The following is a 115,343-nucleotide window of genomic DNA, read 5'->3' on the forward strand; positions in this document are numbered from 1 at the left end:
CGGGAATAACTGATAATAAACGAGTTACTAAACGACGTAACCAAAGAGGCATTCTCATGTGAACGAAACCTTCCATGATAACTTGTCCAGTCAAAGTACCGGTAATTGTTGAATTTTGACCTGAGGCCAATAGAGCAACAGCAAACAAGGTTGAAAGGATACCTGACTTAGCAACGGCAATCAAAACACCATTACTCAAAGTTGAAGTATCTGAAAGTGCTTGGTACAAACCGAAGAATGATGGATCTTTAACCGCACCACTCTTAAAGACAGCGACACCCATAACCAATAGTAAAGCGTTAACGAAGAATGCGGCTGTAAGTTGGATATTTGAATCCCAAGCTGAGAAACGAACATTTTGAGCAACTGATTTTTCATCAGAATGGTCAACTTTTCTAGTTTGAGAAATTGCTGAGTGAAGGTACAAGTTATGAGGCATAACAGTTGCTCCGATGATACCTAAAGCACCAGTCAATGGTGTTTGACCACCAATTGCTGGATGTTCTGAGAAAGTCTTACCTGTTGGAATCAAGCCTGCAAATGCTGCATTCCAATCAGGGTTTGATAGAGCTACTTGATAAATGAATACGAATAAAATAACAAGGATCAAACATACAACGATAGCTTCAATTTTTCTGAAACCGATCTTAGTCAATAATAGCAATACTAAAACATCACCAACAGTGATAAAAACAGCGATTACTAGTGGAATATGGAAGAGCAAGTATAGCGCAATCGCACCACCGATAACTTCGGCAATATCAGTTGCCATGATGGCAAACTCAGTTAAAATCCATAAAACGATACCTAATGATTTGCTAGTTCTAGCACGAATAGCTTGTGCCAAGTCCATTTTACTCACGATGCCTAGTTTAGCTGCCATATATTGTAGCAACATGGCAATTAAACTAGACATAAGAATAACTGACATTAGTAAATATTGGAAATTTTGACCACCAGTGATCGATGTTGACCAGTTACCTGGATCCATGTATCCAACAGCCACCAATGCCCCTGGACCTGAATATGCTAGAAGTGTTTTGAAAAAGCCTTTGTCTTTTGGTACGTCTACTGTTCCATTGATCTCTTGTAGAGAAGGACCATTAGCGTACTCGATTAATTTATGCTTTTCAGCCATTATATTAATCTCCCTTTAAATAATTTCTTAATAAATATTAGCGAATGATCATTACCGAAATTGGTGAATACTTCGCCATATAGGCTGCTTGTGATCCGAAATACTTTCTAATTCCCTTTTTAGAAAGTGATCCAACAACCAAAAGGTCTGCTCCAGAAGCTGGGATAATATCTTTTACGATCGTCTCACCAGGGTCTCCTTCACCAACCATAAGTTCAACTTTCTTAACGCCGGCGTCTAATGCAACTTGACGATATTCTTTCAAATGGTTCTCTAATTCGCTCCGTTCACCATGAACATAGTCCTTCGTTAATGCTTGATAGACGTTCATTTCATTATCTTCAAGAATAGAAGTAATGATTAAAGTGGAATTATCTTTGATGCAACGATGCATGGCATATCTAAATGCTAATTGAGCATCATCAGAATCATCGACACCAACGAGAATTCGTTCGAAAGTGTTATTTTGCTTCGACATTGTTCCGTCCTCCAATCTGTTTTCTGTAAAACGAGCTTGCTTTCATCTCGCTTTTCAAAATTCATTTTACTCCAAATTAACGTGATGTAAACTACTTTTTAAGTCTACCTAACAAAAGAATTCAAATTGATACCAATTGTCAAAAAATCACCGAAACCGTTTACTTGCCCGTCGTTAAGGCTCTAATTAAAGAATCATGAGATATAAAACATAAGTTTTACCCCACACTTAACTATTTTATTCAAAATATCTGTGCTATATTAAAAACGTTAAAACCTTTGCCTAGCTTCAATGCTGTATTTTTTTATTTATATTTATTCATACATTATGAATATATAGGCATATTAGGTGAATTTTTAATCGGTATTATTAGTCCAGGCTAAATTTTAATCAAAAAAAGATCTAAAGTGAGGGTTAATTATGGACAACAAAAAACAAATGGAAAATTTAGACAACATTCAGCATCAATCTATTCAAGCAAATAACTGGATCACTTCGGAAGTCTTGATCGGTATGTATTCACGAATTTTTACTAACGTCTTGCTGACCAATGACCGAATCTTTCTACGATATCCGAAATAGTCCAACAGCAACTATATTAAAAGAAGTGGTGAATAATCTTGAACGACCTGAATTTTTTAAGACTTATCTTTGAACTAGGTGGCAGTTTTCAAAACGTTAATAACATCGATTTAGCCATCAAGGCCAATGTCAGCAAAGCTTCTATCTCTGACCGGACTCAACATTTAGCCAAGTTAGGGCTGGTTAAATATACAAAATATTACGGAACCAAACTAACCAAAAAGGGCTTAAATGCAGTAATTCCATTAGTTCAGCAGCATCGTTTGCTAGAAACTTGGCTCTATAAAAAGTTAGACATCCCTTTGAGTGACGTTTATGAGAAAGCAACTAAATTATCTGACCACCCTGACTTGCTTTTGATCGACCGCTTGAACGTCTACATGGCTTACCCTAAGACTTGTCCGCATGGCAATGTCATCCCCATCAATTATCCGATTCCTGAATATACTAAATTGTCACTATTAGCTAACCAAGATGTTTCAGGTCTCACTTTCAAAATCGTTAATTTCACTGAAGACGATTATCTTTTCAAAATACTCAACAATATCGACTTGCAATTAAACGACTTGATCAAAATCATTAATATCAATGACTATGATCACTCAATGGTCGTTTTAAACTTGCGAAATGATTTAAAACAGATTCTGCCTAGAAATATCACAAAGATGATTCGCATCGAACAATTACCGATTTCTGAAATGGAAAAGACGGTCCAATAATAATTACGAACTTTTAAATTTTTATTCCAAACTAAATATCCCGTGATTCTATACATTTAGAATCACGGGATATTCTGCTTTAAAAGCTAATTATAATTTTCTAGTTACTCATCCATCGGATCAACAATTGTACCAACAACGGCCTCAATCGAAGAAACTAAGGGGCTATCAGGACTGATACCGGACTTGGCAAAACGCTCTTCCCACCACTGACTGCGGATAGCTTGAACTTTATCGATCACTTTTTGACCTTCCGTGGTCAGATTCAAGATCTTAGTCTTACCTGCCCCATCAGATTTGGTTAGATAGTTTAGCTTTTCCATTTTATTGATCTCACGTGTCGCCAAGCCTTTATCGATCACCAATGAGCGGGCTACTTGGTTTTGACTAATATTTTCATAATCGCCGATTGATAATAAAATACAAGCTGCCGTCGGATTCAGGTTGATTTCGTTGAATTTCTCCCTAGTATCCTTGTAATATTGTCTATGTAAAATAGAAATATCTTGTGCTAAATAACCAATGTTTTTCATTTATTTTCACTCCGATGAAAAGTTTTCTGTGTTGACAAATCAACACGAATGTTTTATTTTAACTTTATTAATAATTATAGAACACACACTAAAAAAAGAGGTTAGAAATAATGACAGAACAATCTAATGGTGCCCAAGCCTTAATTGAAACCATGATCAATCAAGGTGTCAAGTATGTTTTTGGCTTGCCTGGAGCCAAAATCGATCAACTCTTCGAATCTTTAGAACACGGTGATGACCCTAAAACTCCTAAACTGATCATCACTCGTCACGAACAAAACGCATCCTTCATCGCTGCCGGAATCGGTCGTTTGACTGGTAAACCTGGTATCGTCGCTACTACTTCTGGACCTGGCGTCTCTAATTTAGCCACTGGTCTGATCACTGCTACATCAGAAGGAGATCCCGTTGTCGCACTTGGTGGACAAGTTCCACGTAACGATATTGCTAGATTAACGCACCAAAGTATCTCAAGTAAAGAGCTTTTATCCGCTGCTACCAAGGATAGTGTGGAAGTTCAGGATGCCAATAATTTGTCTGAGTCCTTTGCAAACGTTTACCAAACAGCCATGGCACCGAAAGCTGGAGCAACTTTTCTTTCCATCCCTCAAGATGTCTTGAATGATTCAGTCAGTCGAAAAAACATCAACACCCTGTCGCCAATTACTCAAGGTGGTGCTGATCAAGAAACTGTCAATCAAATCGTCGAAAAAATTAAGCAGGCTAAATTACCAATTATTTTGGCTGGTATGCGTTCTTCGACCAATGAAGTTACTCATAAAATTCATAAATTCTTGCACAAGTTCTCCATTCCTGTCGTAGAAACTTTCCAAGGTGCCGGGGTTATTTCCCGTGACTTAGAGAAAAATTACTACGGACGAGTTGGTCTATTCAGAAATCAAATTGGTGATACGATCCTCAAAGAAAGTGACCTCATCATTGCTGTAGGATATGATCCAATCGAATATGAAGCTAGAAATTGGAACGTTGGCCGTTCTGGCGAAATCATTAATCTCGATAGTATCGCACCTGAAATCACTAACGATTATCAACCTGACCTCATCATCCAAGCAGATATTGCCAAGACACTCGATGAAATCAGCGAAGCCTTGCCAAGTGATATTGATTTAGGTGCAGATATGCATCAACATCTCGCTGAACAACAAGAAAAATTCACGAAAAAAGATGCCATTCCAGCAAATCATTCTGATAAAAATGGAATCCATCCCTTAGCGATTATTCACGCCCTCCAAAACCAAGTTAATGATGATACTACTGTCACCGTCGATGTTGGTTCACTCTATATTTGGATGGCTCGTCACTTTAGAAGCTATAAGCCAAGACATTTGCTCTTCAGTAATGGTATGCAAACCTTGGGTGTAGCACTTCCTTGGGCAATTGCCGCTGCTTTGGAACGCCCTGAACAACCAGTTGTCTCCGTTGCTGGTGACGGTGGCTTCCTCTTCTCTGGTCAAGAACTAGAAACCGCTGTTCGTCTGCACCTCAATATCGTGCAATTGATCTGGGACGATGGTTATTACGACATGGTTCGTTTCCAAGAAATTGCTAAATACGGCCACGATGCCGGTGTTCAATTAGGATCAGTTGACTTCGTTAAATATGCCGAAAGCTTTGGGGCCACTGGTATGCGTGTCAAACGAACAGAAGATCTCGAGCCAATGCTAGCAAAAGCTTTTGCGACTGAGGGACCAGTTATTTTGCACATTCCAGTTGATTACTCTGACAATATTCAACTAGCATCTAAATTAGTTGATGACGTATTGAATTAATCGAAAGGAATTATAAATATGACAAATACCAAAACACTTTATCAACACGGAACATTAGCCCTACTCGTTCCTGGATTGCTAGACGGCACCATCACCATGAAAGAACTCCTTGAACACGGCGATACGGGAATTGGAACTGGTGAAGGTTTAGATGGTGAATTGATCATCGTAGATGGCGTACCTTATCAAGTCGACAGTGCAGGCCAGGTCAATGTAGTCAAGGACGACTTTACAATGCCTTTTGCTAACAGTCACTTTGCCGAATACCGCCATTTGTTTGACGCCAAAGCAATGTCCCCAGTTGAGTTGGACAAAAAAATTCTCTCATTAACAAGCAGTAACACCTTCTTCTCAGTTAAAGTCCACGGAACTTTTACTAATATTAAAACTCGTGCCGTCAAAAAATCAACTAAGCCTTACGCTACTTTAGCTAAGAATGCCGAAAATCAAAGTATTTTCTTACGTGAATCAGTTCAAGGAACGCTTCTTAGCTATTATTCACCTGAAATCTTTGATGGTGCGGTCGTTGGTGGCTTCCATCATCACTTCATGTCTGATCAACACGACTTTGGAGGACATGTCTTAGAATTTGGTGGAGCTAGTGGACCAGTTGAAATTCAAGTATTCGGTACTTTGGAACAACATCTACCGGTTCAAAACCAAGAATATATGGAACACGATTTCAGCAATGATGATATTCTAGAAGCAATTCATCAAGCCGAATAATAAGTCCACTTGAAAAGCAATCTCTGCGGAGATTGTTTTTTTTATGTTTGTATTTTTTTCAGAAAATTACTCAGCATCTTACGATTTGAAATAACTTCAATCACTGGATCATTTCTAAAGTTATCCACCTGCGCTTGTTGAAATCTCAAGACACCTAAAGGTTTTCCTTATTTACGGGCAAAATCGATTGTAATTTGGGTTCCACCAGTGGCCCCGGTCTCTACAACGATCACACCATCACTTAAACCACTCTCCCATTCATCCCGAGCTGCTAAATAAGCTGGCTTTAGCTTGGTTCCCAGTGGGTAAGTCGAAAAAAGCGTTCCGCCTTGTTCCAAAATTCTTGCAGCTAACGTCGCATTTTGAGCTGGATAAGTTGATTGATCTAACCCGTGTGCTAATACGGCTATCGTCTCTTTAGCAAAGCGGTGTGCATAAGTATCACACCCCTTGGCCAAGCCACTGATTACGACATAGCCTAGTTGGGAAATCTGCTTAGTAATTTGTATTTCAGTGTCGATAGCTGCAGTGCTGGGGGTTCTGGTCCCGACGATAGCGACTCGTTTAGGGGCATTCAATAATTTGATATTGCCTTTAGCATAAACAAGCACCGGAAAATGTTTCAGTTTCAATAGTTGCTGTGGATAAGCCGTGTCTAAATAATTTAAAATCTTAATATTTAACTTTTTTGCTTGTTTTAACTCCTCTGTGACATCCAGATAGGCTTTTTCCCACGTTTGGGCTGAAAGTTTTCCACTTGTTACAGCTTTGTTGATGGTTGGTAAAGGAATTTTGCCGATAGTTTCCCACTTATCCACTGCTCTTGTAAAATCACTCAGCAAGGTCATAATTTTTTGCACACTTTGTCCACCGATGACTTTTATCTTTAAAAGCATCATTATTAACATTGTCTTCTCTGTCATCATGAAAAAAATTACGAAAAAAAAAGGCGAATCCAGATTGGATTCACCAAATAATATTCAATTTTTAAATGCCATCGCTAGCAATAGCCGCCTCGGCGGTATCTTCGAACTTAACTGAGATCCAGACGCTGGCCAAGATCATTGCTGATCCAATGACAAAGCCAATACTGATTTGTTCGCCCAATAATAACCAACCTAAAAATGAACCAACGATTGGTTGAATCAAATAGAACAAACCTGAAGAACTGGCGCTAATAACTTTGAGCCCTTTATTCCACATTACGTAAGCTATTGCGGTTGATACCGCACCAATATATAGCAAACTTAAAAAGACTTTTGACTCTAAGAAATTAATACTTGTGAGCGACGACATGTCACTCAAAATAAATGGTGTCAAGCAGACTACAGCTACTACAGTTGACATAATAGTAATTTGTAAAGAACTATAAGTCTTTACTTTCTTAACTAGGACTGACATCAAGGCCCAAGTAATCGCCGTCAATAACAGCAACAAAACTCCTAAAACAACATTGCTGCCGGTCATCTTCAAACCGACGATCATCACTACACCTAAGATAGCAATCAAAACAGAAAAGATTTTGACTTTATCGAGTGACTCTTTCAAAATCAACCACCCGAAAATAATCATAAATGCTGGAATAGTCGAGGTAATGACTGAACCAGTTTGAGCATTGGATAAACCAGTCCCAGCTTCTTGTGCTACTAGAGAAATAGTATTACCAATGATTCCGATCCAAAAAATCAGCTTTAGATCAGGCCAATTGATATGCCATTTTTCTCCTTTCAAAACCGAATAACCAATCAAAAATACTAATGAGATCAAGTACTCCAGCCAAACTAATTGAACTGGACGTACCTCATCAACAACAACTTTTACAACTACGAACATCGCTCCCCAAATAACGGCCGCAATGCTTAATTCAATGGATCCGAAAACCCTTTTAGACTTCATGAGTAATATTTCCTTTCGCTTTGATTTCAATTGAACTCATTGCTACTATCCTTGTGAATAGCCGAAATATTACTGCTGTCAATTAACGATAAATATTCACCTTCCTTATGGTTAACGAGTTCAGTATAACAATACTAGATAATAAAACAACGTCTCAGGAATATTAAACGTTTTCAGTTTAAATAATAGATGAATTATTCAGGTTTAATGATCTTCTCATCTTGTTTAGCTAAAAATACCCTTCGATTCTAAACCTAGAATCAAAGGGTATCTTCTAACATTTACAAGTTAATTATCTTTACTATCCGAGCAATTTCATCATTTTGAGCCAATTTAAGGCTAATTCGATCCATTTTGCAGTCCAAGTATTGAGATACTTAGCTTTTCCAGGCTTTTGTGTAACATAGGTTCCCAAAACTAGGCCATGAATACCGGAACCAAACATATGATATTCAGCTGGTAAGCCCATTTGAACCATCTTTTCCACATAGCTCAAGGAATTCATCACACTCACTAGTTCATCAGTTCTCGTTTTCCAAACAAAAGCTGGTTTTGAATTTTGATTGACTAAATTTTGCGCTTTCCACAATGTTTGATCAGGGGTAATTTGGCGTAAAACTTTATCGTCATCAGGAAAGCTATCTTTGACCGTCATATCGATAACTGGATAACCTAAAATGATTGCCGCATGTTGGCCGTTATAGCGGTCGATTTGATATTTTGACTGCAATATTTTATCCGTTGCAATACCGTTATAACAAGCCACTAAATGTCCTCCGGCAGAGAAACCAGCTAAGATTATTCTTTGCTTGTCAATATGACATAATGCTGGTTGTTGATTGATCCAGTCGATCGTTTTAGCCAATTCTTGAATAGCTGTTGGATAAACTGGCTTATCGCTAATCAATTGATAATCTAAGACGACCGCATGCATTCCATATGAATTAAATCTTAGAGCAACTGGCTTTTCTTCTCGCTCTGAATGAAAAGTAAAACCGCCACCCGGACAGATCACTACTACTGGCTAATCAACCGTGATATCGAAGTCAGCCACTTGATCGAGCCAATACCCTTTCACTTTGAACTCGTGATCAGAAATACTAAGCTCATACTCTTCTGCTTTCATCTTTTCGGTATCTCATTTAAATTACGCAACTTGAACATTATCGACGTTCATTGGATCAGCTTTTTTCATTAACATCTTATCAGTATAACCAAATAGATAGACCAAAACTACTGCGATCAGTAAAGTTGCGTAATGCGAGATCAAATATCCATAGAAATTGCCGCCGATTCCGACGCCAGGAGTGATAAATGCTGGGAATCCAATCAAGGCTCCTGACATTGCATAATTATCGACCCGCAAGAATCCAGTCAAAGAACCACCGATGGCACTGGCGATACTAGCCACAATTAAGACTCGTTTGTACTTCAAATTAACACCATAAAGCGCTGGTTCGGTAACTCCACAAAAGGCTCAAACTGCAGCAGCCAGGGATATTTCTTTCAATTTCTTATCTTTTGTCTTCAAGAACACTGCTAGAACAGCTCCACCTTGCGCTACCATCGTGATCGAAAGAATCGAGTTGATATAACTGTGTCCGTTCGTAGCGATATCATTGATAACGATCGGAATAAGTCCCCAGTGAAGTCCGAAGATAACCATTGTTTGGTAGACGCCGCCAAGTACAAATCCAGATAATGTTGGACTGAAGTTATAAATTGAAAATAAGCCATTAGATAGTCCTTTACTCAAGAGCGTAATGATAGGTCCGATACCGATCAAGACGACTAAACTTAAAACCAAAGCTTCTAATATTGGTACAAAGACACTCTATAAATAAGTTGGAATAATTTTTTTCAAAAACTTATCCACGTATTTACCTAACCAAGCTGCAACGATTATTGGGAAAACGGATGAAGTATAAGAAACTAGAGTTGTGGAATTCCTAAGAAACTCGTACTAGCCGTGCTAGCTTTGCCAGCTAATAACACAATCTGTGGATAAATAAGAACCCCACCCACAATCGCTAAGACAATTGGATCTGAGCCCAACTTTCTCGCAGCAGTAAAGCCTAAGACGATTGGAAGAAAATAAAAGGTTGCATCTCCTACTGCATTTAAAATTACATACGTACCACTAGTAGTTGAAAGAATCTTAAAGCCCGTCAAAGCTGCTAAAATACCTTTCAAAATACCAGAACCTGCTAAAATTCCAATGATGGGAATCATTGAGGCCGTCAAGACACCAATAAAATTGCTGGCTCCCTGCTTAACTTTGCCCCAAACACTCTGCTGCTCGGCTTTAGTCGTCTCATCAACTGCTTGAGCAGTTGCTTCAGCATTAGTGTATTTTTCACCAATTTGAGCGATCACAGCGTCGTAAACATCAGTCACTGCTTGACCAATGACTACTTGATATTGTCCCCCAGCCTTGGCAACTGAAATAACTCCATCAAGATTCTCAATCACTTTATCATTAGCTTTAGCGTCATCTTTTAAATAAAAACGTAATCTAGTAATACAGTGGATCAAACTATTGATGTTAGTAATCCCGCCGACGTTTTTAATTATTTCGGTCGCTAATTGGTCATATTTACCACCCGTTGTCTTGACTGGTTGAGTCGATTCTGACGTTGAATTAATTGACGCCACCGCCACAGTGTCTCCAGCCAATACTTCATTATCAAAGCCCGTGGTCATTAGTTTTTGCAAAATATCTTTACTATTTGTGATAGCCAAGATGACAGTTGTCTGTTTACCAGCATCTTTAACCATTTGTAGATCCATCTTAACGATATGATCACCAGCTGATACTCTATCACCTTGTTTAATATTAACTGTGAAAGGTTCACCCTTTAATTCAACTGTATCAATACCCAAATGAACTAAGATATCCGCCCCATCATCGGTATGAATTCCGAAGGCGTGCTTGGTTTCAGATACTAAAGTAACCTCACCATCGACTGGGGACACGATATTACCAGAACTAGGTTCAATAGCAAAGCCCTGGCCCATCAACCCTTGTGAGAAAACGGGATCATTAACTTTTGATAGCGTTAGAAGTGTTCCGCTGGTAGGTGCTACCAACGAAAGCAATGTTTGATTTTTCATAACGTTCATTCCCTTTTTAAATAATTATCTATCATGATTGATTACGCTTACATTATATGTTTAAACATCTAACCTGTCAATTATTTATTCGAATAAATATTTTAACTGTTAAGTTATAATCTTAAAAATCTAGTAATATCAACGGATTAAGAATCTGAATAAAAATCTATCTATAGCCTTATTTTAACATCCTCACTAATTCGAGAAAATATATTACTCCTGGTTAAACATCTTTAATAAATAATTTCATTTTCATTTATTATCAAAAAACAAATTTAAACTTTGAAAAATTGCTGAATTCTGAATGCCCTAACTCACTCTAGTTTCAAAAAGCACAATAATTTAATTCTGTAACATGGTTCTCCCCCGAGCGAATATATTCCATAATAAAAAAAATCCCATTGATATATTTCAGTGGACAATCGTGCTCTGACAAACTATGATTATGAAAATGAATTTTTAAGGAGAGAACATGAAAAAAAATTCATGGATTACTTGGCTGGTCATTTTCATCGCTGGTTTTGCGATTGTTCAAATTAATCCCCAAATTATTCCCACTGCAAAAAAAGAAATTGAACAAACGAGTGCCAGTTTTCAACCATATGTCTATTTGATCAAAGCTAATTTAGAGTCGAAACTTGGTGGTACCACTGAAACAACGACTGAAAACCAAGTTGGCAAAGTTGCCACGCCAACTGAGGAACCATTAAAAGATATGAAAACTTCGAATATCTATTATTATCACTTTAATAAAAATGTTCCCGAAAGTGTTCGTCAATCATTTTTACGAGCTATAACGGCCTACAACAACACCGGTATTGTTAAGTTAGTACCTGGAAATGCTGAATCTAACCAAAACAGTATCACGTTCTTCGTTTACCATAAGCAAATCAATAATATTGCGTCAGGAACGGTTGAGCTTGGTAGTGGTGGACCCTCATCTTTGCAATTAAATCACTATGCGATCAATAGCGCCAAAGCTGGCATCAATTTAACTTATCCACAATTAGCCATCAAAGATTCCGTCACGATGCATGAATTAGGTCATGCTTTAGGACTGGCACACAGTTCCTATAGCAATTCGGTCATGTATCCGGTCGACCGAGGAATAACCAAGCTTTCTTTTGGCGATATAAATGGTTTGAAAAATATTTACCAACAATAAAATACACATTAAATCAAATACCCTCTGATTCTGCAACTAGAACCAGAGGGTATTTGTAGCTTATTAATCGTTTTGTGAAACGATTCAATTATTTTGCTCATCCAAATGACTCAAAACTATTTTCATCGCTAAATCAAAACTATCGTGTTGTGACATCTTTTTATTATCAAGATAGCCATTATTGCTCTGCGTAATTTCGCCAATAATTAGATCCCGAATCAGCCTTGAGACTCCTAAACGTTCGAATTCACTTGCAATCAGCGAACTCAAAATTTTCCATAAAATATCACTTAATTGATCCAAACTAATTATTAAAGCCTGATCACCATTCTTCAAGTCTAGTGTCATAGTCAACTTCCACAATTGTCTGTTATCCAAAGAATAATGAACTACTGTATTAGCAAAAATTCTAATCGCTGCTAACCCTGATTCTTCTCGTAAGTCAGCTTCCAAACGAATGGCTAAATTTTGAAAAAACTTAATTGCTACGGCGATTTTTATCGCATTTATATCTGAAAAATAATTGTAAATTGCCTGCGGTCTGGTTTGAAGAATTTTGCCTAACTTAGTTGCCGTCACAGTTTGATCTTGAGCAAGCAAATCACTCGCCGCTATTATGATTTTTTCTTTGGATAAAGTTTTTGCTGTCAAGGTTACACCTTCAATTATCACTTAATCACACTGGATAATGGCACCTTCAATCACCATAGTCAAATGATTACTCACTCCACTTTCAGGATCGTCTTTTTTACCGCTTCTCTTCTAAATAGGTAAACCAAAATTAGAATTACAAAAATAATCAAGACTAAAGCTGTCAACATAATATTATGAATTCCTGAAAAGAGAATCCGTTTCATTTCAGGAACATAGGCTTGTGGCAAATCCTTCGCTACGGCAGCGTTACTTAACTTATTCATCATCGACATGGTGATATGGCCATGACTAGCCTTAACACCTTTGATCAAAGCTAAATTCAAGATAACTCCGTAAATTGAAGACATGAAAGTCTGACTCAAGATCCTGACTAAGTAGGCAAATGAAGTTGAAATGGGAACATCGCGTGTTTCCACATCAAATTGAACTGCAATCAATAAAGCATTAAAACAGACTCCAACTCCAAAGCCTTCAAAGACACCCATTATCAGCAAAAAAGTATAACTGGCTCTTTGACTGGCCCAAGACAAACCTGCAAAGGAAATCAAAAAGGCCAACGTTCCAATTGTAATTATGACGTAACGACTCATCTTTCTTTGCATGAATGGTTCTAATTCAGAACCAATGAAATTGGCAATAGCTCCTGGAATCTGTGTCATACCACCAATTAAAGCTGTCAATCCCATTATTCCTTGAGCCCACATGGGAATATAAATATTGAAGGCCACAAATGAACCCCACAGTAATGAAAACAAAATCAAATCAATAACTAATTTTTCATTCTTAAAAAGCCGATTAGGAACGATAGGATCAGCCGCTTTATTCTCTACTCGTGACATCCAATAGATCAGTAACGCTCCCATAACGATAAAACCAACCGTAATCGCAATCGACGAAACACCCAACAATTGAATCCCTATCAAGAAAGAAGTTAATCCCCAAACCATTAAGATAGCGCCACGATAATCGACTTGAGCCTGGTTGAGTTTCTCCTTGATATTGAAGAATAACTCTACAATCGTAATCGACAAGAGAGCCAAAGGTAAATTAATATAAAAGACCCAGTGCCAACTGAAAGTATCAACGATCCAGCCACCAATCAACGGACCTACGATGGAAGTTCCACTGAAGCCGGCTGAGGCTATTCCAATAACTTGCGAACGGCGTTTGATATTCTTGAAGATTTGCGAATAAATAATAAAAGGAATTGTATTCATCCCTCCAGCACCAATGCCCATGACGCTGCGAGCAGTAATAAACCAGATAATATTTGGTGCTAATCCTTGGAATAATGCTCCTATCATGAAAACAATCGTTGCGGTAATATAGGCCACTTTATTACCCTTTTTCTCACCAAACTTACTCCATAACGGTGTTGAAACGGCCATCCCTAAGAGAAATATTGCTACGATCCAACCCATATATTGAATACCATGCAAATCACTGATTATGGCTGGCAAAGCTGTATTGATAATTGTTGCATCGAGTCCTGCCATCATGTTGGACAAGACAAGTGCAAAAGTGATTAGTATTTTTCGATTACGACTCATAAATATACTTCTTTCCATTTTGTTAACAAAAAATAAGACTTGCAAACATGCAATGTCTTATTTTCTGACAACAATAAAAGTTCTGAAAATAATGTTAACAGGAATTACAATTCCTCTGGTTCATCAAAAATCTCTTGTAACTTATTAAAGAATTGAGCCGTTTGATAGCTATCTCCTGCAGCGTCATGAATTTGGAAAGTTACTGGTAACTTGATACCATCAGAACGCTTTTGGAATGTACTTGCCGAAACACTTGGTAATAGCGTACGGCTATTATTGATGTTATTAACGTTATAACTATTAAAGCTGGCCCAAGGTGCCATAGAAATGTTTACGACATTCTTTGAGAGAGCACCCATTGGGAACAATTTACCGGTGTCTCGATACTTTTCAACTTCATCCAAATAGTTACGATGAAATTCTGCAAAAGTATAAGTATCGGCTGTTTCCAAGTAAGAGAATAGTTCCCGCTTGTTATCAAAAATCGAATATGCAACCACACTACTATCGTAAAACCCTAATTCACCTTGATCATTAAAATCTAATCGGTAAAGATAATTTGAATTAATAACACGGAGAACAGAATAAATAAATAAAGGATAAAACTTATAATGATTACTTTTGACGAAGTTCAAGACATGCTCGATCCTAATTTCATGAGTTGCACTGTGTACAGAAGCCTGTTTCAAAAAATACTCAAAACTTTCTTTCCGAGTCCAATTATTTAAATCTATTTTACTAAATTCCATCGTGAGCCTCCTAAAAAATTATCTCAAACTACTACTATATATAATCATACAACTTTTTATAAATCCGCCAACTGATAAATTCTTTTTTTACATTAAAAATCATCAATTTATTAGTTAATTTTTCCTCATTTTAGATTTTATTTTTTAGATTGTCATAATATTTCAATATTTCTTATAGTAATAAGTTATTCACCAAAAAAATAATGTTATAATTTGTTCAACAATAAATAAATTTATTAACTTTTTCTCTGATATCTGGGGAATAATAATGAAAAATATTCAAAAGAGAAAAATCTGGGTAGCCATTTGGTCACTCATGAGTATTATTATTATCTTTTTAAGTGGACAATCTGTTTCTGCTGCTCTGACCGACACTACCGACTTGAATTTCTTAAAGACTGCCCCAACAGGTATCGGAATTGGTGGCTTCATGAGCAATACCGCACCAACTGTCCCTGATAGTACCGACATCTATACTACTAATTCAGCTCAAATTTTAGATCGAAGCGGCAATAATACTGCAAATGGGAATATTATTGCTTTGGCAAGCGGAAAGAATACTTATGGATCAATTTGGTCCAATAATGCTTCGTTTGATATCAATAAACCTCAAACTGTTTCTGCTTGGCTTTACTTTGGTTCAGGCGATGGCAGTCAAGAGATAAATAGTGAAGGAATCGCCTTTGTTTTACAAAATGATTCCAAAGGAATTGGTGCTCTAGGTGCCGGTCTGGAAGGACTCGGAGTTTATGGTTATGACGCTTCTAAACTAGGAATAATAACTACTACGGCTGCTAATCCTAGCTATATCCAAAAGACGTCCATTCAAAATAGTGTTGCCCTAGAATTTGATACCGCTAATAGCAGTTTTTACTCGCCAAATAAGCCAATTAATAATAATGGCATCTCTTATCCACCTAGTTTGGCTGACTCGCTTAAATTACCCATCTACTATTCACTAGACGGGTATGATACTCAAGGTGGTAAAGCGGTTCCCAGCTCGGTCAACCTACCTGGGACTCTCAAGATTGGTGCGGGTGGTTCTTTGGGACACATTGCTTTAGCCTACCCTGGCTACGCCAATACTTATCAAAGCATCGATTTAACCTCTAATGATGCTACTAAAAATGCTTATTCTACTTGGACAGAGGGCTATGCCATGGTCCATGTCAATCCTCAATCGGCCTATTTAATTGATGGTAAAGATGAAAATGGAAATGATTTTACATGGCACCATGTTACGATCACTTGGACACCGGCTCCCTCTGGTAGTACTACGGGTACTCTAAGCTATGCCCTGAATGATAAGAATATGGACTATAGTGATAACACTTCAACTAGTTCTGACACAAAGATAATTACAGATTCAATTCCAGTTGATACGACTAAGTTGAATTCCAGTGATGGCAAAGTTCGTTGGGGCTTTACTGCAGCTAATGGCAGTTCTAGTAGCGTTGCTTCTAAGTTAGTTGACCTAGATTCGATTCCTGATTCACTTTACGCTGATGCCGATAGCGATATTATCGATACGACTTTGAATGATAAGACTATTACCGATGCTTCGACTGATAAAACGGTGGCTAACGGCGATAGTTTGAAAATCAAATACTATTTGAAATATATATCAGTAAATGAAGACTGGAAAGATATTGCTGCAAAGATCAATATTCCTTCCAACGTAACTGTCACACCTGATAGTAATAACAATGTCGCTACCATCACTTATAGCGACGGATCAACTGAAAATATTACGGCTAGTGAACTTTCAGATGGTAAATTGGCACATACTTTGGCTAAAGCAATTGGTACTTCCAGTAGCGCAGGTAAGTCGGCTACTATCACTATTAATGCCAAAGCTGTCAATACTACCTCAAGTAACATTAACGTCGCAAAAGCCGTCGCCACTTTCAATGGTTCTAATGAAATTTCATCAACAAACAGTCCTGCTTTCACAATTCTAGCCACTCCAAGCTACACGTTAGATTTAAGCAATCAAAATAGTAATTCCGAAATCTACTTGCTTTATAAACAAGATAACGCCGTTTTAGACTTACCAACAACTTTGAAGTATAGCGATAATCACAGTTTTGGCAGCGATACGACAAGCACCAATATTGTCTATAAAATTACAGTCGATGGGAAAACGTATACCGTGGGATCAAACGCAACTGGTACTAGCTTTAATCAAACAATCGATTTAAGGAGCTTGATGGATGACGACACCGCCTTTTGGAACCTCTTTGCTATAGGTACAACTAACTAAGTGACCGTTAAAGCTATCGATCCAACTAATGGTTTGGTCTCAAACACGATTTCTTATAACGTCGTTACAAAGCAGAATAAAGCCTTAAGCATGACCGTTTCCACAGCTTTATCCTTTCAAACGACCAATACCGGTAACAACTAAAAATATCTCTCCAGAACCAGTGACTTCGAACTTGACGTTACTAGTTTAAGAGAACCATGGAAACTAGAAGTTGCCACGAACGGATTATTTTTAAATGGGCAGACACTGAATAATAATATGGACTTAGTTTATAAGGCTAATAGTTCATCGGCTGCTCAAACCTTGACCTCTTCGCCAACTTTGATCGATCAAGACTCAACTATCAATCAAACCGCCACAACAACTGATATCGCAGATGATTGGACACAGAATACTGGCTTATTAATTCAACAATCAGGTTGCCAGTCTGGCAGGTCAATACACTGGTCTTTTAAACTGGACCCTTGAGGATTCCTTGGTGAACAATTAGAATGAACTTCTATTAAGAACATTCGAGGTCACAATTATGAAAATACGTCCGATTCAACCAAGCGATAATCCTTTCATCAAGCAAATCCTTCAAGCGGATTTAAAAGCTGCGGGTTTAGATATTCCTGGAACAGCTTATTATGATAAAAATCTGGATACACTCTGTCAATTTTACAAAGCTGATGTTAAATGTGCTTACTTTGTCGTAGTAAATGATCAACGGCAAGTCGTTGGTGGTGCTGGCTGTGCTGAATTCGATCCTGCCAAAATTATCGCCGAATTGCAAAAACTATATTTGGCCAAAAAAGCCCGTGGTCATCGTTTGAGTTATCAATTAGTCGATCTAATCAAAGAGTTTGCTAAGAAAGCAAGTTACAAACAGCTTTACTTAGAAACCCATCACAATCTCAAAGCTGCGATTCATATTTATTCCAAAGCCGGTTTCACTCGATTATCCGGGCCCATTGAACCAGCTTACATAGCGGCGCTATGGACGGTTTCTACATTATGGACCTGCAATTGACTACTCACGGGAAGATGATAGACATAACTATTTTTATTATTGCAGCCATAAGAACAAAAAGCACAACTTCTCCCGTTTAATACAAATAGAGCGGCAACTCAAAATCGAGTTGCCGCTCTATTTGTATTAAGAATTGCAGACTAAATATCTTTTAAAAAAATCCTATTTAAGCTTTTTCGTTCAGAGCTTTAACAATATCATCTTCAAATTTTTCTGGCTTAGTTATTGGTGCAAAGCGACTGATCAGTTGGCCATCACGACCAATCAAGAATTTTGTAAAATTCCATTTGATACGCCCATGACCAGGAGTGTCCTTGAGATACTTAAACAATGGGTCAGCTGTTTCGCCATTGACATCGATTCGCTTGGTCATTGGGAACGTAACGCCGTAATGAACTTGGCAAAAGTCGCTTGTCTCTTTGTCAGTGTCCAACTCTTGCCGAAATTGATTGGAAGGCAGACCTAAGACCTCAAAACCTTGATCATGGTACTTTTGATAAAGTGACTCTAGAGCCGTCAATTGAGGAGCAAAGCCACACTTACTGGCAGTATTAACAATCAACAAGACTTTACCTTGATAGTTTTTGAAATCAATCTCAACGCCGTTCATTTCTGTTTCTGAAAAATCATAAATACTAGCCATATCGTCCTCCTATCGAAGCTTTCTTAAAAAATACCCCCACTGGCAGAGAAAAATTATTGCTAAACCGAAAATAACCATTGGTCCATTGAGATTCTTATTTAAAACTCGCAATACGACCAAAAATTCGTAAATCACACCTAAAACAATAATTTCATACCAAAAATACAGCAAGGCTCTCTTAAAAGCTTTCCACATACAGTTACTCCAAATGTTATTAAATTAATTATACAGCAGTACCAGTCAATTTTTCGATCAATCGGACTTATACCGATTTAATTTATTTTAATCCCAGCCTGCTTCAAGATTTTACTTTCAATCCCATGTTCAAGTTCTTTATCATGATGAATGGGGACTGGAAGCGTCACATTAGTTTTCGGATTATACATTTTTAGATGCGACCCATTCTGCGACTTCTTGACAAACCCGTTTTGTTTCAAAAGTTTCACGATCTTTTGGGTTTTCATTGCCATTTTGTCATCCCCTTTCATAATATTTGTTTTGTTACTAGCTTGCTTGTAACATAGTTATAATTTCAGCCACATTAATATTGAAATCTTGGCGACGTAACTCAATATCACCATTCTCATTGTTTCTTGAGGTCACCAATTCACCTAGCATACAATCGGATAACAACTGTGTCCCCCGACGAACTTTATCCTTGTCATTGAGCAATGAATTCAATAGGCGTGGAATCATATCGTAAAGACGGTCATATTGCTCACGAACTGCTTGATAGTCTAAATATTTACTTGCCCCAGCAAAATCATGCGGAGTAATTTGGGTATATTCGCCAAATGCGACGGTGGTCATTAACTACGCCAAAGCTTGCTCACCAGTCAGGCCAATTAATTGTTCATAAAGTTGATTAACAAGCAATTCAAGATTCTTGGCTAAAACCTTGGACTTTAGATCATCAGTATTCTTTACATAACGATACATTGATTGTGGTTGAATCGACAATTCCGTTGCCGTCTTAGTCAAAGTTACGGCCTCAAAGCCTATTTTTTTGGCTAACTCCGTTGCGGCATTCACAACTTTCATCTCATCTAAAGCATGTTGAGTCATTTGCGTTCCTCCGGTTGAATGCTTTTACTTGTAAAACTTAGTGGCTCAGTTTATACTCTCCCAAGTAAGCTTAGTCACTAAGCTTCATTACTCATGATTAAGTTTAGCATGAATCAATTACTTTGTGAAAGATAATGTGAAAAAAGGATTTTCAAATGAAAATTGGTATTATTGGTGCTACTGGCAATGTTGGACAAGTTATTTATCGTGAAGCACTTAGTCGTGGTCATGAAGTGACCGCTGTGGTACGTAACCGAGATAAGGCTACCGAGATGTTTGGACCCGATACTGAGATGGTTGTCAAAGACGCTATGGATTTGACCGCCGATGACTTAGTAGGATTTGATGTGGTGGTCAATGCAACTTCTCCACAACCAGGTTATCTCAACTTAGATTTGCTGACCAAATTAGTCAGTTTCTTCCGTGAAAAAAAAGCCCCTCGCTTGATTGCTATCGTTGATTCCAGTTCACTGATCGATGATCAAGGAGAAATGCAATTAGCAGCCGTTTTAAAACAATACGCAGATGCTCCGTGGATTCAGGCATCCTCACAACAAGTCCATGAACTCCAATTTTTACAATGGGTCGATAACGTCGATTGGACCGTCATGACGCCTCAAAACGAGTTTGTTGCTGGAGACAAGCATCCTTACCGTTTGGGTACTGATGAAGTTATGACCAATCCTGATGGCAAATCAACAGTAACGTTTAGTACTTTCGCCAGTGCAATGTTAGACGAAATTGAAACACCTGCTCACAAACACCTGCTCACAAACATCAGCGAATTACAGTTGTTGATGACTAGCTATTTTCTTATATCACAAGATCAGGACAAAATATGTTTGGCTTCCAAGCATTAATGGAATCTAAGCGACCTAAAAAAGACCTCACACACTGTGAGGTCTTTTCATATTCAACTAATTAAAATTAGTTAAGCTTCTTCTTACTTACAACGTTCAACTTGTCATCCAAATCATAAACAACTGGTTCACCAGTAGTCATTTCAACATCCATGATATCTTCATCAGAGATGTTTTCGATGTACTTAGTCAAAGCACGTAGTGAGTTACCATGGGCAGCGATGATAACGTTCTTGTTGTCTAACAACTTAGGAGCGATTTCATCTTCCCAGAATGGAATTACACGTTCCAAAGTAACTTTAAGGTTTTCGCCACCAGGAATGATTCTTGGGTCCAAGTTTGCGTAACGACGATCGTTAGCTGCTGAGCCTTCGTCAGTAGCTTTCAATAGTGGAGGCAATGTATCGTATGAACGTCTCCAGATATGAACTTGTTCATCACCGTATTTTTCAGCTGTTTCAGCTTTGTTTAGACCTTGAAGTGCGCCATAGTGACGTTCGTTAAGTCTCCATGTCTTTGTTTCAGGAATCCATAGTTGATCACAGCCTTCAAGTGCGTAGTGCAATGTCTTGATAGCACGTGTCAATACTGATGTATAAGCTTGGTCAAATTCGATGCCAGATTCTTTAAGAAGTTTACCAGCATTTTGAGCTTGCTTTACGCCTTCTTCACTAAGGTCAACATCAACCCAACCAGTAAATTGGTTTGATAAATTCCATTCACTTTGTCCGTGACGAATGAAAACTAATTTTGCCATTTATATGATCCTCTTTTCATTTCATTAACATTATGTATTCTACACGATTTCGATAATAAAAAAAAGAGACTCTACCCGAATTTACTCGAAAACGACAAAATAAATAGACCAGACAATTTCACTTCAATCATCTGATCTATCTTTAACTATTCCTTATATACTGGTGTATCTAACTCTTTTAGAGTTGTAATATCAAGTTTATTCTTGGAGTTCTTATTGAGATAAGTATTAACTTGATCGTTACCAGCCATAACTGCGGTAACTTTATCTTTACCATCGATCAAGTCGGAAATAACTTCGGCATTTTCACTCTGTTTCATCACGATTGGAATGACTTCAATATTGCTGTCTCTAAGTGCGAGTAATTTTTGATAATATTCAGAATTTACTGAAACGAAGACTGTTGAATCTGTTTGTTTCAAAGCTTGATTCTTCAACCACCAGATAATCAGATCTTCATCATTATCAAAGGTGTTGATCAAAACGTTACCGGTGCTAAATAACTGAATATAAGGCTCATTGCCGGTATAACTCTTAATCAAGACCAATGTACCATTTTGACGATAGAAGTTCTCACGAACGACTTTATTCGCATTCTCACGGTCATAAAATTGTGTGGCTGAGATGACACCGTTTAGGTCAAAAATATCACGACTGATCAATTCGTTATCCTTGTAGTGACGGATAATTTGTAATTGATGATTACTGTCACGTGACACTTCCATAATTAATTCATCGTTAGCGTTCAAAATTTTATCGACTTTTTCATTCACGTGTTGAACACGGTAACTGACGTCGAATGGAATTTCAGCAGGTGTAACTTGATTATTCAGATTACGTCCTTGCAGATCATTGTACATGTTGAGCAGATAAGCATTGCCATCAATAAACCCAGCATTTTGATAATTCATCCACGTTTGGTCGATTTGATCATTATAAGTAACCGAAATACCATTGACCAACAAGCCCTTGGCAGCCAAAGTCATCGTGATCTGTTGCCACATCTTGCTTGTATCAGCATCAGGGTTAGCAGCAAGATCATCAGTGAAAAGGTAATAAGCACGATTGGCATCAATATAAACTTCATTAGCCATCTCGTCAGTACCGAACCATTCTTTCAATGACTTGTTGATGGCGTCAATCTGTTCTGTAGCTTGTTGACGATCCTCGACTTGATCACTATTAGTGTTACGTAAAAGATGGTTGTAATAGCTACGGTCAGCCAATAATTGACTCCGCAACTGTTCTTTCAAATCAGCACTTTGGTCAAGCGTACTTTGTAAATCTTGTTCAGTATATTGCCATTGACTATTATCGTTTGCCATCCCTTGATTAGGGTCAGCAGCAAATGGTTGCTGAGCTTGATTGTATTGTGGCGGATTTTGGCCAAAGAAATAATCATTATTGTTATCATTTGGTGTGAACCGTGTCCCCGTACCATCAGCACCATAGTTGTATTGATTTTGCGTTTGATCAGAATTATTTTGGTCCGGTTGTGGACCTTGGTACGAAGGATTATTTAGATCAGAATAATTATCATCATTATCTTTCTGTTTTCTATCGAAAAATGACATATTTTAATCTCCCATCTACGTCAGTTAACTTCATTCAAGCTTATTATATATGACAACTATATTTTAATCGTAATTATAACGATTTCTTTAATTTTATTCGATGTTTCTTATTGTTTCGTTCGAGCGAATGGACTCCCAAAATATCTAAGAAGAAGACAAAGATAGGAATACCAACGATTAGACCCCATGCTCCGATCAATCCTTCGGAGACTATTAACACTACAAAGGTAAAGAAAATTGGTAAATGGGTCATGCTCGACATGAATTGGGGATTCAAGAAATAAGTCTCAATTAGATGGATCACAATGATCATGATCACGATGTAAATCAAGTAACGGATACCGCCTACAGAATAAGCGACAAAACTCAACGGAATCAAAGAAATGATTACTCCCGCAACTGGAATCAATGACAAGATGAAGACCATCACAGCTAATGGCACGATTCCAGGCATCTTCATGAATAACAACGTAATCGTAGTCAAAAGGGTATTAACTATTGCAATCATCAATTGAGCTTCTAAAACAACTCCGAAAGTATTGACGAATTTTTTTCCGTAATAAAATAAATCGGAGAAAAGCCAGCTATAGTTGCTATTTAAAAATTGTCGACCAAAAGCATTGATCTGTCGTACTTGACTAGTGTAGAAGAAACTCAACAAGAACGAAATAACAATATTGAAACCAACTGCCCCAACACTGGTAATGTAATTCACTACTTGCGACAAAGCAGCTTTGATTTGATTATCAAGATTGATCTGTTGTAAATAATTGTAGAATACGTTCAAGTATGGATTCGAACGCACTTCTTTACTTTCATAGAACTTTTGCAATGATTTAAACATCTTCCCAGTCTGAGTAATCAGTTGCGGTACGTAATTTGTAATAACGAAGATCAATAAACCAATGATAATCAAGTAAACCGGCGTGATGATCCAAACCGGTCTGACTTTAGGAAACTTTTTTTGGACTACCCTTACTAATTGAACTGACAAGAACGTAAAGATAAACGTCAACAGAAATAAGCTCATCATATTGCGAAAGAAATAGATTACTCCAATGACTAGCATTAACAAAACAAATCTTCGCAGACGTTTATTTTCAACAAATTTTTCGTACAAACTCATTTGAATCTCCTTATAGGCACCAACTTAATGAATACACGATTTCTATTCCTAACATAGTAAATAATGAATAACGATGATACCACACTATGGCGGTAAATTCACGAAACATCGATGGACGTTTTAGCTGCTTCACCGTCACGGCTGGAACAAATCTAAAATTTAGACCAATTTTCTTAGCGTACGACCTCACTCGAGGAACGTGAAAATCGCTTGTTACTACGACCACTTGTGGACGAGTTTTCTTGTGCCAAAGTTGAGTGATCTTGATTGCTGAGAAACTTAGATTTTGAGCAGTATTTTTGGACTTATCCTCTTTAACGATAGCTTGTGCAGAAACTCCCGCGTCCAATAGATACTTTTCCATCAAACTTGCTTCTGAACTAGTCTCATCCCCTCTTCGGTTGCCACTGACGACAATCGTTGGTTTTTCTGGCAATGACCGGTACAATTCGACAGCCTTATCCAAGCGTGAAGCTAAAATATCGGAAACATGATCATTGAGGCTCTTGTTGCCTAAGACTACCAAAAAATCAGCTTTCACTGGTGCTTGATCCATTTTAAAATCACGCTGTAATTGCCACATATAGCTAAACATATACAGCAACAATAAGAAATTAGCCGTGGCACAACTTAAAACCGCCGCCCGAATCAAAGTATTAGCAATGAAAAACGATAATCCGACAAAACCTAGAATAATCAGTATAGCAATCATAATAGCGGCTACAGGATGCCGACTATAAACAAATCTAATTCGAAAGATAACCGCTAACTCAATAATTGCGACCCCTATCACTAGTAAAAAATTCATGGTTCCCCCTCCGACATTAATTCAAAGTGAATTGTAGTTTAGGCACTTTCAATGAAACGCCTTTGACCAGTGTCCATGTCACGGTTGTTGAGTCCTTATCCGGTTGTCTCAATAAAAATAATTTATTATCGAGTGCTCCATAGATCAACAGTCTTCCTCGAGTCGTTTTGACAGCGAGGCTATTATCGGAATCCGATGTTGGTGATACCAAGAATAAATACTGCATCAAAGGATGCTTGGTACCATCGATACTGATGCCTTGATAATCGCTCGGTGAAAGGTTAGTTCCGTACAATTCCCCAAAATTGACACCAACTTGGCCCACCTTTTTATCGTTATTATCTGAAATAGCCGCCATTAGCTGCATTAAATCGGCATTAGAAGTCAGCGGATCTTTTTTATACTCATCGTAATAGTCCTTGGTCTCTTTAATCTCATCGCTTAAACCAACTTGACCATTATTGGACTTAGTTAAGAGATTAGCTTTGGTATTGGATTGGCCTTCTTTAGGTCTGACTGTAAAGTCGCCCGAGAAAAGATAAAGCTGGTTGTTCTCTTGCTCAACACGAATCTTACTGCGAGAAATTTGATTGCCAGTCGCTTTGTAATTTACCTTCAAATTAACGCTTTGAGGTAACAATCGATCCTGATTTTGACCATGGTAGTAATAATTGATCGTCAAGAAATTTTTGGGAGTAAGGTAAATTTTACCGTACAAATTTTGAACATAACCATTTTCGATTTCAGTCAGCATCACAACTTTGCTATCTGCTGAATCATCAATCTTTTGTGCTGAATGTTGTGTCAAAGTCATCTGATAAGTTCCATCCTGATTGATTGTCAAATTACCATCCGTCCGCCGATAGTCAATAATAGTAGAAAAATCAAAATTTCCCACTAAGGCACTGTTAGTAGCTAATGGCTTGGCGCCTTGAGTAATATCGACTAAATGATTAGCTATCTGATCATAGGCGATCTGTTGCGATTTTCTAGTGTTTGATTTGCTAATATTCGATTGTGCATCCCGCTTCTTAATATAAGCAAATTTATAAGTTTGCCCACCAGACTCGACATAATATCCTTGCATATGCTTCCCATAAACATTTTCGTGATACGTCTTAATGATTTTCAAGACTAAGTTATGACCGGCTGTTTTGAAAGTCATCGTCTTCCCATCACGATTCAAAATATACTGTGGGTTATCGAATTGACTATTGAAGCGATTGATACCTACTTTGCCATCAATCGTTGTAATATCCTTAACTTGTGCCCGTTGATTCTTCAAAAACTTAATTGAAACGGTATTATTCTCGCCTTGATCTTGGTATAAATACCAAGTTTTATTACTGGCAATAATTTTAGAAGTTTCCTTGGTCTTACAACCAACTAACAACACTGCACAAAAGAATAATATGCTCAGCACAACATATATTTTTTTTACCATATCCCTAGGGCCTTTCCGATATCTTAATTATACAACTTCCAAAATCCCCTTATTATTGAATCATAACAAAAAAAGACCCGCTTTTCAGCGCATCTTTTTGAATAAACATTTATTAAAAACGAGTCATAAAATTATTTGCAATATTTTTATGCAATATAATTTTCAGCGACCCACTCGTTTGTAGCTACACGGTGATATTTAACGCCATTGTATGACTTAACTTGGTCCGTGTACCATGGTGTGTTATTAGCTAAAGCTCGATTAGTAATATTCTTAGTGCTGCCATCAGCTTCAAATGAAACTAGTGGAACGAAACTACCATTCTTATTGTTAACTTTGATAACGTTTGTATCACTAACATCAGTGCCACCTGAATTAGTGTTATTACCGTTATTTGTGTTACCAGAGTTAGTATTACCCTTCAATTGATTGTAATACTTACCAACTAGATCGTAGAATTGATCCATGCTGTAGCCCCACTTAGCAAAGTAAGCAATTGGATCGGTATGTGATGTTTCACCCCACTTGATACGAGCGTCGTTATGTGACATAACTGTTGTACCTGGTGTGAATGGCAATTTGTATTGAACCAACTTGGAAGCTGTGTAATAGGCTTGGTTAGCAACTGAACGTGCAAAAGCATCAGTTGATGAAACTTCACACAATTCAACTTGAACAAATTTTGCATTAGCTGTAGGGCCCGCACCCCAGACTGTATAGTCAGTATTCTTAATGTTCAAGATTTCTTTGTTGTCGACAAAAGCATGGACATATGTATAAATGTTTGACCACTCACGATTGAAGTAAGTCACTTCGTTACGAGCAGTTGCCCCTGGAGTAGCTGTTTCGTGAATGACAACACCTTCTGGCTTACCAACACCATTTTCGTAACCTTGCCAAATATTGAAGGTTCCTTCTTCGTTAGTGATAGAAGCTGGTTGAATGTTGTTATTATTAATATAATCATTGATTGCTGAAGTAGCGGCCTGTGCTGTTTGAACGTGAGCACCTAGTTGTGGAGCTACTTGCCCAATAGTTGTAAATCCGATACTTGCTAAAGCAACTGATGTTGCCATAGTAGTCATAAATTTCTTAGATACCATAATAAATTAATTCCTTCCCGCCGTTAATTTCCTTAACGTATAGATTATAACAAGTTTTTTCACAAATTTGACGAAAGTAATCAGGCTGTAATGAAATGGTAAAATTCAACGAACGCTCATATGTTTCAATTTTTCCAAAAGCCTATTACGACAGTACCTCAAGCTCCTAGAAGTACAGTTATAACGCTTCGCCAATTGACTCAAAGGTAATCCTTCAATGAAATGTTCTTGCAATATACTTTTTTCAATCACAGAAAGTTTTTCAAAATTCACAAAGTCCAAATCGATCACTTTCTGCTCTTGGGGCACTCTTTGAAAGTCGAACTCCTCCAGACTGTGAAAATCAGTATACTGTTTTGCTTGCCGCAGCATATCTGTTAGGCGCCAAGTTAGTTTTTGGAAAACATACGGCTTAAACTTATTGAGGTCTCGTCCTTGTTGTGAGTATTGAACATAAGTCTTCGCAAACAAAATTACCGCTTCTTGAAAGTAATCGTCATAGTCAAACCGTGTCTGAAAGATATGGAGCCGTTTCAATACTCCATGGATCAATTGTTGGTTCTCGACAGCTAATTGAAACCCTAATTCTAAATCAGTCATAATTGTGAGTTCTCCTATTTTTACTCACAAGCGCTTGTGTAGGACTAATATAACTAATCAGCTTTTGTAATATTAGTTGCCAAAAACAACACAATTTTGCGTAATTTAGGGGTTTTAATTTTGAGACAAAATAAAAAGACGCCGTTATCAGCGTCTTTGTCGAAGTTATTAGTAAAGTTTTTTAAGTCTCTTTAAATTTTGCCCATAATACTTGGTCAACTCAAATCGTTCTAATTCGTCGATCCCTAAATTGATCAGGAGACATTTTTTAAAGGCTAATATCATTGCATCAAGATCATTCACTTTGATCCGCATATTCTGATGCTTTAGACATTGGCAATTCTCAAACCGCTTTAAAACACCTAGTTCCGCCGGAGGTTGCATCTGGCAGTGTCCCCAATTAAGAATCGCCTTTAAAAATAAAAAGTTTGCTTGGACCAATAAAGCGACATCATGGAATCTCTTCTCAATGTCGCCTTTGGGAAAATCCACTTGAAAACGATAGCCATTAAGGTCCTCTAAATATAATATTCCATCTTTTAAAAAATAATTCTTAAGGAGATTAGGAGATATCCAATCGGTATTCTGACGACAGCCACCCTTGATCGGCATGTAAGCTTTATAAAGGTGAATAAAAGGAATATACGACTTAATTCCGGTTAAATCTGACAAAAACTTGGAAATTGCAAAACCAAAACCATTATCTTTACACAATTCATTCATCAATTGCTTAGTCGGACGTGGATCTAAGATCATCCCGTGATCAAGATGCAAAATGGATGACTTAGCTTCAGCAGCCTGACTTTCAGCAAGATTGTAGAGTAATACCACTTTATTATCCATTTCAAAACGATCTTCACAATACAGGGAACGATAGCCTTCGGTAACTAAGAAATTCTTTGAAATCTCTTTTTCGGGGAATTGATATAATTTTGCCATAAAAAATTGAACTCTCCGTCTTAGGTATTTACTCAATTGAGTATGAGCTGAATATAGCATTATCGGCTGTTTCAAGATACCTTTTCTGAAAGAATTTACAATCTTTTCAAAAAAATTACATAGCTACAAAAAAAATTACCTCAAGCCATTCTCAATTGGACGGCTTGAGGTAATCTCTATTAATTTTTATCGTTAATCGGCACTGTAAATACAATATTTACCATTGACCCAACCAGCGCCAACTTTATACCAAGTTTGTCCATCGACAATCTGTTTCGACGTTACTCGCCAAGTAGTTCCATCAGCTAAACGGGTACCGGTAAACTTATTGTTAGCAGCAGGACTGTTATAAACATTGACCCCGTAGCCAGGAATGTAATTGATCTTTACCATCCCTGAAACCGAAGTGACGTAATTGGAACCTTTGACTTGGACATCATTTGCATTGACCCATTGATCGGTCGCAACACGATACCAAATTGAGCCGTCAGAATGCGTTGACTTCTTATCGATCTTCCAATCGGTGCCATTGGCTAAACTGACAGCTAAAGCATTGTGCTTGTCATCATAAGCTCTGGCACTAGGCGTTGCTATGATATGGACGATATCAGGATAAGAAACAATATTATCTTGCTTGTAGTCGTCAGTATTAGTCTGAGATTTAAGCGTGACATCAGTAGCTAAAACATAAGCTTTATTACCAACAAAATAGAAGGTATTACCATCGTCATCAACCACATAAGCTGTCGTGATCCAAGCCGATTGATAAGGCAATACACGGCTAGTAGCGGCCTTTTTATTGGCGGCACTATAAACTACTGAACCCTTATTATTTACCACGATAGCTGTATCAGTGATCTTTACTGGTGGATTGGACTTTTCCGAATCCAATTGCACATCGGTCGCTTTAACATACTCATTTGAAGCCACTTGGTAATAAACTGTCCCATCAGCAGCTACGACTTTAGAAGAAACATGCCACGAAGTATTGTAAGCTAAAGCACGGTTAGCAGCAATCTGGTTGGGGTTCGCATTGATATAAATTTTGGCCATATTTTTATTGGTTACCGTGGCGGTATCATTAATGGCCGTTTGAGTACCGCTGACGGAATTATCACTACTTCCGCTTGTATCCGGTTCACTGTCAAATCTTGTCAAATTATAAGTCTCGATTATCTTATTCAAAGTTGATGCATAAATCGGACTAGTTGCATATCTTCCCTGCAACCAAGCCGTTGCATCTTTATATGAAGATGTATTCTCTTTCCAAGTTCCTTTGTAAAACTCTGGTGCACCGCTAATTCCACCTCTCAATAGAGCAGCGTTATCAGCGAAGGAATCGTAAATACTAGGATAGCTTCTAAAGTTAGCATAAATAGTGTAATACCCCTTGTCAGCACTCCACTCACTCGTGGGGAAGTTAACATAGGAGCCATTATAGTCACCTTTAACACCAAAATAATTATTATATTTGGTAGATAAATCAGAAGTACCCCAAGCACTTTCAACGATTGATTGAGCCATGCTGACTGAAGCATAGACCTTATACTTAGACGCAACTTGTTGAGCAATTGGCCCCACTTTGTTGATAAAAGCATCTTGAGTCGATTGAGAAACGCCTTGAGTTACTGCACCGCTTTGAGTAATTGCACTTACAGCATTAGCAGGCAAAACGCTACTAGCACCGTTATTATTATCTGCTTCAATGGCATCAGCAGTACTCTCATTAATTGGAGCTCCTTGACTATCCATGACACTGGCTACATTAGGATCCTTAGTATTTGTTTGTTTTTGATCTTGATTGTCGTCTTGATTCGAATCGTCAGTTGACGTTGCAGCCTTAACTGGCGAAGCGTTTGAAGACACACCGACTGCTGCCAGAAAACTTGCTAGAGCAGTAGAGGCAACCCATTTCTTATTCATAATTGTCTCCCTCCAATTATAAAGAATATAACTATCATGAGACTACTATGTAAGGAATTTTCCTTCAACCAAACCTTAAGAAATAGGCCAATTTTTAAATATTTTTTAGGAAACTTAATAAATCGCTAGCTTAGTCCGTTGTAGGAACGTAAGTAACGTATTCAGCTTCGATCCATTCACCATCTTGGGCGATCCGATAAAAGGCTTTGCCATCGTCGCCAGTTCCCTTGGCATCAGTGTACCAAGCAGATTCGCCTTTGACATATTTATCTTGCAACATTTTACGATTTACTTCATAAGAATCAAACAAGAAGACGACATAACGACTGTCTTGGTTGACCTTAACAATACCATGCACATTTTCAAGCATTGTAATACCACCTTTTAAGTTAATACTGATTTTATTATACATTAAAAGTTAAAAAAGAAGCACTGACAAATAAAGTCTTAATAATTTTAAGAGAGTGCTCAAAATTGCAAAAATAAAATGCCTCGAATGGACAAAATTCCACCGAAGCATTTTTGAATGTTAATAATTAACCATTATTATTTTTTAAAATATTGCTTCCAATACGCCGGTACTTGCTGATTCAATAAATCGTTGAACCAAACAAATTTTCGATATGGCACCTGCTGGGTCAATCCGGACTTACCATTATAAAAGTCTGGAACACTAACTCTTTGCAGATTAACTTGATAATTACTTTGCATTATATCTAAATAATGTGCTCCCATAGCAACTAAAACAACCGCCAGGATACCGGTTATCAATTTCTGCAGTTTCAATCCCTTCACAGCTCTTAAAACAAATCTCATAGCAATTAGATAGGTAAAGACATAACTCAGAAAATTACCTCGACAATTAATTGGGGAAGCCACAAACAACAACTGCCCCATTATTGCACCTGTCATCAAATAATATAACCACAATTTAGCATCTTTTCTAAAAAAGATGAAGATACAACTACCGATAAAAATCACCAATAACAGACTGATGATTCCCTCGATATTCGATAGCTGATCATCGATCCGGTTATAACCATACATATCATTCAAAGGCTTACTACTCAAGTAATGATTGATTCCAATATAATAAATGAGAAAGATCAACGCCATGACTGCTAATAAACCTTTTTTCCAAAAGTTAAAGTCACTACGGATTGCCAAAATAATAACTGCCAATAAAATGGCCACTAACAAAATGAGATTGAAGGTAATCAGCCAAAAATGTGTAATTTTGGAATAGTTCAACCAAATTTTATACGGCTCAAAGGTCATGCTGCGATAACCGCTGTGGCCTTGATATCCTGGGTGCGAGAAAACAGTTATGGCTGAAATTATTGCCCCCAATAAATAAGTTATGTGATAAAGTTTGGTTTTCTTTCTAAAATAAAGAATCACCAAACATCCCAAAAAAATCTGGCCAACCGTCATTGTTTCGGTGAATAAACCACCAGCATATGCTAATATTAACGTTCCAATCGCAATAAACTGATTAAGATCCTTATCCCGTCCACAATCTACGAGAAAAATATAAACTAGCATCAAAGCAATTGGGGGAACATAATTAACAAATCCTGCATTCCAAACTAAGATATTGTTCAAAAATGCGTCCTGTAAAGTGAACACGAATAGGAACGACAAAACCAGCGAAAGAACTGATTTACTTGAAAGTCGCCAAAGCCCCCACAATAAAAGTGTCCAAAAGAATGCATAAATAATGATTGCAATAGTCAAATTATGCATCGTAATAATTTCAAAAAAATTACCTAAATAACGTCCGTTACTACTACCACCATAAATTGCCTGTGGCCCATAAAACATATGATGTGATAAATAATCCCCTTGTGGTCCCCACCAAAAGTAGTCATCCCCCGAAGGAATGACAAAATATCTAAATACCCCAAAATATATTAAAGAACCGACAAACATAAATGGATTAAAAGCTTTTCTAACCCAGTTGAAGCTGTTCTTAATTTTATTTTCCATTATTATTTAATAATGGACTATTCGTACAGAAATCACAAGTTAACTTGGGATAAAAAAGCCTTGAAGAAACTCTTTAGAGCATGATTTTCTTAATAACAGGTATCTTACTCAAGATAAAGATAATCGCCAATGAAATTAAAGTCGCAAAGAAAAACGTCGTGACATAGTGATTAACCCCAGCCATTTTTTGAACAACGTTGATACTCAAGCCATGAACTAAATATACTCCGTAAGTCAGTGGAGCAATAATTTCAACTAACCGGATGAACCAACGATGATAACTGCCTTCAAATGACTTCAATACTAAAAAGATCAACCCAGAAATCACTGGCACATTCACAACGGAAATGACGCTCAACAATTGCCAGCCACTCTTTAAACTTAGAAAGCCGAGCCAGACATTGATGGCCATCAAGACGACTGCTATAACCAGTAATATCAATGAACCTTCTTTTTTAGGCTTCGCTTGCGTCAATTTATATCCCAAGATAAAGTAGCCTAAACTCGATGAAAAGACGACTTTCCCAACAGAATAACCGTCAAAATAAGAACTGAGATTCTTAGGCAATCCAGCAACCAAAGCTGGCAAGAACATGCTGATGATCATCCACAAAATCAAGAGATAGTTCATTAACTTTTCATCCAAATTATCGACCAAAGCCTTTAGTAATGGCGAGAACAAGTATAACGAGACCAGTGGATAGATAAACCAATAGGCCAACAAGACTGGTTGATGATAGATGGATAACACGCTCTGGAAGAAATCGTGATATGTAAAAACTCCATCGATTTTTCTAGAACCATAGGCACTGATCACCGACCAAATAATGAATGGCACTAATACTCTGACCAACCGATGGCGGAATAAATAAGCAACATCAGTCGTCTTTTTGCTATTCAATATCGTAGCACCACTGATCATGAAAAATAAGGGTACGGCAATTTCCGTGATCGTAACTAATGTATTTGAAATACCCCAATTCAGCGATCCATCTCTAATCGCCAATCTAGACGCACACGAATGTGCTAAAACCACTAACATCATGGCGACAACTCGAATAACGTCAATATAAATAATTCGTTTCTTTTCCAAAATGACCCCCGAAAATAACTAAATAAGTTCTATCTTAACATACTGCCTATTTGACCCGATATCCGCTGATAGCTTTCAAATCAAAGAACTTGGCCTCCCATTGATTCATTAAAGCTGTCGCAGGAGTATCAAGGGCAATTACACCATAATTAGCATTATATTTACTTTTTTGCGGCGTCATCAGTGGTACTTTCACACTATCTTTACCAGCCGCCTTAGCTTGATAGATCAAACGATATTCCGTCTGCATCTGTTGATAACTAAGATTGATGTCATGAAACGCTGGCACGAAGCTAAACATAAACAAGACACTCACGATAATTGCGGCACCACCTAAGCCCCACTGCCACTGAGAAAAAATGGCATAAATCGTAATAAACAAGGCGATACCCAAGAATAGCACGCCACCGAAGAAGGTCCGTTCAGGATATTCTGGTGAAAAAGCCATCGCATAAACGGCTGCCAAATGACCAATAACAAAGAAAATCACTGCCCAAAAGGTATCTGCCTGGATTCTTCTCATGACGATACCCACAATCAATAAAATTGCGATTGCTAGATAAATCCAAACCCACTGCTTAATAGTCAATTGATAGATACCTGCAAAATTTTTCTGAATCAAAGCCCAAGTTCGATGAATGTCACCACGTTTTTGAGAACCTGGCGAGGACATCATCGTAATAAACCCGATTCCACTAAAAATTACACTGACAAACGAGACTAAACTTAACTTATGTTCTTTGATCAAACGTCTGAGCATGAACAATAAGACAATCAAAACGGCAGCTGGACCTGAATTTTCATTCGTTGCCCCAGCTAGAAAACCTAATAAAGCAGCACCCAACAGATGAACGAAATCGATCGTTTGCACTTTTAAATTGAAAATGATGAAACCAAGATAAATGGTACTCATCCACAAATAATTACCCGAACCAGACAACCATAAGACCGATTGACCAAAATAAGGGATATAAAACCATGTGAACAAAAAGAGCAAGATCAACATGATTGGATTAGCCTTTGTACCTGATAATTTAACTGACAATTTGTCCATGAACACTAACATCAACACATAAATCAAGCTACTACAAATATTGAATGGCACCTTGGAATTAAATTGCATAAAGTATTGAACAATCGAATGTGCAACAAACCGTCCATTCCAAAGCTGATAATGATTCCACATTGATTCCGGAATCAGCCAAGTTGTAATTAGTGGTTGATGGGTAAAAGCGGTTGGTGATGGCGATTGGTAGACGAAACGGTAGACATAATCATCGGCCACATACAACGTGTGTGAGTTCAGTAGCAACATGATTAAGAAAACAACCGTTAAAATAATGATTGACCAACGATTTTGCTGGATTCTTTTGTACAAATTTTTAATAATCGAACACCCTTCCCCGACAGATTATTACTTATAGTAAGAATTATAATTCATCGCTAGACAGAATTGTAAAAAGATTATACTTTGCAAATTTCTTTTCATAAACTACCATGAATGAATTAACTATTTATCTCGTCACTAGTATAATTTGAGTGTTATATATAATTTCAGAAAGGCCTTAATTTATGAAATCTATTTCTTGGCACAACAAGTATCTACGGATACCGATCGTCGTCTTACTAACAGCTGCTCTCTTTGCCGTCGTCAGCTATTTAACACTTTACCAAACGGAATTTTATCACCACTCCATTTGGGCTTATCTGGGAACAAGTGATAATCGCTTCCACATGATGCGAATCGAAGGATTGTATCAATCGATCCTACATCACAATTACTTCCCGATCGTTAACATGTCTTTCATGGAAGGCATGGGTTATATTTCTAACATTTTTTATTCAGATTTCTTAATTTATCCCGCTGCTATTTTACGGTTGATGGGTTATACACCAGCTCAAACAATCGTACGTTTCTACTTAATGTTGAACTTTTTAACTTTTAGTGTAGCATTTCTTTGTTTCTATAAAGTTCAAAGAAAATATTGGAATAGTTTAGTTTTTAGTTTTGTTTATACTTTAGGCACTTATCGACTTCACGATATGTTATTCCGCCATGACCTTGGTGAAGTAGGTGCCTTTCTCTTCTTGCCGATTGCCGTCTTGGGAATTTACGAGATATTTTATGGTGAGCGAAAACGCAATTGGCTCTTTCTAACTTTCGGAATGGCAGGAATCATTTATTCGCACGCCATTTCACCAATTCTAGTAGCTATTTTGATCATCGCCATCATGATTTTCCAAGTTTCTGAATTAAAAACTCACCCGAAACGATTATTGTCACTAATTTGGGCAAGTATCTGTACAGGATTCTTAACAGTTGGCTACTTTTTGCCGATGCTTGAACAATTAAAACACACCGTCTTTCGCTTAACTGAAAGTAAAGGTAATTTACCCGCTGGAGCCGAAGCTTTAAATAGTTATACTACTTGGAGCCTTAACAACTTGATTGACAAGCCTAACATCGGTCTAATCTTATTCGTGGCTGCAATTGCTGCGGTAATTGGACTGGGACGAGTCAAAAATCGAGCTGTGCGACACTTTGGTATATTGGGAGCGATTATGTTCATCTGTTCCAGCCGAGTTTTCCCATGGATCGTACTCAATAAAACACCGCTAAAAATGATGCAATACCCTTGGCGATTGGATATGATTGCCACGATTTTATTAGCAATCTTTGTTGCCAGTGACCCTTTAAAAATCTTCAAGAGTAATTATGCTAAATTTGGCTTAGTACTGGCATCTTTTCTGCTTACGATTTCAGCCAGTTACCAGATGGTCAGCACTTCATCAAATAATTTAGTGTCATATTCTCAGTATGACAAAGCTGAACCATTCAGTATCGGTGCCGGACAAGAGTACTTACCTAAAGGTGCTGATGTCTTAAAGATCAATGCCGAGCCACAGATCCCGACAATTAAGCATGGTAAAAAAGCCACAATCTCTAACTTCAAGCGTTCTGATACCAAGATGAGCTTTGACTTCAAGAATGCTAAAAAGACCACGATTTCCGTACCATTGATTGCTTACTATGGTTTCCAATCAAAAGATTCTATCGGTAAAGTTTCTAAACTGACTATGAATCTAAAAAATAATGGCCTGGGTGAAGTCACTGTCAGTGGAAAAGGTAAAGTCGTCATCAACTATTATGAAACTAAAGTTCAAAAAGCCTCACGTCACTTCTCATTTGTCGCTTTGATTGTCTTGATCATCGGTTCAATATTAAGTATCTTCAAAATCACTCCTACCGATTTTAAAAAATATTATTCACGAATAAAGCAAAAGTTGTCTGATTCGAAAGAAAACCATACCGAAACAGACTAATTTAATAGCCATCCGACTCTTTCGTCAGATGGCTATTATTTTGCCGATTTTTTTCTAGTGGCGATTAACAATCTCATGTAATAACAGTAATGAAGGTTTCACTTGAAAAAGCAGATTGACATGTTGAACAACATCGTCCATTTGAACGAACTTATCCAAACTGGCAATTGATAACGGTGAATCCCAACAACCATCGTGGAAACGGGTCAATGCTATCGAAAAAGATACTAGTTTCTTGGGACTAAACGATAATTCATTATCGGGACTGCCAGCTAAGAATAACCATTCCTGAAAATGACGAAATTCCAAATTATCCAAGTTGATATTATATAACCCGGTCTTATTGAGTTCATCCATCACCTGTGATTCGTCCAAGAACTTCATAGCGGCGTCCATATAGGCCTCATCGATCTTTTCTAAAGGTCTAAAGTCTAAATCCTTTGAAAGTTGACTCATTTTCTTACCTCGTGTTTTCATATTTTTTCCGTACTAATATTAAACTACGAAAGGCAAGAAAAAAGATACCGAATTTCTTCGATATCTTTGAGAAAATTTACTTAATATTCTTGACTTTATAATTGTCTTTCTTATAGCTAATCTTACCTTTGTATAGGCCATGTGCTTTAGCATATTTGAAAGCTTTATTGAAGTCAGACTTCTTAACCTTGTGAATCTTCTTAAAACTAATATCCAACTTAGTTAAAGTTTCAGCACCCTTTTGATCATAGTTCATCTTATTAAGGGCACTACCAGCCATACCATAGCTACCGGAATTGTTAAGCATCTTGATTTCAAGATTCAAAGTATCAACTAAAATTTGAGTTGAAGAAGTGTTCTTCTTGGCAAAATCTTTATTGATGATTAAAACATTACCATTATCTGCACTCATCTTTTGACGATTGAGAATCTTACCACCATTAGCTTTGGCACTACTCATCAATGGGTCTTCCAAAACAGCCGCATCAATTGAGCCATCTTTTAGACCAGAAACACGGTCCTCTTGATTGTCAACTTGTTTAATCTTGATACTTGAATACTTCATCTTGTTTTTCTTCAAGACACTCAATAAGTATTCTTTGGAAGAATCATGCTTATCAATTGCAATTGTCTTACCCTTTAAGCTCTTAACACTCTTATACTTCTTGTTAGCAACTAAACCGTTATATCCAGGTAAAGTTCCTATTACCTTCCAATTAGCGTTAGCCTTTTTGCTAGTCAATGAAGCATAACTGACTAAGTTAGTAACCGCTACATTGACTGTACCGTCTTTGATAGCATCGTTCAATTGACTATTAGAATCAAAAGTCTTCGTCTCAACAGAAATGTTATGTTGAGTAAACTCGCCGTTAGCATCCGCCATCAAAGCTGGCAAAGAGGCGGTATTTTTCAAAACTCCGATTGTAATCTTATCATCGCCAGCCGCTTTAGCAGTATGTCCCATGAATGGCAACGATCCCAACAATAACAAGACCGTGGCAATAATAATCCCAATTTTCTTTAATCTAAGTGACATAAAAAAACTCCTCCATTTACTTAGTACACTTAATCATCATAATGCATCACGGTAGTTTTTGCCACAATCATAGAAATTCTTATCTTATTTTCTCCATAAAAAAAAGGCTCACAAATGTGAGTCTTTTTAATTATTACCTTCTTAACAAACTAGATCCTAGTATGCTGAGTAAGTAACGTTTGTACCTTGTAGCCATTCACCTGTAGCAACGTGATATACAGTTACACCGTCAGCGTTCTTAGCTGATTTGTCTGTGTACCATGAAGTTAGACCAGCAACGCCACGGTTTGAAATCAATTCACCGTTGTCGTTGTATAGTGGGTAGTAGTAACCTGCAGGGCCGGCTGTTGTAACTTTACCATTCAAAGCTTTAACGTCTGTGTATGCACCAGTTGTTGAACCGTTGCCATCGTTACCATCTGAGAATGTTACATCATTAGCTGAAATCCATTCGTCAGCACCAACACGGTATTGTTTTTCACCAGTCTTAGTGTTTGTACGAACAGCATTTGTTTGCCATGCTGAGTTCTTAGCCAAAGCACGGTTTGAAATAGTTTCGTTGCTACCATTCTTCAATGTGTAGAATGCTGAGTCACTCTTAGTTGTAACTACACCCTTAACATCTTCTGTTGTCCAGTTAGCAGCTTCTGCTGAACCAACTTTGATTGCACGGATAACAGTAAGTGTATTGTTTGTGTTAGCATAGTATGCAGCTGATATAGCTGAACCATTGATTGTAATTGAATTAACTGCATTGGTCATCAATTTACCAAATGATGAAGCTGTTGGTGTTGTAACACGTAAACGTTGGTAATAAGTTGCTCCACCCTTGTCAAATGTCGGACCGGCAAATTTATCTGATGATTGTGTTGATGCAACAGCAGCAGCATTATAGCTTGTGTAAAGTGTTTCATCAGGTGTAACTGTCAAATCTTTAACAGCATTACCTGCTTGATCCGTGACTTTCAAATCTGAACTTGTTGAAAGTTGTGTGTTATAAATGCTTGAACCAAAGTCAACATTGTAAGGTGTTGTATATGAAACATTAGCACTAGTTAATTCTGTTGTTGTAGAACCCTTCTTGCTGTATTTAACAGTAATAGGATCAGCTTTAACTGTATTACCATTTGAATCTACATATGATAATTGAACAGTAAATGTATAACCTGCATCAGCCTTCTGTAAAGCTATCAAGTCAGCAGCAGTATTAGCATTTGAAACTTTAACAGTTACCTTAGCATCTGCCAAACGAGTTTGAGTTGCTGCAGATGGAGTAGCATTTACTTCTGCCAAGCCTATCTTGGCAAAGTCTTTATAGTTCATTGTAGCTGAACCATCTTTATAAATTCCAGCAAGTTCATCAGCAACATGTGGAAGTGTATCAAGAGTTTGACTTGTAAATGTTTTGTTAAATTCTGCAACAGCTACTGAATAATCAGCGTCTGTTGGTGTGTCTGTTGATGCAACTGGTGTGTCTGTTGATGCAGCTTTTACAGTAGTAACGTTTGAAACTACAGGAGCAGTAACTGGAGCAACAGCTAGAAGTGTAGCAGCAGCGATTCCTGCATATTTAATAGATTTTTTCAATGTTAATCCTCCCCTGGACTACAAGAATTTATTATTTAATTGTCGTGGGGCTACCCCACTGACAATCATTATATGAAACTCTGGCTTATGAATCAACTCTAAATCAAAAAGTCATCGTTTTTGTAACATTTCTGTATTAAATATCACAAGTTTGTAATATTCAAAATGATTATTACTACGAAATGGTGTTATTTTTACTCAAAAACAATTAAATAAATACCAAACTGTAATACTCGTTACGCTCACGTTTCATTTTCAATTATTGTCAAAACAAAAGAGCCTATCCTTATTCTAGTCTAAATAAGTCATAGGCTCAAGGTTTATCTTCGGAAAAGATTAATTCATTTACTTAGAATTTGCACTATTTTCAAAAACTTTGGTTTCATTGCGTTCAATATAGCTGGCACCAAGTAATTCTTTGTAAAGTTGGATACTATTTTGTTCAAAGAGTCTACTGGCACTAATCTTATCCATCCCGGCTTTAACTTGTTCGGGTGTTAGATCGTCTTTAACATAGTTCAAAACTAGGTTCTTCTTGTGATCTGCAGCGGTCTTAAATCTCAATTGTAATTTTTTCATTAGTTATTCTCCCCTATTTTGCACTTTGTTGTGTATACTTAACGATTTCTGAACCTAAATATGTATCTCCGTCTGATAATAAAACTAAGCCTTGGGCAAAGGTTTCAATCTGATCAGTGGTTGGTTCTTCAACGATATTATTGAAACGAAATACTCGGATGCCCTTTGGATACTTGTCATTTCCCATTGTGATATTGATAGCAGTTTTCTTCCAGCTCATTTGTCTGACCTTTTCATTATTATTTGTAAGAACTAACGGCCGTTAAGTAACTTACATATATAGTAACGATTGAAGACGTCCAAAACGGAAATAGATTTTTCAATTTCTGAGAACATGTTATAATCTGGGCAGTACTTAATGGAGGGAATTATCTGATGAAAAAAGCACTATTAGTTGTAACAACAGGATTAGCACTGATTTTAGCCGGTTGTGGCAATAATTCAACAGCTAGTCAAAGTAGCAGTTCCAACAATAGCGATACTTATAAGACGGAAATGACAAAGGGTACTGACGCTGTCAATAAAGAAAAATATGCGACAGCAGCCGATCATTTCGAATCCGCTGTAAAAGCTAAAAAGACTGACAAAGCTTCGGCTTATGAAAAACAAGCTAACAATCTCGTTTCAGCCAAGAAATCGATGAACAAATTAAAGTTCTCCGCTGCTATGAAATCTTTGAAATCAGCTAAGAACCAAGCCAACGGCAATAAGAAGATGACTGCAAAAGCCAAATCAATGTTGACGCAATTTGAAAAGATCCAAAAGAATCGTAATAACTTCAAATTGGATATCAAGAATGCTAAGGCAATGATCAAGTCAAATTCTAATGACCAAGCTCGTTCGCTACTAGAACAAGTTACTAACTTCCAAGGTATCAAAGGCAAGTACTATGCTGACTTATACAAGCAAGCTAATGATCTCTTGAAGACTTTGCCTGCTAAATCGATCAATGCTTCAAATGACACTACTTCAAATAGTAATAATGATAACAATTCAAGTAGTTCAAGTTCTTCTAGCGATGATCAAAGCAACAATCCAGCTGCCAAAGGTGACTTCGATGTCGAATCACGTACTGGTCAAGGTAAAGAAATCACTGATGCTGATATTGCTAAGGCACGTCAACAATTGACTGACCAAGGTGTTAAGACTGTTGGTGCTTGGAGTGACAATGATATCATCCGTGCAATCAAGAATGCCCGTGCTGATGGTCGTGACACGATTAAACCTTCAGACGCTCAGATCCGTGATAGTAATCAATAGTTAACTTTCTAACAAAATAAGGAGAAATTCTATCAGTCAAGCTGACAGAGTTTCTCCTTATTTGCTTTTTAATTGATAACCTCTTGATTCTTCATAACTATCAAGCCCCTACTTTAATATCAGCCAATGTATCTCTCACATTGCTACGCCAACCGCATTGTACTGGTGCTTGTTCCTATTTAGAATATTTTTATTCTAATCACCCCTCATCAAGTTATAATATTTAAGTTGATTTATTTTTTAATAGGAGTTAATAATGTCTCAAGAAAATATCAAAAAACATACGAACCGCATCATTTGGATCATCTGTATCGCAATCGTATTAGGAATCTTTGCTGTTCCTCAAATATATCGCAATTATCATTCAGCACCATATTGCAACAACTCTGGCAGTCAAATCACGCTTGAAGACTCACAGACGCACAAGTTGAATTCCTATCAAAAAGCTCAATTCATCAAGTTGGCAAAGACCGCTATCGACCAAAAAGATGGTCCTTTTGATTGGCAAAATTATCAGACTGTCTCTTTAAAAGTCTATAAAGTGAAGCAACGTTCTGAATACGGCCTGATCTACAAAGTCAAACCGACGATTCGTTCCAAACAGCACACGATCACTAATTCAATTATCGTCAAATTGTCCAATCGAAATTTAAAAAGTTATAAAAAATTCTCGATCAAAAGCTATTCGTCAGACTTCTCCAACTTTCTCAATTAACAGAAAAATCGCCTAAAAGACATTCTTTTTTCATATTTCTCCAATTAAGCTTAAATAGGTAAAAGGTATTTTTAAAGAAATGATAATTTTTCCTTTAACTGTTCCTTAAACCCATTGCGGAATTGCTCATTGCATTATAGGTTTACTATGAACCGCAAAATAAGACGAGGAGGTATATTGATGAAAAAGAATAAAGCATTAATCGGCTCGGCTTTAGCATTATTAATTGCTCCAACCGTACTGTCTAATTTGTCACCTCAAACCGTAAGTGCGGCAGATACAACAGGAATCGGTTTAGTCGGTACTGTGACTGGCAATGGTGTTTTGGTAGATGATCAAGGTCAAACGATCACCAGCTTTACGCTTCCAGCAAATAGTTCTTGGAAACTTGGAAGTACCAAACAGCTTAACGGTATAACTTATTACCAAGTTGCCACAAACGAATGGATTGCTGCTAATAATTTAAATATTAGTAATCAAGCATCAACAACACAAACGCAAACCAATCAAGCAACCACTCCAGTTACTAATTCGAGTCAAAGTGGAGTTATCAAATGGTCAACAGCCGTCGTCAACAGTCAAGGCCAAGCAATCAGCGGAATCATTTTGCCCGCCGGTTCAACTTGGAACTTAGGTTCAACTGTTACGATCAATGGATTAAGTTATGTTCAAATTGCGACTGATGAGTACGTGGCTGCAAGCAATTTAAGTATCGAAAATACTCAAACTCAAGCTTCAACCCAGCAAACACAAACCCAAGCTGAACAAACTCAACCAGTCGTAGGAACAGTCGTGAATGGACCAGCTGACGTGTATGATACTTCAATGGATTCATTTTCCGGACGTCAATTGCAAGAAGGGTCTCAATGGAAAGTTAACCAAGTGGCTCAGAACAAATACGGTTATACTTTTTATCAAGTTTCTACGAATGAGTGGGCACCAAGCTCAAACATGCAATTGAATCAATCTAATAAACAAACGAATGCTACAAGCGAGCCAGAATTTGCTACATCAGTTACACAATAATTAGGTTGGAAGAGCAAGCTTCACACTTTCTTCATATATTGCTTCTATTATAGATAATGGTAAATGAAGTTGTTATATTTACTAAATGTATGAAGAATATACATAATAAACAAACTAATTTGATCTTCCTCCCTGATATAGTAGGCCTCCTGTTCTTTAGGAGGTTTTTTTTGTGCTGTTGTGGTGTGGGTTCACTGCCGTCATCCGCTCCAGTTCTAGGGGATATGGAACGTGGTGGGCCGACTTGGAGCCCCTCAGCAAGCTGACGGTCTTCAAGCTCGACCTTTTACTAAATTGGCAAAGATCGCCAATTAAGTAAAATTTCATCACTGATATCCCCCAGAACTTCCGCTCCTGACTAGGGCTAATGCATATTTTATTTGTTTGTGATATTTATAGGAATCCTACATTCTTGATTATGCTTGGTTGGAGTGGAAGCTGGAAAACCTTAGTGCTTAAAGGCAAAAGATAAAGGACAAGACAAAAAATGTATTGAACTGACATATTCATATCAATTCAATACATTTTTTTAATTTCTATTAAAAGTATCAGTTCTACTTGTTTTTAAGCCTTTAAATCTTTAAGACCTTAAGCATTTAAGTTCTTGACCTTTATATTTTGCCTTTGAACTTTCTTTAGCTCTTGAACTTGTTCACTTGAGGAATATCCAAAAATGTTTTAACATTCTAGGCTGTAGTGAGAGCTCTGAGGGGTCTCAGCCATGAAATTGTTCTTAGTGGGCGAAGCACACTTAGAACAAGGCTCGACTTTGAAACAATTGCGAACTTCAATTTGTTCAAAGCGATGTCCATGGCGTTCCAGACCCCTCAGAGCCTAACGGAAGCCGGCAGTGAACCATCCCCCAAACCATTTAAAATCAAAAATTATTCCATTTTTTAATAAAAAAGCGCATAAAAAAACCCCTTAGACATCGCATCTCGAAGTCTAAAGGAAAATTAAAGATTTATTTTTTAAGGTTTTTTTCAACAAAATCACGTACTTCGTCATCTTTCATATCAAGGAATGGCTTTTCTGCTTCTTCTGTTTTAACTGTGTCGTGATTGTTGTTCTCCATGAAATAATCCCAGATTGCGTCACGGACAACTGTCTTATCATCGCTCCAGTCGAAAGCCTCGCTCATCTTTAGGTTCAATACTTCTGGTTCTTTTGCAATGGCTGCATCAGCCATCTTTGATGGATCTACTTCTGCCATAATTCAACAACCTCCTTTGTTACAGGTTCCATTATAGTTCTAATCTGAAAAAGTGGCACAATAAAAGTCTATAATTTTTTACAATTTTTTTGCTTGGCATTCTATTTTCACTCTTGATAGTTGGTATCACTGATATTTTAAAATAAATTATACCTTTTATACAAATTGTACAATGAATTTAATTATATTTTGAGTTTTATTGATTTTCAATTCATGTTATAATTATCCTGCATCAAGGATGGTGCATATTTAAAATTAGGTTAGCAGACGTCGAGAGATCGACTTGTTTCAAAACTGTTTTTCTCGTTTTCCTTTCGGTTAGTTTTCTCCTTACAGTTGGCTAACAGGACAATAGAAGAAAAGCATAAGAGCTCATCACATATTTGTGGTGATCTCTTTTTTATTGCTGCTTATTTCTCTTACCTAAGGTTGAATGATGCATGCCATAAGTGAAGTAAATTACTAAGCCAATGGCAAACCAAACTCCTGCATAAATTTTGGCTTGAATATCTAGGCCCCAGAAAATTACTAGTGAACCAATAAAACCTAGAGCTGGTAAAACGGGATAAAACGGCACTTTGAAATCAGGCATGGCGATATCTTTACCTTCACGCTTTCTCAAAGGATAGATTCCTAGGGAAACAAACATAAAGGCAATCAAAGTCCCTGCTGAAATCAATTGGGCCAAAAAGGCGAATGGGCAAAAGGCACCGATGAGGATACCGACGACTGAAAGTACTAATAAAGCATAATTAGGCAAATTCTTCTGGTTCAATTTTCCAAGCCAACTTGGCAACATGCCATCTCGTCCAAATGAATAAACTAATCTGGAACCTGCTAGCATCATCCCAATTAGAGCGGTAAACATTCCCACTACCGCAATCGCTTGAATCACACTGGCAACGATTGGATGTCCTGCTTGACGCAAAGCCCAACCAACGGGTTCAGCGTTGTTAGCATAATCAGAATATTTGAACATTCCAACCAAAACTAAGGCCACCGCAATAAACAAAGCTGCTGCAATCAAAAGTGATCCTAAAATACCTCGAGGCATAGTCTTACCGGGATTTTTAGCTTCAGCTGAATTAGCAGCGATCGAATCAAATCCAATATATGATAGGAAGATCATTGAGACCCCAGCATAAATTCCTTGCCAGCCACCAAAAGCCGTTCCGTCACTATTGAGACGATATTTAGGAATGAAAGGGACATAGTTTTCTGCGTGGATTGCAGTCAAGCCAACCACGATAAATGTCAAAATAGCTAAAACTTTTAAAATTACCAAAAGGTTTTCGACTTTAGCAGCCCCGCTTGCACCATTAGAAATCAGCCAAGCGACTGCGGCAATCACGACTACCGCCACTAAATCGACGATCCCACCATTATTGCCAAAGGTATTAGCGATTGCATTCGGGAATTTAACTCCGAGTGGTGCTAATAATCCTCTGAAATTAGCCGATAACCCTGAACCGACGAAGGCCAAAGCGATAAAGTATTCCGCTAACAGCGCCCAACCTGCGATCCAGCCAAAAAATTCTCCAAACATTACGTTGATCCAAGAATACGCTGAACCAGCAAACGGCATTGCAGCCGCCATTTCAGCATAAGCAAAAGCCACCAATCCGGCCACGATCGCTGCGGCGATGAACGAAAAGATGACCGACGGTCCAGTATGTTGAGCCGCTACCACTCCTGGCAGTGTAAAAATCGAAGTTGAAACAATCGTCCCCACTCCTAAGGCTAGGAAATCTTTAACCGTCAAAACTCGTACTAAATGTGAATCTTTATCTTCATATATACTCGGATCTTCCTTTAAGGTTAACCGTTTAAAAAATTTGCTCATAAGAAACTCTCCCTTTTACCAGCCTATCTGGGCGTTATTTGGCATGACAACTTGATTATTTTCGACTGCAGCGAAGGCATCATCTAAGACATCTAATGCTGTATCGAGTTCTTCACGCGTAATGACTAACGGCGGTTGAAAGCGGAGAATATTCCCCTTCAAGGTAATCATAACTACTCCGTGTAAAAAGGCATAGTAGATCACTTTATTAGCAAAGTCGGAATCGGGTTCTTTTGACAAACGATCCTTTACTAACTCGATTCCGCCATCAAGACCGTACATCCGGACATCACCAATCTCTGGATAATGTTTTTGCATTTCTTGAAATCTTTTTTCAACATAAGCGCCATCGATCTTTGATTTAGCTAAGAGGTCTTCTTCTTCCAAGACATCTAAAGTTGCTAGTGAAGCGGCACAACATACGGGATTGCCCGCAGTGGTAAAAGTATGAGCTGGGGAGGCCAGGCTCTCCATGATTTCTTTTTTCCCGATCGTAGCTGAAAGCGGCATACCTGAAGCTAATGACTTACCAACCGACATTAAGTCTGGTTCGATTCCAGGAAATTGTTGGTAGCTCCACATCTTGCCGGTACGTCCCATTCCCTGATTGATCTCATCGACTGCAAAGACAATCCCGTTTTGATGACAGAAGTCATAGACCATCTGCATGTATTCTTGAGGAGCTTTTCGAATACCACCATCGCCTTGAATTGGTTCAATCAGCACACAAGCAACTTCATCAGCAGGTAAAAAACTTTCGAACGGTTCCATAAACTCTTTAAAATAACGAACTGCCACATCATGTTCTGTTTCATCAGGAGATCGTCGATACATATCTGGATACGGTACATGAACGACTCCTGGTAGAAGTGGACCCATCTTGCGAGTCATATTCAAGCTGACACCAGACAAACTCATTGAGCCATAGGTTGAACCATGATAAGAATCCATATACGAAACAATATATTGTCGTCCCGTGTATGCCCTAGCAAACTTAATAATTGCGTCATTAGCTTCTGACCCTGAATTGGAGAAAGCTACTTGCTTTTCTGCTCCTGAAACGGACTCTACTAATCTTTGAGCCAATTGCTGTTCAGTACGGTGATGAAAATAGGCCGGTGTATAGTGAATCAATTTTTCAGTCTGATCTTGGATTGCTTTGACCACTTTTTCATTCGTATGACCGACGTTAATGGCAGAAGCACTAGCCAACAAGTCAATATACTCGTTTCCGTCAGCATCGATTAAAGTCGCATCATGTGCTGAGTCGATAACTAAATCGTAATAATTGATTCGAGCTGCTTTGGCGTAATACTTATTTTCGTTTTGAATCAAACGCCGATCCACCTCGTGATCATGATCTACCTTTTGCATCGTCATAATGACACCTCCTAATTTTTTATCGTTAAAGTAGTGTCATTCTAATATTTTTTTAATTTAATTGCAAGGATCTAATTATTTTAATAATTCCTAATATCACTATTATAATTGGAATTCACTAAATATTTAATTATCAAGTCCTTAATCAATTATTAGATTGATTTTAATTATCGCTTTTGTATCAAACTTTAATAGTTATTGAAAAAAATAAATGGCAAAAATTATATATTAAAATTCCCCAACTACCTTTTTTGATGAATTTTTAACCTAAAAAAGTCATTTAGAATTCGTATTAATACTATTTGTGACAATCGATATTCGCTATAAAAATTCCTTTTTTTATTTTATTCGGTGATTTGTGACTTTTTATGACATTTTTTTAATATAAAAATATACTTAGAACTACTTTATCCATAAGCTTTTTGCATATTAATTAATTTTTCTTTACAAGCATTGAGATTCCTCTTATAAATAAAATTCTATAATATAAACCGTTGCTTTATATAAGAAATGTTAATAATAATTATTAAAGGGGGATTTTTTATGCGTTTTCAACAGCTTAAAAGTAATCCAAATAGTATCATGAGAAAGAAATTAGTCAAATCTAAAAAGAATTGGATTGTCGTTAGCAGTTTAGCTTTCGCTGGAGGGATATTCTTACTTGGAGGACCAAGTTATGTAGCTAAGGCCGCTACTACTACTGATGTAGCAACCGTCCAAACAGCCACAGATAATAAAGACCAGGCCTCCAGTAGTTCTGAGGGTATTAAAGCTTCTTCAGAAACTACTAAACAAACAACAACTGTTTCTAATAAAACTGATACAACTACTAGTCAGACAGCAACTGTTTCTAATAAGACCGATACAACTAATAGTCAAACAGTTACAGCTGATCCAGCCACTGAATCAGTAACTCCTGATTCGACAAAGCAAGATACTGCCACAGCCTCCACTTCAGATTCAACAAGTACTCAGGCTCCTAAAACAACTAGTCCTGACCCAGCCGCTAAAACAATAACACCTTTAGCAGCTAAATCAGCTATTCAACCTGTTGCTGAAGCTTCTACTGCTACCGACACTCAATATGCTTCTGGACAAACCGATGCTGGTTTAGTTTGGAATATTTCTAAGTCGACTGACGCAACCAAGGATGGCACTTTAAATATTGGCCAAGGTGTCTTTGATGAAAGTAAAGATAGCGCTGACTCTACAACATCTTCAGCACCGTGGTCACAAAATTCTAACGATATCAAACATATTAGTATCAACTTAACTGTTGTTGCTGCTGGGAATATGAGTCACTACTTCTCAAATTTACCTAACTTACAAGATGTTTCAGGTTTAGATAATATTGATTTCAAAAGTACCACTGACATGTCGGGACTATTTGAAAATGATCCAAGTTTGAAGTCAATCGATCTTTCAACCTTGAAAAACACTTCAAATGTCACAACTATGCAGGATATGTTCAAAAATGATACTAGTTTAACCTCCATCGATTTTTCACAACTAATAACTTCATCAGTTACCTCAATGAAGAGTGTCTTTCAAGGTGATACTTCATTAACAAGTGCTGACTTTAACTCTCACAAGGAAATGACAAAGGTTGATAACTATGAGGATATGTTCAACGGCGATATGAAGCTTTCAACTGTTAATACCACCGGCTGGCAAATGAGTAGTTCATATCACTTTGCACGAATGTTTAAAAACTGTATTGCTCTTCAGTCATTGGATCTTGGCTCATGGTTGATTCCATATGGTGCCGATACAGCAAAAGTCGACACTGGTGACTCAACTAAAGGCGATGGTATGTTTGATGGTACCAACTTATCATCTATTAGGCTTAGCCATTCTACCGGATTCAGTGCCTACACTTATTTACCATCCAGCACAGCCAATTCTTGGATCTCAGGTTCGACTAAGTTTGCTGCTAATGCACCTGGTTTAGGAACAACATATAGTTCTACTAACTCAAGTTCAAACCCTGGTAGCGGTGCACCTGCTATGACCTACACACCGAATACTGCTAGCGATCCTATTTCAGATAAAGAAATTACTGTTACAATAACAATTCCTAATAATTTGGGTAAAGATTTGACCGCTTCCGTAACAGGTAAAGTAGGTAGTACACAAACTGTAAACGTTCCTACAGTTGACGGATATACGGCTTCACAGTCTTTTGTTAGCGTAGTTATTGCTCCAACAGGAATGACTACTGACACCATTACTTACACTTTAAACAACATGTCTTGGAATTACACTGTTACTCTAAATGATGGAACTACTCAAAAGGTTACTGGTTCAAATAACTCAGAAGGTACTCCTTCTAAAGTTGGTGACAAAGTTACCGTCACTGCTCCAGCAGTTAAAGGCTACGACACTCCTTCTGCTTCTGGTACTGTTCAATCTGATGGTTCTGTAAAACTTGATTCTGGTCAAAGTCTTAACTATGTTGGTAATCCTGTTGATAATCTTTCATCAAAAGTTTCATCTAACTTAGGTGACCAAACCGTAAATAATATCTCTGGTAAAGTTGGCGACAAAATAACAGTTGATACACCAACCGTTGATGGTTACACACCTGATAAGAAGCAGATCACTTTCACTATCACTCCTGACGGAACTGCTACAACTACTGACACCATTACTTACACAGGGATCAAGCAAGATTGGAATTACCCTATTACTCTACCTGATGGAACTACTCAAAAAGTTACTGGTACGACTAACAACGAAGGTACTCCTTCTAAAGTCGGTGACAAAGTTACCATCACTGCTCCAGCAGTCAATGGTTATAAAACACCTTCTTTCACTGGTACTGTTCAGACTGATGGTTCTGTAAAACTTGATCCTAATCAAAATACTAACTATGTTGGTAATCCGGGTGATAATGGTACTGCCACTATCAAAACTCCTGTTGGTGACAAAACTGTTGATGGCATCAAAGGTAATGTCGGCGACACTGTTAACGTCACACTTCCTGATGTAGATGGCTATAATCACCCTACTACTGCTCCTGGTGTTATCGGTCCTGATGGTAAAGTTACTGTTGATCCTAAGGATGCTACTTGTACTGGTAATACTGTTAAAAACGAAACTGCTACAATCCCAGTAACTAAAGATGGTCAAGCCTCAACTTTACCTGTCACTGGAATCAATGGTACAGTTGGTCAAACTATTACCATTGATGTTCCAAATGTCCCAGGTTACACTTCAAATAAGAAGACCATTCAAGCTGTAATTAACTCTGATCACTCAATCAGTACAACTGACAAGATTGTCTTAACTAGAATTCCTAGTGGAACTGGTTCTGGAACTACAACAGATCCTAATGTTGCTGGTTCAAATCCTGACAAAGCCAATGGCAGTGCGGTTGCAATCCAAATGGATGTGGCAACTTATAAAGATCAACCAGAAGTTCAAGTTTACACATTCAGTAGTGGCAATAAAGCTTCTGAATACTCACGTAAGCCTGGTAAAGATACTGCCTGGTACGTTGATCAAAAAGTTTCAATTGACGGAATTCTCTACTATCGTGTTGCTACAAACGAATATGTCAAAGCTAGTGACGTTTATCCTTATGAGGATGCTAACTTGACGATTGAAACTCGCGACCGTACAAGCAAGACTCTTTATAGTGCTGAAGGTAATGTGGTCATAAACCGTTCTCTCAGTGCTATCAGCGATTGGTTCACTGACCGTACGATCACTATCAATGGTGAAAAGTATTACCGTGTTGCCTCGAATGAGTTTGTTAAAGCTAGTGACGTTAACCCTTATCAAGCTATCCACTCTTATGTAAGAGTTAATGGCAGCACTGGTTCCACACAACTTTACGATACTCAAGGTAACGCTGTAACTAATCGGAAAGTCATTGCTCAAAGCACTTGGTATACTGACCAACTAGTCAATATCAATGGTACTTTGTACTATCGCATCGCTACTGATGAATTCATCAAAGCTGACGATGTAACAGTTTACTAAAATGTTCAATCGTTAAAATAATAGTTCCAAAATAAAGAAGCTATCGCAATTGCGACAGCTTCTTTGTTTTTCTATAAGAATGAACGTAAGATTTCTTTGACTGGTGGTAACTCTGGCAAAGCTTTCTTATCGGCCACATAGCCCAGTCCAAATTTAGTGTAGCCTTCTGCTTCGTCTCGCATGATTTTACCAGGTAGGGGTGCCTCATCGGTCACTGCAACATCCAACAGTACTGGTTTAGTTGGGTTACGGTATTTCTCGATTGCAGCTTTGAATTCTTCATCAGTAGTAATTCTTTCACCGATACCACCACAAGCCTGGGCTACTTTAGCGAAATCGATCTCTGGTAAACTGATTCCATAATTTTGTTGACCAGCTGATTGTTGCTCGTATTCAATAAAGGCCAGCAATTTATTGTTTAAGACGATATACAGCATTGGTAAGTCATACCGAACTGCCGTAGCAAAATCTTGCATGACCATAGCAGTTGCTCCATCCCCTGCGATTGCATAAACAGGACGTTGTGGGAAATCGTCTTTAGCAGCAATCGCTCCTGGCAATGCACAGCCCATCGTACCTAACCAAGCAGAGATGGTATAATCCTGACTTGATTTAGCGTTCAAGAAGCGGGCTCCAAAAGCAGTGGAAGTCCCGACATCAATCGACCAAATAGTATCACTAGGCGCACTTTTTGAGATATTATGAAACATCAGCGAAGGTAAAACACCGGTGTGTTTCTTTGAATAGACATCATGCATCCAACTATGCCATTGTCCAATCTTTGAAACGGCTTCGTCTAAATAAGGACGTTGAGCGACTGGTTCACCACTTGCATTCAGTTTAGCCAGAACTTCTTTGGCATCCCCTTGAATGGCGACATTGACATGACGGCGCTTGCCCAAACGTTCGGCCTTGAGGTCAATTTGAACAGCATCGACTTTCTTATTCAAATAATCGGTATAAGGGTAGTCAGTTCCGACCATGATGACGAGATCGGCTTTTTGCATCATTTCAAAGGCTGGCTTAGTCCCTAATTTACCCAACTGGCCTAAATTATAAGGATGGTCGTCATCAACTAGGCCTTTAGCAGGCATGGTTAAAATAATCGGCAGCTTATACTTTTCAATGAATTCTTTCATTTCTTTTTTGGCATGCTTGATTCCAACTCCAGCTAAAACAATTGGGTTGGCATGAATCTGCAAAAGTTCCATAACTTTTTTTATTTGATCATCATCGATGTGGTAGTTTTCTGGTTGAAAGTTATCAACGTTAGGCGTGAAATCATTTTTGATCATGTGAGCTGGTATATCGTCAGGGATCGTCAAAACTGCGACACCTTTTTTAGAAATGGCCGTCCGGATCGCTTCATCAACTACTCGAGGCAAAGACTGAGGGTCCATGATGATTTTATTGTAGACGGCAACATCATCGAACAAGACATGTGTATCGACTTCTTGGAAGAAATCGGTATTGAGCAGCTTAGATTGAACCTGTCCTAAAATTGCAAGCACTGGGACATGATCCATCTTGGCGTCGTAAAGTCCGTTCAACAAATGAATTGCTCCTGGTCCACCGATCGACAGGCAAACTCCTAATTTACCAGTCAATTTAGCGTGGGCACTAGCTGCTAAAGCCGCCACTTCTTCATGTAATACGTGAGTGAACTTGATCTTGTCTTGAGCTCGATATAAAGCATCAACTGTGGTATCGACCGAGTCACCGGGTAAACCATAGATATTGTCTACACCCCATTTTGATAAAACATCAACCATCTTATCTGATGCACGAATAGCCATAATATCTCCTCCTAAGTTTCGTATCTACATATAACCTACCACATTAGTTTCACAATTAAAGAATTTTGCTTAGGGCCATTATTATTGCCCGCTTATAACTTGACAACTGAGTTTGTGAAATAAATTCTTGCAACTGATTCTCTTTTTAAGCTTTTCTGGTATCATATAATCATAAGTAGCTTAGGGGGAAATTTATAATGGTTAGGCAGTTCCAACTTTATCGCTGGTTAAGATTCCTTTTTTTGCTGATAGCCGGGATTTTGATCGTAGTTCAACCCATCAAAAGTTTCAATATGATCGTTTACTTGGTTTCCAGTTATATCGCAATTTATGGCATTCTCTCGATCTTCGATGGCTTTAATATTCGCAAAACCACTGGCGAAAATAACATTGCAATCGGCCTAGGCGTTGGGGCATTGTTCTTGGCGATAGTTGTCTTATTCGTTGCCAGATTCTTGATACCTTTGGTGCCGCCAGTCTTAGGAATCATCCTTTTAGTCAATGGCATCAACCAATTTCGTGATTCTCATGAGATGACAAAAAGGGTCCCAGTGACAACATACCTCGACTATTTTTACTCAGCATTATTAATACTGGCCGGTATCGTGTTCATCTTGAACCCTTCTAAAACTATTATTTTCATATATCAACTTTTCGGTTTAAGCTTGATTCTGCTAGCTTTTTTCGAAATAATAAATTCCAGAATCTATCGCCATTAGATCTGGATTTTTTTTAACGTTACTGTACTCAATGAATTAGTAATTGCAGAATCTGAAAAGTGAGTTACAGCTTGCCAAGTTTGGACGTTATCACCGTTACGGATCGAGATTGCTTCGACAACTAACCGTCCTGCTTTTAAGGCATTGAGATTATGGATCGACACGGTCAATACTTTGGCTGCGCTTGTTGGGTCCATATTTAGATTGGCGCCAATGCTTGCGGCAGTCTCCGACAAGAGGGCTTTGATATCATTTTGATCTTGCTTTTTTGCCAGCTGTTCTGCAGTCAAATCCATTTCTAAAACAACTTTGTGCTTGCCTTTTTCTACTACTTCAATTCCTAAATCATCTAGTAAACTCATTTCATACCTCAATTTTTTTCAATAATTAGTTATTTTTATCCAAATAAATGTTTTACAATCTAGTTATAGTACTTTAATCGTATCAGACTTTAACGTCTAGGGAGGTCATATTTTGGAAAACTGGTTAGTCAAACGTGCAAAACTCGATCCTGACAAAACCGCCCTATTCTTAGAACATGCCGACTTCACTTTTGGCGAATTAAACTCAACGGTGCAAACTTTTGCTAGTAAGCTCCACACTCACGGTATCAGAAAAAATGATTCGATCGCACTCTTTACCGATAATTGTTTCAACGGTTACGTTGCCATTTTAGCACTCCAACAGTTAGGGGCTGCAACCATCTTTCTTGACACTCAACTTTCAACTGAAACTTTAAGGTATCAGCTCAACGATTCCCAACCCAAATTAGTCCTTGTCAGCGACTCGGCGGATTATCAACGATTGAATCAAATCGATGCTCAAAAAGTCTTAATGTCCGATATTCTCAGTTTAGAGCCTGACCATGCTTACCAACCAATAGCGGAATTCGACAATGAACAAATAGCCTCAATCGTCTATACTCCTAGTGCTGACCACAATGATACTGGCGTTATGTTGACCTACGGCAATTATTTTTATTCGGCTATGGGAACAGCGTTAAACCTTGGTATCAATAAGCAAGATGTCTGGGTCTTAACGCTGCCCCTCTTCAACGTTCCGGGACTGTCGATCATCATGCGTTCGTTGATCTATGGTATCGGCGTCTATTTGATTAGAGGTTTCAATATCTCACTGATCAATAAAGTCTTGATCAATGAAAGAGCAACAATCATCTCCTTGAGTCCACCGTTGCTGAGAAAATTATTGAATGCTCTACCCAAGGGCAAGCGATACAATAAAAACTTCCGTTGTATTTTCTTAGGCACGGGACGAGTTGATAATTGGACACTATTACGCTGTCACATGTTGGAAGTCCCTGTCTTACAATCTTACGGGATGACCGAGACTACCGCCAATATTTCGGCTTTAAATTTCCGAGATGCGGAGATCAAAGCCGGCTCGTGCGGTCAGCCTTTTTTCACAACTCAAATTCGGATCACCGACATCAATCAAGACAATATCGGCAACATCGAAGTCAAGTCACCAACTGTAGCCGTCGGCTATCTCAACAAACCAGAGCTGTTTAAATCACGTTTTACGGCTGATGGCTTTTTCAAAACTGGCGACGTCGGCTATTTAGATCACGATAACTTCTTATATCATCGAGGACGTCAAGCTGATCTGATCTATTCTGATGACAAGATAATCTATCCTGAAGAAGTTGAAAATGCCTTTCGAGGTGTCAATGGCATCGTCGATATTTGTGTAGTCGGGATTAAAAGAACAGATAGACAAGTTCCCATTGCTTATTTGACTTTGCAAAAAGACGCTTTCCTGACGAGTGCCACCTTGCAAGAATTCGGTCAACATAATTTAGCGAATTATCAAGTCCCGATTGAATTTCGCCAAATACGAAAATTTCCCAAAACTACTACTAGCAAGATCCTTCGCAACCGGTTATTAAATTTAGACTATAAAGTAATTTAACTTGGATACCTAATAGCAACCTGATTCGATTTTGAATTTGGTTGCTATTTTTAGTTGCATTCTTTTAAAAAAGATTGTAAGATAATCAATCGTTAGTTAGCTAACGATATTTTCACAAAGAGGTTTTAATAATGTCTGAAAAATATACAAATCGTCTTTTAAAAATCGCTGCTAATCGGATCACTAAAAAGTTAGATCTCTTTGCTCAAAAGTATGATTTAACTTGGATGCAAATGTCAGTGATCGATTTTTTGAGTCGAAAGAATGACCAAGAGATTTTTCAAAGCGATATCGAAAAAGAATTCTATATTCAGCGTTCTACAGCAACAGTCCTGTTGCAAAGAATGGAAAAACGTGACTTGATCTATCGGCGGCTCTCCACAAGCGATGCACGACAAAAGTCAGTTTTCTTAACCGAAAAATCGCACAAGCTAGAAATTGATATCAACCATTTCATGCAGAATAATCAAGAACTATTAGAGAACAATTTTTCTGCGGCTGAGATCGCCATCTTTGAAAAAATTCTAAATTTCTACGTCCAAGGAGGTAATACCGATGAATAAAACTGAAAAAGTCCCTTTCAATGTCTTATTAGCCGTATTAGCTACTGGTCTGATGTCATTTTGCGGCGTGATCGTTGAAACTTCCATGAACATTTCCTTTCCTACTTTAATGAAACAATTCTCCATCTCTACCTCGACTGTTCAGTGGATGACTACGATTTACCTCTTAGTTGTCGCTATCATCGTTCCCTTATCGTCATTTTTGAAGCGCAATCACTCGACTAAGCGACTCTTCATAATCGCTAATGTGAGTTTTATTGTCGGGGTACTAATTGACGCAATCGCCCCTAGTTTTAGTTTGTTACTCTTGGGCCGAGTCATTCAAGGTCTGGGAACAGGTATTGCTTTACCATTAATGTTCAACATCATCTTAGAGAACGTCCCGGAATCGAAAATCGGTTTGATGATGGGTATCGGAACTCTAATTACAGCTATCGCACCAGCGATTGGACCAACTTTTGGTGGACTGGTCGTTAATTCTTTAGGTTGGCGCTATATCTTCGTGATCCTGTTGCCGATCCTAGTCTTATCTTTTATCTTAGGAATCAAAAATATCCATCAAAAAAGCCAAATCCAAAAATCTCGATTTGACTGGTTGAGTTTGATTTATTTGATTTTGACCTTTACTGGCTTGATCTTCGGCTTCAGCAATTTGAGCCACTTAACAGGCTTAGTGATCGGTTCTTTTATTGTTGGTCTCCTAGGATTGCTCGGTTTCGTTCATCGTTCCAACAAGCTTGCGGAACCAATTATTAATTTGAACGTCTTAAAAGAAACTACTTTTAGCAGCCACGTCTTGAGTTTCTTCCTTTTCCAAATATTGTCATTAGGTTTCGCCTTTATCTTGCCTAACTACATTCAATTAGTCAATCATGACTCAGCTACTATAGCTGGACTAGCAGTGTTTCCTGCCGGTGTGGTTGGTGCCATTTTAGCACCGCTTGGTGGTAAGTTACTGGATGAATTCGGTGCACGTCGGCCTATTATCTGTGGCGTGATCTGTGCTGATATCTCATTGATTCTTTTCACCAGCTTCAGCTTAAAACTATCTAACACTTTGATCATCTGGTTCTACATTCTCTACATGTTTGGTATGGGGATGTCTGTGGGCAATATTATGACTAACGGCCTTAAATATCTTTCCAGCAACCAACAAGCTGATGGCAACGCTCTTTTTAATACCTTACAACAATTTGCTGGAGCTACCGGGACCTCGATTGTTTCTGCCATCATTGCTCAAAGCCAGAATAATCAACATTTGAGTTTGAGTACAGCCACAGCACAAGGAAGTCAACACGCCTTCATTCTATTAACAATTTTAGGCCTGGTTAATTTTGCGATTCTGTTCAAAGTTATTCCAAGTAATACTCAAAAAAGTTAGCGATCTTATCCATTAATCTTGTTTCCACTAAATGACCTGCTTTATAGCCAGTAATAAAGGCTACTTGATCAGCATAGGATTGTTGATGAATCCGGTCGAAAAAGTCTTTTGATTGGCGATAAGGAATACGGTAATCATTCGTTCCATGCCAAAATAAGAGCGGACGATGGTTAATTGTCTCTGGATGTTGATTTAAATCGAAATTATCTATCCAACTAGTAAGCTGCTCCATATCTTCAGGGACGTATATTCCACGACGTTTGGCATCAATGCGGACTAACTTTGCATAGGTGGCCAAGTCGGGAGTCCCCATAATGATCGTGGCGGCAGTAATTTCTGGATGGGCCGTTAATAAGGCTCCAGTAGTCATGCCACCCATTGAATAACCACCGACACCAATTTTTTGATCTTTGATCAGGCCTTTTTTCAAATAGTAGTCTTTAATCAACGAAAATTCGGCCAAATTAGCTTGAATACTATTCCAAAAAGTAAACGAAGGAATCGACGAAATATCATTTAATCGTTGTCCATGATTCATTGCATCCGGTAAAACAACACGAATATTCTTTTTGGCAAGTTTTCTAGCTTGCGTCAAAACTAATTCTTTACTGGAACGCCAACCGTGATAAAAGACTACTAACGCAAGCGGTTTGTGAAATGAGTCCTCGGGGGTTACTTCTAAAATTGGTACATCTTGAATCATTTTTTGCAAAATTTTCGTCATTTTTAACACCTCGAGCATATAATATCATCAGAAAATAAAAAAAATACAAGAATAATTAATATTCCTGCATTATATCCTAAATATATGGCAAAGTTCGATTCTTAATTTTAAATAACAATTCTTCAACATCACGCTTATGACGATGTCCAGTGTCTATATCAAATTTTATTAAGTCACGTCGGAATCTATTTAATTCTTCTTCAAGGTTATTGTCGTATTCCATTTCTTTCAAATGTTTAAATACTAACTCAATTAACGAACCTTCTGTACCCAAATTAAATGATCCCACGGACTCTTCAATGGAACGGATAAAGTTATCCCGCTCAACATTGGAAATTTTAACTTGCTTCAAAATGTAACCACCCTTCTATCCGTGAAACAAAGTGTGCAATATCTTCTCATCGATTGTTTCTAGTATGCACCCTTTTTCTAACAATATGCATTCAACTTTATATAAAATACTTATACGATTTTGAATTTTCCTTCATATTACTGCTTAAATCTCATATCTAAATTATTGCATTTTGCACAATTGATTTCAGCTTATTTCACAAGTTCGCCAAGATAGTGTATCAATTTAGGCCTCATTTCCACTATGTTGCTCTTTTAATCAAAATATCTTTGGTAAAATTGTAGAAATGTTTTAATATTCGACTTATAATTAATTTGGTTATATAGGCGAGATGTATAAACCTGACAATATTTTCATTGTTATCCGAAAAAAGTAGTACTCCTTCTCAACTGCTTAAAGAATAGGGTTTGTGGTAGGCTCTATTCTTAAATTTCTCGCAAAATAAAGGCTTGTGGTAGGCCTTTATTTTTTTTTGAAAAAATTAGCCACTAATCTAAATTACGACTAGTGGCTAAAAATTATTCTGATTCTCTTTTTTTCAAATCCGGATCATCAAGGTCCCTTTCAATATCAACACCATATAACTCATTTACGGCTTCATCTTTTGGTGCTGGATGTACGACAACGATTGCAATTGCACCTTTAGTGCTGACATACCCAACAAAAGTCGTAACTTCTTCTACATAATAAGGTAATCCATCTGAATGAATAATATATTGGCCTGCAACTGGCATACTTTCGATGTAAACTTTGTTCATTCGGATATACTCGTCACCGTCATGAAGCACGATTAAAATTTTATACATGAAATACACCCTTTTCTTATTCTTACTATTGTTCTATCGTAATAGTTATGTAAAATAATTACTAGTTTTTAACAACGCAATGAGGAAGAAAAATGCAAAATAAGCGTCAAATCTATGCAGATCGTATTGTCGTCAAAGTCGGTACTAGCACTTTGATCCGTCAAAATAGCAAAATCAATCTTAAGGTCATTAAAGATTTAGCCAAAGTCTTAAGCACTCTCAAAAAAGATGGTAAAGACGTCGTCTTAGTCTCTTCAGGCGCCATCGGGGTCGGTATGGGAGTCTTAGGCATCGACAAACGCCCCATCAAAATTTCAAAGCAACAAGCAGTCGCTGCGGTCGGTCAAGCTGAATTAATGCAGATCTATAACGAAGCTTTCCATGAATACAATATGTCCGTCGCTCAAATGTTGATCACCCGTGACATCATCGACTATCCCGAAAGCCATACCAACGTGATGAATAGTTTCCAAGAACTCTTATCAATGGATAATGCTATTCCAATCGTTAACGAAAATGATACGGTAACTGTTTCAGAATTGGATCACCACACAAAATTCGGCGACAATGACCAATTATCAGCCATTGTCACCAACTTAGTTGATGCCGACCTTTTGATCATGCTCTCCGATATCGACGGGTTTTACACAGCTAATCCTTTAAAAGTTCCCGATGCCGAGTTAGTTTCCAACATTAATTCGATCAGTCCTGCTATAATTGCAGCTGCTGGTGGTCACGGAACTAAATTTGGAACTGGCGGCATGACGACCAAATTAAAAGCTGCCGAAAGAATCTTGAAGCACAATCAACAGATGGTTTTAACTAACGGAAAAAATCCTGAGGTTATCTTCAACATTCTCTCTGGTGATCCCGTGGGTACCCTGTTTGCAAAGACACGTGAATAATCAACTACTAGGAGGATAATAATGAATTCACAATTTCCAATCGAACGAGCCATTATTAACCTTATTACTAGCTATAAGAACCAAATCAACAAGAATATGAGACCTCTAGGCCTCTATCCTGGCCAAGACCTATTACTCTTAGCCCTCTTAGAACACGGCCAATTATCACAAAATAGTCTTGTTACTATGCTGTGTGTTGATCACTCAACGATTGCCAAATCCGTCCGCCGAATGACCGACAGCGACTTAGTTCAAACTGAGAAATCGACTGCCGATAAACGGGTGACCTTGGTTAGTCTGACCGCACATGGTAAAGACTTAGCCCAACAAGTTAAAGATATTTGGATTGCCTCGGAACAGCGGGCAACCTTAGGTTTGAGTGACGAAGAACAAAAGTCATTTATCGAAGTGATCGACCGAATCACTAAAAATATCAATAATTAGAGCTTTATGTTGACGGCAACATAAATTAGTGATAAATTAAGCATTACGTTGACGGCAACACTTTAATCAACGCTATAAAAAACATAAAATTACTTAGACGTTAAATAGTGGATGCAGCCGTCCACTATTTTTTTGTGTATACTAGATGTAATTAGTAAGCGTTTTAGGAGTGAATAATAATGACAGATCTTGAAAAAATGGGTCAACAAGCCCAAGCTGCAGCCTTTGAACTCGGACAATTAGGAACTAAGCAAAAGAATGCGGCTCTATTAAATATGGCTAATGCCCTAGTGATCAATACTAGTAAAATTATTGAAGCCAATAAAGAAGATATCGCTCAAGCCGAACAAAACGGTTTGAAAAAAGCCATGCTCGATCGACTATTATTGACCCCCGACCGGATCAACGATATGGCCGATGGTTTAAGACAAGTCATGGACCTGCCTGACCCCATTGGCAAAATCGACCGTGGCTGGGAAACAGAAACTGGTTTGAATATTACTCAAGAACGTGTTCCTCTTGGTGTCATCGGGATGATCTACGAAGCTCGACCTAATGTAACCGTCGATGCCGCAGGACTTTGTTTCAAAGCCGGTAACGCCGTTATACTTCGTGGCGGTAAAGAAGCCATCAATTCCAATATAATCCTCTCAGAGACCCTGAGAAAGGCTCTAAAAGATTCTCAGATTAATCCTAACGCCATTCAATTGATCGACGACATCAGTCACGAGACAGCCCAAAAGATGATGGAACTGACTGACTATATCGACGTTTTGATCCCCCGCGGCAGTGGCAAATTCATCAAAATGGTCGTCAATAAAGCTAAAGTCCCAATTATTGAAACCGGAGCCGGCAACTGTCACATTTACGTTGATAAAGACGCCGACTTAGAAAAGGCTCTAAAAATCATTATCAATGCTAAAGTTCAACGCCCTTCAGTCTGCAATGCCGCTGAAAAAGTTGTCTTACATAAGGATATTGCTAATGAATTTTTGCCAAAGCTATACAGTGCCTTGCGAGCTAACAACGTTGAAGTCCGTGGTGGCGCTCTAGCTCAAGCCATCGTACCTGACATTATCCCCGCCACTGAAGAAGATTGGGGCACTGAATACGACGACTACATCATTGCCATCAAGATCGTTGACGGTATCGATGAAGCTATCAAACACATCAATAAGTACAATACTAAACATTCCGAAGCCATCATCACAGAAAACTATTCCGCCAGTCGCCAATTTATGAAACAAATCGATGCTGCCGTAGTTTATACCAACGCTTCCACCCGCTTTACCGACGGACAACAATTCGGATTTGGCGCCGAGATCGGTATCAGTACCCAAAAACTGCATGCCAGAGGCCCTATGGGTGCAAACGAATTAACCACAACAAAGTATTTGGTACAAGGCGATGGTCAAATTAGAGAATAATTACCTCATACGGCCAATTCAAAAAATAACGCCAAAACACTATCAATTACTACTCACCGCTGACCCATCACGAAAAGTAATCAATAGCTACCTCAACCGGTCTCATCAGTTTGAAATGATCCGTAACCAACAACTCATCGGCGTATTATTATTACTTGATACCCGACCAGAGACGGTTGAGGTTATTAATTTGGCTGTAATTGAGGCCATGCAGAATCAAGGCTTTGGTGAAAGATTGATTCAGTTTGCCATTAGTTGGGCCAAGAAACATCACTATAAAACCATTACCATTGGGACTGGCAACACCAGTTTCGCCCAGTTATATCTTTACCAAAAATGCGGTTTCCGAGCTGTCAGTATTGATAGCAATTTCTTTGTTGAGCATTACGATGAACCAATCATTGAAAATAATCTTCATTTACGGGATATGGTCCGTTTGAAACTCACTCTTATTTAATAATGTGGTTCAATGGTTCACTGCCGGCTTCCGTTCGGCTCTGAGGGGTCTGGAACGCCATGGGCATCGCTTTGAACCAATTGAAGTGCACAATTGTTTCAAAGTCGAGCCTTGTTCTAAGTGCGCTTCGCCCACTAAGAACAATTTCATGGCTGAGACCCCTCAGAGCTCTCACTACAGCCTAGAATATTAAAACATGTTTGGATATCCCTCAAGTGAACAGGTTCAAGGGCTAAGGCAAGTTCAAAGACTAAAGATTAAGGTCAAGAACTTAAAACCTTAAAAGATAAAATGAATTAATATCTTTGTTAGAAATTAAAAAATGTATTGAATTGATATAAACATAAGTCAATTCAGTACATTTTTTTGTCTTTCCTTTTATCTTTTTTCCTTAAGCACTAAGGTTTTTCAGCTTCCACTCCTACCAAGCAAAATAAGGAACGTAGGATTCCTATATATATCACTAATAACTCAAATATGCAGTAGCCCTAGTCAGGAGCGGAAGTTCTGGGGAATATCAGTGGTGAAATTTTACTTAATTGGCGTCCTTTGCCAATTTAGTAAAAGGTCGAGCTTGAAGACCGTCAGCTTGCTGAGGGGCTCCAAGTCGGCCCACCACGTTCCATATCCCCCAGAACTGGAGCGGATGACGGCAGTGAACCAACACCACCTCCCCTCAAAAAAGCATAAAAAAAAGACCACATCACCAAAGATATGATCGATTAATTCTTTCTTGTCAAAGCTGCATAGTTCTTGATGAACTTATATATGTGTAAATCTTTAGCAATCAATAACAAATCCCCCACCATGACCGCAATAATAATCACAAAGAGGAACATGACTTGATTTAACGAAGCGGCATCTAATTGAATGCCTTGGAAACGTAAATCCGTTAATAGCGCATAAACAATATAACCCACTAACAAGAACTCCAACAATTCAAAGGGAGCTTGCAGCCGAATTCCAAATCTTTTGTTCAAGTCGCTATCTAAAGTATTTAGTTTTTCATCAGAAAAGAAAGATAATTCTATAATCGTGTTTCTCATGTTTAAAATTATTTCCAAAATTAATAATAATAACCAAAATAAGAAAACAAGCATGAATCCTATAAAACAATCACCAGATGACATTATTTTTCCTTTCATGTATCTGACTCAATTTTAATACATTTAGATAATTTCTCAACAACAATTCAACTTGAAAACGCAGACAAAAAAAATAAGGATCTAATTCAAAATACGAATCAGATACTTATTTATCTTAATACTCAAAATTTTGTTTTTTAATTAAAATCTAGTATCCGGTCGAATAATTGACTTCGTTAATGACAACTTCGCCATTTTCAACATAGGATTTCAGATTACGCTTGAAAATATCAAAGGCTCTTTCCTCATAATGTACACTGTTACCAGCATCATGCGGTGTGATAATAACATTCTTCATATCCCAAAGTGGACTGGTGCTTGGCAATGGCTCTGGTGTGGTTACATCTAGTCCCGCTCCAGCAATTTCACCGTTGTCCAAAGCCGCAATCAAATCATCCATATCAGTGGTTTTTCCACGGCCGATATTGATGTAATAAGCTTTCTTAGACATCTGTGCAAAGATATCTGAATTGAACATCCCAATAGTTTCTTCAGTATCAGGTAATGCATTAACGACAAAGTGAACTTCATTGATCCGTTTCTTTAACTCTGACATTGGAATCATTTCATCAATGAATTCAGCGGGTTGATCGGACCTTCTGACACCAATCGTTTTCATTCCTAAAGCCTTAGCATATTGAGCAATTAAAGTACCAATATGACCAACGCCTACGATCATGACGGTCTTATTGTAAACTTCATCATAACCTTCGTCATGTTTCCATTCATGTGCATCTTGATGACGAGCAGTCAAATTCATTCGACGCATAAACATCAACATATAAGTCAATGTTTGTTCTGCAATATTGATGGCATTAGCTCCAGAACCATTTGTCAAAACAATACCCTTATCATCGAGTTCACGCAGTGGCAAGGCATCTACACCCGCTCTGACAACTTGAATCCAATTTAAGGTATCGCTCTTCAACATAGCGTCTTTTAATGTATTAGACCAATCGTATAGCACTTCAACTCCATCGAGATCTTGTGACGTCACGTTCTTCGGAGAAACAACCTTCAAATCAATTCCGGGAATCGATTCGATCTTCTCGGTTTGCTTTTTGGTTAGATTTACTAAACTAAGAACTTTCATATTCATACCTCGTTTTTTTGTTTCTGATACACTATAACTATATAGCAAAACCTTGCTATTTTTTCTGAAAATGCAAAAAAATATTCGGAATGTATGATACAATATTAACCGTTGCTCATCATTTGATTTATTTTGCCATTTATGTTAGTGAGAATTGCCCCTTATTGGTGGAGCAATTTTTTTATGTGAATTTTAGAGTCATTTCACTCTTTAAAGACAAATTATTACGAATTTATACTGATTAACCCATTTTTGAGTGAAATTTAATATTCGTGTTTTGCTGATAGCGAGAAAAAATCATGATGAGCCAAATTAAATAAATTTAGGGGTAGTATTAACTATGCATTATACATTGTTAGCACGTTGTATCGCTGAATTTATCGGAACAGCCGTTATGGTTGCCCTCGGTAATGGTTCAGTCGCCAACGTTGAATTAAAAGGTACAAAAGGCTTCCACGGTGGGTGGATTCTGATCGGTTTTGGTTACGGTATCGGTGTTATGGTACCGGCCATGATGTTCGGACCAATCTCTGGTGGACAAATCAATCCAGCCATGACCTTGGCTTTAGCCTTTAATGGTCAATTTCCTTGGGCAGAAGTTGGCCCATACATCATTGCTCAATTCTTAGGAGCAATCGTTGGTCAACTGTTGATTGTTGCTGCCTACAAACCTTATTATAACAAAACAGAAAACGTTGAAAGTATTTTAGGTACTTTTTCTACTATCGATGCCGAAAACAGTCGCTTAAATGGTTTCATCAACGAATTTATCGGAACTTTTACCTTAGTTTTCGGTGCCGTAGCTTTAACTTCTGATCACATCGATCCTCGAGCTGACTTCATCGGTTTAGGATTCTTAGTTATGTGTTTGGTTATTTCATTTGGTGGTCCAACTGGTCCAGCTCTAAACCCTGCACGTGACTTAGGTCCTCGTGTCTTGCATGCACTATTACCTTTAAATCCAAAAGGTTCATCCCAATGGAAATACAGTTGGGTTCCAGTAGTAGCTCCAATTCTAGGTGCTATCTTCGCCGTTAAACTTTACGGAATGTTCTTTTAATCACAATAAAGGCAGTCTACTTTTGATCAGTAGGCTGCCTTTTTTTCGTACTATTTATTGTATGATAGTCCTCTTCTGAATCTCTTCCAGAAGCTTGTATCGTCAGTCTGAAGCATCAATCCTTGATAGATCTTACCGATATAAATAATTAACCCGATAGTACTGATTATCAAAAAGACTAATGATAAAGCAATTTCTAAGCCTGAAGCATCGTTGTTGATGATTCTTAGCGGCATGAAATAGGATGAGAAAAATGGAACAAAGGAGAGAATTTTGACCACCACTGAATCTAAGTTATTTTGGAATGGGAAAGTAGTAAAAAAGGCTACTAAATTCAACATAATTACTGGCTGTGCAGCCTTGGCGGCGTCTTCAACTTTGGCAACTAGAGCACCAGAGAATGCTGCTAAGACCGTATAAATCACTACACCCAATAATAAGTAAACTAGATTAAGGCTCAAAATATTTTTCAATACTAAACCAATCAATTGTTGATTTTGATCGACAAACGCCTTAGTTACTGAGGCACTTCTGAGATACAGATAAGCTCCCCAGCCACCGACTAGATAGACTAAAACTTGGCTCAAAATCACCAACAAGACCCCGAATATCTTACCTAAGAAATATTTCAAGGCCGTCGTACTGGAAAAGATAATTTCCATGATCTTGGTACCTTTTTCGGAAGCAATCTCTTGAGCCGTGATTGAAGTGTAAGTATTGAGAATCATGTAAACCATCACGACGGTGATCCAAAAAGAGATAGTTTTCGCTAAATTAGCGGTCCCAGTTTTACGTTTAATTGATTCTTTTAAAGTAGGTTGCTGCTGTAGAGCTTGAAGTTGATTGGGACTAAGTTTGGCATTGGTCACATTGAGTTGTTGTTGAACTTGACTCAAATAATTAGTGATCTCTGATTTCATGCTGCTACCCAAAGAACTAGTTCCGTAATACTTAGCTTTGACTTGATTTTGATCGACATTAATCTCTAAATAGCCACTCAGATTATTACGATTCATTCTTTTGATAGCCGTTTTTTTATCAGTGACAGATTTCACCACATCACTGCGATTATTCTTGATGAAACCGTCTCGTAATTGTGATTGTGAACTTATGACGGCAATTTTGTCCGAATCGCCACTACTTTGATATCCTAAATAGCTGGCACCCATAATAATTCCAAACATCAAAAAGGGGCCAAGTATCAGCATGACAAAACTCCATGACTTGACTTGTCGCAAAAAAGTCTCCATCGTTACGATCCAAAGTTTATTCATGGTCTTCACCTACTTTCAAACGGAAGATCTCATCAAGCGTTGGCGGCTGTTGACTAAATTCTTCGATATATTTTCCCTGAGTTAGTGCTTCAAAAATAGCTGGGCCAGCTGTTTCATCGTCTAAATCGAGAATGAAACGTTTCTCTTCGTGTTGCTGCACCTGGATAACGTGAGGTAGCTCTTCTAATTGGGTTTTGGACCAATCAGTCGTAACTAATATTCTCGTTTTTCCAAATGACTGGCGAACAGCTCGAACTGTTCCGTTTAGAACAACTTGACCATTACGTAACATTACAAGTCTGTCGCAAAGTTCTTCTACGTTTTCCATATCATGACTAGAAAAAATTATCGCTGCTCCTGCTTGTTTGGCTTGGAGAATGGCCTGTTTCAAAAGATCAGAATTGACGGGGTCCAAGCCGCTGAAAGGTTCATCTAAGATGATCAGCTTGGGATCATGGATCAGTGTACAGATCAATTGTACTTTTTGCTGATTACCTTTGGATAAATTCTTAATCTTATCCTTCTTTTCTCCTTTAACAGCAAAGCGTTCCAACCAGTCATCGATTTTGGGACGAATCAACTTTGCGGGCTGATTTTTTAACCGTGCCAAGTAAACAATTTGTTCTTCAATGGTCAATTTAGGCATCAAACTTCGTTCTTCCGGCAGGTAACCAATTTGATTGAAAACCTCTTCTGTAATTGGTTGCCCATTCCATGTGATCACGCCTTGATAGTTGATGAAGTTCAAAATGCTGTGAAAAGTTGTCGACTTACCTGCACCATTTTGACCGATCAATCCTAAGATCTGTCCATCAGCTACATCAAATGACACATTATCTAAAGCTCGTAGTTTTTCGAAATTTTTACTAATTCCTTGAATATTTAACATCTCACCGCCCCTTTTAAATTCAATTATACAGGATAGAACATTCTTTTGTGGCATTATCTGTGCTAGCATGATATTTAACAACTTTGGGGGGATTTTTTATGACTGATAAACAAAAAGGCTTCTTTTGTGCAATCTTTGGTCCCGTTCTTTGGGGATTTTCTGGTAGCATTGCTCAATATTTGTTCACCGAAGAAAGTATCCCTACCCAATGGATAGTTGGTATCCGTTTATTAATCGCTGGTCTACTATTGGTAATTTGGTGCTACTTCATTGACTCCCGGGAACTATTTGCCATTCTCAAAAAGCCTCGTTATATCGTCCAGTTGTTAGCCTTTGGTTTGTTAGGAATGTTACCTGCACAATATACTTACTTTATGGCCATCAAATATGGTAATGCCCCAACTGCCACGGTTTTACAATTTTTGGGACCATTATTCATCATTCTCTACATCTCTCTGCGAAAATTACAAATGCCTCGAAGAATTGATATAATTTCAATATTTTTAGCTATTTTGGGGACCTTTCTACTGGTTACCCATGGTCATATCAATCAATTAATGCTTTCACCCGCAGCTGTGGCTTGGGGTGTTGGAGCTGGTATTAGTCAAGCCTCTTATACATTACTGCCTCGTGAGCTACTGCAACGTTTCGATGCCAGAATCGTCACTGGTTGGTCAATGCTCCTAGGTGGAATCGTCTTTGCACCATTCGCTGATCTAACCCATGTGCCACATTTAACTGGCATTGCCTGGCTTTGTATCCTCTTTATTATCATTGGTGGAACAATGTTTTCATACTTGTTCTATTTACAAAGTCTAAATTATCTAACTCCAGCTACTACGGGGATGTTAAGCGCATTTGAACCCTTGACGGCTACTATTCTAGCCATCACTGTTCTCAACACCAAAGTTTCTACCGCTGAAATTGCTGGTGCATTGTTGATTTTAGGCATAACATTCTTACAAGCCCTGCCACCCAATCTTTTCAACTTACGCAAGTATCAAAAAACCAATTCTTCCAAATAGTAGAATTGGTTTTTTGATTGTCAATAGCCATTGGCCTTATTCAATTGACTTAAATTTTCATTAATATTCTTATCGGCAGTATTCAAAGCTGAATTGATGTCGCCACCATTATAAACAGTTTCCATTGCTACCTCTTCCAATTGACGTGTTAGCTGCATCCCTTCCATCAAAATACCTGAATTAGAGAAGTTGGGTTTTGCAGTCGCTAGTTGTTGACCGGGAACTTTGGCTTCAGGACTCTTTGCATAAAGATCCTTTAGAATCGAAGTTTTTTGTGAGTCCTTATTTAAAGCTAAATAACCGGTAGCCTTTTGCCATTGAGCTTGAACATCTGGTCTTAAACTATACTTGATAAATTCAAAGGCACCTTGTTGAACGTCTTTAGGCTTATCATTTGAAATCCATAAGGCTGCTCCACCAATGGCAACACCGTTGGCTTTTTTGCCATCTGGATGTGGGAAGTAAGTAATACCAAGTTCACTTTTATTATTAGTTGTCAATTGACCGATACTTGCTGAAGATTGAATGAAAATACCAACTTTATCAGCTAGGAAACCGGCGGTTTGGTTAGCACCGGCACTGGCACCTGAACCATAGTCCAGAAAGTCGCCTGACTTGATATTTTGCTTGATCCAATTCAAAAATTCAACTGTATCAGGGTTATTAATATTAACTTTTGTTGGATTACCCGTGTGACCATCATTGTTATTAGCTAACTGACGGTTAGCATTTGCTAAAGCTTGTTCCAAGAACCAACCGTAAACTTGAACCGTCATTCCTTTAACTTTGTGGCCTGATTTTTCATATAACTGTTGGGCAACACGTGTGATATCAGAATAGCTTGGCGAAACTGGTGGTGGAGTAATTCCATACTTTTTCAACAATGAAGCATTGTAATATAGTACCGGTTGAGAAGTATTGAATGGCATTGCTTGTTGCTTACCATCGTTAGAATAAAAAGCTCGAGCTACTGATGAGATCTTATTAACATCGTAATGATCAGCATCAATGAAGTTCTGAACTGGAGTTATATAGCCACTGTGAATCATTTGCGCTGTGGAAATATCAAACGCTTGGAATACAGCTGGTGAAGTGCTTGTATTGTGAGTTTGTAGGATTTTTTGAATCGCTTCATCGTATGTTCCTTGATATTTTGGAACTACTTTATATTTATTCTGTGACTTGTTAAAACCGTCAACTACTTGCTGTAGAGCTTGTTCAGAAGGTCCACCCATCTCATGCCAGAAAACGATCTGTGTTCGATTATCTTTGACAGCTGACTTAGCAGAAAGGGATCTGCCAAACAATGCTACAAAGGCAATTCCTAAAACTAAAATTAATGGTACAACTAATTTTTTATATTTCATAATTACTTAACAGCCCCCTCGTTCATTCCTGACCTAAAGTAATGCTGTCCGATAAATAAGACAATGATCGTCGGGATAACGATGATTGCTGCACTAGCTTGAATCATTCCCCAGTCGTTGAAAGTCTCTTCGGATTGCAATTGTCTCAGTCCATTTTGAATAACTCGCGAGTTGTTACTAAAAGTGGTCAACATTGGCCAGAGATATTGGTTCCAGGCGCCTAGAAAACTATAAGCACCTAATGTGATCATACTGATCTTGTTGTAAGGTAAAACAATGTGCCAATAAAATTGGAAGTGATTCAAACCTTCAATATCTGACGCTTCCTTTAATTCAGCTGGAGTTTGCATGAAAGATTGACGTAACATGAAAGTCCCGAAAGCTGAAGTCAAAAATGGAATGATCAAAGCACCATAATTATCCAAGAGTCCCATGTGCTTGATTGTCGCAAAGTTAGGAATGATTTCAGCTTCAAAAGGAAGCATCATCGTTACTAAAAAGAGAGTGAACAATAATTTTCTAAAACGGAATTTTAAGAAAACAAAGGCATAAGCACTCATTGAACAAAATAGTAATTGGGTAAACATTGTTACTGTCGCAATCACCACTGTATTAGCCAAGTAACGCAAAATTGGTGTTTTAGTGAAGGCTGCCACATAGTTATTCAAAGAAATATCAGTTGAAAATAGATTACCTTTTGCAATATCCATTGTTGGCAAGAAACTAGTCCAGATTCCAATAAAGAATGGCGCTAGGATAATGACTGCCAATACGATCAACAAAATATAATCAAAAACTTTTTTTAAAGCTGCACGCTCGTCAAAACTTTCCATTAATAGTTCACCCTCTTCTCAAGGAATTTGAATTGGAGCAAGGTGAAGAAGGCAATAATAATCGTTAAAATAATTGCTTCTGCACTAGATTTAGCATAGTTGCCACTATAAAAGGCATCTTTGTAAATTCGATAAACTAGCATATTAGTGGCGTTAGTAGGACCACCTTTAGTAATCAAGTCGATCAAACCAAAACTCTTGAAGGCCTCAATGATCGTAATCGTTGAAACGAAGAACAGAGTTGGTGAGATCATGGGAACCGTAATGTGGAAAAATTGGAAATTGCTAGAAGCTCCTTCAACATCGGCAGCTTCATACAATGTACTTGGAACAGACTGCATTGCCCCTAGTAGAATTAGGAACGTAAAGCCCAGATTCATCCAGACGGTTGTGATAATAACGGCCCACATTGCACTATTTGGATCGGTTAGCCAGTTGACAGCTGGTAAGTTCAACCAGCTACTCATTAAGGCAAAGAAACCAGTCGATGGGTTGAAAATAAAGAGCCAGAAGATGGCAGCAACTGAGACGGAGACACCCATGGTAAGAGAATACAAAGTTCTAAAAATGGCAATTCCCGCTAACTTTTGACTAGCTAGATGGGCTAATAACAGACCTAACGCCACGGTGAAGAAAGTTACCCCCACAACATAGGCCAAAGTTACTACCATACTAGATATAAAGTCTGGTGAAGAGATTAAATTGACATAGTTTCCCAAACCAACATAGACCGTTGTTTTACCCAAGGTATTGGTCAAAAAGAGACTAATATAAAGTGTTTTAAACATCGGATAAAATACGAATAATCCTAAGATCAATAATGATGGTCCAAGAAAAATAAGCGCATAGTAATTATCTTTAGCATTCAAACGAAAACTGTGACGTTTAGCTTTAACAGCTTTCTTTTCTGAAATGACATCATCTGTAGAGGTTTTAAGCATTGACTACTTCCTCCTCACTTTTAGTGATATTGACACCATCACTATTGAATACCAAAGCATGACCCGAAGCAGTTACTTTGATCATGTCATAAGCTTTATAATCAGCTTCACTTGGTACAATGATGGCAACTTCCATATTATTATTGTTCATCTTGGCATAGACGATCTTCTCATCGCCCAAAAATTCAACGGTTCTAACCGAGGCATTAGCGTCCAATTCTTCGGCGTGTTCAATCATCATTTCATTAGGTCTAATACCAACTGTAAAGTTATCCTTGGGAACTTGTTGATCGATCTGCAATTCAAAGTCATTGTTAACGTTAATGCGACCGTCAGCAATCCGACTGGCAGGTAGAATGTTGATTGGTGGAATTCCAAAGAAGCTGGCAACAAATTCGTTAGCGGGATGCTTGTAGATTTCAGTCGGTGTACCAATCTGTTGTACTTTTGAGTCATGCAAGACCATGATGTGATCGGCCATCGTCATAGCTTCAACTTGATCGTGAGTAACATAGATCAAGGTTAAGCCTAATTTTCTTTGTAAAGCGTAGATTTCTTGGCGCATTTTGATTCGTAATTGAGCGTCAAGGTTAGACAATGGCTCATCCATCAAACAAATCTTGGCATCACTGGCCACAGCACGGGCTAATGCAACTCGCTGTCTTTGTCCACCAGATAGTTCTCGAGGTTTACGGTCTTTCAAATCTTCCAAATTAACCATCTTGAGTGCTTCATTAACTCGAGAATCAATCTCATCTTGAGAGTTGTTCTTACGAGCCTTGAGTCCAAAGGCAACGTTATCCCAAACGCTTAAGAATGGGAATAAAGCATAGCTTTGGAAAACCATCGTGAGATTACGATCCTTGGGTGGTAAATCGTTAACCAATTTGTCATCAATTCTAATCTCACCGCCACTGATTGGCGTTAAACCAGCGATCATCCGCAAGAGCGTACTCTTACCGCATCCTGATGGTCCAACGATCACGAAGAATTCCCCAGTTTCAATTTCAGCATTTACATCATTTAAAACGTTTTTTTCTGAATCATAACTTTTAGTAATATTTGTTAAAGTTGTAGACATTATCCGATACCTCCAAATAAATCATTGGTTATAGTATGGGATTGGAATGTTTATATATAATCTATTTTCTGTAAATTTACTGTAAAAAAAATAGACTGTTTTCACAGTCTAAGTTAAGAAACTTTACAAAAATAGTTTTGAAAATTTAGGCCTGTAGTTGGTCGTAATCTTCGTCAGTAACCTTTTCAAGCCATTCTGATTTACCTTTAGTAATGGCAACATGACTGAACCAACTATCTTTCGTAGCTCCATGCCAGTGTTTAACGCCCTCCTTAATGACCACAACATCGCCCTTTTTCAATAATTGAGCTGGTTTGCCCCATTCTTGATACCAACCGTTTCCACCAGTAACTAGTAAAATTTGATAACCATCGTGATGAATATGCCAATCGTTGCGACAACCAGGTTCAAAAGTAACATTACCAATCCCAAAATCAATATTGTCTTCGTGACTAACTAAATTTTGTAAATAGCTTTGCCCGATGAAGTATTGCGCATAGGCATCGTTTTTTTCTCCAGTGGCAAAAACTCCGTCAGTTTTTAAATTTTCATTTTTTACCATACTATTTTTCATCCTTACAAATTTCCTTAGCACGATTGAAGGCGCTCCAAGCTTTAGGCCAACCAGCATAAAATGCTAAGTGTGTAATTTCAGCGACAATTTCTTCTTTCGTGATACCATTTTTCTTGCCTATTTTTAAATGTGCATCTAATTGTTCCAAGTTTCCGGCTGAAATAATACTGGCAATCGTGATGAGCGAACGATCATGTGCCGAAAGTTCAGATTCCTTACTCCAAACTTCTCCAAACAATACATCGTCATTTAAAGCTGCAAATTGTGGAGCAAACTCTCCAAGTGCGTTGCGTCCTGCCGTTTGTTTTACCATAATCAATTCCTCCTTGCTTCGATAAATACATTAAACAACTTAAAGTCAACTTTAAGTCAAGTTAATAATCAAAAGAATTGAAACTGGGGCATAAATTTGGAATAAAAACATCGTTTCTTTTGCTTAATGTAAAAATAGAGCGGCAACTCGATTTTGAGTTGCCGCTCTATTACATGAAAAAGTGTTTTAATTTTTAAGCGTAATATCTATTTATCACGCTTATTAACGATCTTCTAAGTAACTATGATTCAAGCTCTGCAGGTAATCGGAGAATTGTTCACTATCTTCGATATGTCCATTTTCCTTACCTTTGTACCAGTCTAATTTATCATTCAAAACAGTCCAACTGTCTTGAAGTTGTTGAAATTCAACTTCGAAGTTACGACGGACTTCTTCTAAAAGCTCGATCCGTTGATTTATAGTTGAATCGCCTTGGGCACGCAATTTAACATATCGTTTCAACTGCTCAATAGTCATCCCGGTACTCTTCAGATGTAACAAGAATCGAACCCATTTAGCGTCTTGATCGGTGTAATAACGTACTCCACTATCAGTTCGATGAGGTCTGATCAGTCCTTCTTTTTCGTAATAGCGCAAAGTGGGACTATTCAGACCAACTAATTCTGAAAAATCACCGATACGATAATGTTTTTCCGTCTCTACAGGCATTTCTTTCACCTCTATTTAAATAACTGCCAGCCAACTCCTAAAGGTCAACACCACCGTCAACTCTTAAGACCTGACCTGTGATAAAATCGTTTTCCATTAAATAAACATAAGCTGACGCTACTTCTTCGATTTTTGCCACGCGTCCTAAAGGAACATTTTCAGCCACATTGGTTTGTTGTTGAGCCAATTGCTCTGAGTCCATCGCTCTCCACAAACCAGTTGGGGTCCACGTTGGTGAGACTGCATTGATACGATAATTAGGAGCTAATTCGACAGCCACTCCCTGCACCATGGTATTGATAGCTTGATTACCAATAATAGCTCCAGAAGCATCATAGGGATGGCCACCTGAACCAGAAGTTAGAATAATTGAACCATGGTTACGTAAATGTTTGCTGGCAATTTGAACTAATTGCAAATTAGCGAAGAACTTATCATCGATAGCTTTGCGAATATCAGCGACCGAATTATTCAAAAAGCCACCGCCCATTGCACCACCTAACATCGAAATAATGTGATCGAAAGAACCATATTTTTCAAAGAAATGTTCCAATTGTTTTTCATCTTGAGCATCTAATGAGCTGCCTTGAATATTATCGTCATATCTTAATTTATTAACTCGCTCTTGATCACGGCCGATGACATAAACGTCAGATTCTTTATGCTTAGCCATAATAGCGACTTCTTTTCCAAAGCCTGAAGTGCCACCGATTATTAGAATTTTTTTATTTTCTAAATCCATCTTAATACCTCAATCATTCATTAGATTTCAATGCGCCGATCATATCGATATGCTGCAGTTTCTTGTGTGTTACTAGCATAACAATAGCTGTGAAAATTATCATCAATAAAGTAGCTATCAAATATCCCAACAGATGGATCGTTAATGGGAAAATGACTTGTTCTGTCGCGGCTTGTTGCAGAATATAGGCGGTCAATAAATTACCGACCAAATAACCAACAATAATCCCGACGATCGTCAAAATAATGTTTTCACGAACAATATACATCGTTACCTCATTATTATAAAACCCTAAAACTTTAATTGTCGAAAGCTCTCTAATTCTTTCTGAAACGTTGATATTCGTCAAGTTATATAAAACGACAAACGACAGGATTCCCGATAAGAGGACGAAAATCAAAATAATTGGTTTCAAGGATGATGACATCTTTGAGACGGTACTCAAAACATCGTGCGTATAGCTAGTCCCCATAACCTCACCGGTTGCTAATAATTGATTGGCCAAATGTGTTCGCTCTTTAGAAGTCTGGGACTTCAATTTCAGCAGCAATGTATTAGTTGTAGCCTTTTGACCAAACTTTTCTTGGTAAGTTTTTGGACTCAAATATAAGAAATGACCGATAAAGTTTTCTGTGATGGCACCGACTTTTAGTTGGACCTTTTTACCAGCCGTAGTTTTGACAGTAATCGTATCGCCTTTTTGAACCTTTAATAGTTGCGCCGTCTTCTCGGATAAAATTACGTCCTTTTGTTTTAAACTATTATCCAGATGAACATATTTCTTGAATTTGTCAACTGAAGTTGGGGTATAAAGGTTGACATCATTGACTTTTTGACTGCCTTTATCAAGGTTGACCGTTGTCGAGTTAATTGCCAGACTATTCTGATATTGTTGATCAGCTTGTAAAACTTTCGTAACTTTGGTCAATTTGGCTTGATCGTTTAACTTCACAATGGCTTGATATTTGAAAATATCGCTATATTGCTGGTCACCGCTGGCTCCAATCGAGTTTTGAATTCCAAAACCAGTTAGGATCAAAGCAGTACCACCAGCAATACCGATAATCGTCATAAACATTCGGGACTTGAAACGAAAGAGATTTCGATAACTGACTTTACTATTAAAACTCAATCGGTTCCAAAGCGGTTTGATGCGTTCTAACAAAATTTTCTTTGCTGATTTCGGTGCCTTAGGTCTCATTAAAGCAGCCGGACCTTCAATTAGTTCACGACGGACCACGATAACTGCTGCACCCAAAGTAGCCAGCAACGAGAAAATCAAGGCAATCAGAATGACCCACCATTGCAATTCAACTACCCAATTGAGATCAATATACTGCTTATAGAGTGCTAAAACGATTCTTGGCAAAGTTTCATTACCGATTACGGCTCCTAAAAGAGCTCCTATAACGCCAGCTGAAATTGCATAGTAATAATAATTACGTGAAATTTCCCATTTGGTATAACCGAGTGCTTTGAACGTCCCAATCTCGCCTCTAGCTTCCTCAACCATTCTAGTAATCGTTGTGAAGGTTATTAAAGCAGCAATCAGGAAGAAAAAGACTGGGAAAACATTAGCGATGGCAGCGATTCGATCAGAACTTTCACCATAGGCCGAAAATCCTGGCAAATCAGATCGTGTTTGCCAAGTATAATTAGTCTTTGATTGCTTAAGAATCTTTGCTTTAGCAGCATCCAATTGTGCCTGTTGCTGACTAGCCATTTGCGGATTCAGCTGTTTCAATTGATCAAGTTGTTTTTGTTGCTGATTCAAGGTCGTTAAATAACTAGCTGACAGTTCTTCAGTTCGTTGTTGAGCCCGATTTTTAAATTTCTTCTTCAATAAACTCAACTTATGATCAACATCGTCTTTGTAATTGTCGTTGAAGGTATTTTCTTTCTTTAAACTTGGAAAACGAACGTTGAGCATTGTGGCAACTGACAAGTTCATTTGTTTAGCCGGAATATAGGCAAACAATTGAACTTGTCCATCTGAAATATTGGTCGTTCCTCGAGATTGATTATCGATGTACTGTGGCGAATCTGCAAAACCGACTATCTTGTATGATTTTTGACTTAAGCCAGAATTATTTGCAAATTTAAATTGCTGATTCAATTTATAACCATACTTCGATTGGGCCCGTTTATCTAAGACGATCTCATTGTCATTCTTTGGCAAGCGACCACTCTTCATAATCAGCTGGTTTTGTTTCGATTTAGCAGAATAACCGTACAAGGCCACGGCAACTTTACTTTTTCCACCAATTACATACTTAAATTTCGTAGTTTCTACTTGAGCACCGGAAACCTCTTTCGCAAGATCGATATCTTTCTTAGTAAATCCAGTTGTTGAGAGGACTTGAATATCGGAGAGGTTTTTTTGACTGACAGTTTTATCCAAAGAATCATTCAAACTAGGGCCAGCTGCTTTCACACCAACGAAAATCAGGACACCTAGCATGATGATCAAGATAATGGCGATAAATCGTCCCTTAGACTTTCTCACGTCTTGCCACATATTTTTTGTTAATGGACTCATTTTTTTCACCTACCATTCGATATCCTGGACTGGAGTAGGCGTGGGATTGTCGGTAATTGACTGCACTTTAGCATCGTGGATTCGAATCACCCGGTCAGCCATCTTAGCCAATTCGGAGTTATGAGTAATAATAATGACGGTTTTATCATCATCGTGACTTGCTTTTTGTAACAGCGTTAATACTTGCTTACCTGTTTCATAATCGAGTGCGCCTGTTGGTTCATCGCACAACAATAGTTTGGGATTCTTGGCTAAAGCTCTAGCAATAGCTACTCGTTGCTGTTCCCCACCCGACAATTGGGATGGAAAGTTATCGATCCGCTGTTTTAAGCCAACTGCTGTCAAAATTTCACTAGCATCTAAGGCATCAGGCACGATAGCTGAAGCCAGTTCAACATTTTCTTTGGTCGTTAGATTAGGAATCAAATTGTAAAATTGAAAAATAAAGCCGACATCATTGCGCCGATATGTAGTCAATTCACGCTCGGAAAATTTTGCAATATCAGTTCCATCAATGATGACTTGTCCATCAGTTGGCGTATCCATACCACCTAAAATATTGAGCACCGTTGATTTACCAGCTCCACTAGGGCCTAAGATCACGGTCAATTTGCCTTGATCTACGTCAAAGGTCAACTTGTCGTTGGCAATGATCGTGGTTTCTCCCATCTGATAACGTTTCGATTCATTTCTTACTTCAATATATGCCATTGTTCTCACCTTTCCTCATTAATATCTATTATATAAAAAAGCGAGTCCATCGCAAAAAATAATAAAAAAATTCCAAAAAAAGAAGCCTAATTGAATTCACAAATCAGACTTCTAAAAATTTATTTTTACCAAATATTTACACGTTTATCTTCGTCTAACCACATACCATCGCCTGGTTTAACATCAAAAGCAGGATAAAATTCATCCATGTTTTGAGCCATCACATTAGCACGCAATGGAGCTGGTGAGTGAACATCGATTGAAAGGAACATTTCGGTCAATTGCTTAGTTGACTTATTTCTCCAAACTTTTGCCCAATTAGTAAAGAAGGCTTTGACATCAAAGTCACTATCTTGTTTAGCAGCTTCCAAGGCACAACGCAATCCTCCAACGTCAGCAACATTTTCACTAACAACTAAGGTTCCGTTAACTTTACTGCCAGCATAAGGAATGCCATCGAATTCATCGATCATCTTCTTGGTAAGATCTTTGAACTTAGCATAGTCTTCTTTAGTCCACCAGTTATTCATATTACCGTATTCATCGAATTGAGCTCCATTGTTATCAAAGGCGTGGGAGATCTCATGAGCAATTACGGCACCAATTCCACCGAAGTTTTGGCTATTTGTTTGTTGCAAACTATAGAATGGAGCTTGCAAGATAGCTGCTGGGAAGGTGATGTCATTTCTGGATGGATCATAACAAGCATTGACCATATGTCCTGGCATCAACCACTTTGTTCGATCAACTGGTTTGTGATATTGATCTAAGGAATCTTGAACGATCAATCTTCTCAAGCGAACAATATTATCATATAATGAATCATTTTCATTAATCTCAAATTTGCGATAAATATCTTGGATCTTGTCAGGATAACCAACTTTGATGACGATCTTATCCAACTTCACGATGGCTTTCTTCTTGGTATCTTCACTCAACCAAGCGTTGTCACTTAAGCGCTGTTCATAGATAGAGATCATCTTTTCTACCATACTTTTAACGTCAGCTTTGGCCTTTTCACCAAAGTACTTTTGACCATAAAAAACACCGACAACTTCACTGAACATACCTGAAGACAAGTGATAAGCATACTTGGTCCGATTTTGTAGTTCTTTAGCACCACTTTGAGCCAATTGATATTCACCAATCGTTTGACGGAATTCTTCATCCAAAATCGAAGCGTTGCCAGTCAAGAATCTGACCATCATCCAAGCTTTAATATTTTCAAAAGTATCGTCATTAACGAGTTTATCTAAGTTGTCTAAATATCTTGGTTCAGTAATGATAACTTGTTCTGGCGTGTCATTAATTAAACCAACTACCAAGCTCTTCAAGTCAAGCTTGTCTGATTTTGTTACAAAGTCAGTGAACTTCATTGGGTTATAGGACTTAGTATAGTCGGCCCATTCTTCAGAACTCTTGACGATCGGAACTAAGGACTTATCAAATGCTAAAGCTTTTTCAACAATATCTTTAGCGTCATCTAACTTATAACCAATCATCGATAACAATCTTCCGGCAACTTCACCATATTTAGCTAACAGTTGCTTACCTGATTCATTATCTTCAGCATAGTAAGACTTGTCTGGCAAAATCAATCCCGCACCACCGATATATAAAGCATTCTTGGCGGTATTTTTCATATCGGCGTCGACTGATCCATCGATTGGCAATGAAAAACCATCCTTGGACAATTGAGCCATATTGTCACTTAGATCTTGCAAACTATTCAAATCACTAATGCGTTGCATATCTTTCAAAATTGGTTGTTGATGGAACTTACTCAAATGATCAACATTATTGGCCAAACGATACAATTTGATTGCCTGCAACATCAAGTCATCATTGATTTTAGTTTCATCTGTCGCAAAGTCGTGAAAGACTTCCATCATTTTCTTTTCAACATCTTGATCGAGATCTGTGAATCCACCAGTACGTGACTTATCGGCTGGAATTTTCGCTTTTTCTTGCCAAGCACCGTTGACAGCTAAATATAAATTATCTTTAAATTCGGCTGGTTTAGCGTCAAACATATCGCCAGCACCACCGACTACTCTATTCATTAACATATTCTTCACCGCCATGTAATAATAATATTACTACTATATCACAAACCAATTTTATTAGAAAAATTTTCATCTTTCTTAAATCCGAATATTTATTGAATCTTTGTGAAGGCATACTTTTCAATATCTTAGGTAATCATCAACGTTATTATACTGAGAAGTTTCAATTGAAAATTGATATAACAAACACGTTAAATAGGAGTCCAAATTTTTTATTTGGACTCCTATTTATTCTAAACTATTCAATCCTTAACTATTGTGGCGGCTAACTCCCCAACCTTCTTAGTACCTGTTGAAGATTTAGCTGATAATTTTAAGTTATCACTATTAGTGATAATCACCATCGTAGTAGTTTTCTTACCAGCATCCTCAACTTGATTAAGGTCCATGATTGCGATTGGATCGCCTATTTTAACAGTGTCGCCTTCTTTTACCAAAATTTCAAACGGTGAACCTTTTAGTTCAACTGTATCAATACCCATGTGAATTAGTAACTCTAAACCATCAGTTGTTGAGATTCCAATCCCATGTTTTGTCTCAGGTACCATTGAAATTGTTCCAGAAACTGGAGAATAAAATTTACCGTCTTCAGGTCGAAAGCCATAGCCATCTCCCATCATTTTTTGACTAAATACAGGGTCTTCAACTTCTGATAAGTCGATAACCTGACCATTACCAATAGCCATTAGGGCTTGATCATCTTTACTTTTACCAAATAATTTGAACAATTATCTTACCTCATTTGGATTTAAATATTTTGTTAAGTCAGAAAAATTATCAATATAATTATCTGCCTTACTCTTCACTTCTTCATTAGCATGTGAGATACAAAAAGACAAATCAGCCCTCTCAAACATTGGGGTATCATTTCCTGAATCTCCCACAACAATAATCTCACGATTGTAACGTTCACGAATTGCATCAACTGCGGTTCCCTTAGAACACCCTTGTGCAGAAATTTCAATTCGCTGTTGTGTTCCTCCCTCATAAATAGAAAGTTTAGGAAACATCTTCTTTAATTCTGCAAAAACTTTATTAAATCGATTACCGGGTCGAGCATTTATCTTATATACTTTCATGTTTGAAACTGTTTCAAATGGATCATCTAAAGTTATTAAATTCATGCCCCATAATCGTTTAGTATCTGTAGCCTTATACGAACCAACTCGACTGATTCCATCTAAGGCATCAAAAATCACATGGTTTGTCTTCAGATAACTTAGGATGTCATCTAGATCTTTTCTTTGCAAAGGCTCATCAACTAGGACTTCTCCACCAAATCCAGTAATTGTCGATCCATTGAATCCAATTTTTATATCCGCCCTAAGATTATTTTCTTGCTCTAAATAATTTATTTCTTTAATAGACCGTCCCGTTGCAATGCCCAAAATATAGCTTTCTTTCAATTCGGAAAAGGCCTTTAAATCAGCCTTTTGAACTGAATGTGAGTCCATTACAAAAGTTCCATCTAAGTCGGTAAGTATTATCTTTTTTTCTGTCATATTACTCACCCATCCCTAAGACATCTTGAATCTCCATCTTTAAGACATTAGCGTGACCACCGTAGATTGATTGCATCTGCATACCTGATTCATTGAATCCCATGGCTCCAAGATTATTAACAATTGTATCCTTATCAACAACGCTCTTGTCTTTAACATTGATTCTTAAACGAGTAATACATGCATCTACATCAGTGATATTTTAAGGACCACCATGTGCTTCAATCAAGGCCAAAGCTTGTTCATGTGTTGACAACTTAGCAGTTGATGAAGTAGTAGCTGTTACCTTACCTTCATCTTTAAGAGTATGAACTCCCATTTTCTTTCTAGTTTCATCCTTACCATGAAGTTTAATATCCTCAGTATTATCATCACGTCCTGGTGTCTTGCAGTCAAACTTCAAAATAGCAAATCTAAATACAAAGTAATACATCGCAAAGCAGAAGACACCTACAATTGGCATAATATACCATTTTGTTTTTGTTCCTTGAAGAACCCCGTAAATAATAAAGTTAATCAATCCGTGCCCCGTAGGAGTCAAGTATGCTGCACCTAAAGCTGAAGTAACAGCCATTGTTAAACCTGCAAGAACAGCATGGATGGCATAAAGAGCTGGAGCTACGAACAAAAATGTAAATTCGATAGGTTCGGTAACACCTGTTAAGAAAGCTGTTGCGGCGGCTGCGAATAGCAAACTTCCAACTTTCTTCTTATTTTCTGGTTTGGCACAAGTATACATGGCCAGTGCAGCACCAGGTAAACCAAACATGTTGTACACAAATTTACCAGAACTAAAACGAGTGATCAGTGGATTAATTGCACCACCATGAGCTAATGAAGCCATATATGCGGCAATTGTACCTTGATATTGACGTCCACCAATCGTAAAAATACCACCTAATTCAGTTGTTCTAACTGGCCAATTTAAACCATGATGTAAACCAAATGGTAGTAAAAGACGTTCGATTACGCCGTAGAAGAATGTTCCAATTGAACCAGATTTAAGAATCAAAACCGATAGTGCAGCAATTCCTGTTTGAACTACTGGCCAAACAAAGAAAAAGACAACTGCAGTCATAGCCATGACTGGCATAATTAAAATTGGAACTAATCTTGGTCCGCTGAAGAAGTCTAGAACTGTTGGTACATGCATCTTAATAGCACGCTTATGAACAAAATAAACAATCACACCTGTAATAATTCCACCAAAAACATTTAAATCCATTGTTTGGATACCCAAAACTGTTGTCTGCATCTTATCAGCTAATGCTAGAGCAGCCTTAGTTGGATCCATTCCTGCCGTATCAACTAATTGACCAGATGCACTAAGTAAAAAGTTCATCATATATTGAAGTGTTAGATAACCTAAAAGTCCGGAAATAGCGGCAGATCCTTTTTCATGCTTTGCTAATCCAACAGCCACACCAACTGCAAAAATGACTGGTAAATTCTTAAATGCCGCTGATCCCATGGTTGATAAGAATCCCATAATAAATTGGAACGTGTGATTCTGCATCCATGGATACATTTTAACCGTGTCGGCATTAGTGAATGCTGAACCTAGCCCTTGAAGAATACCAGCTGCAGGTAAAACCGAAACTGGTAATAGAAAAGACCGGCCAAACATTTCAAAACCTCGAATGAGGTTATTTCTTTTTCCTGTACTTGCTTGAGCCCCCATATAAACATCTCCTTAATAATTGGATCACTTTTCATTTACTAAGGTATCATCATTATCTCAAGAATTCCCTTTTTATAAGGTTTAGACCTTAAAAGGTCAAATTTTACTTTAGCGTAAAAAATTACTCTGTTTTTGAATCGTGATTGACAATATATTCAAAAAATATGTCTGACGCTACATTAAGCATCAATCTTGAACGCATACGTTTTCTAGGTACAGGAGATTCATAGACCATCAAGTTGACATCACTGAGCTCTATAACAGATTTTGCATTGGTGCCCGTAATAGAAATAATCTTTGTACCATTTGCTTTAGCCGACATTAAGTACTTATTCACTAGATCATTGCCACCCCCTAGTGAAATTACAATAATCACGTCTTTGTTACTAGAAATATCGGCAATATCTCTGATGGCATACAATTCTTCATAATCGTTTGACCAATAATTCAGGAGTTTCAATTTACGATTTAGATCACTTGCTACACTGACACTAGATCCGCTACCAACACAAAAGATCCGTCTCGCTGAGTTAATTTCTTCTGCGAAAGCCCTAACCTTTCTTTCATTTTGCATGTCAATGGTCTTCTCAAAATCACCTTTAATGCGAGTTATTATTTTGTCAAAATTCTCAGTAATTTTCTGGTCATTTTGATCTTCATCCAAATATTGAGCTGCATCAAACTTCATTTGACTGAAGGAATCATAACCTAATTTTTTTGCAGCGCGAACTATAGTAGCACTTGATAAGAAAAGGCTATCTGAAATATCCTTTATTTTTAACTTATTAGGAACCTTAGAAGATATTACATAATCGATAATCAACTGCTCGTTAGCTGTTAAACCTTCATATTTATCAGCTATTCTTTTATAAAAATCGGAATTCATAAGTTTATGTAACCCCTTTCTATATTTAGTTTAAAAAAAGATGAGGCCATAGCCTCATCTTATCATTACTTAATTGGACCCTTTTTCGTTCTGTAAGCGAACTTTTCAAATCTGATTATCTAATAACACTAACAGAACATTTGGAATTATTAACAATCTTTGAAGCTTGTGAACCGATCGTGTTGCGATTTCTATTCTTATCTTCAACACCTACGATCACAAGATCTGGTTGGAAACTAGGAATCACTTTATCAACGATCGTTGAACCAGGATTACCTTCTGTTACCATCAAATGAATGTTCTTAACTCCATATTCTTCGGCTTTTTGTCCGTATAATTCTAGCAGTTTCTTGATTTCTCCACGACGTTCTTTCAATACTTCGGGATCAAGTGATTGGAAAATATTTAAATCACCTGTTTCCAATACTGACACAATCCCTAATTCTGCATCGTGATGTCTAGCAAGTGAGCAAGCATAATTAAACGCATTCTTAGATGAGACAAAGTCATCTGAATCGACACAGATCAAAATTTTCGAATACTCTACTTTTTCAACTTTGTATCTTTCTATTTCGTCCATCAATTAAGCCTCCTAGGACTATTTAAAATCGCGTCCCTTATTTTCTTGGAAATATTTATCAAACCGTTTTACATAGTTGTGGAACATGTAAGTCATCAACAACCAACGTTTGAACGATTTATCTTTATCGTAAAAGACTGTCGTTCCAATGCGATCTTGTTTGATCAATTCGTTAGCATAATCAGTTGCTTCGTTCTTGGCGGCGTATTTTTCAAATACTTTAACCGGAACACCTAGCCACAACTTATGTTGAGCCTTATTCTTATTAGCATAAACAGTTGGTTCATTTTCAAGACTGCCTTCAACATAATCTTCGACCACGTATTGGGCCAAGTTATAACCATTCAACGTTACAAAGAAACTACTTCTACCTTGACGCAAGTTGATTTCAAAGAATTTGAATGTCTTATCACGTGAGTCATACTTCATATCGAAGTTAGCATAACCAGTAAATTCAATATCCTCTAAGAATTTTTGGACCTGGTCATAAACATCCTGATTGAATTCTGGGATGATAGCCACATAATTACCGATTGCTTGAGGTGTAGGATCTTCCAAAATTGGGTGACCTAAACACATCATCTTAACGTGATGTTCCTGATCAACGTAAGCGTTCAAAACACGCATGTTAGAGTCATCACCAGGGATGAAGTCTTGTAGGATCAAGTCTGATGTATAACCATTATCATAAATTTTGCCAACAATACTCATATATTCTTCTTGGGAATGAATTGTGAAAGCCTTTTTCCGACCTTCAAAATGAATATCCAACCATTCAACACTATTGGCAGGTTTCAAAGCTACTGGGAAATTAAAAGGAACATCCAAGTCAGTCTTTGTTTCGTACATATCTTTTGTAATAATCTTAGTTAATGGATGTGGCAACCCATGTTCTTCGGCAACTTTGTAGAAACTCTCTTTATTATTCAATGATCTCAAGAAATCATAGTCAACATATGGGCAGACAAATGTTTTCGACAATTCCTCTTTATGTTTACTGATCAATTCTGCATAACCATCGCCACAAGCTAATAAAATTACTGGTTCTTCATGATTTTGATAGATTTTGGCAATTTCACGCATTTTTTCAATAAAAACAGGGTCTTCAGAAAATCCTGGGTTTAGAGTTAAATCTAAGATCTTTGTATATCTAGTCGGTGCCAATTGGATATCGGCATAGGCTTTAACTGTGCCCCCATACAGTTCATGGAAAGCACGTGCCATTCCGTAAACATTCATGTCACTACCTAAAATTATAGGCGTGAATTTTTTTCCTGATTCAGTTTCGATAGGGATCAACCTCTTACTATATTAATTCTATTTTTAAATTTTCACACATTTCAAACAAAATTATACCATACTCACTTTATCACAACGAGGGGCACTCAATTATTTAATCGATTCAGCTTACGACTTTCTTAATTTATCAGCCTTTGTAGGACTTTTTAATTAACTTGATAATATGAAAAAATATCACTAAATCGTATAACGTCATAACGCCATTTTGAATATCGGATCGACGAAAAAGACCCCTGATTCCTAATTTGAAATCAGAGGATATATTATATTTATTTCACCAAAAGATGTTTTAATGTGAAATGCTTAAGCTTTTTCCAAATCAACAGTTTCTGAGTCAACGAATTCATTGGTCGAAATCTGATAATACTTATGATCATTTAAGATGACTTCTTTAGCTACTGGCCAACTGCTCAATGCACCTAAACCACGATTGCTCAACATCTTAGCTCGGCTATTGTAAAGGTGAGTCATCATCACATCTTTAGTTTTAACGACTTGTCTAGCATCCCGATATAAGTAAACATCCTCAGCTTTGACAAATGAATTTCCTAACACGTGATAATATTTTTGACCTTGCACTTGGATCATCTTATCGCTAAACCAACTGTAATTTGGCCGTAACTGATGTCCAACATTAATTTCACCATTAACTTTGTACGTCTGAGCATATTTCAAATCAGGATGAACGGTAATATACTGCATAAACTTAGCGCCTTTGACTGTAGAACTATCGTCTTCTGGTTCTACGGTCTCTATGGGTTTGGCTGGCTTATCTTTTTCGACTGGCTCAACTGTACTAGCTAATCTGAGTGAACCATTTAATTCTGGCTGTTCAATTGGTTGGAAGTTAACTTGATCTTCACAGACCAAGCCCTCTTCAGTTGCTTTAACGTGAACTTGTTGCTTATCAGCTTTAAAACCAACTTTTTGTGGCAAATTCAACTCAAAAGTACTCCCGACATATTCTGGACGAAGCTGTTCCGGAACTTCAATAATCAAATCTTCGTGCAAATTATTAGCTACTGCCACTTTATTTGAACCGTGGTATTCCACAGCTGGTTTTATGACCCAGTTTCCTTTATCGTGACGGCTGAGTAATTCAATTGAATTAATACCGGCCTTATCGACTGGCTTAGGATTCTTAGACGTACCGCTGCCCACTTCGATCCAGACATGATTCTTCAATTTGAGCGTATGCTCTTGGTCCTTGGGTACTACAAATTTCTCACCTATTTTTAGTGATTTCAAAGCATCAGCCGATTCAAACATTGAATCCATCTTTTGAACTTTTTGTGTATCAAACGTTGTCAAATCAAGTTCTTCCAACGCTTCACAACCAGCAAACATTTGTGACATATCACGAACTTGTTTGGTATTAAAACTGGTTAAATCTAACTTTTTCAATGAGCGACAATTGAGAAACATTTGACTCATATCAGTAACGTGACTAGTATCCATTGTTTTACCCCTACTTCTGTTCTAAATCTAACCCCTTACTTTAAATTTAGAAAAACTCACAAGTTTACTATAACAAACGTCCTATGTTTCCGTTACCAATAACAAAATCTTTTATTGTTTCTTAAACTTATTTTTATTTAAATGACTAAAAATACTCCCTGATCCTTAATCTAGAATCGGGGAGTATCTTTGTTCTTAAATTAAAATCATTCTATTTTTGATCAGCTACGACAACTTGTGGGTCAACATCAGGCTTCTTACCACCATCAATAAAGTAAACTTTATACCAAATCAAGAAGGTATAAATTGTCCAAACCTTACGACGATCATCGTTTTCACCACGATAACAACCATCGAGCATCTTCAAAATTGCATCTTGGTCAAAGAATTCACCAGCAAAATCTGAACTGAACAATTCACGGAAGTCTTCATAAACTTCTTTTGTCTTGATCCAGTCACGAATTGGTACTGGGAAACCAAGTTTTTCACGCTTAGCCCATTCAGAAGGCAAAGCACGTTCAGCAGCTACACGTAAAGCATACTTACTATCTTTACTATTTAGCAAATACTTCGTTGGGATACCCGCTGCCACTTTAGCCACTTCTTTATCCAAGAACGGAACACGTAATTCCATCGAATTGGCCATACTCATACGGTCAGCCTTCAAGATGATATCGTTTGCCATGAATTGGTGAAGGTCAAGATATTGCATCTTCTTAACTTCGTCATCATAATCACGTACTTTGTTGTAACTTCTCATCACGATATCATGAACTGAACGTGACTTTTCAAATTCAGGTTTGACCAAGTCGCTAGCTTCTTTTTCAGTAAAGATCTTAGCTTGACCGATAAAGAATTCTTCAGCTTTAGCAGTTGATTCATACAAATGTAAACGACCTGGGAAGTTTGGCATCTTCTTCAAGCCATGAGCCAACTTGTACTTAACACCCTTAGGTAACTTCTTCAAATCTTCAGCTACAACTCGAATAGCCTTTGAATGTGAGTGGAAACCATAGTTAGCATATCCTGCAAATAACTCATCGGCACCTTCACCAGATAAGATAACGGTAACGTCGCGGCTAGCTAATTTGGTAAGGAAATATAACGGTACACATGAAGGATTGGCATCAGGTTCATCCATATAATATTGAATCAATGGCAAGGACTTGATTGCTTCTTCTTTTGTAACGATACCACGAGTATTTTCGAGGCCTAATTTGTCAGCTAAGAGTTTTGCGGCAGAGCCTTCTTCATAAGTACTTGTATCAAAATCGATCGAGTAAGTATGTTGAGGTTTCAAAATAGCAGTAACGTAACTGGAATCAACCCCACTGGATAGTAATGAACCAACTGGAACATCACTGATAGAGTGTTCTTCAACTGATTGACGCAATGATTCGTCAATACGTTTAACTGTTTCTTCAAATGATAGGTTATTTTCTTTGAAGTCCATATCCCAGTACTTCTTAATGCTCAACTTGCCATTCTTATATGTGAAGTAGTGGCCTTCTGGAATGCGGAAAACATTCTTAAAGAAAGTTTCGTTCATTGCTGAATATTGGAAAGTCAAATATGGCTTCAAAGCAGCTTTATTTAATTCCATCTTGAAGTTAGGTTCTTTCAAGAAAGACTTGATCTCTGAACCGAAGATGAAAGTACCTTCACGATTGTAATAATACAATGGCTTGATACCAAAGAAATCACGGGCACCCGTCATATCACCAGTCTTTAGATCATAGATGACAAAGGCAAACATTCCACGAATCTTCTTCAATAAGCCTTCGATACCCCACTCTTCAAAACCGTGAAGTAAAACTTCAGTATCAGTTTCAGTTGTAAAAGTATGTCCAGCATCTAATAATTCTTTTCTAATACCTTGGTAGTTATAAATTTCACCATTGAAAATAATAGCTTTAGACTTGTCCTCGTTGTAGATGGGTTGCATTCCACTATTAATATCAATGATACTCAAACGACGGAAACCTAATGCAGCATTTCCATCGAATAATTCACCGGAACTATTTGGTCCACGGTGTTTGATTGTTTCCATCATTGCCTCAATCACAGGCTTTTTGTCTGCAATATTTTTATCTACGAATCCGACGATTCCACACATAAAAAAATTCTCCCTTATATTTCAAAACTTACATACCTTGTTGCGGCTCCGTAACCATAAATCTGTAAGCGTAATTTATTAGGATCGATATTAATGAAATACCCTGCCAATTCAGAGACTTCATTATAACGGCGATCCCACTTTTTGTTATAATCAGTCGTTAAACCGTGCTTCTTACCCATAAGGGCCGAACAATTTAATATTATATGATTAATTTCAGAAACTTTGTAGTTTTTTTCATAATGCATATGTCCACAAATATAAGTTGTTACTTTCGAGATACCAGTTGTCGAAAAATCATAACGAATATTCACGCCAAAGTCTCCAGTTAATTCATTTTTCAATTGCCCTGAAGCTTTACTATTGAATGCAACTAGTAACTGCTGTACTAAGTCACCATTAAAGTTTAACGCACTGCGTCCACTCGGACTAACAATATTGGCATGACCCATTACGACTACATGCTTATCGATCGTTCGTTCTAAAACAGTGGTTAGATCCTCCAATTGTTGCTCTCTGACTCCTCGAACTTTCTTAAAGTCATATTTTTTAGATCCATTACTAAGGATATAAGGAATATCACTCGTGTCAATAAAAATTATTCGAATATCACCTTTATCGTACCAGCCAATTTTAGAAACTGGATTCAACCGATGAATCGCCGACTGTTCAAAATCATTTTTAGTAACTAATGAATCATAGTCATCACGATGAAATGAGGCTGACTTAAAAAAGCGATGCTCGTCATACTTATCATTTTCGTCATGATTACCTTCCAAAATAAAAAATGGTGCTTTACTGGCTTGATAATTTTCTACTGCAAATTTCAAAATCCCTCGACTGATCTCTGGCTTATCACTACCATCCATCAGATCGCCTAAATGCACATTCAAGTCAACGCCGACATTATCACTAACTTTATTTGCCTCAATGATATGGCGCATACCATTAATTCCATAATAAGAAGCACTCACGACAGCCTTAGCATGAGTATCAGTTAGAACAGAAATTGTAACTGTATCGTCGGTGACATTTGGCAAAACATTATTCTGATAAACACCTTCAATATAATTAACCACAAACAGTCTCGGTTTCAATCTTCTCAAAAAGCTATCTGTCTGAGTTGAAATAAGTTCCGAAGGCTTGGGCAAAAGTGCCCGTTTCGCAATATCTGTAATCTTCAATTTACCGTTCTCCTAATATCCAAACCCTGGATATGAATATAGTAAAAAAACCATCTTAACGATGGTTAATTATGTCTCAATTATATATCAAAAATATGAAAAATAATCCAATCACGCTTACTTAAGAAGAATTTGATATGCTTTTCGATTTCCATGATCTTCTTCCATCGTAATGGTTCCTTTTTCAACAAAACCGCTATTCTCGATGATATGTTGCATGACTAAATTATCTGGATGTGTATCGATTCTGACATCGCGATAGCCAAGATAAAACGACATTGTCAATAATTGTTGAATAAGAGCTGAACTTAAATGTTCTCCTTGATGATCAGCCTCGATAGCAATTCGATGAATGACAGAATAAGTTACTTCGGAATCTTTGTCCCAAGTTCCAGAGGTCATATCTTGGTAATTTTTATCGTAGCCTTGTTGTAAAGCTGCAACACCAACGACTTCACCATTAAGCATCAATACAAAGCTGATATCTTCTTCAATATCTTGTTTTAAGATCTCATCACTAGGATAACCGCTTTGCCATTGATCAACTCCTCGATTTCGGAGAGTCTTCTTGGCACTATTGATAATTTCGATAATTCTTGGCAAGTCTTCGGGTACTGCCTGGCGTAAATAAATATTACTCATAAAATTGCCTCCTCATTTCATCAGAGTATTAAAACAGAAATACACACCAAATTGCAATAGTTTTATTTAACTTTTTTATTATTTTTATAAATAATTGAACTAATTAAAAATAGAAATAATGCGTATAAAAACGTTTGCCCAATCAATGGCCAAAGATGTAAAATATCAGACTTATTTTGCAACGTCATAATAATTTTCGACAATGGCGGCAATAACCAGCTCGCATAACTCAACACTTCAACTACATTTCCCGACAAAGATAAATAAATAAAAACTAAGACTCCTACCTGTCCAAGACTGGAATGACGGTACCACTGCGTCTTAAAGAGCGTGGCGATTCCACTGCCTAATAAGCCGACGGCAATCAATGCCAAAATCCCGACTAAGTCAAATGGTAGACTTGGATTCAAGATTAAGCTAAAAATAAATATTAAAATTCCAGAAAAAATATTTATTATTAATGCCACCAAAAATTGACTTCCAGCATCCGCCCAAGAGCTATTTATTTTTTGCTTTAAATACTTATTTTGTCGGCTGTCATTGTAATAAAGATTCATCGTAGTTAACAAAGCCAAGAAAAAAGTTCCAATCAACAAGAGACTGTATTTTTTGACTGATGAAATACCTAATAATGAATCTGCCGTCAAACCAAAAGTTAAAATTCCAAATAATAAGGTCAGATATAAGTAATTTTGGAAGAACAATTGAAAATAACTTTTAAAGAGAATTTTGATTTTCATCTTTTTGAACCCCCTTTAAGCGATAGTTAAGCTGTAACATCTTTGCTACGACTTGATCCTTCAAAGATAGAGGTATCTCTAATTCCACTTGATCATCGATGATCGAAATTACAAACTTCTCCAGCTCTTTTGGCAAAGCTACTGAGTTTCGATTGACTGCAAAGACCAACAGACGCTTTTCTTCTGAAGGTTGCACCGTTTTGACTGGGGTCAACTTTGCATCCTTTAACAAATATTGATTATCGAGAGAATTTTTGACAGTTTGAGAAAATTCCGTACTGCCAACCAATATACCAGCGCCATTTTCTTTCAAGTCTTGCATCAAACTTAACATTTTTTCAATTGTCTGCTGGCTTTGAAAGGCGAAAGGCTCATCTAGTAGCAAGATATTGGGATGACCAGCCACGGCAGCTAAAAACCCAACTCTTCGTCTCAAGCCCAGTGACAATTGACGCACAGGCGTATCTATATAAGGACTCATCCCTAAAAAGGTAATCATCCCTTGTAATTGTTCTGGTCGGACAGCTAATTTCTTGGAAAGTCGACGAATACTTTCTAAATATTTGCCAACGTTTTGATCGATCAATTGTGGGTCGAGTTGTGGTAAATAACCAATCCTACTGCCTGGCGTGTATTCGATCGTACCACTGTCAGGGACATTTTCTTGTGCAAGCGCTTCTAATAGCTGTGTTTTGCCACTGCCGCTTTCCCCACTCAAACCGATAATTTGATTTTGTGATAAAGAAAAAGCCACATGCCTAAATGCAAAGTAGCCTTCATTTTGCAATGATAAATCATTGACTTGTATTAATTTCATTTTTGCCATGCCTCGATAGCATAAGCTGCCAATCCGATCGAAAGAACGGCATCTTTAGATAGTGAGTTTCTTACATCAGCAACGATGGTATTATCGTACACTGCACCGATAACAGTAAAAGCAAAACTAACTAGGTCGATGTCAGTTTTAGCCTTGTATTCTCCGCTGGCAAATGGGTCTTCATGATTGTATGAAAAGTTAACCTCATGAGCATCTAAAGAACCATCCACATGATTTACTTGAACACGGTCATGTAGTTCGCTCAATTTGTGATCTGGACTTTGAAGTGTCAACAGATGATCTGACTCATTTTGGTAATAATCGTCTTCGGTCATCTCAAAGTAATCCTTGATAGGTTTTCTCAATACTTCCAAAGAGTCCAAAATATCGTAGACAGCTTGTGCGTCAAATTCTTGTGACTTATCTTCGATTTTACTGCGGTCTTCATAAAGCTTTTCAGCTAGTTTGCTAATAGTTTCAGAATTCATAATTATCCTCCGTCATTACTCCCATTATACTAATTTTCACTTAAAATCACAGGTATCAAGATGATCATTGATTACACCTGTTGCCTGTAAGAAAGAATAGATAATGGTTGGCCCCACGAATCGAAAGCCACGTTTCTTTAAATCTCGACTGATTCTTTGCGACAATTCGGTTTGAGCCGGCACTTCACTCATATCACTATAATGATTAATTATTGGCTTATTATCAACAAAATTCCAAATATAATCGGAAAATTTTTGATTATTCTGATGCATCGTCTGGATTATCTTAGCATTATTGATCGTCGAATCAACTTTCAAACGATTACGGATAATTCCTTCATCAGTTAACAACTCATCACGCTTGTTTTGATCAAAGGCGGCCACTTTTCTAACATCAAAGTTTTCAAAGGCCAGCTGATAATTAGAACGACGTTTGATAATCGTTGCCCATGACAACCCAGCTTGCGCCCCTTCTAAAGTCAGCATTTCAAAAAAATATCTTTCATCGTGATTGGGACGGTCCCACTCATTATCGTGATAGTCTTGCATTGCTTGTGAACTATTGGCCCATTGACATCTCATCTTATTCTCCCATAAAAAAAGCTGGCCCTCACCAGCTTTTTTAACTATCTTCTTAAAACTATTTCTTCTTTTTATCTGAAACTAATTTCTTATTATCAACATCAGTTCTGACAATAATAACATCGGTTCTGGCATTTCTTGTAACATATTCCGAAACAGAACCAACCAAGATACGAGTGACCGCATTCATACCAGTCGAGCCGATCATGATCAAGTCGTTTTCATATTCTTCAATAAACTCTTGAGAAATAACGGTCTTTGGTTCACCAAAACGCACGTGAATGTCAATGTCGTCTTCTTTAAATCCATCATCAACAGCTTCTGACTTCAACTTGTTGAGATAATTTTGAGCATCTTCGGACAGTTGATAAATAACGTCACCATTCAACATACCACCATGCAAACCAATAAATTGTTTTGTATCTAGCACTGTTAAAACGTCGATATGACCACCATTCATCTTAGCGACCGTTACCGCTTTTCTAAAGGCCATCTCTGCTTCTTTTGATCCATCTACCGGAACCAAAATTCTCTTATAATCTTGTTCCATAATTCTATCCTCCAGTGCACTTATTGAAATCCTTAATTTTAGATTAATGCATTCATTTATATTATTCAATAAAATGGCTATTTAAAAGCTAAAAGTGTCCGAATAAGTTGATTAGCGACTGACTCATAGTTTTCAAAAATAGTGATTTCATCGTCGTATTCCGTCATTTGAGTGGAAAATATTCCCGTGAATAATTGCTCGTAGTTCTGAAAATTATCAACAAAATTATTGCATAATATAAAAGTGGGTATTTTTTCTGACCCCGCTATTTGACTCAAGTGGGAAAGAATATCGTCGTAGGCTGAATCTTTTGAGACCTTTTCGGTGGCCGCAATCAGAATATCAGCCGAACGAATCGTTTCTTTCATCCCAGTCACTTTAGCGATCCACTCGAATGATGAACGTGAAATCTTCGCATCAATCATGGCAAACGCCCCTGCCAACGTCTTGATTGAATCCGAATGTGGCATCGGGTGTATATCTAAATTATACTTCTGATTCATTTTTTCGGAAATATAAACTAAATTATCTTCCAAAAAACTTTCCTGAGCTTCATTGAGATATTCCACTGTCTCACACAATTTATGCGCACTAGAGAAATTCAATAGTACAGTGATGTGAGTCCGCTTGCCCAATAAATTATAGACATCCTCTAAATCAATCCTGTGAGCGTTTATCAGTGGATTTTCTCCTTCGGGAATCAATGACCCTTCCTCATCATAAATCTTGGCACCAAGCGCTTGTAAGACCCCCAGACCACCATCCGCCACGGCAGTCTTTCCTAAACACAAGACAATATTTCTAATACCAGTGGTAACAGCATCGACAATGAACTCTCCAATACCATAACTTGTAGCATGAAACAACTGATCACGCGATTTATTTTTAGCTAAATCTACGCCAACCACTTGTTCAGAATCAATAATTGCGGTATTTTGACTATCGATCCTTGTAATTAAGTAATGCCCGTTTTGACTGTTCCAAAAGGCATCAAAATAAGGCAGATCGACCCACTGTCCGCCAATAGTGTGCTCAACTAGAGCTGGTATTCCATCTTTACTGTCCGTAACTGGCATCGTCACAATTTCAGCTCGGGGCAAGGCACGACTGATTCCACTATAGATGGCCTGCCCAATTTTTTCCGAGCTAACTTGATTGCTGTATTTTCCGGGTGCAATAATGAACTTCATAATAAGGATAACTCTTTCTTTTGTTATAATGATATATAGAAAAAAATGACCGAGGTAGATAAGAATGGCTAACGATAATGACCGTGTTTTAACTCTTGATAAAGGCGTTAATTTCCGTGAACTAGGCGGCTATCAAACGACCGATGGCAGAGTAGTAAAATATCACAAAATTTTGAGATCGGCAGGTTTGGGAGACTTGACTGATCATGACCTTAAAACTTTAAAAGACTATGGTTTGAAGATCGATGTTGATTTTCGTTCAAGACAAGAAATCGACAAAAAGCCCGATAAACGTCCAGAAGGCGTTCGTTACGTCTGGGCTCCTGTCTTCCAAGAAGATGAAACCAAAGCTTCAGAAGTGCAAAGTGAAAATTACATTCCTGAAATTGGTGGTGATCCAACCGATGGATATGAACATATGATTGAGGTTTACCGTGATATTATCACAACTGACAGCTCAAAGGCGGCTTATCGAAAATTCTTTAATCAATTATTACTAAATAAGAACGACAATGAAGTTTTACTTTTCCACTGCAGTGCTGGTAAGGACCGGACAGGTATGGGAGCGGTCTTTTTCTTGAAAGCATTAGGTGTTCCTTTTGAAACGATTAAACAAGACTATCTGTTGACTAACACCGCTAACAAAGAATTCGTCACCGATATTTTGAATCTGTTGGATTCTAAAGGCTATAAAGATCCTGATGTCATCAATTCTGTCAAAGATCTAATGACCGTTCATTATAATTACTTAGCCACAGCTTTGAATACCATCGACAAATTTTACGGCAATATGGATGCTTATATTCAAAAAGAGTTGAAAGTCAGCCCTTCAGAAATTGACTCTCTCAAGAAGATTTATCTACAATAACCTCAAATCTTCTTATTTTTTAAATATTGGCATCATACTTTCTTCACATTTAGAGCTTAATATATGTCTTGTAAGTTAAAGGAAATCAAAAAGCTTTAACTTATCCCCTATAAGATAATCTTCATATAAAAGATAGATAGTAATCCTCATTAATAAAATAACCTGATAATTAATCCATCCTTCCCCCCTGATAAATGGATTATGAAACAAGTAAAACTAGTCATCGAACTCTACTTCGATGACTGGTTTTTTTTATACAAAGGCTTGAAGCAACTGTTCTGTATCCAAATTCTGTTTCTCTTCGCCTTGAACGTCTAATTTGATCTTGCCGTCTTGAACCATTATCAAGCGATTGCCATATTTTAATGCGTCTGACATCTTATGAGTAATCATCATGGTAGTGAAATGCTGATTTTCTACAATCTCACTAGTTATATTCATGACTTCTTGACTAGTCTTTGGATCAAGAGCCGCCGTATGTTCATCTAACAACAACAATTTTGGCTGACTCAAAGTGGCCATCAGTAGCGATAAAGCTTGTCTCTGACCACCAGACAAATATTTAACTTGGGTACCAGTAAAGTTTTCCAAACCCATGTGCAAACTCTTTAATAACGTTTGATATTTCATCAAGTCCGTTTTTCGTTGATACCACTTGAGATTACTAGTCTGTGTGTGTTGTTGAGCTAAAATCAGATTTTGAAGAACTGTTAGATCGCCAGCTGTTCCCATTTTGGGGTCTTGGAAAACCCGTGACATCCATCTAGCACGATAGGCGACTGATTTTTTGGTAACATCTTGTTCAACTAGATCAATTTTTCCAGCGTCAGCCGACAAGGTCCCGGCAATGGTATTCAACAGTGTCGATTTACCAGCACCATTATTTCCAATAACTGAGACGAAATCTCCTTCATGAATATTCAAATTGATATCTTTTAAAACATGACGCTCATTATCAGTCCCGGGAAAGAATACTTTTTGCAGATGTTTCACTTGTAAAACTGTCATCATCTTGTTCCTCCATTTGTTTCAAATATTTCTTTAATTGTCGCTTCGTTTGGATGCGAGTTTGCACAATTGGCACGCAGATAACGATCACGAGAATAATGGCCGAGAGGATTTTAAGGTCATCGGCTGGAAAACCTAATCCCATGGCGATGGTTAATAATAATCGATATACGATTGCTCCTACAACCATTGCTAATAGTCGGGTGAGAATACCGTGTCCACGTAAGAAAATTTCTCCCACAAGCACTGATGCTAATCCAATCACGATCGTCCCGATCCCCATACCGATATCAGCGTAACCATTACTTTGAGCAATCAATGCTCCTGACAAAGCAATCAAGCCATTGGAGATCATGTAGCCAAAAATGACCATTTTATCTGTATTGATTCCGTTTGCTGCTGACATATGCGGATTATTACCAGTTGCCATCAGAGCTAATCCCAACCGCGTTTTGAATAACAAATATAAAATCAAGATAACAATACTTGTCACAATTATTCCTAAAACTATTGTTTGAAGTTCCAGACTCCAAGTTTGAGGTAAATATTCTGTCAAAACTTTTTGACTCAATAATGGCACGTTGGACTTTCCCATGATATGCATATTGATCGAATACAAGCCTGTCATCGTCAAAATTCCTGCCAATAGCGAAGGAATCCGTAATTTGGTATCTAAAATACCAGTGACTAATCCCGCCAGACAACCAGCTAAAAAGCCGACAAACGCTGCTACAATAGCCGAGCTTCCTTTTAACATCAGACTGACCGCTACGGCAGCCCCAAAAGGAAAACTACCCTCAGTCGTTAAATCAGGAATATCCAAGATTCTAAAAGTGATAAAAACGCCAATTGCCAGTGGCGCCCATAATAATCCTTGTCCTAAACTAGATAAAAACATGTTTCTTACCTCCACCAATTTCTAACTAAGGTTGCTTAATTTGATCAGGATCGATGCCTAATGCTTTCGCATTGTCCTTATTTACGTAAAGTCTTAAGGTATGCGAAGTTTCCACTGGCATATCTTGAGGCTTTTTCTTATTGATCAAAATTTGATAAGCCATCTTGGCTGTTTGCTTACCAAGGTCGTGATAATTAATTCCATATGTAGCCGTACCGCCATCTTCTGCCATTTCAATTGAGCCAGTTACGACTGGTAATTTAGCCTCACGAGCTTTTTTACCAACAGTTTTCATTGAACTAGCCATTAAATTGTCAGTCGGAATATAAATACCAGAAACTTTTTTGGCCATACCTGATAAAGCACTCGCAACGTCGTTAGTACTTGTGACACTGACGATATTCAATTTCAAATTATGATTTTTAGCATATTGCTTAACCATTTTGATTTGTAAAACTGAATTCTCTTCAGATGAGTTGTACAATACTCCAATTGGTTTATCGCTCTTAGTCAAAGTCGTTAATAATTTAACTTGCTTGTCGACAGGACCGAGATCCTTTGTTCCTGTAACATTTGTGCCCGGCTTTTGGTCAGTTTTAACCAAACCAGCACTCTTCAAATTGGTAACCGCTGTGACAACGATTGGAGTTGTCTTAGTCTTTTTAGCTAAAGCTTGTGCAGAAGGAGTAGCAATCCCTAAAATCAAGTCGTTTTTCTTCTGAGTCAATTGCTGCGCCATTGAATTCAAATTAGATTGATCACCTTGAGCATTTTGATAGTTGTAGTTAATTTTGATTGATTTGTCATGTGCCTTAACTTCTTTATTAAGCTCTGATTTGAAACCTTTTCTGGCTGCATCTAAGGAGCCGTGTGGTACAACTTGTAAAATTCCTACGTTCAAAGTTTGCTTATCTGATGCCGAAGCATTGTTTGAGAAACCTACCAATACTAAGGCTGCCATTGTAATTGTTAATAAAGTGATTAGTGTTTTTTTCATGAAAAATTATCCTCCCAATATATATATATGATTGTCTTTCGACAACCCCATAACACTTTCTATGCGACAAGTCGCTAAACCCTCGGATTACGGTTGTCTTTCGACAACCCCATAACACTTTCTATGCGACAAGTCGCTAAACCCTCGGATTACGGTTGTCTTTCGACAACCCCATAACACTTTCTAAACGACTTAGTCGCTAAATTCTCGGATTACGGTTGTCTTTCGACAACCCCATAACACTTTCTAAGCGACATAGTCGCTAAGAAAGTGTAAAAAAAAACCAGCTAGATTCGGATAGGAATCTAACTGGTTTAATTAATTGGGCCCAAATAATTTTTCTCCAGATAGATTCAACCCTGTATCTATCTGGCTTCAAAAGACATGTTTAAAAGCTTTAGCCAATCGATAGATACGAACACGTACGCGTCCGTACCCAAACGTTGGATACAAACGCTATCTAAAGAAAAAGCTAAAGGCAAATTGACTATTCAAATGTGAGTTAAGATTATTACTTGTTTTCATAATAAAGTTCCTCTTTCGTTTTCAATTTACAGTTATTAGTAAAGCACGCTTATATTAATAAGTCAATAATATTATTAAATATTATTTAATCTAATAAATCATTATTTCCCTTTTACCTTTATTCAATTCTTTAACACAGCTTATAGGTACTTTTTTGTCCCTACCGCACTTTAAAGTACGTAATTGTTTTATAATCCCAACCCCATATAATGTGATACACATAATCAAATATTACCTAAGGGGTGAAAATAATATGAACAAGAAAGTATCACCAAATTGGATTCTTTTGTCATTAGCTATCAGTGCTTTTGCCATTGGATCAACAGAATTTATCAGTGTCGGAATTATGCCACTACTAACTAAAACTTTTGGCATTTCTATTTCCGAAGGTGGCCTAACAGTGTCCATCTATGCGATGGGTATCATGTTCGGCGCACCAATCTTAGCCTTAGTTACTAATCGTTGGAACCGCAAAAAATTATTGATTGGTATCATGATCAGTTTCGTGCTTGGAAATATCCTAGCTGCCCTAGCTCCAACTTTTGCCATCCTTCTGATTGGTCGAGTGATCGCTGCTTTGTCACACGGTATTTTTATGACTATTGCTTCACTAATTGCTGCTGATGTCGTTGCACCTAATAAACGTGCTTCAGCAATTGCAGTTATGTTTACTGGCTTGACTGTCGCTACAATCACCGGTGTTCCGATTGGAACTTTCATTGGACAAACTTTTGGTTGGAGAATGTCCTTCGTCTTCTTGATCGTACTTGGATTGATCGGTTTGATCAGTAACACAATTTTAGTACCAAATGAATTACCATTGCCAAAACCAACTAGTGTCAAGGGTATTTGGAAGATTGTTAAGCAACCACAATTACTTTTGATTTTGATCATCACAGCTTTAGGTTATGGAGCAACTTTCCCAGTTTACACTTACCTAACAACAATTTTAAATAAGAATATGGGTTGGTCACAGAGTGCCATTGTCATCATCCTTATTTTCTACGGAATTGCTGTCGCTATTGGTAATACTTTAGGTGGTCGTTGGGCTAACAACAATCCGCTTCGTGCTTTGATGAAAATGTTGATTGGTCTAGGTGTTGCCTTGGTTGTAATGCGTGTGACGATCAATCTTCATTTTCTTGGCTTGATTGCTGTCTTGTTGATGGGGCTTTTTGCTTTTATGAATGTGCCTGGACTACAACTTTATATCGTGCAATTGGCAGAAAAATATACGCCAAATGAAGTTCCTTTGGCATCAGCTTTAAATATTTCCGCCTTTAACGTTGGTATCACCTTTGCTTCAACCGCCGGTGGAATTGCTGTTTCACATAATCAAATTTTAAATACACCTTTCATCGGTATTATTATGCTGATTATCGGAATAGTTTTAATTTGGATTCTAATGAGAATGGAAAGTTCATCTGTTCGTTCAAAAGATTTAAATTTAGAAAATTGCTAAGACTAATTAGTGATGTTAAGATACATTTACTGGATAGAGAGGATGACTAGTGATGAAACAGGCAATTTATAATATCGGTGTTGAAAATACCATGAGAATTATCGGCGGCAAGTGGAAACCTATCATTCTCTGTCATTTAAAGCATGGCAAGATGCGTACTGGTGAATTACGTCGTGCTATTCCTAACATCACTCAAAAAATGTTGACCCAACAACTACGCGAATTGGAAGACGACGGCATTGTTGCTCGTAAAGTGTACAATCAGATTCCTCCAAAAGTTGAATACTCATTAACTGAATACGGTCATTCATTGAATAAGATCTTGGAAGCCCTCTGTGTTTGGGGTGAAAATGATATCGATCGACGTAAAGAAAATGGCGAAAATATTATTCTTCTCAACAGAGAAGATGTTGAAAATGATGCTTTGCCATATGCGGATTAGAAACTTTAACGACAAGATTTCTCTTAAGAGTCAGTATAAATAAAGCAAAAATAATAAACCATATCAACTGGAAAAACTAAGTTGGTATGGTTTATTTTTATTTACATATAAAATAATTTGAACAATCCTAATGTATAATATAGCCATCAAACAAACTGGAGGTTTTTTATGAATCAACCAGATACTCATTCCATCCAATTACTACAAAAAATTTATAAAACTTCTGACAAGATTGCTATCAGTACTGCATTAAATGGGCAAGCCGATGTGCGAATAGTTAATTACATTTGGTTTCCTGACACTCCCAATAAGCTTTATTTTTCTTCAGTTAAAGGCACCACCGCTCTCAAACTATACCAAGATGGAGCCGATATTGCCTTTATTACTATTCCTCATGATGATACGCCATACAATCCTTTTGTCAGGGCTAAGGCAGTTAAAGCAGTCCCTTCTTCAAAAAATATGATTGATTTATTGCCACGTTACCTCGAACTAATACCTAATTATCAAAATACGTGGGACGCAATCGGACCTTCCCTGCAAGTTTACGAAATTATTCTGCAGAACATCCATGTTGATGCTGGAATTGGACAGGAAAAAATCGATATTAGTTTTAATTAATTTAAAAATACGTTTGGAAATTAAAAATGATCTCAACTAAATCATAAATTTAGTGAGATCATTTTTTATTGACTTGAATTTTCAATTCAACTGTAACTTCATCCACCGGTACAAATTCCTTGGTGTCTAACAGATAATAATCCTGCCCATTAATATGAGCTAGTTTATCAACTTTCCAAGTTGTATTTGCTGTTAAAGCTCGATTAAAAATATCGAGGTCTTACTAAATGAATTTATAACTGAATGATTAATCAATAAATGTAAATGTATGTGTTTTTGAAATTTTGTCTTCTGAGTAAACAGCTAAGACGATTGCAACAATTGCAACTACTGGAATGATGTATCGACTTTGCAAGACGAATAACATCATCAAAAATATGGCCACGACCGCCATTAGTGCTACTTTCATGAATTTTACGTTTCTTGTTGTCATATCATCCACCCCTTAGTGTTTTCTCTTTTTCCAAAGATGATATTACCATGTTAGAAAGCCTTTAACAACCCGTCAGAACTGGGATTGGAGGTTGTTGGAGGCACTTCAATTTTTATTCTAATAATCATCGATTGAGTCTTAAAATGTATTAAAAGAAAAGTTCTACTGCCAGTAGTATTTTCAATATCGTTCAAATTTTTGTTAAATTATTCTAAGAGATTCTTAAAATGAAACTTATTCAATTATTTTTAAACTTATTTACTTGATAAACCCCGATATAACGCCATTCAAAGACACTTGTTTATGATATGTGAACACTAAATCGACATCTGTCACTAATAAGTTTTCTAATAATAAATGTAATTGAAGTTTGACATCAAAAAAAAAAGCCCTCCCAAAGGAGAGCTCTTTAAACGATTATTCCCATGTCCAGTTCTTTACTTCTGGTAAATCGTCTCCGTATTCACGGATGTACTTGTTATGTTTATCAACTTCAGCTTCCATTTCATCAGCAAAGTCACTTGCTCCATCACCTTCAACAGCAACGGCAGCTTCTTCTGCCAAGTGGAATCTATCCATTTCATTAACTACACGCATGTCGAATGGTGTAGTGATATCACCATTTTCACGGTAACCATGAACATAAAGATTGTGGTTATCACGGTCAAAGAAGATTTCCTTAATGATATCTTCAAAACCATGGAATGCGAACAAGACTGGTTTATCAACTGTAAAGATTTCGTTGAATTCAGAATCAGTTAGGCCACGAGGATCAACTTCTGGTGATCTCAACTTCAATAAGTCAACCACGTTGACGAATCTGATCTTGAGTTCTGGTTTTTCTTTTCTAAGAATACTAATAGCAGCTAAAGCTTCAAGGTTTGGTTCAGTACCCGCAGCGGCAATGACAATGTCGGGATCGCCATTATCGTTGGAAGCCCAATCGATCACCTTTAGACCTTTTTCAGCTAATTCTTGGCCTTCTTCAATGGTATAGAATTGTGGTCTCAATTGTTTTGAAGTAACCAATAAATTGATCTTTTCTTGGTCGTCCAAAACTTTAGGCATAACAGCCAACAATGAATTTGTATCAGCTGGGAAGTATTCACGGATATATTCAGGCTTCTTTTCAGCCAAGTGAGTAATGATACCTGGGTCTTGGTGAGTGTAACCATTATGATCTTGTTGGAAAGCTGTTGAAGTAGCAATAACGTTTAGTGATGGATATTTGTTTCTCCAACTTAATTCGTTAGCTTTTCTCAGCCACTTGAAGTGTTGGGTCAACATTGAATCGACAACTCTCAAGAAAGATTCGTAACTAGCAAAGATACCGTGACGACCTGTCAAAGTATAACCTTCATTAAATCCTTCAGCTTGATGCTCTGAAAGTTGCGAATCAATGATACGTCCTGCTGGTGCTTCATATTGGTCAGCGGGTTCGTGAACGGGTTCCATCCATTGACGAGGTGAAGCTTCAAATGCACCATAGAGACGATTTGACATTGTTTCATCAGGACCAAACAATCTGAAATTATCAGGATTTTGCTTGATAACATCTTCCAAATATTTACTTAGTTCGATCATATCTTGAGCAATTTTTTCACCACGCTTATCAAACTTCAAAGCATAGTTCTTATAGTCAGGCAATTTAAGTGGTTTAGGATCAACTCCACCATTAACCATTGGGTTCATAGCCATTCTGCTTTGACCTTTAGGAGTAATGGCAGCAATGTCGCTCTTCAAAGTACCGTTTTCATCAAATAATTCGTCTGGTTTGTATGATTCCATCCAATCAACTAGTTTATCGATGTGTTGCATATCATTTTGGTCAACTGGAATTGGAATTTGGTGAGCTCTAAATGAACCTTCGATTGGTTCACCGTCCCAAGTCTTAGGACCAGTCCAGCCTTTAGGAGCACGGAAGATGATTACTGGCCACTTAGGCATTTTAGCTTCAGAAGCTGGATGCTTTCTAGCTTCTGCTTGAATCGACTTGATCTTTTCAATGGCAATATCAAGTGTCTTAGCCATTTCTGGATGCATCTTTTCAGGATCGTCGCCTTCAACAAACATAGGATCCCAACCCATACCTTCAAAGTACTTAGTCAAGTCTTCGTCACTCTTACGTGACAAAATAGTTGGGTTAGAGATCTTGAAGCCGTTTAAGTTTAGAATTGGCAATACTGCACCATCATTAACTGGGTTAATGAAGACATTTGAGAACCAAGAAGCTGCCAATGGGCCAGTTTCTGATTCACCATCACCAACTACAACTGCTGCAATTTCGTCAGGGTTATCAAGGATTGCACCCACACCATGTGATAGAGAATAACCTAATTCTCCACCTTCATGCATTGAACCAGGAGTTTCAGGGGCAGCATGTGAAGCCACACCACCTGGGAATGAAAATTGTTTGAACAATCTTTGCATACCTTTTGTATCTTGAGTAATTTCTGGATAAATTTCAGTGTAACTGCCATCAAGGTAAGAATTTGAAACCATTACTTGCCCACCATGACCTGGGCCTTCAATATAAAACATCTTAAGGCCATACTTGTTGATTGCACGATTCAAATGGGCGTAAATAAAGTTTTGGCCTGCAATAGTTCCCCAGTGTCCGATTGGGTGGACCTTAACATCCTCAGGCTTAACTTCACGTCTTAATAAAGGATTATCTTTTAAGTAAAGTTGACCAACAGAAATATAGTTTGCTGCTCGCCAATATTTATCGACTAAATTTAAATATTCTTTTGATGAGTAATCTGTCATTACCAGCACACTCCTTACGTATTTACATGCATATAATAACGGGAATATTGTTAAAAGTCAACCATTTAATAAAGTGGTGCGTTCCAATTATTGAAAACTCTTACTTACTTGCTAAATCAACAAATGAATCATATTTGAAATATTTATAATGTAGCTTCATTGTCGAGAATTCAAATGGGGTTCCATCATCTAGGAAGAAAATTCCTTCCATCAAACCAACTGGTTCATTGTCAGCTAAATTCAAGAGCTGCTTGCTTTCAGTATCTGAAGGTTCAGCCGCAATCGTCAAATAAGTTTTGTTGACTTCTTTTCCCAACTCTGATTCTACATAATTAAAGATAGATTCGGAAGCAATTTGTTCAGACAACTCGGGAGCTAACTTGATGGGAATATATCCAGTTTCGATCATAAAAGGGACGTCATCCAGCAGCCGCAAACGTTTAAAGGCATAAACGAACTCTGAAGGTTTTAAGAACAAATTGTCTTGCAGATCCTTGTCAGGGTGAACGACATCAAAACTCAATACTTGAACACCTGGCTTTTGACCATTAGCGTTGAAGCTGTCAGTGATGCCAAGATTTTTGCCACTATAATTAAATGATGAACCTTGCTTTAAATAGAGTGGATTAACAAAGGTGCCTGAACCTCTTTTTTTAAAAATAATCCCTTGATCGGCCATCAATCCTAGAGCACGTTTAATCGAGCTACGGCTAACGCTATAACTTTCAGCTAAAGACCTTTCGTCTGGCAAGCGCATATCCGCAAATTCGCCAGCATCGATTGCTTGTTTCAGTGATGTGATAATTTTTTGATAAACTAAATCAGCCATTATTCTTCCTCGTTTCATAAATTGGGACGAACCAATTACCTACTTGGTAATTATCTCTCTATTCTGGTATATCTTATAACAGAATCAAATTAGATACCAAAAAAATAGTGGTACCTTATCTTAGGCACCACTATTGGTTTATTAATTTAAAGCTGTAACTGCTTGGTCTAAAGCCACTTTGAATTCTTTTGGTTCTTTTTGGTTTTTGATCAAATCATCTGTCATCTTTGTTGCATAAACAGTGCGATTACCATAAGGAACAAAGTACATCACTTTGTTAGTCAAATCGAGTACTGTTTGATATTGCGTATAGCTAGGCTTGCCATCTTCCTTGATGTTGACGCCACGAGGAATAGTTACACTGTCCAACATGTGCAAAATCGTATTGACAGCTTGTTTAGCATCTTTAGGAGTTTCCGTCACATTACGAATGAAGGCCGTTCTAACAAAACGATCAACTGCTGTGAAACCACCAGGTAATCTGAAAGTACCGTTAGATCCTTGAGGAATTACTTCTTCATCCCCAAATTTCTTAGCGTCAAAGCCAGTTGTCTGTGTACCTAAATAATTAGAAAGATTCATCTTGTGCCAATCATAATCTGGTGTATTAGTCATCACACCAACTTTATCTTCTTCAAGCACCAAACCATTGCCTTCTGGTTCAAGAATATAAGTTGCCCCAGTAGCATCACTAAAAATAAAATGTAGCGGTTGATTTTCTCCCATTACTCCGGCATCAGATTCAATCAGGCGTACATCTTTTAAATTTTGACGCAATTCTTCGATATTCTTATTATTACCCAACGCCCAGAGAATGAATTCTTCAGCTACTAGATTCATCTTGCCTTCAGTTGGCTGTTCATCATATTTAGCTGCGTTGGCAAAATAAAGCTCGGCAGCTGACAAACCATACTCGTTGAAACCATCGGCTACCATATAGTTGTTACCATATTTAGCCCCTGTTCCCATGATGGCATAATCAGTTGTATAAGCTTTTTGATCAAACGAGGATATCCACTTATAGTTCTCTGGCAAAAAAGTAGGTTGACCGTTTAATTCAAAGGCAAAATCCATCGTTCTTGCCAAAAATTTGGAGCCATCTAAAGCTCCCAGACTAAGACTCGTGCACATAAATTGTACTTCCTTTCAAAGTTTCCCATTGTTAACTATAATTTTAATTATTCTCTAAATTTGAATCATAATCAAGAATTTTTGTTTACAGATTTTAATTATAAAATAATTCTCGTTATGTGATACAGTAAATGTATAAACAGATATGCTGGAGGAAAATTCATGACTGTAGACATTAAAAAAGCCCAAGACGTTTATAAAGACGCCGGTGAAAGTGTTGTCTTTGCAACCTTGATGTTGAATCGTTTGGACCAAAAGAGTGAAAAAGAAGCCATTGCTGACTTCTCTGATTTATCAAATTCAATTATTAATAGCATGCGTATCCGTGATCCTGAAGCTCAAGCTCATATCGCCTGGGGTTTTGGATCGGATGCTTGGGATTATCTTTTCCCCGATGCCCCCAAACCTAAGCAATTAGATACCTTTAAAGAGATCAAAGGGCCTAAGTACACTGCTGTTTCTACTCCTGGAGATATCTTCATTCATGTGCGGGCAAAAAATATGGCCGTCTGTTATGAATTGATGGATCAATTTATGGGTATTTTGCGCCCTATTACTTCAGTAGAAGACGAGACCCATGGTTTCAGATACTTAGAGGGCCGCGCTATCATTGGTTTTATTGATGGAACCGAAAATCCTGCCGGAGTCGAATCCATGGATTACACTTTAATTGATGAAGATCAAGACCCTGAATTCGTCAACGGCTCATATGCCTTTGCCCAAAAATACAATCACAACATGGACGCTTGGAAGGCTCTGTCAACAGATGATCAAGAGCGTGCCATCGGACGTCACAAATTCTCAGATCGTGAATTGGAAGACGATGAAAAACTACCTAATGCCCACAATGTCGTTTCTAAAGATATGAAAGATGACGTTGAACACAAAATTGTTAGAATGAACGTACCTTTTTCTGACCCAGCTAAGAACTTGACTGGAACTTATTTCATTGCTTATACCAAAGACTTCTCTATTACTGAAAGAATGCTGGAGGGAATGTTTACTAAGAGTGACCGCCTACTAGATTTCAGTACACCTGTCAGCGGAACATTATTCTTCATTCCTTCCAAAGATACTTTGGACAAAATCGTTGATGGTGTTTATTAGATGTTTCTTGTGAAACAATTGTTTCATGATTTAAAAAGAACGTACGCTCTGAAATTCAGAGAGTACGTTCTTTTAATTTAAGTTTATTTTTAAAGGTTTTGAACCCACTTGCCGTGACAAATAATAAAGCTGAAACAAAAAACATCTTAACAACTTTTTTCATTTTCAACAGGCCTAACTTATTTATTTAATCTCCATAAATCTTTGACAAACATAAGCGATATTATAACCATTAAAAAGCCTGAAACGGCTAAAAAAACTCTTCCCACAATAAAGCTAGGATCAACTGTCATCTCGACAATACTAACTATCATGGAAACTAATACCAATAGAGATGTACGCTTAAATATCATAGCAATCCCCTCCACTCATTGACTAGGAAGATTATACCAAGTTTCGATAATTTTGTACTACTATTATTTTGGAAAGATAACAAATATCGCTGCAAAAAAGATAACGACACCAATCGTAAGCGTTAAATAATAGATCAATTCTTGTTTAGCTTTAAAGGATACACTGATGATGGCAATTCCTAAGATGAACATTAAGATAGAAATAATTACATTCATTTATAACTCTCCCTTGTGTTGCTATTTATTATACATAGGTTACAATACATTAGTCTCTTTATATAAAAAAATCTAAAAAAAATTACTTTGAAAAATTAATTTGGTCTTTTTTGTATAATTATCTTTTTTAACCACACTTTTATCTTTATACTAGAATAAGTACTTCTTATTTGTAGGGGAAACGTAATGGCTGTATTAAAACGTGTATTTTCAGATAAGGTGTTATGGATTGCTGGTGCCGCAGCGATTTTGACATCGATCTTCATTAGTCCGCCACAAATGGCAGATATTAATTGGAAGACATTAGCATCGATTTTATCTATGATGATTATAATCCAAATTTACGATTATTTGGATTTCTTAAAGTATTATGCGGCATACATGATCCACAAAGCTAGTACCACTAGGCAAATGATGTTTATGTTAGCGTCACTAGCCTTTTTCGGAGCTATGTTTTTAACGAACGATGTGACAATTTTAACTTTAGTTCCTCTGTTCTATCAACTATCCAAACATATAAAAATTAATCCGATTTTTCCTGTAATAATTATCGCCATGGCCGCCAACTTGGGTAGTATCTTTACTCCATTTGGCAATACTCACAATTTGTTCTTGCTGTCGCATTTTAATTTAGGTATCAAACAATTCTTTATTATGTCGACTCCCATTACAATCGTGACCTTCATCGCGGTCTTTCTAATTACTAGATTCTTTCCTAAAGATCCGATTCAACTGACGGAATTGCCTGCTGTTGAATTAAATATTCCTAGCTTATCGTTGACTGTAGCGGTAACTATCATTATCTTCCTAGGAATCTTTTCAGTTATCCCTATGTGGGGTTCATTGATTGCAGCAATTTTGTTAGTGATTTTCATTAATCCTCGTATTCTTAAGTCAGTTGATTATTCGATTGTTTTAATTTTTATGTGTTTTTTCATTGCTGTCGGCAATATCAATCGTGAACCAGCGATTGTTAATAACTTACATCAATTTTTGCAAACAAGAACTAGCACTTATTTAACTTCAATCATTACTAGTCAATTTATCAGTAACGTACCTACGACAATCTTAGTTTCCAAGTTCTCAAAGTACGTTCACGCCATCTTCTTAGGTACCAATATCGGTGGTTTGGGTACTGTGGTTGGATCATTAGCTAATTTATTAGCTTTTAAACAATATCGCTTCTTCTTCAAGAAAGATCCAGACAAATATTTGCTCTACTTTACAATTATTAACTTCACGATGTTAATAATTATCGGTACCATCGGCTTCTTCCTAATTGATTTTGGACTTTAAAAAGCTGATATCATTGACACTTGATCAATCAAAGATCCCAGTAGATCAACCATGCTTGATGGTTAATTCTACTGGGATCTTTTACTTTTCTATAAGCAGTAAATATTCTTTGCATTCATTAATTACAATATTTTCAAAAACGCCAATCAAGAATTCACTTGAAGTGCAAGACAAAATTGAATAATCAATTTTAAAGAATTTAGGGATGATATAAATAGACCTTAACGTTTAAGATTCTTAAATGTCATTACAGGATATTTTCCTAGTTTCTTCTTTTATAAGAGATATACTAAATGTAATTATAAATTTTAAACGCATTAATCATATGGAGGGTATAATGTCTCTTTTAAAAAAATATAACTTTAACAAAAAATTTTATAAAACGCTTCAATTTTGGATTGGAATATTGTTTATACCTGGTTGTATAAATGATTTATTCCTTCATCATGACTTCTCTCTCGCGTCTTGGGGGACTCTGCTGGTTACCTTTATGCTTTTATTTGATGCTTTTCTTCAAAAAGAAAAACAACATGGATAAATATAAAGATTTATATATATGTGGAAAATAGTTGGTTTAAAAGATACCGATTTTACTTTGCTTTCCACTATTGGTTTTAACTCGCTAAGAATTATCAAGAATAACTGGTGGAAAGAAGAAAATGGGTACTGCTGAATAGTTATATAATTTCAGTAATACCATTGAATGGGATTTAAGTTATTATCATTAGCAATGGGGCTGTGACAAAACTATCTCTGAATCATAAAAGTTCGATGTGGATTTGAAAAAATTTCACATCGAATTTTTTTGTTCTCTAAAAATACAAATAAAAAAGAGTCTAAGCTTTATCGTGTTGGTAGATTAATTCTACTGACACGATAAAGCTTAGACCCATAAAAATCTCATTCATCAGCTTTTATTTTTTGGGACTTATGTCACGTCCTCTTTTCATATATTTATTGCTTTATTTACGTGGCATCGGTTCAAATAATCCATAGAATTGAGATTTATCAGTAAAGTTTCCTCTATTCATTCCATTATATCCGGCTTTTTTACTAACGTCCCCTAATTCAATCAATAGACGATCCTGATCCCTTGATAAATGTACCCTGCCGAACCCTTCAGTATAGATATAATTAACCATTCTATTTAGCAAGGACGAAGATTGATATGGATGAGACATCTATTATTTTAAATGTATATTCTTTTTTAAAATAAAACGTTTACATTGTACTAACTTGGGTAGATAATAAATAAAAAGGGGTTGAATGATCATGAAATTATTAACTAGTTTAGCCATCAATGCATTAGGTATCCTCGTCTTATTAATTCCGCTATGGTTAGTCAGTCGTAAAAATACTTCTATCTCCATGCGGCCTTTTTCTTCGGGCTTTTATACTTACGCTTGGAAATTTGAGACTAATAAACTGAAGCTATTGAACAGTCAAGTCTACGCCAAAGGGGCAGAAATCGGGACTCCTCAAGGGGATCGTTTTAAAATCAATGATATTAAAAAGACCGCCTACTTATTAGGTTTACAGGAACGTTTTGACTTCACCACTGAAAAGATAAGTTAAAAAGAGTCTGGAAAATAACTATTTTTATCTTTAATATCGATGGAACAAAAGCACATATTTTTGTGCTTAATTCAAATAGAGCGGCAACTCAAAATCGAGTTGCCGCTCTATTGCATTAATGCTCGGAAGCTAAACTATTTTTTGCTTGCTTCGCTTATTTGTCTATTAGGAATTAACCGTTTTTTTATCACGCAGATTGAAGTTCTTCCACTTTCTAACTTGTCTGCTGTAATTATTAAATGGTGAAACGGCATTGATGCGGATCCACTTAGCAACGGGCCACATTGCTTTAGTTGTAGCCCACTTGCGTTGACCAGGATTGAATAATTCATCATGGGACATTTCTTTGATCCATGAAATCAATTCGTTAACGGTACTACCCAGTTCTTCTTTTTCATTTTGCAAACCTTCAGAGCCATACTTGATATTGAAATCATGATAGAGCTGTTGCATTTGATCCCACTTGTAACCTGGGGTTGGAGTTGTTATCTTTGCTCCACCTGCTTCGGCTCTTTCCCATGATAAGATCATATTGATCCAACCAACTTGA

112 protein-coding genes and 2 pseudogenes (2 of these 114 cut by a window edge) are annotated in these 115,343 nt (G+C 37.5%); 33 read left to right on the forward strand and 81 right to left on the reverse strand.

Annotated elements, in window-relative coordinates:
- Together ACYT32_RS03625 and ACYT32_RS03630 are read right to left on the reverse strand one after the other, a co-directional pair.
- Nucleotides 1-1,138 carry the 5' portion of an Nramp family divalent metal transporter gene (locus ACYT32_RS03625; RefSeq protein WP_395264678.1) on the reverse strand. 518 nt of this gene lie to the left of the window's left edge, so 1,138 of the gene's 1,656 nt are visible here — the first part of the coding sequence; it begins with the start codon at nt 1,136-1,138; its stop codon lies off the left edge, out of view.
- A gap of 37 nt (nt 1,139-1,175) precedes the next feature.
- Nucleotides 1,176-1,616 carry a universal stress protein gene (locus tag ACYT32_RS03630; RefSeq protein WP_395264677.1) on the reverse strand — a complete coding sequence of 147 codons (441 nt, stop codon included), beginning with the start codon at nt 1,614-1,616 and terminating at the stop codon, nt 1,176-1,178.
- Between the two features lie 420 nt (nt 1,617-2,036).
- On the opposite strand from ACYT32_RS03630, the gene ACYT32_RS03635 reads away from it, so the two are divergent.
- Both ACYT32_RS03635 and ACYT32_RS03640 read left to right on the forward strand, forming a co-directional pair.
- Nucleotides 2,037-2,198 (forward strand): hypothetical protein, encoded by a 162-nt coding sequence (locus tag ACYT32_RS03635; protein ID WP_395264676.1) that lies wholly within the window; start codon nt 2,037-2,039, stop codon nt 2,196-2,198.
- Between the two features lie 38 nt (nt 2,199-2,236).
- Nucleotides 2,237-2,917, forward strand: coding sequence for a metal-dependent transcriptional regulator (locus tag ACYT32_RS03640; protein ID WP_395264675.1), 681 nt, complete (start codon nt 2,237-2,239; stop codon nt 2,915-2,917).
- Nucleotides 2,918-3,021: 104 nt separating this feature from the next.
- Here the strand turns inward: ACYT32_RS03640 and ACYT32_RS03645 are convergent, their stop codons facing one another.
- On the reverse strand, nt 3,022-3,450 hold the full coding sequence (locus ACYT32_RS03645; protein ID WP_395264674.1) for a MarR family winged helix-turn-helix transcriptional regulator: 429 nt from the start codon (nt 3,448-3,450) through the stop codon (nt 3,022-3,024).
- 110 nt (nt 3,451-3,560) lie between these two features.
- Here ACYT32_RS03645 and alsS point away from each other — a divergent pair, with 110 nt between their 5' ends.
- Nucleotides 3,561-5,240, forward strand: a complete 1,680-nt coding sequence (alsS, locus tag ACYT32_RS03650) for an acetolactate synthase AlsS (protein ID WP_395264672.1) — start codon at nt 3,561-3,563, stop codon at nt 5,238-5,240.
- 18 nt (nt 5,241-5,258) lie between these two features.
- Nucleotides 5,259-5,966 (forward strand): acetolactate decarboxylase, encoded by a 708-nt coding sequence (gene budA, locus ACYT32_RS03655; protein WP_395264670.1) that lies wholly within the window; start codon nt 5,259-5,261, stop codon nt 5,964-5,966.
- A 167-nt stretch (nt 5,967-6,133) separates the two neighbouring features.
- Here budA and ACYT32_RS03660 read toward each other — a convergent pair whose 3' ends face one another.
- The 4 genes and pseudogenes from ACYT32_RS03660 to ACYT32_RS03675 form a co-directional block, all read right to left on the reverse strand.
- On the reverse strand, nt 6,134-6,826 hold the full coding sequence (locus tag ACYT32_RS03660; RefSeq protein WP_395264669.1) for a DNA-processing protein DprA: 693 nt from the start codon (nt 6,824-6,826) through the stop codon (nt 6,134-6,136).
- A 127-nt stretch (nt 6,827-6,953) separates the two neighbouring features.
- On the reverse strand, nt 6,954-7,862 hold the full coding sequence (locus ACYT32_RS03665) for a DMT family transporter (protein ID WP_395264668.1): 909 nt from the start codon (nt 7,860-7,862) through the stop codon (nt 6,954-6,956).
- A gap of 301 nt (nt 7,863-8,163) precedes the next feature.
- Nucleotides 8,164-8,877, reverse strand: coding sequence for an alpha/beta hydrolase (locus tag ACYT32_RS03670; RefSeq protein ID WP_395264667.1), 714 nt, complete (start codon nt 8,875-8,877; stop codon nt 8,164-8,166).
- A gap of 132 nt (nt 8,878-9,009) precedes the next feature.
- A pseudogene (locus ACYT32_RS03675) lies at nt 9,010-10,985 on the reverse strand (glucose PTS transporter subunit IIA).
- Nucleotides 10,986-11,448: 463 nt separating this feature from the next.
- Between ACYT32_RS03675 and ACYT32_RS03680 the strand changes: the two are divergent.
- A complete protein-coding gene (locus ACYT32_RS03680) occupies nt 11,449-12,141 on the forward strand; it encodes a M57 family metalloprotease (RefSeq protein ID WP_395264665.1) in 693 nt (230 codons plus the stop codon).
- A gap of 84 nt (nt 12,142-12,225) precedes the next feature.
- On the opposite strand, the gene ACYT32_RS03685 is transcribed toward ACYT32_RS03680, so the two are convergent.
- The 3 genes from ACYT32_RS03685 to ACYT32_RS03695 all read right to left on the reverse strand — a co-directional run bounded on the left by ACYT32_RS03685 (nt 12,226) and on the right by ACYT32_RS03695 (nt 15,094).
- Nucleotides 12,226-12,792: a TetR/AcrR family transcriptional regulator gene (locus tag ACYT32_RS03685; RefSeq protein ID WP_461793363.1), complete on the reverse strand. Its 567-nt coding sequence runs from the start codon at nt 12,790-12,792 to the stop codon at nt 12,226-12,228.
- Between the two features lie 71 nt (nt 12,793-12,863).
- Entirely contained in the window at nt 12,864-14,345 is a 1,482-nt protein-coding gene (locus ACYT32_RS03690) for an MFS transporter (RefSeq protein WP_395264663.1), read from the reverse strand.
- A 104-nt stretch (nt 14,346-14,449) separates the two neighbouring features.
- Nucleotides 14,450-15,094, reverse strand: a complete 645-nt coding sequence (locus ACYT32_RS03695; protein ID WP_395264662.1) for a CatA-like O-acetyltransferase — start codon at nt 15,092-15,094, stop codon at nt 14,450-14,452.
- A gap of 268 nt (nt 15,095-15,362) precedes the next feature.
- On the opposite strand from ACYT32_RS03695, the gene ACYT32_RS03700 reads away from it, so the two are divergent.
- The 4 genes from ACYT32_RS03700 (at nt 15,363) to ACYT32_RS03715 (ending at nt 18,372) form a co-directional block, all read left to right on the forward strand.
- Nucleotides 15,363-17,357 carry an L-type lectin family protein gene (locus tag ACYT32_RS03700; protein ID WP_395264661.1) on the forward strand — a complete coding sequence of 665 codons (1,995 nt, stop codon included), beginning with the start codon at nt 15,363-15,365 and terminating at the stop codon, nt 17,355-17,357.
- Entirely contained in the window at nt 17,358-17,501 is a 144-nt protein-coding gene (locus ACYT32_RS03705) for a hypothetical protein (RefSeq protein WP_395264660.1), read from the forward strand. It abuts the gene before it with no gap.
- Between the two features lie 117 nt (nt 17,502-17,618).
- Nucleotides 17,619-17,828, forward strand: a complete 210-nt coding sequence (locus ACYT32_RS03710) for a hypothetical protein (protein ID WP_395264659.1) — start codon at nt 17,619-17,621, stop codon at nt 17,826-17,828.
- A gap of 58 nt (nt 17,829-17,886) precedes the next feature.
- Complete coding sequence (locus ACYT32_RS03715) at nt 17,887-18,372, forward strand: GNAT family N-acetyltransferase (protein WP_395264658.1); 486 nt, start codon at nt 17,887-17,889, stop codon at nt 18,370-18,372.
- A gap of 166 nt (nt 18,373-18,538) precedes the next feature.
- On the opposite strand, the gene ACYT32_RS03720 is transcribed toward ACYT32_RS03715, so the two are convergent.
- The 4 genes from ACYT32_RS03720 to ACYT32_RS03735 all read right to left on the reverse strand — a co-directional run bounded on the left by ACYT32_RS03720 (nt 18,539) and on the right by ACYT32_RS03735 (nt 20,080).
- Nucleotides 18,539-19,015, reverse strand: coding sequence for a glutathione peroxidase (locus ACYT32_RS03720; protein WP_395264657.1), 477 nt, complete (start codon nt 19,013-19,015; stop codon nt 18,539-18,541).
- Nucleotides 19,016-19,287: 272 nt separating this feature from the next.
- Nucleotides 19,288-19,485, reverse strand: a complete 198-nt coding sequence (locus ACYT32_RS03725; protein WP_395264656.1) for a type II toxin-antitoxin system HicA family toxin — start codon at nt 19,483-19,485, stop codon at nt 19,288-19,290.
- Between the two features lie 34 nt (nt 19,486-19,519).
- Nucleotides 19,520-19,825 (reverse strand): hypothetical protein, encoded by a 306-nt coding sequence (locus tag ACYT32_RS03730; RefSeq protein ID WP_395264655.1) that lies wholly within the window; start codon nt 19,823-19,825, stop codon nt 19,520-19,522.
- Nucleotides 19,826-19,828: 3 nt separating this feature from the next.
- Nucleotides 19,829-20,080, reverse strand: a complete 252-nt coding sequence (locus ACYT32_RS03735) for a TetR/AcrR family transcriptional regulator (RefSeq protein ID WP_395264654.1) — start codon at nt 20,078-20,080, stop codon at nt 19,829-19,831.
- 155 nt (nt 20,081-20,235) lie between these two features.
- Here ACYT32_RS03735 and ACYT32_RS03740 point away from each other — a divergent pair, with 155 nt between their 5' ends.
- Nucleotides 20,236-20,940 (forward strand): NAD(P)-dependent oxidoreductase, encoded by a 705-nt coding sequence (locus ACYT32_RS03740; protein WP_395264653.1) that lies wholly within the window; start codon nt 20,236-20,238, stop codon nt 20,938-20,940.
- Nucleotides 20,941-21,007: 67 nt separating this feature from the next.
- Here the strand turns inward: ACYT32_RS03740 and ACYT32_RS03745 are convergent, their stop codons facing one another.
- The 13 genes from ACYT32_RS03745 to ACYT32_RS03805 all read right to left on the reverse strand — a co-directional run bounded on the left by ACYT32_RS03745 (nt 21,008) and on the right by ACYT32_RS03805 (nt 35,674).
- On the reverse strand, nt 21,008-21,697 hold the full coding sequence (locus tag ACYT32_RS03745; protein WP_395264652.1) for a 2,3-diphosphoglycerate-dependent phosphoglycerate mutase: 690 nt from the start codon (nt 21,695-21,697) through the stop codon (nt 21,008-21,010).
- A gap of 146 nt (nt 21,698-21,843) precedes the next feature.
- Complete coding sequence (locus ACYT32_RS03750; protein ID WP_395264651.1) at nt 21,844-23,271, reverse strand: hypothetical protein; 1,428 nt, start codon at nt 23,269-23,271, stop codon at nt 21,844-21,846.
- A gap of 73 nt (nt 23,272-23,344) precedes the next feature.
- On the reverse strand, nt 23,345-24,397 hold the full coding sequence (locus ACYT32_RS03755) for an AI-2E family transporter (protein ID WP_395264650.1): 1,053 nt from the start codon (nt 24,395-24,397) through the stop codon (nt 23,345-23,347).
- A 10-nt stretch (nt 24,398-24,407) separates the two neighbouring features.
- Complete coding sequence (locus ACYT32_RS03760) at nt 24,408-25,205, reverse strand: YdcF family protein (RefSeq protein WP_395264649.1); 798 nt, start codon at nt 25,203-25,205, stop codon at nt 24,408-24,410.
- 16 nt (nt 25,206-25,221) lie between these two features.
- Nucleotides 25,222-26,649: a hypothetical protein gene (locus ACYT32_RS03765; protein ID WP_395264648.1), complete on the reverse strand. Its 1,428-nt coding sequence runs from the start codon at nt 26,647-26,649 to the stop codon at nt 25,222-25,224.
- A 146-nt stretch (nt 26,650-26,795) separates the two neighbouring features.
- Entirely contained in the window at nt 26,796-27,752 is a 957-nt protein-coding gene (locus ACYT32_RS03770) for a peptidoglycan recognition protein family protein (protein ID WP_395264647.1), read from the reverse strand.
- A 105-nt stretch (nt 27,753-27,857) separates the two neighbouring features.
- Nucleotides 27,858-28,352, reverse strand: coding sequence for a sigma-70 family RNA polymerase sigma factor (locus ACYT32_RS03775; RefSeq protein ID WP_395264646.1), 495 nt, complete (start codon nt 28,350-28,352; stop codon nt 27,858-27,860).
- A gap of 168 nt (nt 28,353-28,520) precedes the next feature.
- Nucleotides 28,521-29,291: a hypothetical protein gene (locus tag ACYT32_RS03780; protein ID WP_395264644.1), complete on the reverse strand. Its 771-nt coding sequence runs from the start codon at nt 29,289-29,291 to the stop codon at nt 28,521-28,523.
- A 192-nt stretch (nt 29,292-29,483) separates the two neighbouring features.
- Entirely contained in the window at nt 29,484-31,214 is a 1,731-nt protein-coding gene (locus ACYT32_RS03785) for a glycoside hydrolase family 73 protein (RefSeq protein ID WP_395264643.1), read from the reverse strand.
- Nucleotides 31,215-31,344: 130 nt separating this feature from the next.
- Nucleotides 31,345-31,584, reverse strand: a complete 240-nt coding sequence (locus ACYT32_RS03790) for a hypothetical protein (RefSeq protein ID WP_395264642.1) — start codon at nt 31,582-31,584, stop codon at nt 31,345-31,347.
- 176 nt (nt 31,585-31,760) lie between these two features.
- A complete protein-coding gene (locus ACYT32_RS03795; protein WP_395264641.1) occupies nt 31,761-33,203 on the reverse strand; it encodes a hypothetical protein in 1,443 nt (480 codons plus the stop codon).
- Between the two features lie 73 nt (nt 33,204-33,276).
- Nucleotides 33,277-34,296, reverse strand: coding sequence for an acyltransferase (locus tag ACYT32_RS03800; protein WP_395264640.1), 1,020 nt, complete (start codon nt 34,294-34,296; stop codon nt 33,277-33,279).
- A gap of 46 nt (nt 34,297-34,342) precedes the next feature.
- Complete coding sequence (locus ACYT32_RS03805; protein ID WP_395264639.1) at nt 34,343-35,674, reverse strand: DUF3329 domain-containing protein; 1,332 nt, start codon at nt 35,672-35,674, stop codon at nt 34,343-34,345.
- Between the two features lie 194 nt (nt 35,675-35,868).
- Between ACYT32_RS03805 and ACYT32_RS03810 the strand changes: the two genes are divergently transcribed.
- Entirely contained in the window at nt 35,869-37,620 is a 1,752-nt protein-coding gene (locus ACYT32_RS03810) for a hypothetical protein (protein ID WP_395264638.1), read from the forward strand.
- A 54-nt stretch (nt 37,621-37,674) separates the two neighbouring features.
- Here the strand turns inward: ACYT32_RS03810 and ACYT32_RS03815 are convergent, their stop codons facing one another.
- From ACYT32_RS03815 to ACYT32_RS03835, 5 genes are all read right to left on the reverse strand, one after another.
- On the reverse strand, nt 37,675-38,076 hold the full coding sequence (locus ACYT32_RS03815) for a hypothetical protein (RefSeq protein WP_395264637.1): 402 nt from the start codon (nt 38,074-38,076) through the stop codon (nt 37,675-37,677).
- 97 nt (nt 38,077-38,173) lie between these two features.
- Nucleotides 38,174-39,133, reverse strand: coding sequence for an ABC transporter substrate-binding protein (locus ACYT32_RS03820; RefSeq protein WP_395264636.1), 960 nt, complete (start codon nt 39,131-39,133; stop codon nt 38,174-38,176).
- Between the two features lie 156 nt (nt 39,134-39,289).
- Nucleotides 39,290-40,720, reverse strand: coding sequence for a hypothetical protein (locus ACYT32_RS03825; protein ID WP_395264634.1), 1,431 nt, complete (start codon nt 40,718-40,720; stop codon nt 39,290-39,292).
- 345 nt (nt 40,721-41,065) lie between these two features.
- A complete protein-coding gene (locus tag ACYT32_RS03830) occupies nt 41,066-41,299 on the reverse strand; it encodes a DUF2922 domain-containing protein (RefSeq protein WP_395264632.1) in 234 nt (77 codons plus the stop codon).
- A 13-nt stretch (nt 41,300-41,312) separates the two neighbouring features.
- Complete coding sequence (locus tag ACYT32_RS03835; RefSeq protein WP_395264631.1) at nt 41,313-41,519, reverse strand: hypothetical protein; 207 nt, start codon at nt 41,517-41,519, stop codon at nt 41,313-41,315.
- 155 nt (nt 41,520-41,674) lie between these two features.
- Between ACYT32_RS03835 and ACYT32_RS03840 the strand changes: the two genes are divergently transcribed.
- From ACYT32_RS03840 to ACYT32_RS03850, 3 genes are all read left to right on the forward strand, one after another.
- Nucleotides 41,675-42,559, forward strand: coding sequence for a hypothetical protein (locus tag ACYT32_RS03840; protein ID WP_395264630.1), 885 nt, complete (start codon nt 41,675-41,677; stop codon nt 42,557-42,559).
- Between the two features lie 256 nt (nt 42,560-42,815).
- The gene (locus ACYT32_RS03845; RefSeq protein ID WP_395264629.1) at nt 42,816-43,274 is read left to right on the forward strand and encodes a hypothetical protein; all 459 of its coding nucleotides are present in this window, start codon (nt 42,816-42,818) and stop codon (nt 43,272-43,274) included.
- A 180-nt stretch (nt 43,275-43,454) separates the two neighbouring features.
- On the forward strand, nt 43,455-44,300 hold the full coding sequence (locus ACYT32_RS03850) for an SLAP domain-containing protein (protein WP_395264627.1): 846 nt from the start codon (nt 43,455-43,457) through the stop codon (nt 44,298-44,300).
- A 964-nt stretch (nt 44,301-45,264) separates the two neighbouring features.
- Here the strand turns inward: ACYT32_RS03850 and ACYT32_RS03855 are convergent.
- The 3 genes from ACYT32_RS03855 to ACYT32_RS03865 form a co-directional block, all read right to left on the reverse strand.
- A complete protein-coding gene (locus tag ACYT32_RS03855; protein WP_395264626.1) occupies nt 45,265-45,513 on the reverse strand; it encodes a P8 family protein in 249 nt (82 codons plus the stop codon).
- A 400-nt stretch (nt 45,514-45,913) separates the two neighbouring features.
- Entirely contained in the window at nt 45,914-47,356 is a 1,443-nt protein-coding gene (locus ACYT32_RS03860; protein WP_395264625.1) for an APC family permease, read from the reverse strand.
- Nucleotides 47,357-47,371: 15 nt separating this feature from the next.
- A complete protein-coding gene (locus ACYT32_RS03865; protein WP_395264624.1) occupies nt 47,372-48,736 on the reverse strand; it encodes an aspartate aminotransferase family protein in 1,365 nt (454 codons plus the stop codon).
- A gap of 543 nt (nt 48,737-49,279) precedes the next feature.
- Here ACYT32_RS03865 and ACYT32_RS03870 point away from each other — a divergent pair.
- The gene (locus ACYT32_RS03870) at nt 49,280-52,723 is read left to right on the forward strand and encodes a BspA family leucine-rich repeat surface protein (protein WP_395264622.1); all 3,444 of its coding nucleotides are present in this window, start codon (nt 49,280-49,282) and stop codon (nt 52,721-52,723) included.
- Nucleotides 52,724-52,794: 71 nt separating this feature from the next.
- Here ACYT32_RS03870 and ACYT32_RS03875 read toward each other — a convergent pair whose 3' ends face one another.
- Nucleotides 52,795-54,519: a pyruvate oxidase gene (locus tag ACYT32_RS03875; protein ID WP_395264621.1), complete on the reverse strand. Its 1,725-nt coding sequence runs from the start codon at nt 54,517-54,519 to the stop codon at nt 52,795-52,797.
- A 197-nt stretch (nt 54,520-54,716) separates the two neighbouring features.
- On the opposite strand from ACYT32_RS03875, the gene ACYT32_RS03880 reads away from it, so the two are divergent.
- Nucleotides 54,717-55,238: a DUF308 domain-containing protein gene (locus ACYT32_RS03880; protein ID WP_395264620.1), complete on the forward strand. Its 522-nt coding sequence runs from the start codon at nt 54,717-54,719 to the stop codon at nt 55,236-55,238.
- Here ACYT32_RS03880 and ACYT32_RS03885 read toward each other — a convergent pair.
- Complete coding sequence (locus ACYT32_RS03885) at nt 55,235-55,600, reverse strand: hotdog family protein (RefSeq protein WP_395264619.1); 366 nt, start codon at nt 55,598-55,600, stop codon at nt 55,235-55,237. The two genes, ACYT32_RS03880 and ACYT32_RS03885, sit on opposite strands and share 4 nt — an antisense overlap.
- Nucleotides 55,601-55,712: 112 nt before the next feature.
- Here ACYT32_RS03885 and ACYT32_RS03890 point away from each other — a divergent pair, with 112 nt between their 5' ends.
- From ACYT32_RS03890 to ACYT32_RS03900, 3 genes are all read left to right on the forward strand, one after another.
- Nucleotides 55,713-57,167 carry an AMP-binding protein gene (locus ACYT32_RS03890; protein WP_395264618.1) on the forward strand — a complete coding sequence of 485 codons (1,455 nt, stop codon included), beginning with the start codon at nt 55,713-55,715 and terminating at the stop codon, nt 57,165-57,167.
- 131 nt (nt 57,168-57,298) lie between these two features.
- On the forward strand, nt 57,299-57,730 hold the full coding sequence (locus ACYT32_RS03895) for a MarR family winged helix-turn-helix transcriptional regulator (protein WP_395264617.1): 432 nt from the start codon (nt 57,299-57,301) through the stop codon (nt 57,728-57,730).
- Entirely contained in the window at nt 57,723-59,111 is a 1,389-nt protein-coding gene (locus tag ACYT32_RS03900; RefSeq protein ID WP_395264616.1) for an MDR family MFS transporter, read from the forward strand. The genes ACYT32_RS03895 and ACYT32_RS03900 overlap by 8 nt, the downstream gene beginning before the upstream one ends.
- Here the strand turns inward: ACYT32_RS03900 and ACYT32_RS03905 are convergent.
- The 3 genes from ACYT32_RS03905 to ACYT32_RS03915 all read right to left on the reverse strand — a co-directional run bounded on the left by ACYT32_RS03905 (nt 59,083) and on the right by ACYT32_RS03915 (nt 60,993).
- The gene (locus ACYT32_RS03905; RefSeq protein ID WP_395264615.1) at nt 59,083-59,835 is read right to left on the reverse strand and encodes an alpha/beta fold hydrolase; all 753 of its coding nucleotides are present in this window, start codon (nt 59,833-59,835) and stop codon (nt 59,083-59,085) included. The two genes, ACYT32_RS03900 and ACYT32_RS03905, sit on opposite strands and share 29 nt — an antisense overlap.
- Before the next feature lie 76 nt (nt 59,836-59,911).
- The gene (locus ACYT32_RS03910) at nt 59,912-60,187 is read right to left on the reverse strand and encodes a hypothetical protein (protein ID WP_395264614.1); all 276 of its coding nucleotides are present in this window, start codon (nt 60,185-60,187) and stop codon (nt 59,912-59,914) included.
- A gap of 518 nt (nt 60,188-60,705) precedes the next feature.
- Nucleotides 60,706-60,993: a LysR family transcriptional regulator gene (locus ACYT32_RS03915; protein WP_395264613.1), complete on the reverse strand. Its 288-nt coding sequence runs from the start codon at nt 60,991-60,993 to the stop codon at nt 60,706-60,708.
- 92 nt (nt 60,994-61,085) lie between these two features.
- On the opposite strand from ACYT32_RS03915, the gene proB reads away from it, so the two are divergent.
- The 4 genes from proB to ACYT32_RS03935 all read left to right on the forward strand — a co-directional run bounded on the left by proB (nt 61,086) and on the right by ACYT32_RS03935 (nt 64,226).
- Nucleotides 61,086-61,898, forward strand: a complete 813-nt coding sequence (gene proB / locus ACYT32_RS03920) for a glutamate 5-kinase (protein WP_395264612.1) — start codon at nt 61,086-61,088, stop codon at nt 61,896-61,898.
- Nucleotides 61,899-61,919: 21 nt separating this feature from the next.
- Nucleotides 61,920-62,342, forward strand: coding sequence for a MarR family winged helix-turn-helix transcriptional regulator (locus tag ACYT32_RS03925; RefSeq protein ID WP_395264611.1), 423 nt, complete (start codon nt 61,920-61,922; stop codon nt 62,340-62,342).
- Between the two features lie 179 nt (nt 62,343-62,521).
- Nucleotides 62,522-63,769: a glutamate-5-semialdehyde dehydrogenase gene (locus ACYT32_RS03930; protein ID WP_395264610.1), complete on the forward strand. Its 1,248-nt coding sequence runs from the start codon at nt 62,522-62,524 to the stop codon at nt 63,767-63,769.
- Nucleotides 63,750-64,226 (forward strand): GNAT family N-acetyltransferase, encoded by a 477-nt coding sequence (locus ACYT32_RS03935; RefSeq protein ID WP_395264608.1) that lies wholly within the window; start codon nt 63,750-63,752, stop codon nt 64,224-64,226. The genes ACYT32_RS03930 and ACYT32_RS03935 overlap by 20 nt, the downstream gene beginning before the upstream one ends.
- 722 nt (nt 64,227-64,948) lie before the next feature.
- Here ACYT32_RS03935 and ACYT32_RS03940 read toward each other — a convergent pair.
- Both ACYT32_RS03940 and ACYT32_RS03945 read right to left on the reverse strand, forming a co-directional pair.
- The gene (locus tag ACYT32_RS03940) at nt 64,949-65,371 is read right to left on the reverse strand and encodes a hypothetical protein (RefSeq protein ID WP_461793364.1); all 423 of its coding nucleotides are present in this window, start codon (nt 65,369-65,371) and stop codon (nt 64,949-64,951) included.
- 148 nt (nt 65,372-65,519) lie between these two features.
- Complete coding sequence (locus ACYT32_RS03945) at nt 65,520-66,464, reverse strand: D-2-hydroxyacid dehydrogenase (RefSeq protein ID WP_395264606.1); 945 nt, start codon at nt 66,462-66,464, stop codon at nt 65,520-65,522.
- 340 nt (nt 66,465-66,804) lie between these two features.
- Here ACYT32_RS03945 and ACYT32_RS03950 point away from each other — a divergent pair, with 340 nt between their 5' ends.
- Nucleotides 66,805-67,524 (forward strand): MIP/aquaporin family protein, encoded by a 720-nt coding sequence (locus tag ACYT32_RS03950; RefSeq protein ID WP_395264605.1) that lies wholly within the window; start codon nt 66,805-66,807, stop codon nt 67,522-67,524.
- Between the two features lie 50 nt (nt 67,525-67,574).
- Here ACYT32_RS03950 and ACYT32_RS03955 read toward each other — a convergent pair whose 3' ends face one another.
- Both ACYT32_RS03955 and ACYT32_RS03960 read right to left on the reverse strand, forming a co-directional pair.
- Nucleotides 67,575-68,798 carry an ABC transporter permease gene (locus ACYT32_RS03955; RefSeq protein WP_395264603.1) on the reverse strand — a complete coding sequence of 408 codons (1,224 nt, stop codon included), beginning with the start codon at nt 68,796-68,798 and terminating at the stop codon, nt 67,575-67,577.
- Nucleotides 68,791-69,687, reverse strand: coding sequence for an ABC transporter ATP-binding protein (locus ACYT32_RS03960; protein ID WP_395264602.1), 897 nt, complete (start codon nt 69,685-69,687; stop codon nt 68,791-68,793). The genes ACYT32_RS03955 and ACYT32_RS03960 overlap by 8 nt, the downstream gene beginning before the upstream one ends.
- A 98-nt stretch (nt 69,688-69,785) precedes the next feature.
- Here ACYT32_RS03960 and ACYT32_RS03965 point away from each other — a divergent pair, with 98 nt between their 5' ends.
- Complete coding sequence (locus ACYT32_RS03965) at nt 69,786-70,712, forward strand: DMT family transporter (protein ID WP_395264601.1); 927 nt, start codon at nt 69,786-69,788, stop codon at nt 70,710-70,712.
- Between the two features lie 20 nt (nt 70,713-70,732).
- Here the strand turns inward: ACYT32_RS03965 and ACYT32_RS03970 are convergent, their stop codons facing one another.
- From ACYT32_RS03970 to ACYT32_RS04100, 27 genes and pseudogenes are all read right to left on the reverse strand, one after another.
- Nucleotides 70,733-72,079: an ABC transporter substrate-binding protein gene (locus ACYT32_RS03970; RefSeq protein WP_395264600.1), complete on the reverse strand. Its 1,347-nt coding sequence runs from the start codon at nt 72,077-72,079 to the stop codon at nt 70,733-70,735.
- Nucleotides 72,080-72,081: 2 nt separating this feature from the next.
- Nucleotides 72,082-72,912 (reverse strand): carbohydrate ABC transporter permease, encoded by an 831-nt coding sequence (locus tag ACYT32_RS03975; protein ID WP_395264599.1) that lies wholly within the window; start codon nt 72,910-72,912, stop codon nt 72,082-72,084.
- Nucleotides 72,912-73,853, reverse strand: coding sequence for a carbohydrate ABC transporter permease (locus ACYT32_RS03980; protein ID WP_395264598.1), 942 nt, complete (start codon nt 73,851-73,853; stop codon nt 72,912-72,914). The genes ACYT32_RS03975 and ACYT32_RS03980 overlap by 1 nt, the downstream gene beginning before the upstream one ends.
- The gene (locus ACYT32_RS03985; protein WP_395264596.1) at nt 73,846-74,934 is read right to left on the reverse strand and encodes an ABC transporter ATP-binding protein; all 1,089 of its coding nucleotides are present in this window, start codon (nt 74,932-74,934) and stop codon (nt 73,846-73,848) included. Before ACYT32_RS03985 ends, ACYT32_RS03980 begins: the two co-directional genes overlap by 8 nt.
- 145 nt (nt 74,935-75,079) lie before the next feature.
- Nucleotides 75,080-75,496, reverse strand: a complete 417-nt coding sequence (locus ACYT32_RS03990) for a cupin domain-containing protein (protein WP_395264595.1) — start codon at nt 75,494-75,496, stop codon at nt 75,080-75,082.
- Nucleotide 75,497: 1 nt separating this feature from the next.
- Nucleotides 75,498-75,821, reverse strand: a complete 324-nt coding sequence (locus tag ACYT32_RS03995) for a carboxymuconolactone decarboxylase family protein (RefSeq protein WP_395264594.1) — start codon at nt 75,819-75,821, stop codon at nt 75,498-75,500.
- 222 nt (nt 75,822-76,043) lie between these two features.
- On the reverse strand, nt 76,044-76,490 hold the full coding sequence (locus tag ACYT32_RS04000) for a MerR family transcriptional regulator (protein ID WP_395264593.1): 447 nt from the start codon (nt 76,488-76,490) through the stop codon (nt 76,044-76,046).
- 37 nt (nt 76,491-76,527) lie between these two features.
- Entirely contained in the window at nt 76,528-77,232 is a 705-nt protein-coding gene (locus ACYT32_RS04005; protein WP_395264591.1) for an SDR family oxidoreductase, read from the reverse strand.
- 13 nt (nt 77,233-77,245) lie between these two features.
- On the reverse strand, nt 77,246-79,771 hold the full coding sequence (locus ACYT32_RS04010; RefSeq protein ID WP_395264590.1) for an ABC transporter permease: 2,526 nt from the start codon (nt 79,769-79,771) through the stop codon (nt 77,246-77,248).
- Nucleotides 79,772-79,780: 9 nt separating this feature from the next.
- A complete protein-coding gene (locus ACYT32_RS04015) occupies nt 79,781-80,482 on the reverse strand; it encodes an ABC transporter ATP-binding protein (RefSeq protein ID WP_395264589.1) in 702 nt (233 codons plus the stop codon).
- A gap of 125 nt (nt 80,483-80,607) precedes the next feature.
- Nucleotides 80,608-82,551 carry a M13 family metallopeptidase gene (locus ACYT32_RS04020; protein ID WP_395264588.1) on the reverse strand — a complete coding sequence of 648 codons (1,944 nt, stop codon included), beginning with the start codon at nt 82,549-82,551 and terminating at the stop codon, nt 80,608-80,610.
- Between the two features lie 239 nt (nt 82,552-82,790).
- Nucleotides 82,791-83,276: a PTS sugar transporter subunit IIA gene (locus tag ACYT32_RS04025; protein WP_395264587.1), complete on the reverse strand. Its 486-nt coding sequence runs from the start codon at nt 83,274-83,276 to the stop codon at nt 82,791-82,793.
- Nucleotides 83,277-84,050 carry an HAD-IIB family hydrolase gene (locus tag ACYT32_RS04030; protein ID WP_395264586.1) on the reverse strand — a complete coding sequence of 258 codons (774 nt, stop codon included), beginning with the start codon at nt 84,048-84,050 and terminating at the stop codon, nt 83,277-83,279.
- A 1-nt stretch (nt 84,051) separates the two neighbouring features.
- Nucleotides 84,052-85,731: pseudogene (locus tag ACYT32_RS04035) on the reverse strand (PTS transporter subunit EIIC).
- A gap of 121 nt (nt 85,732-85,852) precedes the next feature.
- Nucleotides 85,853-86,617 carry a MurR/RpiR family transcriptional regulator gene (locus ACYT32_RS04040; RefSeq protein WP_395264585.1) on the reverse strand — a complete coding sequence of 255 codons (765 nt, stop codon included), beginning with the start codon at nt 86,615-86,617 and terminating at the stop codon, nt 85,853-85,855.
- 115 nt (nt 86,618-86,732) lie between these two features.
- On the reverse strand, nt 86,733-87,197 hold the full coding sequence (locus tag ACYT32_RS04045) for a universal stress protein (RefSeq protein ID WP_395264583.1): 465 nt from the start codon (nt 87,195-87,197) through the stop codon (nt 86,733-86,735).
- A gap of 18 nt (nt 87,198-87,215) precedes the next feature.
- Nucleotides 87,216-88,436, reverse strand: coding sequence for a carboxylate--amine ligase (locus ACYT32_RS04050; protein ID WP_395264582.1), 1,221 nt, complete (start codon nt 88,434-88,436; stop codon nt 87,216-87,218).
- A gap of 363 nt (nt 88,437-88,799) precedes the next feature.
- Nucleotides 88,800-89,954, reverse strand: coding sequence for a BspA family leucine-rich repeat surface protein (locus ACYT32_RS04055; RefSeq protein ID WP_395264581.1), 1,155 nt, complete (start codon nt 89,952-89,954; stop codon nt 88,800-88,802).
- Between the two features lie 211 nt (nt 89,955-90,165).
- Complete coding sequence (gene asnB, locus ACYT32_RS04060) at nt 90,166-92,070, reverse strand: asparagine synthase (glutamine-hydrolyzing) (RefSeq protein ID WP_395264580.1); 1,905 nt, start codon at nt 92,068-92,070, stop codon at nt 90,166-90,168.
- Nucleotides 92,071-92,084: 14 nt separating this feature from the next.
- Entirely contained in the window at nt 92,085-93,254 is a 1,170-nt protein-coding gene (locus ACYT32_RS04065; RefSeq protein WP_395264579.1) for a metallophosphoesterase family protein, read from the reverse strand.
- A gap of 117 nt (nt 93,255-93,371) precedes the next feature.
- Nucleotides 93,372-93,896 (reverse strand): GNAT family N-acetyltransferase, encoded by a 525-nt coding sequence (locus ACYT32_RS04070; RefSeq protein ID WP_395264578.1) that lies wholly within the window; start codon nt 93,894-93,896, stop codon nt 93,372-93,374.
- A 62-nt stretch (nt 93,897-93,958) separates the two neighbouring features.
- Nucleotides 93,959-94,636, reverse strand: a complete 678-nt coding sequence (locus ACYT32_RS04075) for a hypothetical protein (RefSeq protein ID WP_395264577.1) — start codon at nt 94,634-94,636, stop codon at nt 93,959-93,961.
- Entirely contained in the window at nt 94,614-95,453 is an 840-nt protein-coding gene (locus ACYT32_RS04080) for an ATP-binding cassette domain-containing protein (protein WP_395264575.1), read from the reverse strand. Before ACYT32_RS04080 ends, ACYT32_RS04075 begins: the two co-directional genes overlap by 23 nt.
- Nucleotides 95,450-95,941 (reverse strand): hypothetical protein, encoded by a 492-nt coding sequence (locus tag ACYT32_RS04085; protein WP_395264574.1) that lies wholly within the window; start codon nt 95,939-95,941, stop codon nt 95,450-95,452. Before ACYT32_RS04085 ends, ACYT32_RS04080 begins: the two co-directional genes overlap by 4 nt.
- A gap of 36 nt (nt 95,942-95,977) precedes the next feature.
- Complete coding sequence (locus ACYT32_RS04090) at nt 95,978-96,523, reverse strand: DNA-3-methyladenine glycosylase I (protein WP_395264572.1); 546 nt, start codon at nt 96,521-96,523, stop codon at nt 95,978-95,980.
- Between the two features lie 58 nt (nt 96,524-96,581).
- Complete coding sequence (locus ACYT32_RS04095) at nt 96,582-97,073, reverse strand: universal stress protein (RefSeq protein ID WP_395264571.1); 492 nt, start codon at nt 97,071-97,073, stop codon at nt 96,582-96,584.
- Between the two features lie 77 nt (nt 97,074-97,150).
- Complete coding sequence (locus ACYT32_RS04100; protein ID WP_395264569.1) at nt 97,151-98,263, reverse strand: glycerate kinase; 1,113 nt, start codon at nt 98,261-98,263, stop codon at nt 97,151-97,153.
- Between the two features lie 64 nt (nt 98,264-98,327).
- Here ACYT32_RS04100 and ACYT32_RS04105 point away from each other — a divergent pair, with 64 nt between their 5' ends.
- Complete coding sequence (locus ACYT32_RS04105; protein WP_395264568.1) at nt 98,328-99,131, forward strand: tyrosine-protein phosphatase; 804 nt, start codon at nt 98,328-98,330, stop codon at nt 99,129-99,131.
- Nucleotides 99,132-99,383: 252 nt separating this feature from the next.
- On the opposite strand, the gene ACYT32_RS04110 is transcribed toward ACYT32_RS04105, so the two are convergent.
- From ACYT32_RS04110 to ACYT32_RS04120, 3 genes are read right to left on the reverse strand one after another with little or no spacing between them, the layout of a single operon-like run.
- On the reverse strand, nt 99,384-100,142 hold the full coding sequence (locus ACYT32_RS04110) for an ABC transporter ATP-binding protein (RefSeq protein WP_395264567.1): 759 nt from the start codon (nt 100,140-100,142) through the stop codon (nt 99,384-99,386).
- Nucleotides 100,087-101,037, reverse strand: coding sequence for an ABC transporter permease (locus ACYT32_RS04115; RefSeq protein ID WP_395264566.1), 951 nt, complete (start codon nt 101,035-101,037; stop codon nt 100,087-100,089). The genes ACYT32_RS04110 and ACYT32_RS04115 overlap by 56 nt, the downstream gene beginning before the upstream one ends.
- A 25-nt stretch (nt 101,038-101,062) precedes the next feature.
- Nucleotides 101,063-102,034 carry an ABC transporter substrate-binding protein gene (locus tag ACYT32_RS04120; protein WP_395264565.1) on the reverse strand — a complete coding sequence of 324 codons (972 nt, stop codon included), beginning with the start codon at nt 102,032-102,034 and terminating at the stop codon, nt 101,063-101,065.
- A 778-nt stretch (nt 102,035-102,812) separates the two neighbouring features.
- On the opposite strand from ACYT32_RS04120, the gene ACYT32_RS04125 reads away from it, so the two are divergent.
- The 3 genes from ACYT32_RS04125 (at nt 102,813) to ACYT32_RS04135 (ending at nt 105,084) form a co-directional block, all read left to right on the forward strand.
- The gene (locus ACYT32_RS04125) at nt 102,813-104,021 is read left to right on the forward strand and encodes an MFS transporter (protein ID WP_395264564.1); all 1,209 of its coding nucleotides are present in this window, start codon (nt 102,813-102,815) and stop codon (nt 104,019-104,021) included.
- A 52-nt stretch (nt 104,022-104,073) separates the two neighbouring features.
- Nucleotides 104,074-104,463, forward strand: coding sequence for a winged helix-turn-helix transcriptional regulator (locus ACYT32_RS04130; protein ID WP_395264563.1), 390 nt, complete (start codon nt 104,074-104,076; stop codon nt 104,461-104,463).
- 168 nt (nt 104,464-104,631) lie between these two features.
- Entirely contained in the window at nt 104,632-105,084 is a 453-nt protein-coding gene (locus ACYT32_RS04135) for a pyridoxamine 5'-phosphate oxidase (RefSeq protein ID WP_395264562.1), read from the forward strand.
- Nucleotides 105,085-105,331: 247 nt separating this feature from the next.
- Here the strand turns inward: ACYT32_RS04135 and ACYT32_RS04140 are convergent, their stop codons facing one another.
- The 4 genes from ACYT32_RS04140 to ACYT32_RS04155 form a co-directional block, all read right to left on the reverse strand.
- The gene (locus ACYT32_RS04140; RefSeq protein ID WP_395264561.1) at nt 105,332-105,517 is read right to left on the reverse strand and encodes a hypothetical protein; all 186 of its coding nucleotides are present in this window, start codon (nt 105,515-105,517) and stop codon (nt 105,332-105,334) included.
- Between the two features lie 417 nt (nt 105,518-105,934).
- Nucleotides 105,935-108,286: a phosphoketolase family protein gene (locus tag ACYT32_RS04145; RefSeq protein WP_395264560.1), complete on the reverse strand. Its 2,352-nt coding sequence runs from the start codon at nt 108,284-108,286 to the stop codon at nt 105,935-105,937.
- 100 nt (nt 108,287-108,386) lie between these two features.
- Nucleotides 108,387-109,115, reverse strand: a complete 729-nt coding sequence (locus ACYT32_RS04150) for a GntR family transcriptional regulator (RefSeq protein WP_395264559.1) — start codon at nt 109,113-109,115, stop codon at nt 108,387-108,389.
- A gap of 141 nt (nt 109,116-109,256) precedes the next feature.
- A complete protein-coding gene (locus ACYT32_RS04155) occupies nt 109,257-110,246 on the reverse strand; it encodes a choloylglycine hydrolase family protein (RefSeq protein WP_395264558.1) in 990 nt (329 codons plus the stop codon).
- Nucleotides 110,247-110,408: 162 nt separating this feature from the next.
- Here ACYT32_RS04155 and ACYT32_RS04160 point away from each other — a divergent pair, with 162 nt between their 5' ends.
- Nucleotides 110,409-111,353: a Dyp-type peroxidase gene (locus ACYT32_RS04160; protein WP_395264557.1), complete on the forward strand. Its 945-nt coding sequence runs from the start codon at nt 110,409-110,411 to the stop codon at nt 111,351-111,353.
- Nucleotides 111,354-111,532: 179 nt separating this feature from the next.
- Here the strand turns inward: ACYT32_RS04160 and ACYT32_RS04165 are convergent, their stop codons facing one another.
- Together ACYT32_RS04165 and ACYT32_RS04170 are read right to left on the reverse strand one after the other, a co-directional pair.
- A complete protein-coding gene (locus tag ACYT32_RS04165) occupies nt 111,533-111,706 on the reverse strand; it encodes a hypothetical protein (RefSeq protein WP_395264556.1) in 174 nt (57 codons plus the stop codon).
- A gap of 63 nt (nt 111,707-111,769) precedes the next feature.
- Nucleotides 111,770-111,922, reverse strand: a complete 153-nt coding sequence (locus ACYT32_RS04170; protein ID WP_395264555.1) for a DUF6095 family protein — start codon at nt 111,920-111,922, stop codon at nt 111,770-111,772.
- Between the two features lie 186 nt (nt 111,923-112,108).
- Between ACYT32_RS04170 and ACYT32_RS04175 the strand changes: the two genes are divergently transcribed.
- The 3 genes from ACYT32_RS04175 to ACYT32_RS04185 all read left to right on the forward strand — a co-directional run bounded on the left by ACYT32_RS04175 (nt 112,109) and on the right by ACYT32_RS04185 (nt 114,793).
- Nucleotides 112,109-113,218: an SLC13 family permease gene (locus ACYT32_RS04175; protein ID WP_395264553.1), complete on the forward strand. Its 1,110-nt coding sequence runs from the start codon at nt 112,109-112,111 to the stop codon at nt 113,216-113,218.
- A 337-nt stretch (nt 113,219-113,555) separates the two neighbouring features.
- On the forward strand, nt 113,556-113,756 hold the full coding sequence (locus tag ACYT32_RS04180) for a hypothetical protein (protein ID WP_395264551.1): 201 nt from the start codon (nt 113,556-113,558) through the stop codon (nt 113,754-113,756).
- Nucleotides 113,757-114,490: 734 nt separating this feature from the next.
- The gene (locus tag ACYT32_RS04185) at nt 114,491-114,793 is read left to right on the forward strand and encodes a hypothetical protein (protein ID WP_395264550.1); all 303 of its coding nucleotides are present in this window, start codon (nt 114,491-114,493) and stop codon (nt 114,791-114,793) included.
- 165 nt (nt 114,794-114,958) lie between these two features.
- Here ACYT32_RS04185 and ACYT32_RS04190 read toward each other — a convergent pair whose 3' ends face one another.
- Nucleotides 114,959-115,343 carry the 3' portion of a ClbS/DfsB family four-helix bundle protein gene (locus tag ACYT32_RS04190; protein WP_395264549.1) on the reverse strand. The gene runs 182 nt beyond the window's last position, so the window shows 385 of its 567 coding nt (coding positions 183-567); the start codon falls outside the window, past its right edge; it ends in the stop codon at nt 114,959-114,961.

The sequence above is a fragment of the Companilactobacillus sp. FL22-3 genome, assembly GCF_054881455.1.

Excerpts from the sequence above, each read along its gene's own strand:
- ACYT32_RS03630 (WP_395264677.1), bottom strand. The coding sequence starts at position 1,616 with ATGTCGAAGCAAAATAACACTTTCGAACGAATTCTCGTTGGTGTCGAT.
- ACYT32_RS03635 (WP_395264676.1), top strand. The coding sequence starts at position 2,037 with ATGGACAACAAAAAACAAATGGAAAATTTAGACAACATTCAGCATCAA.
- ACYT32_RS03645 (WP_395264674.1), bottom strand. The coding sequence starts at position 3,450 with ATGAAAAACATTGGTTATTTAGCACAAGATATTTCTATTTTACATAGA.
- alsS (WP_395264672.1), top strand. The coding sequence starts at position 3,561 with ATGACAGAACAATCTAATGGTGCCCAAGCCTTAATTGAAACCATGATC.
- budA (WP_395264670.1), top strand. The coding sequence starts at position 5,259 with ATGACAAATACCAAAACACTTTATCAACACGGAACATTAGCCCTACTC.
- ACYT32_RS03665 (WP_395264668.1), bottom strand. The coding sequence starts at position 7,862 with ATGAAGTCTAAAAGGGTTTTCGGATCCATTGAATTAAGCATTGCGGCC.
- ACYT32_RS03680 (WP_395264665.1), top strand. The coding sequence starts at position 11,449 with ATGAAAAAAAATTCATGGATTACTTGGCTGGTCATTTTCATCGCTGGT.
- ACYT32_RS03690 (WP_395264663.1), bottom strand. The coding sequence starts at position 14,345 with ATGAGTCGTAATCGAAAAATACTAATCACTTTTGCACTTGTCTTGTCC.
- ACYT32_RS03695 (WP_395264662.1), bottom strand. The coding sequence starts at position 15,094 with ATGGAATTTAGTAAAATAGATTTAAATAATTGGACTCGGAAAGAAAGT.
- ACYT32_RS03700 (WP_395264661.1), top strand. The coding sequence starts at position 15,363 with ATGAAAAATATTCAAAAGAGAAAAATCTGGGTAGCCATTTGGTCACTC.
- ACYT32_RS03710 (WP_395264659.1), top strand. The coding sequence starts at position 17,619 with ATGGACTTAGTTTATAAGGCTAATAGTTCATCGGCTGCTCAAACCTTG.
- ACYT32_RS03715 (WP_395264658.1), top strand. The coding sequence starts at position 17,887 with ATGAAAATACGTCCGATTCAACCAAGCGATAATCCTTTCATCAAGCAA.
- ACYT32_RS03720 (WP_395264657.1), bottom strand. The coding sequence starts at position 19,015 with ATGGCTAGTATTTATGATTTTTCAGAAACAGAAATGAACGGCGTTGAG.
- ACYT32_RS03725 (WP_395264656.1), bottom strand. The coding sequence starts at position 19,485 with ATGGCAATGAAAACCCAAAAGATCGTGAAACTTTTGAAACAAAACGGG.
- ACYT32_RS03730 (WP_395264655.1), bottom strand. The coding sequence starts at position 19,825 with ATGACCACCGTCGCATTTGGCGAATATACCCAAATTACTCCGCATGAT.
- ACYT32_RS03735 (WP_395264654.1), bottom strand. The coding sequence starts at position 20,080 with ATGACTCAACATGCTTTAGATGAGATGAAAGTTGTGAATGCCGCAACG.
- ACYT32_RS03740 (WP_395264653.1), top strand. The coding sequence starts at position 20,236 with ATGAAAATTGGTATTATTGGTGCTACTGGCAATGTTGGACAAGTTATT.
- ACYT32_RS03745 (WP_395264652.1), bottom strand. The coding sequence starts at position 21,697 with ATGGCAAAATTAGTTTTCATTCGTCACGGACAAAGTGAATGGAATTTA.
- ACYT32_RS03750 (WP_395264651.1), bottom strand. The coding sequence starts at position 23,271 with ATGTCATTTTTCGATAGAAAACAGAAAGATAATGATGATAATTATTCT.
- ACYT32_RS03755 (WP_395264650.1), bottom strand. The coding sequence starts at position 24,397 with ATGAGTTTGTACGAAAAATTTGTTGAAAATAAACGTCTGCGAAGATTT.
- ACYT32_RS03760 (WP_395264649.1), bottom strand. The coding sequence starts at position 25,205 with ATGAATTTTTTACTAGTGATAGGGGTCGCAATTATTGAGTTAGCGGTT.
- ACYT32_RS03765 (WP_395264648.1), bottom strand. The coding sequence starts at position 26,649 with ATGGTAAAAAAAATATATGTTGTGCTGAGCATATTATTCTTTTGTGCA.
- ACYT32_RS03770 (WP_395264647.1), bottom strand. The coding sequence starts at position 27,752 with ATGGTATCTAAGAAATTTATGACTACTATGGCAACATCAGTTGCTTTA.
- ACYT32_RS03775 (WP_395264646.1), bottom strand. The coding sequence starts at position 28,352 with ATGACTGATTTAGAATTAGGGTTTCAATTAGCTGTCGAGAACCAACAA.
- ACYT32_RS03780 (WP_395264644.1), bottom strand. The coding sequence starts at position 29,291 with ATGGCAAAATTATATCAATTCCCCGAAAAAGAGATTTCAAAGAATTTC.
- ACYT32_RS03785 (WP_395264643.1), bottom strand. The coding sequence starts at position 31,214 with ATGAATAAGAAATGGGTTGCCTCTACTGCTCTAGCAAGTTTTCTGGCA.
- ACYT32_RS03790 (WP_395264642.1), bottom strand. The coding sequence starts at position 31,584 with ATGCTTGAAAATGTGCATGGTATTGTTAAGGTCAACCAAGACAGTCGT.
- ACYT32_RS03795 (WP_395264641.1), bottom strand. The coding sequence starts at position 33,203 with ATGGAAAATAAAATTAAGAACAGCTTCAACTGGGTTAGAAAAGCTTTT.
- ACYT32_RS03810 (WP_395264638.1), top strand. The coding sequence starts at position 35,869 with ATGAAATCTATTTCTTGGCACAACAAGTATCTACGGATACCGATCGTC.
- ACYT32_RS03815 (WP_395264637.1), bottom strand. The coding sequence starts at position 38,076 with ATGAGTCAACTTTCAAAGGATTTAGACTTTAGACCTTTAGAAAAGATC.
- ACYT32_RS03820 (WP_395264636.1), bottom strand. The coding sequence starts at position 39,133 with ATGTCACTTAGATTAAAGAAAATTGGGATTATTATTGCCACGGTCTTG.
- ACYT32_RS03830 (WP_395264632.1), bottom strand. The coding sequence starts at position 41,299 with ATGAAAAAATTACAATTGAGATTTAAGACCGCTGCAGATCACAAGAAG.
- ACYT32_RS03835 (WP_395264631.1), bottom strand. The coding sequence starts at position 41,519 with ATGAGCTGGAAGAAAACTGCTATCAATATCACAATGGGAAATGACAAG.
- ACYT32_RS03840 (WP_395264630.1), top strand. The coding sequence starts at position 41,675 with ATGAAAAAAGCACTATTAGTTGTAACAACAGGATTAGCACTGATTTTA.
- ACYT32_RS03845 (WP_395264629.1), top strand. The coding sequence starts at position 42,816 with ATGTCTCAAGAAAATATCAAAAAACATACGAACCGCATCATTTGGATC.
- ACYT32_RS03850 (WP_395264627.1), top strand. The coding sequence starts at position 43,455 with ATGAAAAAGAATAAAGCATTAATCGGCTCGGCTTTAGCATTATTAATT.
- ACYT32_RS03855 (WP_395264626.1), bottom strand. The coding sequence starts at position 45,513 with ATGGCAGAAGTAGATCCATCAAAGATGGCTGATGCAGCCATTGCAAAA.
- ACYT32_RS03860 (WP_395264625.1), bottom strand. The coding sequence starts at position 47,356 with ATGAGCAAATTTTTTAAACGGTTAACCTTAAAGGAAGATCCGAGTATA.
- ACYT32_RS03865 (WP_395264624.1), bottom strand. The coding sequence starts at position 48,736 with ATGACGATGCAAAAGGTAGATCATGATCACGAGGTGGATCGGCGTTTG.
- ACYT32_RS03870 (WP_395264622.1), top strand. The coding sequence starts at position 49,280 with ATGCGTTTTCAACAGCTTAAAAGTAATCCAAATAGTATCATGAGAAAG.
- ACYT32_RS03875 (WP_395264621.1), bottom strand. The coding sequence starts at position 54,519 with ATGGCTATTCGTGCATCAGATAAGATGGTTGATGTTTTATCAAAATGG.
- ACYT32_RS03880 (WP_395264620.1), top strand. The coding sequence starts at position 54,717 with ATGGTTAGGCAGTTCCAACTTTATCGCTGGTTAAGATTCCTTTTTTTG.
- ACYT32_RS03885 (WP_395264619.1), bottom strand. The coding sequence starts at position 55,600 with ATGAGTTTACTAGATGATTTAGGAATTGAAGTAGTAGAAAAAGGCAAG.
- ACYT32_RS03895 (WP_395264617.1), top strand. The coding sequence starts at position 57,299 with ATGTCTGAAAAATATACAAATCGTCTTTTAAAAATCGCTGCTAATCGG.
- ACYT32_RS03900 (WP_395264616.1), top strand. The coding sequence starts at position 57,723 with ATGAATAAAACTGAAAAAGTCCCTTTCAATGTCTTATTAGCCGTATTA.
- ACYT32_RS03905 (WP_395264615.1), bottom strand. The coding sequence starts at position 59,835 with ATGACGAAAATTTTGCAAAAAATGATTCAAGATGTACCAATTTTAGAA.
- ACYT32_RS03915 (WP_395264613.1), bottom strand. The coding sequence starts at position 60,993 with ATGTATAAAATTTTAATCGTGCTTCATGACGGTGACGAGTATATCCGA.
- proB (WP_395264612.1), top strand. The coding sequence starts at position 61,086 with ATGCAAAATAAGCGTCAAATCTATGCAGATCGTATTGTCGTCAAAGTC.
- ACYT32_RS03925 (WP_395264611.1), top strand. The coding sequence starts at position 61,920 with ATGAATTCACAATTTCCAATCGAACGAGCCATTATTAACCTTATTACT.
- ACYT32_RS03930 (WP_395264610.1), top strand. The coding sequence starts at position 62,522 with ATGACAGATCTTGAAAAAATGGGTCAACAAGCCCAAGCTGCAGCCTTT.
- ACYT32_RS03935 (WP_395264608.1), top strand. The coding sequence starts at position 63,750 with ATGGTCAAATTAGAGAATAATTACCTCATACGGCCAATTCAAAAAATA.
- ACYT32_RS03940 (WP_461793364.1), bottom strand. The coding sequence starts at position 65,371 with ATGAAAGGAAAAATAATGTCATCTGGTGATTGTTTTATAGGATTCATG.
- ACYT32_RS03945 (WP_395264606.1), bottom strand. The coding sequence starts at position 66,464 with ATGAAAGTTCTTAGTTTAGTAAATCTAACCAAAAAGCAAACCGAGAAG.
- ACYT32_RS03950 (WP_395264605.1), top strand. The coding sequence starts at position 66,805 with ATGCATTATACATTGTTAGCACGTTGTATCGCTGAATTTATCGGAACA.
- ACYT32_RS03955 (WP_395264603.1), bottom strand. The coding sequence starts at position 68,798 with ATGAATAAACTTTGGATCGTAACGATGGAGACTTTTTTGCGACAAGTC.
- ACYT32_RS03960 (WP_395264602.1), bottom strand. The coding sequence starts at position 69,687 with ATGTTAAATATTCAAGGAATTAGTAAAAATTTCGAAAAACTACGAGCT.
- ACYT32_RS03965 (WP_395264601.1), top strand. The coding sequence starts at position 69,786 with ATGACTGATAAACAAAAAGGCTTCTTTTGTGCAATCTTTGGTCCCGTT.
- ACYT32_RS03970 (WP_395264600.1), bottom strand. The coding sequence starts at position 72,079 with ATGAAATATAAAAAATTAGTTGTACCATTAATTTTAGTTTTAGGAATT.
- ACYT32_RS03975 (WP_395264599.1), bottom strand. The coding sequence starts at position 72,912 with ATGGAAAGTTTTGACGAGCGTGCAGCTTTAAAAAAAGTTTTTGATTAT.
- ACYT32_RS03980 (WP_395264598.1), bottom strand. The coding sequence starts at position 73,853 with ATGCTTAAAACCTCTACAGATGATGTCATTTCAGAAAAGAAAGCTGTT.
- ACYT32_RS03985 (WP_395264596.1), bottom strand. The coding sequence starts at position 74,934 with ATGTCTACAACTTTAACAAATATTACTAAAAGTTATGATTCAGAAAAA.
- ACYT32_RS03990 (WP_395264595.1), bottom strand. The coding sequence starts at position 75,496 with ATGGTAAAAAATGAAAATTTAAAAACTGACGGAGTTTTTGCCACTGGA.
- ACYT32_RS03995 (WP_395264594.1), bottom strand. The coding sequence starts at position 75,821 with ATGGTAAAACAAACGGCAGGACGCAACGCACTTGGAGAGTTTGCTCCA.
- ACYT32_RS04000 (WP_395264593.1), bottom strand. The coding sequence starts at position 76,490 with ATGCCTGTAGAGACGGAAAAACATTATCGTATCGGTGATTTTTCAGAA.
- ACYT32_RS04005 (WP_395264591.1), bottom strand. The coding sequence starts at position 77,232 with ATGGATTTAGAAAATAAAAAAATTCTAATAATCGGTGGCACTTCAGGC.
- ACYT32_RS04010 (WP_395264590.1), bottom strand. The coding sequence starts at position 79,771 with ATGAGTCCATTAACAAAAAATATGTGGCAAGACGTGAGAAAGTCTAAG.
- ACYT32_RS04015 (WP_395264589.1), bottom strand. The coding sequence starts at position 80,482 with ATGGCATATATTGAAGTAAGAAATGAATCGAAACGTTATCAGATGGGA.
- ACYT32_RS04020 (WP_395264588.1), bottom strand. The coding sequence starts at position 82,551 with ATGTTAATGAATAGAGTAGTCGGTGGTGCTGGCGATATGTTTGACGCT.
- ACYT32_RS04030 (WP_395264586.1), bottom strand. The coding sequence starts at position 84,050 with ATGACAGAAAAAAAGATAATACTTACCGACTTAGATGGAACTTTTGTA.
- ACYT32_RS04040 (WP_395264585.1), bottom strand. The coding sequence starts at position 86,617 with ATGAATTCCGATTTTTATAAAAGAATAGCTGATAAATATGAAGGTTTA.
- ACYT32_RS04045 (WP_395264583.1), bottom strand. The coding sequence starts at position 87,197 with ATGGACGAAATAGAAAGATACAAAGTTGAAAAAGTAGAGTATTCGAAA.
- ACYT32_RS04050 (WP_395264582.1), bottom strand. The coding sequence starts at position 88,436 with ATGAATGTTTACGGAATGGCACGTGCTTTCCATGAACTGTATGGGGGC.
- ACYT32_RS04055 (WP_395264581.1), bottom strand. The coding sequence starts at position 89,954 with ATGGATACTAGTCACGTTACTGATATGAGTCAAATGTTTCTCAATTGT.
- asnB (WP_395264580.1), bottom strand. The coding sequence starts at position 92,070 with ATGTGTGGAATCGTCGGATTCGTAGATAAAAATATTGCAGACAAAAAG.
- ACYT32_RS04070 (WP_395264578.1), bottom strand. The coding sequence starts at position 93,896 with ATGAGTAATATTTATTTACGCCAGGCAGTACCCGAAGACTTGCCAAGA.
- ACYT32_RS04075 (WP_395264577.1), bottom strand. The coding sequence starts at position 94,636 with ATGAAAATCAAAATTCTCTTTAAAAGTTATTTTCAATTGTTCTTCCAA.
- ACYT32_RS04080 (WP_395264575.1), bottom strand. The coding sequence starts at position 95,453 with ATGAAATTAATACAAGTCAATGATTTATCATTGCAAAATGAAGGCTAC.
- ACYT32_RS04085 (WP_395264574.1), bottom strand. The coding sequence starts at position 95,941 with ATGAATTCTGAAACTATTAGCAAACTAGCTGAAAAGCTTTATGAAGAC.
- ACYT32_RS04090 (WP_395264572.1), bottom strand. The coding sequence starts at position 96,523 with ATGAGATGTCAATGGGCCAATAGTTCACAAGCAATGCAAGACTATCAC.
- ACYT32_RS04095 (WP_395264571.1), bottom strand. The coding sequence starts at position 97,073 with ATGGAACAAGATTATAAGAGAATTTTGGTTCCGGTAGATGGATCAAAA.
- ACYT32_RS04100 (WP_395264569.1), bottom strand. The coding sequence starts at position 98,263 with ATGAAGTTCATTATTGCACCCGGAAAATACAGCAATCAAGTTAGCTCG.
- ACYT32_RS04105 (WP_395264568.1), top strand. The coding sequence starts at position 98,328 with ATGGCTAACGATAATGACCGTGTTTTAACTCTTGATAAAGGCGTTAAT.
- ACYT32_RS04110 (WP_395264567.1), bottom strand. The coding sequence starts at position 100,142 with ATGATGACAGTTTTACAAGTGAAACATCTGCAAAAAGTATTCTTTCCC.
- ACYT32_RS04115 (WP_395264566.1), bottom strand. The coding sequence starts at position 101,037 with ATGTTTTTATCTAGTTTAGGACAAGGATTATTATGGGCGCCACTGGCA.
- ACYT32_RS04120 (WP_395264565.1), bottom strand. The coding sequence starts at position 102,034 with ATGAAAAAAACACTAATCACTTTATTAACAATTACAATGGCAGCCTTA.
- ACYT32_RS04125 (WP_395264564.1), top strand. The coding sequence starts at position 102,813 with ATGAACAAGAAAGTATCACCAAATTGGATTCTTTTGTCATTAGCTATC.
- ACYT32_RS04130 (WP_395264563.1), top strand. The coding sequence starts at position 104,074 with ATGAAACAGGCAATTTATAATATCGGTGTTGAAAATACCATGAGAATT.
- ACYT32_RS04135 (WP_395264562.1), top strand. The coding sequence starts at position 104,632 with ATGAATCAACCAGATACTCATTCCATCCAATTACTACAAAAAATTTAT.
- ACYT32_RS04140 (WP_395264561.1), bottom strand. The coding sequence starts at position 105,517 with ATGACAACAAGAAACGTAAAATTCATGAAAGTAGCACTAATGGCGGTC.
- ACYT32_RS04145 (WP_395264560.1), bottom strand. The coding sequence starts at position 108,286 with ATGACAGATTACTCATCAAAAGAATATTTAAATTTAGTCGATAAATAT.
- ACYT32_RS04150 (WP_395264559.1), bottom strand. The coding sequence starts at position 109,115 with ATGGCTGATTTAGTTTATCAAAAAATTATCACATCACTGAAACAAGCA.
- ACYT32_RS04155 (WP_395264558.1), bottom strand. The coding sequence starts at position 110,246 with ATGTGCACGAGTCTTAGTCTGGGAGCTTTAGATGGCTCCAAATTTTTG.
- ACYT32_RS04160 (WP_395264557.1), top strand. The coding sequence starts at position 110,409 with ATGACTGTAGACATTAAAAAAGCCCAAGACGTTTATAAAGACGCCGGT.
- ACYT32_RS04165 (WP_395264556.1), bottom strand. The coding sequence starts at position 111,706 with ATGATATTTAAGCGTACATCTCTATTGGTATTAGTTTCCATGATAGTT.
- ACYT32_RS04170 (WP_395264555.1), bottom strand. The coding sequence starts at position 111,922 with ATGAATGTAATTATTTCTATCTTAATGTTCATCTTAGGAATTGCCATC.
- ACYT32_RS04175 (WP_395264553.1), top strand. The coding sequence starts at position 112,109 with ATGGCTGTATTAAAACGTGTATTTTCAGATAAGGTGTTATGGATTGCT.
- ACYT32_RS04180 (WP_395264551.1), top strand. The coding sequence starts at position 113,556 with ATGTCTCTTTTAAAAAAATATAACTTTAACAAAAAATTTTATAAAACG.
- ACYT32_RS04185 (WP_395264550.1), top strand. The coding sequence starts at position 114,491 with ATGAAATTATTAACTAGTTTAGCCATCAATGCATTAGGTATCCTCGTC.